Source organism: Streptomyces sp. SID14515, assembly GCF_010548505.1.
GTDB classification, from domain to species: Bacteria; Actinomycetota; Actinomycetes; order Streptomycetales; family Streptomycetaceae; genus Streptomyces; species Streptomyces caviscabies.
Map to the genome: position 1 here is coordinate 1 of NZ_JAAGMH010000108.1, position 110,179 is coordinate 110,179.

Consider the following 110,179-nt stretch of genomic DNA (forward strand, 5'->3'; position numbering starts at 1 on the left):
CGCGGCCGAGGTTGTCGGTGCCGAAGGGGTGCGCGGCGGAGGGGCCGGCGAGGCGGGCGGCGGTGTCGACGTGGAGCGGGTCGCGCAGGAGGCCCGCGACGGTGACGGCGATCAGCAGGCCGCCGAGGGCGAGGGCGGCGACGGTGAGCGCGCGGCGGCCGGGCAGCCGGGGTGCGACGAGGGCGGGCAGCGCGCGGTCGGTGAGCGCGGGGCCGAGGAGGGCGCGGACGGCGAGGCGGGAGAGCAGGCCCGCGGCGACCCCGAGGAGCAGCAGGACCAGGACGGCCGCCTGGAGGACGGGCAGGTCCTGGGCGAGGGCGGCGGCCAGCGCCGTACCGCCGAGGCCGGGGATCGCGTACAGCGTCTCGACGGCGACCGCCCCGCCGGTCAGCCCGACCGCGACCAGGCCGAGCTGGGGCAGCAGGCCCGGCAGCGTACGGCGCAGGGCGTGCCGGGCGACGATCCGGCCCGGCATTCCGCTCGCGGCGGCGGCCTTCGCCCAGGGTTCGGCGAACGCGCCGGGCAGGGCGTCGTCCAGCAGCCGGCCGAGCAGCGCCCCGGCCGGTACGCCCATGGCGAGTGCGGGCAGGACGAGCTGGTCGGGCGCGCCCCAGCCGAGCGCCGGGAACCACCCGAGGTGTACGGCGAACACGGTGGCCAGTACGGCGGCGAGCAGGAATTCCGGCAGCGCGGCGAGCACCGCCGCGCCCGCTCCGGCGCGCACCCGGACGATCCGGCGCGCGGCCCCGCGCCGGAGGGTGGCCGCGCTCAGCACGAGGGCGAGGAGCACGGCGACGGCGAGCGAGACGCCCATCAGCGTGAGGGAGTTGCCGAGCGCGGCGGTCACATCGGGTCCGACGGGCTGCCCGGAGACCCAGGACGTACCGAGGTCGCCCCGGAACAGCCCGCCGAGCCAGTCGCCGAGGACGGGCAGCGGGCCGCCGTCGAGCCCGGTCTCGGCGCGGATCGCGGCGAGGGTCTCGGGCGTCGGGGCCCGGTCGGCGTACCGGGCGTGCAGGATCGTGCGGGCCGGGTCGGTCCGGGTCAGCCAGGGCAGCAGCCCGATCACCGCGACGACGGCGAGGAGCGTGCCGAGCCGTCCGGCGAGGTACTTCACGCGGTCACCCGATGCGGGTGTCGGCGGTGATGAGGGTGCGTTCCATCGGGTCGAGGGCGACGCCCCGGACGCGGGTGTCGTCGTAGCCCTGCACGAAGCGTTCGTGGACGAGCGGGACGAGGGCGTCGGAGCCGAGGATCGCGGCCTCGGCGGTCATCTCGGCCCGGTGGCGGGCGTCGGTGTCGGCGAGGGCGGCGGCCTGGTCGACGGCGGTGTCGACGGGCTTCGAGCAGAGCTGGGTGATGTTGAAGCTGCCGTCGCAGGTGAAGTCGGAGGCGAGGTAGGAGACCGGGTCGGCGGTGTCCAGGAGGGTGTTGCGGGCCTGGATGAACGCGTCGTACTTCCCGGCCAGGGCGTCGGCCTCCATCTGCGCGTAGTCGCGGACGACCTGCTTGACGGTGAAGCCGCGCTTCTCCAGCTGCTGCTGGACGACGGTGGCGACCTCGGGCAGCTCGGGCCGGTTGGTGTACGTGGCCAGCACGATCTCGGACGTCTTCCGCACCTCGGCCGGGGCGGCGGCCTTCGCCCGGCCGGTGGGGGCGGTGCGCAGGTCGGCGGCCCACGGGACGCCGGGGCCGAGCAGCCCCTGGGCGGTGTCGGCGCGCCCTTCGTAGACGCCGTCGACCAGGGCCTTCGGGTCGATGGCCGCGCGGGCGGCGGCGCGCATCGCCGGGTCGGCGAAGACGCCGCGCTCGGTGTTGAGGGAGAGGCCGTTGGTGCGGGCGGAGGGGAACTCGTGGACGAGGCCGTCGCCGAGCAGCGAGGCCTGCGAGATGGGGACGTACTCGGCGATGTCGACGTCCTTGGTCCGCAGCGCGTTGGCGCGGGCGGTGCCGTCGGCGACGAACTTCACGTCGACGCCGGGCGCCTTCGCCTTGTCGCCCCAGTAGGTGTCGTTGCGCTCCAGGGTGGCGCTGACCGCGCCGTTGACGTCGGCGAGGGTGAAGGGGCCGGTGGCGTGCCCGGCAGGGTTCACCTTGGAGCCCTGGTCCGACGGGTACGCGGCGGCGGACAGGATGCTCAGCGACGGGTTGGCGAGCCGCTGGGGCAGCAGCGGGTCGGCTTCCTTCGTCGTGATCCGTACGGTGTCCGCGCCCTCGGCCGTGGGCGTGAGCGTGGTGTCGGACAGCACCCGGGGCTTCGGTGAGGCCTTCTGCGCGGCGGCCAGCGAGCGGACCACTGCGGCGGCGTCGAGCTTCGTGCCGTCCTGGAAGACGGTGTCCGGCCGTACCGTGAACTCCCACGCCCGGTCGCCGTCGCGCTTCCAGGCGGTGGCGAGCGCGGGCTTGGCCTCACCGTCGCGGTCGAGCCGGGTGAGCCCTTCGACGACGGCGAGCCGGCTCAGGATGACGGCGTCGTCGCCGTACGGGGACATGGCCTGGGCGGGCGGGAAGGCCAGGGCCGCCTTCAGCCGCTGGTCGCCGCCGGAGCTGCCGGTTCCTCCGGAGGAGGTGCAGGCGGTGACGGCGGTGGCGAGGAGCGCGGTCGCGGCGAGCGGCAGCGCGGCGCGGTGGAGGCGGCGGGGCGTGAGCATGGGAGCGACCTTATATGAAAACGATTGTCATCTAACGGGCGGGGGTCGACCGCTAGCCGACGGGGGCGTCGACCGCACCGACGCCCGGCAGCGGCACCGGCATCGGCAGCTCGAAGTGGACGATCCCCTGGCCGCCGCCGGGCAGCGTCCGCTCGTCGCACACCTCGCGGGCCAGCGACCGCCAGAAGGGCTCGGCGCCCGGCACGGCGGGGTCCGTGTGCAGGTACAGGGCCGTGTAGCCGCCCGCCCGCACCACGAACTCCCCCAGCTCGCGCACCAGTCGCCGGGCCAGCCCGTGCCTGCGGTGCTCGGGGCGCACATAGATCCGGCAGAGCTGCGCGGTGGACCCGGAGGGGAAGCGGTCGGCGACCCACTGAGGATTGGGCGGCGCCTGCGGCCCCCGGTCGCGTACGGCCCCGGTGGCGACGATCTCGCCGCGGTGCTCGACGACGAGCAGGGTGCAGCGCTCCGGGCGGAGGTAGGCCGCCTCGGGGTCGATGATGTCGGCGTGCCAGCGGGGTACGTAACCGGACCTCAGGTCGCGGTAGACCGTGTCGAGCATCACGGCCCGCGCCCCGCCGAGGTCGTCGGCGGTGGCGGCGCGCAGGACGTACCCGGCGTCCTCGTGACCGCTGTCGGCCACGGCCCGGCCGGTCGCCGCCCCCGTCATCACCGTGGTCGCGCTGGTCACCGGTACCACTCCCGCCTCATGGGGCACATCGCTTGCGTCTTCAGCGTACGTGCAAGCGATGTGCAGCAGGCGGCCCGTCCGGCTAGGAGGTGCGGTAGACCAGGGCGGTCGCGATGCCGGCGATGCCCTCGCCGCGGCCGGTGAAGCCCAGCCCGTCGGAGGTGGCGGCGGAGAGCGAGACCGGGGCGCCCACGGCGGCGGACAGCACCTTCTGGGCCTCCTCGCGGCGCTTGCCGATCTTCGGGCGGAGGCCGACGACCTGGACGGCGACGTTCCCGATCTCGAAGCCCTCGGCGCGGACGATCCGGGCGGCCTCGGTGAGCAGCGTGATGCCCGCGGCCCCGGACCACTCGGGGCGGCCGGTGCCGAAGTGCTGCCCGAGGTCACCGAGGCCGGCGGCGGAGAAGAGCGCGTTGCAGGCGGCGTGCGCGACGACGTCGGCGTCCGAGTGACCGGCCAGCCCGGGGCCCTCGCCTTCCCACTTCAGGCCCGCGCACCACAGCTCGCGGCCCTCCTCGAAGGCGTGGATGTCGGTGCCGATCCCGACGAGCGGGATGACGGGTGCGGGCCCCGTCGCAGAGGTGTCAGAAACCATCGTTGGCCCTCCTGCGGGCGAGTACCGCTTCGGCCAGCACCAGGTCGAGCGGCCGGGTCACCTTGAACGCCTCCTCGTGGCCGGGGACGACGACCACCGGCTGCCCGAGGCGCTCCACCATGCCCGCGTCGTCCGTGGCCCCGTCGCCGTCGACCGCGACCTCGGCGTGCGCCCGTACCAGCGTGTCCCGGTCGAAGCCCTGCGGCGTCTGCACCGCCCGCAGCCTGGCCCGTACGGGAGTGGCGAGCACCGGCTCGGGCTCGCCGGGCGCCTGGGCGGGCTCGACCTCCTTGACGGTGTCCGCGAGAGGCAGCGCGGGCACGACCGCGGGCGCTCCGTCCCGTACGGCGGCGGCGACCGCGTCGACCGTGTCGACCGGCACCAGCGGGCGGGCGGCGTCGTGGACCAGGACGACGGAGACGTCCTCGGGCAGCGCGTCGAGACCCAGGCTCACGGACTCCTGGCGGGTCTCACCGCCCGGCACCACCAGATAGTCGGTGCGCTCGGGCAGCGCGTGCTCGTCCAGGAGGTGCTTCACCTCGGGCGCGCCGTCCGGCGGGGCGACGACCACGACGAGGGAGACCGCGCGCGACGCGGCCATGGCGCGAATGGCGTGGATCAGCATGGGCGTCCCGCCGAGCACCCGGAGAGCCTTGGGCGCGCCCGGCCCGAGCCGCACGCCCCGCCCGGCGGCGGGAATCACCGCGGCGGTACGAGGAGGGCGCGGCGGGTCGGTCGGGGGTGTCGTCGATGACATCGGTTGCACTCCGAAGGTCCGAAGGATCGGCAGGTTTGTTTCCACGACCGACATGGGTAGGGGCCCAGCGAGCCGGGCGTGACGCCCTGACTCGCACCGGGCCCCTTCCGTGACACCCGGGCGAGGACAGGTCGCATCGAGCGCTCACGCACCACCGGGGGCCGCCACGCACCGACGGTCTCCGCATACGCGGATCGCACCGCGGGCACGGGGGATCACCGGCAGTCGGGCACCGGATACACCGGATGTGGGTCCGAACATGCCGCAGCGCCCGACGACACAGCGTGAAAACGACTGGTCAGCGGGCACCGCGGCACATTCATACGACCGGTGTGATCCGGTTTCAGGACGCGAGGACCTCGTCGAGCAGAGCCTCGGCCTTGTCCTCGTTCGTGTTCTCCGCGAGAGCGAGCTCGCTCACCAGGATCTGGCGGGCCTTGGCGAGCATGCGCTTCTCTCCGGCGGAGAGACCGCGCTCGCGCTCCCGACGCCACAGGTCACGCACTACTTCGGCGACCTTGATGACATCGCCGGAGGCGAGCTTTTCGAGATTTGCCTTGTAACGCCGGGACCAGTTCGTCGGCTCTTCGGCATACGGTGCGCGCAGCACCTCGAAGACCCGGTCCAGCCCGTCCTGCCCGACTACGTCGCGCACACCCACGAACTCCGCATTGTCCGCCGGCACACGAACCGTCAAGTCGCCCTGGGCGACCTTGAGCACCAAGTAGGTCTTGTCCACGCCTTTGATCTGGCGAGTTTCGATAGCCTCGATCAGCGCGGCCCCGTGATGGGGATAGACCACGGTGTCGCCAACCTTGAACGTCATGTGACAGGTACCCCTTCCGTGGCTATCCAGAGTAACACGAGAACTGCATCTCCTGAATGGCGTTTTCGCAGGTCAGGGCATATCTCGGGGCTTGACAACAGCAACACGAACGTGCTGCGGAAGGCATCCGGAAGACGGTATTCGCAGGTCGGAGCCACTGTGCGCCCGGGGCGAAACACCCACGTCACACACCCCGGAAGCCCCGCAGAAGAGGCCGAAAGTCCCGTTTTGTCGGTTTGGAGATGGCGATCATTCCGTACTCCGTTCGGTGACCGCTCACCTGTACGGACGTAACTGCCGAGCCGCAATGAAATTGATCAAGCCACACCTCGCGCGGCGCCCTTTCCGCCCCGAAGCGGGGAATGGAGAAGAAGCGACGACACGGCCGGAAGAATTGATCACGCGGATTATGTGAACGGCACATGACCTACCGGCCGGTAGAACCTCCCGCGAACCTCCTGCGAACACCTCCCGCGTACCCCGCGCGAACGCCTCGTACGAACACGCGCGGACGGCCCGGCGGGCTTGCGCGGAGGCCGCCCGGTCCACCCCTGATCGACGAGACCGCCCTCAGGGGCGGGTCGGGTGCAGGGCGGGCGGGGCGGCTCGGTAGCCTAAGGCCGCTGACACACCCTTAGGGCGGCTTTACACCACCGCTCGACGCCCGACGTCCGTAGCCCGCAGTCCGATCGTTCAAGGAGTTGCCGCCGCCGTGAGCCGCAGCCTTCGACACGGCGCCCTCGCCGCCACCGCCACCGTGTTCTCGATCGTCTCCCTGTCCGCCTGTGCGGCGGGCAACAACGCCGAGACGCTCAAGATCAGGCCGGACAACCCGGCCACCTCGGTCGGCAGCATCAAGGTCCAGAACGTGAACGTGATCACGCAGCCCGACGGTGGCGCCGACGGCCCCGCCGTCGTCGCGGCGACGCTGTTCAACGACGGCACCGAGCGCGAGGTGCTGGAGGCGATCACGCTGCCCGGCAGCAACGTCGAGGTAAAGCTCCAGGCCGCCAAGGGCAAGGGGCCCATCGTGGTCCCGGCCGGTGGCCAGGTCATCATCGGCGGCAAGGGCAACGCCGCCGCCGTGATCGAGAACAGCGGCGAGGCCGCGCGCAACGGCGACGTCCAGCAGGTCGTCTTCAAGCTCAGCCGGACCGGCGACGTCGGCCTCGGCGCCAGCGTCTTCCCGGCCGAGGGCTTCTTCAAGGACTTCGGCCCCAGCCCGAAGGCGGAGGCCCCCGCGCCGAAGCCGAGCCCGACCCCCTCGGGCGAGGCGACCGGCAACGGCGAGACCCCCGGCGCGACCGAGGGCGCGACGGGCGGCACTCCGGCGAACGGCGCGGCCACCGAGGGCGCGCAGGGCGACGCGGCCGCGCAGGGCACGGGCGACGTCCCCGCGGCCAACTGACACGGCGGCCGGGCCCCGTAACGCAGGCGCGCGGCGCACAGCCGCACGCGGGCACGCGGACACAGCCCGTACATGCCGAAGGGGCGCTTCCCGGCCGGGAAGCGCCCCTTCGGCATGTACGGGCTCGCGGTTTACGGCTCGAACTTGTACCCCAGGCCCCGCACGGTGACGAGGTAGCGCGGCGCACCCGGGTCGGGCTCGATCTTGGCGCGCAGACGCTTCACGTGGACATCGAGGGTCTTGGTGTCGCCGACGTAGTCCGCGCCCCAGACCCGGTCGATGAGCTGCATCCGGGTCAGCACCCGGCCCGCGTTGCGCAGGAGCATCTCCAGCAGGTCGAACTCCTTGAGCGGGAGGTCGACCTTGCCGCCGGAGACGGTGACCACGTGCCGGTCGACGTCCATCCGGACCGGGCCCGCCTCCAGGGCGGCCGGGGTGACCTCCTCCGGCTCGCCGCGGCGGCGCAGGACGGCCCGGATGCGGGCGACGAGCTCACGCGAGGAGAAGGGCTTGGTGACGTAGTCGTCGGCTCCTATTTCCAGCCCGACGACCTTGTCGATCTCGCTGTCCTTGGCGGTGACCATGATCACCGGCACGTTGGAGCGGCTGCGCAGCTGGCGGCACACCTCGGTGCCGGGCAGGCCGGGCAGCATCAGATCGAGCAGGACCAGGTCGGCGCCGTTGCGCTCGAACTCGTCAAGACCGTCGGGGCCGGTCGCCGCGATGGCGACCTCGAAACCTTCCTTGCGCAGCATGTAGGACAGGGCGTCGCTGAAGGATTCCTCATCCTCGACGACAAGCACTCGGGTCACGGAAGAGCCTCCGGGGCAGGGAAGGGGTCAAAGGTGTCGGTCTCGTACGGCCCCTCGTCGTCGCCGTTGACGATAAGCGGTCCGCCGGTGGTGCGCTCCCTCGTGACGCCCGATTCGGGCAGCCGGAGGGTGAAGGTGGAGCCCTGTCCCTCGGAGCTCCAGACGGTGACCTCCCCGCCGTGCGAGGCGGCCACGTGTTTGACGATGGCGAGGCCGAGACCGGTGCCACCGGTGGCCCGTGAGCGGGCGGGGTCGACGCGGTAGAACCGCTCGAAGACCCGTTCGCGGTCCTTCTCGGAGATGCCGATCCCCTGGTCGGTGACGGCTATCTCGATGAGGTCCCCGCCGGGCGACGCCATCCGGCGTGCGGCGATGCCGACGCGGGTGTGGGCGGGGCTGTAGTTGACGGCGTTCTCGACGAGATTGCCGAGCGCGCCGACGAGCTGGCCGCGGTTGCCCCAGACCGTGAGGCCCTCGGCTCCCGCGGAGGCCATGGTGATCTGCTTCGAGCCGGCCTGCTGGCGGCAGCGGTCGATCGCCTCGGCGACCAGCGTCTCCACCTTGACCGGCTCGGCGTCCTCCAGCGGGTCGTCGTTCTGCACCCGGGAGAGGTCGATGAGCTCCTGGACGAGGTTGGTCAGCCGGGTCGCCTCGATCTGCATCCGCCCGGCGAACCGCTCCACCGCCTCCGGGTCGTCGGAGGCGTCCATCACCGCCTCGGAGAGCAGCGAGAGCGCTCCGGTCGGCGTCTTGAGCTCATGGCTGACGTTGGCGACGAAGTCGCGCCGTACCGCTTCTATCCGGCGGGCCTCGGTGAGGTCCTCGACGAGCAGCAGCACCAGCCGCGAGCCCAGCGGGGCGACCCGGGCGGAGACGGCGAGGGTGTCGCCGCGGCCCGTACCGCGCCGGGGCAGATCCAGCTCGACCTGTCGTATCTCCCCGTCCCGGCGGGTGTCCCGCGCCATGTTGAGCATGGGCTCGACGGCCAGCCGGCCGCCTCTGACCAGGCCCAGAGCGTACGCAGCGGAGCTGGCCTTGACCACGCTGTCGCTCTCGTCGAGGACGACGGCGGAGGAGCTGAGAACGGAGAGGACGGTGTCCACTCCGGGGGGCAGGGCGGCGTTGCTGTCCGGCCGCAGCGACGTACGCGTGGGCCGTTTCAGGTCGCGCTCGCTCCAGCGGAACGCCAGCATGGCGATCACACCGGTGCACAGCCCGGCGATCGCTGCAGCTGCGGCGACCGCCGCGTTCACGTCCATGCTTCAAGGTTATGCGGGTGCGACGACTCCCTCCCAGCCGTCCGAGTGCCTTCTCGAACACTCGTCGCCCAGAGTTCACCGAGGGGTAGGAGCCGGTTCACTTAGGGGGGCGGATCCGGACGCGTTGTGCCCCCACCGTGTAACCGTGGGGGTCGGTCCGAGACCCCGGCCTCAGTTGGAACTGGAGAGGGACTTCCATGCGCGACGCTTACCACGAGGAACTCGATTCGATCGGAGAAGGCCTGGTCGAGATGGCCCGGCTGGTCGGCTCGGCGATCGGGCGGGCGACCACGTCCATGCTCGACGCCGACCTGACGCTGGCCGAGAACGTGATCGCCGGCGACCAGAAGGTCGACGACCTCCAGCACGACCTGGAGGCCCGCGCCATCGCGCTCCTGGCCCGCCAGCAGCCGGTGGCGACCGACCTGCGCATCGTGGTGACCTCGCTGCGGATGAGCGCCGACCTGGAGCGCTCGGGCGACCTCGCCCAGCACGTGGCGAAGCTGGCCCGGCTGCGTTTCCCGCAGGCGGCGGTCCCGCACGACCTGCACGCCACCATTCTGGAGATGGGCCAGCTCGCCCAGCGCCTGATGGCCAAGGCGGCCGAGGTCATCATCACCAAGGACGTCGATCTGGCGCTCCAGCTGGAGCAGGACGACGACGAGATGGACCTGCTGCACCGCACGCTGTTCCAGCACCTGATGGACGACCGCTGGAAGCACGGCATCGAGACGGCCGTCGACGTGACGCTGCTGGGCCGCTACTACGAGCGCTTCGCCGACCACGCGGTGTCGGTCGCCAAGCGCGTGGTCTACCTGGTGACGGGCGAGCACGCGGACGAGATCCAGGCGGCGGCGCCGGTCGAGGGGGCGTAACGGCCGCTCCGGCACGGCGGGGGCGCGTACGGCCGCTCCGGCACGGCAAGGCGGCGCGTCGTGGTACCGGCGCATCACCGGCGTACGCGAGTCGCACATATGTTCCTGCGCGCGTGCGCCGTTGATGCGCCTGCCGGGATGGGCATGCAATGGGGCGGGGGCGGTGCACCATGCCGACGGCCGCCCCAGCCGTACGCCCCCGAGGAGGGACCATGGCCGATTCCCCCATGACCGAACCCCAGCAGGAGACCCCGACCGAAGTGGTGCACCGAGGTGCGCTCGGCGCCTGCGGCTGCGGCTCGGGCTGCGGGTGCGGCTGCCAGTCCGGCGCCCCGTGCCAGTGCGGCGGCTGCTCCGGCTGAGCCGCGCCGCATACGAAACGGACGGCGCCCGCCCGGATCTTCCTTCCGGGCGGGCGCCGTCCGCGTACGGGTTCAGAGGCCCCGGGCAGGCGGGCAGCCGTACGCGTACCGCTCAGCAGGCCCGCTCCACCGTCGCCGCGGGCGCGGCCTGCGGCTCGGCCTGGTCCGGCCGGGCCTCGGCCGGTACGGGCGCGGGCTCCGGCAGCGCTTCCGCCGCGACCTGCTCCTCGCGCGGCAGGTTGCGCATCAGCAGCCAGTAGCCGAGGCCGGCGACGGTGCCGATCACGGCGCAGATGGCCCAGAGCCAGGAGGCGCCGTAGTGGTCGATCACGAAGCCGGACATCAGCGGCGCGACGAGCGCGGCCACCGACCAGGACATCGTGTACATGCCCTGATAGCGGCCCCGGCCCCGGGCGGGCGACAGCTGCACGACCAGGCCCGTCTGGGTGGGTGCGTTCACGATCTCGGCCAGCGTCCAGACGCACACCGTCAGGGCGTACGCGCCGACCGACCCGGCGAAGGCGGTGAGCCCGTAGCCGTACCCGGCGAGCAGCGAGGAGAGGATCAGCAGCCGGCGCGGGTCGCGGTGCTGGATGAAGCGGGTGACGGGGATCTGGAGGACCACGATCAGCACGCCGTTGACGGCGATGGCGGTGCCGAAGTCGGAGCTGGACAGCCCGTCCGTGCCCATCGCCACCGGCAGCGCCACGTAACCCTGTTGGAAGATCAGCGCCACCAGGAACGACAGCCCCACGACGCCCATGAAGCGCCCGTCGCGCAGGACGGTGGTCAGCCGCACCTCGTCCTTGGACCGCTTGCCGTCGACGGTCTTCGCGCGCGCTTCCTCGGGCTGTGACTCCGGCACCTTCAGGAAGACGAGAACGGCGCACACGAGCGTCATCAGGGCCTCGCCGAGGAAGCCGGCGAGGTAGCTGTACTCGGCGATGAACCCGGCCGCGGTCGCGGAGATCGCGAAGCCGAGGTTGATGGCCCAGTAGTTGAGCGAGAAGGCCCGGATCCGGTCCTTCGGGGGCACGATGTCCGCCATCATCGCCTGCACGGCGGGGCGTGAGGCGTTGCTCGCCATGCCGACGAAGAACGCGACGGCGGCGATGGCGAACGGGTGCTGCATGAACCCGAGCACCGCCACGGACACGGCGGTGGACGTCTGGGCGATCAGCATGGTGGGCCGCCGCCCGAGCCGGTCGGTCATCACGCCCGCGCCGAGCGAGGAGACGACCCCGCCGAGCCCGTGGAGGGCGGCGACGAGCCCGGCGTACGAGGCGGAGTAGCCCCGGTCCAGGGTCAGATACAGCGCCATGAAGGTGGCGACGAACGCGCCGAGTCGGTTGACCAGGGTGCTGGTCCACAGCCACCAGAACGCGCGGGGCATCCCCGAGACGGTCTCGCGGGCAGCTGATCGCAGACCGGCGACGGACATAAGGATTCCCCCCACGGGACGTACGGAACGAGGCCTCGGGTAATACCCCCGACAACGATGGAGACATTACGAAGCCCGGCTCCTCGGCCGCCACCGGATTGACGCCCCCCGTCAATCCACCGGCCGTCCGGCCCTCCCGGCCCGGCCCTGTCCGCGGTGCGGGCGGGCGCGCGGAGGCCGCACGGGTTCGATTACGCTCGGACTCATGGCCGACGCACCGTACAAGCTGATCCTCCTCCGCCACGGCGAGAGCGAATGGAACGCGAAGAACCTGTTCACCGGTTGGGTGGACGTCAACCTCACCGAAAAGGGCGAGAAGGAAGCAGTCCGCGGCGGTGAGCTGCTCAAGGACGCCGGTCTGCTCCCCGACGTCCTGCACACCTCCCTCCAGCGCCGCGCGATCCGGACCGCCCAGCTGGCCCTGGAGTCCGCCGACCGCCTCTGGATCCCGGTCCGCCGCTCCTGGCGCCTGAACGAGCGCCACTACGGCGCGCTCCAGGGCAAGGACAAGGCGCAGACGCTCGCCGAGTTCGGCGAGGAGCAGTTCATGCTGTGGCGCCGCTCGTACGACACCCCGCCGCCGCCGCTGGCCCGCGACGCCGAGTACTCCCAGTTCGACGACCCGCGCTACGCGACCCTCCCCCCGGAGCTGCGCCCGGACACGGAGTGCCTGAAGGACGTCGTCGTCCGCATGCTCCCGTACTGGTTCGACAGCATCGTCCCGGACCTCCTCACGGGCCGCACGGTCCTGGTCGCCGCCCACGGCAACAGCCTCCGCGGCCTGGTGAAGCACCTGGACGGCATCTCGGACGAGGAGATCTCGGGCCTCAACATCCCGACCGGCATCCCGCTCTCGTACGAGCTGGACGCCGACTTCAAGCCGCTGAAGCCGGGCGGCACGTACCTCGACCCGGACGCGGCGAAGGCGGCCATCGAGGCAGTGAAGAACCAGGGCAAGAAGAAGTAGAGAACAAGAAGTAGAGAACGCGATCGGGCCCCTCACCTGCATTGTTCGGGCAGGTGAGGGGCCGTCGCGTTTCTCGGGCCGTCGACGGGTCCGGGTGAGCGCGGGTCGTTGGGTGCAACGGGCTGATTACCTCGGAGGTAATTGATGCCCTCCGTGGGGGCCGCCTACCTTCGGCAGCGTTCGGCGGCCCCGCGCGGGAGCCGCTTCCGTACCCGGGCGACTCCCTGGTGCACGAGAGGAAGACGACCATGGCATCGACGCGGTACGACGGGGTTGCCTCCGAGGCGAGGGCGGCGGGATCCGACGGTTTCGCGAGGTCGGCGCTCAAGCTGGACGCGGTGGCCACCGGCCTCAACGGCATCGCTTACCTGGCACTCGCCACGGCCCTCGACTCCTTCTTCGGCGTCACGACGGCAGTCCAGTACCCGGTCGGGGCGTTCCTGCTGCTCTACTCGGTGGGCGTGCTGGTCGTCGGGACGCGGAAGGAGATCAACCGCACGGGACTGACGGCGGTCATCGTGGCGAACCTGCTGTGGGTTGTGCTCAGCCTGGTGGTGCTGGTCTCCGGTGTGCTGTCTCCGACCGGCGTCGGTGCGGTCTGGATCGTGCTGCAGAGCCTGACGGTCGGCGGCTTCGCAGCCCTCCAGTACGTCGGGCTCAAGCGGATGTGAGCTCGTCCGGGTCGGGGCGGGGGACCTCAGGCCGTCGGCTTGCGCCATACGGAGATGTGCTTGCCGGAGTCATCGGTGAACGGTGACCCGTCCCAGTCCGCGACGCGGCGTTCCAGGTCCAGTCCGGCGATACGGGCCATCAGGTCGAGCTCCGCCGGCCAGGCGTACCGGTGGCGGGAGTTGCCCCGGCGGTAGCGGCCGTCCTCGCCGTCGCGGGTGAAGTGGTGCGAGACCAGGATCTGCTCGACCAGGTCGAAGGTGTCGAAGCCGAGATGACGGTCGGACACGTCGAACGGCACCGCGGTCTGGCCGGGCGGCAGGAACCGCAGGGGCGGCACGACCAGTTCGATGACGAACCGGCCGCCGGGCGCGAGATGGCGGGCCGCGTTGCGGAAGCACTCGACCTGCTCGTCCTGGGTGAGCAGGTTCGAGATGGTGTTGTAGACGAGGTAGACCAGGGTGAATTCGCCGGGGACCACGGTGGTCGCCATGTCCCCGATGACCACCGGGAGGGTCGCCTCGTCCGCCTTGCGGCGGAGCACCTCCGCCATGGGCTCGGACAGTTCGATGCCCGTCACGGGCACCCCGCGTTCCCTCAGCGGCACGCCCACGCGTCCGGTACCGATGGCGAACTCCAGGGCCCGTCCGTCCCCGGCGAGTTCGGCGAGGAAGTCGAGGGTGGGTTCGAGGACGGCGGGCGAGGAGTTCTCGGCCTCCTCGGCGTCGTAGCGGTCGGCGGTCGCTCGGGTCCACAGTTCGCTGGTCGTCACGGGCGACCACTGTGCCGCGAGCCCGGAGGCCCTGTCGACGTGATTTCCTGCGGCCGGCTCCCCTGCGCAGGTGTACGGCTGCCGCCCCGGACTCCAACGGCTCCAGCTCTTCGGGGTGTTGTCAGTGCCCCCTGCCACGATGGTCACCATGACCGTCCACCTGCTCTCCGACATCGAACAGGCCCTCCGCGACAGTTGGAGCGCCGAGACCTGCACTCCGGAGTACCGGGACCGCTGGAGTCCGGACAATCCGGCGCGGGACCAGTGCGGGGTGACCGCCATGGTGGTCAACGATCTGCTCGGCGGGGAGCTAATTCGGGGCGAGGTGCGTGTCGACGGCGTGCGCGTCGACTTCCACTGGTGGAACCGGCTGGGGATGGGCGTCGAAGTCGATCTGACCCGGGAGCAGTTCGGGCCCGAGGAGGTCGTCGTGGGCGGTGACGTCATAGTCCGGCCGCCTGTCGGCGAGTGGGGGCGGCTTCAGGATGAGTACGCGATCCTGCGCGACCGGGTCGCGGCGAAGCTCGGGCGGAGCTGAGCGCGAAGTGCCGCGTCCCACCTGATCCGTGGCCGATCCGTGCCCCGCCGGGTCGGCCGAAATTCCCCTCGTACGCACTACGGTGGGCCCACACCGTCCGTCTGCTTCCAGGGCAAGGAGATCGAGGAGAGCGATCATGGGTGAGTCTCTGAAGACCTTCGTCGGCGGTACCGAGGTCGACGTGCCCAACAGCATCCCGGACATCCGGGCCGCGCTGCCCGAGGAGAGACGCGAGGAGTTCGATCTCGCGATCAACGAGGCCGGTGTGCACGAGATTCAGGCCGTGATGCGGCACTGGATGCTGGAGGCCGTTCCCGATCCCGAGGCCGAGAAGATCCTGGACCGGCTGGCGCAGGACGAGGCCGAGAGGCGGAGCGTCGCTTGAGCTTCCGCATCTCCTACGCACCGCCCGCCGACGACACCCTGGCCAAGATGCGCGGCGGCGAGTCCTTCCGGGACGAGATGGCCCGCACCCTCGGCGAGGAGCCGTACGGCCACGCCTCCTCCGCCGTCAAGAGCGAACGGGACCGGCGCGAGGCGACCGTCTCCGGGGCCATCGTCCTCTACTACGTCTCCCGGTCCGTCCTCACCGTCACCGTCGTCCGGCTCGTGCCCCTGCCCTGAGCGAGAAACGCAGGGTCGCTCAGGGCAGGGGCACCACATCCGTACGTCAGGCGAGCTTCTTGTCCTGAGCCGCCACGACCTCCGTCGGCACCTCGAACTTCACGCCGCCGCCCGCCGCCGCCAGGTTGAAGGCGAAGAACGTCGCCACGGAGCCTTCCTTGCGCAGCGCCACCAGCTTGAACGGGGCCTGGTCGCCGCCGTCGTCGGAAGTGACCGTCCAGGCCGCGGACTCGTCGCCGCCGGTGACCTTCTCCTCGGTGACCGAGGCGAACTTCGTCGTCGTACCGGCGACCGTGGCGGTGAAGCCGCCCGCGCAGTCCGCCGCGGCCTTCTTCAGCGCGGCGAACGCGTCCGGGCCCGCCGTGCCCTCGTACGAGTTCAGCGCGACGAACGTGGACGTCAGGTTGAAGGCGTCCTTGAACGCGTCCTCCGCCCCGCCCTCCGCCAGGTCCTCCAGCGACTTCTTGCCGTCGGTCTTCTTCGGCTCGTCGATCACCTTGCGCTTCGTGGTGGCCACCGAACCCTTCTGCGCCACGCCGTACATGGCGTGGGCGACCGGCAGGCACTCCTTCTTGTCGACGGTCACGCCGTCGGCCGGAACCTCGTCGTCCGGACCGGCCTTGGTGACCTTGCGGCCCTCCACATCGCCCTGGGCGAGCGTGGCCTTCTCCAGCTCGGCGGCGGTGAGCGCCTTGGCCGGGGCCTTCGGGGCCGAGCTGCTACCGCCCGCGGCGCCCTTGTCGTCCTTCCCGTCCTTGGCGTCGGCGTCCGACGAGCCGCCACAGGCAGTGACCATCAGGGCAAGAGCGGCCGCGGAGGCGGCGAGGGCGGTACGGCGTACGGCAGTGGCGCGCATGGTTCTTCTCTCCGGTTCGGGGAGCGACCGCCCCTCCCTCGCGCGGCACTTCGACGCCGTCTGGGACGGGCCGTCGCAGTGATCCACACTTTACGATCGAACCTGTGAGCGATGAGCGGTCCGGAGATCCCCTCCCGCGATCGTGATTCCGCTGTGATCATCCTGTGAACGCACTGTGTGGAAGCGCAGTACAACCCTCCGGTTCACCCTCGGCGAGACCCTCCGGCGCAAGCCCGCCGCCGCCTTCCGAAAGGGCGTCATCCGCGTGTCCGACCAGGCCTCCGTCACTCCTCTCGCCCGCGTTCTCGACGCCCTCGGGGTCCGCGAACGCGACATAGCCTCGCGCGCCACCCTCACCGGCGGCACATACAACACCGTCACCCGCGTCACCCTCGCCGATGGCCGTGACTGGGTGGTGAAGACGCCTCCGCCGCACACCGCCGGCCTGCGGTACGAACGCGATCTCCTCGTCAACGAGGTCGCCTTCTACACCGCCGCCGCGCAGGCAGGAGGTCCCGCGATCCCCCGTGTCATACGCAGCGAGGCGGATCCGGCCTCGCCGAGCGGGCCCTACCTGGTCATGACCGCCCGTCCGGGCCGCCCCTGGCACGAGGCCGGCATCACGGCGGAGTCCGGCGACGCGCCTCGGCTGCGCGCCGAACTCGGCGAGATCGTCGGACGGTTGCATGCGGTGACCGCCGCTGTCGAGCACGGTCCCGGATTCGGACCCGGCCCCGGATTCCGCCCCGGACCCGGTTTCGGCTATCCCGCCGAGCCGTTCGGGCCGCTCGCCCCCACGTGGCGTACCGCGTTCACGGCGATGACCGAGGCCGTGCTCGCCGACGCCGAGACCTACCGGGCCCGGCTGCCGTACCCCGTCCCCCGGATCCGTGCGGTGCTGGCGGGCGCGGCCCACGTCCTGGACGAGGTCGCCCGGCCCGCCCTCGTGCACTTCGACCTCTGGCCGGGAAACCTGCTGGTCACCGGGGAGCCCGGCGCCCGCGCCCTCGGCGGGATCATCGACGGCGAGCGGATGTTCTGGGGCGACCCGGTGGCCGACTTCGTATCGCTCGCGCTCTTCGGGGACATCGAGCGGGACCGGGACTTCCTCGACGGCTACGCGCGATCCGCCGGGGAGGAGGTGGAGTTCACGGACTCGTTGCGGACCCGGCTCGCCCTGTACCGCAGCTACCTCTACCTCATCATGCTCGTCGAGACCGTGCCCCGCGACGTCGGCACCGAAGCCGCGGACGAGACCTGGGAGTTGGTCGCGCCCCACCTCGTCGACGCCCTGGACGCGGCCAACCGGTAGAACCTCAGCGCACGCGCACGCCGCGCTGCGCCTCGTACAGGTTGACCGGCCGGACCGCCTCCGGACTCCCGTACGCCTCCAGGCGGGTGTGCAGGTCACCGGTGAAGTCGGGGACGTCGATCTGGCCGAACTCCCTCACCTCGTTGATGCCCACGGTCGCGCTGTACGGGGCGAGGCCGTCGATCCTCATCAGCCCGGCCCGTTCGTTGGTGACCCGGATGTTCCAGTGCGTGAAGCGCGCCCCGAAGAGCGGGCCCGCGCTCGCGTCGCCGCCGTGGACGCCGTCGTTGTTCACCGTGATATCGGTGCGCACATTGGCGAACGGCATCCCCCGGTGCGAGTCGAACGTGCCCGTCTCCATCCGGCCGCGCGACCAGACGTTGTGGCTGGACAGGCCCTCGACGTTGATGCCGTGGAGCTGGGTGCCGGAGGGCGCGGGGGTGGTGCGGGCCGCGACGGTGAAGTCCTCGATCAGGTTGTCGTGCGAACCCTCGCGGCAGTAGTACGGGTGGTGCGCGCCGCGCCCCTCCACCTTCGTACGGCGCAGGGTGCAGGCGGACGCGCCGATCAGACCGAAGCCGTTGTCGACGTGCCGGACGGTGACGTCGTCGGCCCAGCAGTCGTACGCGCATTGGAACGCGAGGCCGTTGTACCCCTGGTCCAGCAGATGCGGGGCCTGCGGCTTCTCGACCGCCTCCAGCGTGAGGCCCTCGACGCCGGACCCGGTGAGCGGAGTGACGAGGGTCGTCAGCCGGGGGTCCCACTCGGGGCGCACATCGAGCGGAAGCGGGCGTTCCAGGGTGATCCGGCGGCCCTGTACGGCGGTGACGCGGACCGGCCATTCGTAGGGGACGTACGAGGTCAGCTTGGTCTTGTCGGCCCAGACGTACGCCCGCGCCCCGTCGCCGTCGCCCGCCATGTGCTGGAGCAGCGTGTGTCCGGGGTCGTCGGCGAGGCGGAGGAGGACGAGTCGGCCGGGCCGCAGCCGGCGGGCGTCGGGGACGGTGATCGTCCGGTCGCCCCGGCGGGCGGGGGCCGGGGCGGCGAGGGTGCGCCAGGCGTCGCGGCGGTTGCCGGTCCAGCCCTCGAAGGGCCACTCCCGGGCGCGGATCGCGTCGGTCAGCGAGGCCCAACGGTCCTTCGGGCAGAGCCAGATCAGCCCGCCGGCCCAGGACCAGCTGGACTTGTCGCCGCCGTAACGGCTGCCGTACGCGCCGATCAGCTCGGTGAGGCTGCGGGTCGCGTACAGCGTCGTCGCTCCGCTGCCCGCGCCGCGCAGCACGACGTCGCTGTGGCCGATGCGGATGATGTCGTCGATGCGGTACGTCCCGGCCGGGATGGTCACCGTGCCGCCGCCGCGCTCTCCGGCGGCGGCGATGGCGCGGTTGATCGCGGGCGCGGCGTCGGCCGATCCGTCGGGGCGGGCTCCGTGGTCGCGTACGACGTCGATGACGAGGCCGCGGGGGCGCTCGCCGGCGGAGGGGCGGCGCGGGAGCGGGGATCCCGCGCGGTAGCCCGCGCGGCCGATGAAGGGGATCTGGGGGTGGGTGAAGGGGGCGGCGGCGAACTCCCGCCAGAGGGCGGCGTCCCGGATCGGGCGTGCCGGATGCCCTGCGGACGGCGGGGCCGCCCCTGCGGAGGCGGCCCCGGAGGCAGTTCCGGAGGCAGTTCCGGAGGCGGTTCCGGTCACGGCGGCCGCCGCGACGGCCACGGCGCTGCCGAGGACCGCGCGTCTGCCGACGACACCCCGGCCGCCCTCCCGCACCTGTCCCTCCCGCGTCTGGCCCTCCCGCGTCTGGCCCTCTCGCCCCTGGCCCCGCCCACTCCCCTGATGTGTCGCCATACCCAAGCCGCCTTTCATGTATGTGAATGACGTTCATATGCGCGTTGGCGGCGAGCATGACATGACTCGGCGGCGCGGGGAAAGACCCGTGCGCCGCCGACAGAATGCCGAGAGAGTGCCGAGAAAATCAGGTCGAGGAAGCCGTCAGTCGCCGGACTTGGCCGGGCGCTGGATCAGGTGGCTGAACGCGTCCAGGTTCCGGGTGGACTCACCGCGCGACACCCGCCACTCGTACTCCTTGCGGATCGAGCTCGCGAAACCGAGCTCCAGGAGGGTGTTGAACGCCCCGTCGGCCGCTTCGAGCACCACGCCGAGCAGCCGGTCCAGCTCCTCGGCGGTGACCACCGACAGCGGCAGCTTGCCGACCAGATAGACGTCGCCGAGCGAGTCGATCGCGTAACTCACCCCGAACAGGCGGAGGTTGCGCTCTAGCAGCCAGCGGTGCACCTCGGCGTCGTTCTCGTCCGGGTGCCGGACGACGAACGCGTTGAGGGAGAGCGAGTGCTTGCCGACGATCAGCGAACAGGTCGTCGACAGCTTGCGGGTGCCGGGCAGCGTCACGACGTAGTTGCCGCGCTCCGGGCTCTCCCATCCGAGCCCGGCGTCGTTCAGCGTCGCCTCGATGACCTGGGCCGCTGCTGTTTCGTCGGGTACGTCAGCCATGCAGCGAGCGTACGACAGCCCGGTACGGGCGGCAGGAGGGGCCTCAGCCGTGGTGCGCCGTGGCCCGGCGGCGGTGGTCGCCGAGCGCGGCCGTGTACACCTCGGCGGTCGCCGACGCGGCCGTGTCCCAGCCGAAGGACTGGGCGTGCGCCGCGGCGGCCGCCCCCATCCGCTCGACCAGCTCCGGCGCGTCCGCGAACCGCCCGAGTGCGCGGGCGTACGCCTCCGGCTCGTGCCCCTGCACCAGGAAGCCGCTGGCCCCGTCGCGCACCGCCACCGGCAGCCCGCCCACCGCCGCCGCGACCACCGGGGTGCCGGTCGCCTGGGCCTCTATGGCGACCAGACCGAAGGACTCGCTGTACGACGGCATGACCAGCACCGACGCGGCCCGGAACCAGTCGGCGAGCCGGTCCTGACCCACCGGCGGGTGGAACCGTACGACGTCGGCGATGCCCAGGCGGGCGGCCAGCTTCTGGAGCCCCTCGGGCTTGGCGAGCCCGCTGCCGCTGGGGCCGCCGACCACCGGTACGACGATGCGGGACCGCAGCGACGGGTCCCGGTCCAGGAGCACGGCCACCGCGCGCAGCAGCACGTCCGGGGCTTTCAGCGGCTGGATGCGGCCCGCGAAGAGCGGGATCAGCGCGTCCTGCGGCAGACCGAGCCGGGCCCGTGCGGCGGCCCGGCCGTCGGCCGGGCGGAAGCGGTCCAGGTTGACGCCGGGGTGCACGACGGCGACCGCGGCGGGGTCGGCGTCGTAGAAGCGGACGAGTTCGTCGGCCTCCTCGGCGGTGTTGGCGATCAGCCGGTCGGAGGCGTTCACGATCTGGGTCTCGCCGATGACGCGGGCGGCCGGCTCCGGGGTGTCGCCCTCGGCGAGCGCGGCGTTCTTCACCTTGGCCATGGTGTGCATGGCGTGCACGAGCGGCACGCCCCAGCGCTGGGCGGCGAGCCAGCCGACCTGGCCGGAGAGCCAGTAGTGGGAGTGCACGAGGTCGTAGTAGCCGGGGCGCTGACCGGCCCAGGCCTGCATCACGCCGTGCGTGAAGGCGCAGAGCTGGGCGGGCAGGTCCTCCTTGGCCAGGCCCTCGTACGGCCCGGCGTCGACGTGCCGGACCAGGACTCCGGGGGCCAGCTCGACCTCGGGGGGCAGGGAGCCGGTGGTCGCCCGGGTGAAGATCTCGACCTCGATGTTGATGGCGGCGAGGCGCTTGGCCAGCTCGACGATGTAGACGTTCATCCCGCCCGCGTCGCCCGTGCCGGGCTGGTGCAGCGGGGACGTGTGGACGGAGAGCATCGCGATGCGGCGCGGCTTGCGGGAGACCCCGGAGAAGCCTCCGGGGAACCTGCGGCGCGTGGCCGACCGGGTGGAACCGAGCCGGGAGACGTACTGGCTCACCTCGTCGGTCCTCCTCATTCGGGGCATGCTGGGGAGAGGGCACGCGGGCCCTCCGAAGGGCGAGAACAGCGGAATCCCACCTTTCATTTCCGGCTTTGCCAAATCATTACGTTGCCGGGCGGCGCGTCGTCCGGCGCGGGCGGGGCCGCCGGCTCGCGCCCGGCACGGGCGGCTCCTCCGGCCCGGGCAGCTTCTCCGGCCCGGGCAGCTTCTCCGGCCCGGGCGGCTTCTCCGGCCCGGACGCGTCGCCGGTCACGACCCCGGTCCGCCGGGCATCCGTCCCGTACCGCCCCGTCGCATACGCTCGACCCATGCGCCAGCGCCCCATCGGCACCGCCACCCGCGGGACCACCAACCCGAACCGGCTGCGCCGCATGGACCGCTGGATCGCCGACGCGCACGGCCCCGCCCTGCGCCGCGCCGGGACGCCCGTGGCCGTCGATCTCGGGTACGGGGCGACCCCCTGGACCGCCGTCGAGCTGCTGGACCGGCTGCGCACCGCCGAGCCGCGCACCGTGGTGGCGGGCATCGAGATCGACCCGGAGCGGGTCGCGGCGGCGAAGCCGTACGAGCGCGAGGGCCTCACCTTCGTGCACGGCGGCTTCGAGGTCCCGCTGGAGGTCCGGCCCCTGCTCATCCGGGCGGCGAACGTGCTGCGCCAGTACGACGAGGACCAGGTCGCCGAGGTCTGGGCACGGCTGTGTTCCCGACTCGCCCCGGACGGACTCCTGGTGGAGGGGACCTGCGACGAAATCGGACGCCGGCACGTCTGGGTGGCCCTGGGGCCCGAGGGTCCGCGCACGGTCACCTTCGCGACCCGGCTCGGCTCGCTGGAGCGCCCCTCCGACCTCGCGGAACGGCTGCCGAAGGCGCTGATCCACCGCAATGTGCCGGGCGAGCCGGTCCACGCGTTTCTCCGGGACTTCGACCGGGCCTGGGCGGCGGCCTCCCCGTACGCCTCGCTCGGCGCACGGCAGCGCTGGATCGCGGCGGTGCGGGCGGTGGCGGCCGACTGGCCGGTGGTGGACGGGGTACGGCGGTGGCGCCAGGGGGAGATCACCGTGGAGTGGGACGCCCTGCGGCCCGACAGCCACTGAACGCTTGCCCGGAGGGGCGCAGTTCGCCCGCTCCGGAAACACCGAGGAACACCGAGGAACACCGAGAAACATCCTGGACCGTCCGGGAACGCCACAGGGCCACCATTCGTCCCAGTGAGGGGGACCTCGCGGGACGTCGTGCGAGCCGGGGCTGTCGGCGAAGTGGCCCCGTGCGGGCGATATGTGACGCGTCAGGTGCCGTCGGGCTCTGTTGCTTTGGAGGGCGGCATGGCACGATCGCGACGTCGCCCAGAAGTTACTGACGGTAAGTCAGATACGCGCCCGGAGGGGGAGCTCGTGAACCGACGCCACTGTGCCACTGCCGCCATCACGCTGGTCTGTGCGCTGGCCCTGCTGACGTCCACGGGCCAGGCCATGGCCGCCCCCGTTCCGGACCCCTCGCCCTCCCCTTCCGCTTCCTCCTCCCCCGCCGGCTCGCCGCCCCGCTACTCCAACGCGGATCTCGAAAAGGTCCGCGAGCAGATCGAGACGCTGTACCGGAAGGCGGGCGCGGCGACGGACGCGTACAACCTCGCCGAGGAGCAGACGAAGAAGCAGTCCGGCGAGATCGTGAAGCTGGCCAAGGCGATCGTCGACGGCCAGGCGCGGATCGCCGCGCTGAAGGACCGGGCCGGCGCCCAGGCCCGCGAGCAGTACCGCAACGGCGGCCTGCCGCCCGGCGCGCAGCTGGCCCTGAGCAACGACCCGAAGCTCTTCCTGGACGGGATCAACAAGGTCCACCAGAGCCAGCAGGCCTCCAAGTCGCTCCTGACCGAGCTGAACCAGACGCAGCAGGACCTGGAGACGTACACCCAGGACGCCAGCGCCAACTGGGAGAAGCTGGAGACGAACCGGGTCAAGCAGGCCAAGGCCAAGAAGAAGATCAACTCCCAGATCAAGGCGGCGGAGAAGCTCGAATCGCAGCTGGAGAAGAAGGAGCGCGACCGGCTCCTGCAGCTGGAGCGGGACGCCGCCGACAAGGCGCAGACGGACTGGCTCTCCTCCGGCGCGGTCAAGGACGTCAGCGGCGAGGCGAGCGCGGCCGGAGCGGCGGCGGTGGCCTTCGCTACGGCCCAGATCGGCAAGCCGTACGTCTGGGGAGCGGAGGGCCCGGCTTCGTACGACTGCTCCGGCCTGACGTCCCAGGCCTGGCTGGCGGCGAAGCGGCCGATCCCGCGCACCTCGCAGGAGCAGTGGCGGCTGCTGCCGCGTATCGACATCCAGGACATGCGCCCCGGCGACCTGATCATCTACCACGCCGACGCCAGCCATGTCGGGATGTACGTCGGCGACGGCGCGATCGTCCACTCCCCGCGCCCCGGCCGCAACGTCACGCTCGCGGGCGCGGGCTCGATGAAGATCCTCGGCGTGGTCCGCCCGGACAAGTAGGACGGGGCAGCACGCGGAGGACCGGACCACGTGAGCGGGGCCACGTGAGCGGGGCCACGCCGCCGTTCACGGGCGCGTGATGTTTGTCATGGGCGCTTCCCCGCCCGTACGGCGGCCCATCGCGCCGGATCCGTGTCGGGACGCGGCTTATGACGGCGCATATGACGGGGGCCGGTTCCCGTGCGCCATTCCGTTCCCCCGCCGCGGACCGCTATCGTCCCCGACTGGCGGATCGTCGATCGTCGACCCGCCGCGCCCTCGGGGGGAGGGAAGGAAACCCGAACCGATGCCCGTACCCGTACCGCAGCAGCGATCCGTTCCCGCTGCGGAGACCTCGCACGGCGACCTCACCCTGCTGGTGATCGAGGACGACCCGGCGGGCACCACCATCACCGTCCCCGAGCTCTCGGCAGCGGCCGGGACCCGGGTCCGTATCCGTACCGCCCGCAATCTCACCGAGGCCGCCCGGCTGCTCACCGACGACGTCGACTGCATCCTGCTGGACCTGGCGCTGCCGGTCACCGGCTCCGGGGCCGAGCCGGCCGAGCCCGGCTCCGAGCGGGCCGAGCCGCTCTCCGAGCGCGCCGACGAGCTGGCGGCCCTCACCCACGTACTGCGCATCGCACCGCTGCACGCGGTCCTCGCGCTGACCGCGCAGGACGACACGGAGCTGGCGGCCGAGGCGGTACGCGTCGGGGCGCAGGACTACCTCTTCCGGGGCGAGCTGGACGCGCGCGTCCTGAGCCGCGCCATCCGCTACGCCGTGGAGCGCAAGCGCGCCGACATCGCCCAGCACCAGCTGACCGAGTCCCGGCTGCGCGCCCAGGAGAACGCCCGCCTGGAACGCGGCCTGCTGCCCACCCCGCTGCTGGACGGCTCCGGGCTGAGCTTCGCCGCCCGCTACCGACCGGGCCGCAGCCGCGCCCTCCTCGGCGGCGACTTCTACGACGTCGTCCGCACCCCGGACGGCACGGTGCACGCGATGATCGGCGATGTCTGCGGACACGGCCCGGACGAGGCGGCGCTCGGCGTCGAGCTGCGGATCGCCTGGCGGGCGCTGACCCTGGCCGGGCTGTGCGGGGACGAGCTGCTCTCCACGCTCCAGCAGGTGCTGGAGCACGAGCGGCAGAGCGAGGAGATCTTCGCGACGCTCTGCACGGTCGACATCGCGCCCGACGGGCGACGGGCCGGGCTCTGCCTGGCCGGCCACCCCGCACCGCTGCTCGCCCGCCACGGCCGGCCCGCCCGGCTGCTCCCGTACGAGGACGGCGGCCCGGCGCTGGGGCTGCTGCCGCGGGCCCGGTGGCCGCGCCGGCAGGTGGAGCTGGGCGGCGCGTGGAGCCTGATGATGTACACCGACGGGCTCATCGAGGGGCGCGTGGGGACCGGCGGCAGCGAGCGGCTCGGCCAGGACGGCATGGTCGCGATGGTCAACAGCCGGCTGGAGCAGGGCCTGGCGGGCGAGGAGCTGCTGGAGGCGGCCGTCGCCGAGGTGCGGGAGCTGAACGGCGGCGAGCTGACGGACGATGTGGCGGTCCTGCTGCTGGGCCGCGATCCGGAGCGGATACGACGATGGGGCGGCAGCGCACCGCGCTCCCGCCCCGTGTCCGTCGACCGGCCGCCGTCCCCGCCCGCGAGGGCGGCGCGGGCTCAGCGCCCGCCGTTGTAGGGACCGTACGGGCCGTCGCTGCTGGAGCCGCCCCTGCGGCCACCGCCGCCACCCGAGACCTCCTTGAGCGCCGGGCGCACGTCGACCATGAACACGATCGACGCGACCACGCCGGCGATCTGGAGGAAGAAGAGCGAGGTGGGAAGCAGGTTCACAGCGACGGCGATGCCGAGGATGATCAGCCAGAAGGACTTCTTCTTCTTGTCGGCGGCACGGTAGGCGTCCTCACGGGCGGTCGCCGCGAAGACGAACGCGACCACGGCCAGCACCAGCATCGCCAGATAGAGCAGCTGGAGAATCGTGCCGAATCCTGAGAGCAACATGCTGTGTACCGCCTAGTGAGTGGATGAGCGCCCTGCGGCCGAGAGGGCCAAGGTACCGGGACAACGAGCCGGCCACCCGTAAAGGTGCCCGCCCCGCGTCCCGGTCACGCGTACCGCGTCCCGGAACGACCCGTGGGGGTCACTTGCCGTCGGTCGGCGGGGTCTTCCTGGCCGCGGGCTTGCGCGGCGCGGGCGTCTTCTTGGCCGGCGCGGCCTTGGCCTCGGCGGACTTCACCGGGGCGGCGGGCTTGGCCTCGGCGGGCACGGCCTTCGTCGCGGCGGGCTTCACCGGGGCGACGGGCGAGGCCTTCGTGGCGGCGGGCTTGGCGGCGGGCGCGGCCTTGGGGCTCGCCTTCGGCTGGCTCTTCGGCTCGGCCTCGACGACGGCGGCGATCTCGACGATCTCCTCCGCGGTCTCCCCGCGCCAGGTCCGTACGGTCTGCTCGCCGTGCTCGGCGACCTTCTCGTACGTCTCCCGGGCCTTGATCGCGTACTCGGCGGCCACGCCCACACTGCGCAGCGCCAGGTCCTGAGCGCTCTCGCCCAGCTTCTTCAGGTCGGCGGCGTCGAACGAACCGAACACCTCGGTGACCTTCGCCTGCACGGTGGCCTGGGCCTCCTTGGCCTGCGTGGTCACCTTCTCCTGCACGGCCTTGGGGTCGGTGTTGCGCACGGCGTCGATCCGCTCGGGCGCCTCGGCCCGCAGCTGCTCGATCAGCGCCGGAACCTTGCGCGCCTGCTGCACGGCCAGGTCGGCCGTACCGGCGGCGAAGTAGAGGGGGGTGGGGTCGGTGAGGGTCTTGCGCAGGTCATCGGTGATGGCCATGACTGTGGTCCTCCCGGATCATCAGGTCCAGCTGCTAGCTGTGAGGGTCTTGGTCTTCGGTGTCGGTGACGTCCGTACCGGCGTCGTCGCCGTTACGGGGCCCGGCATCGCGGCCCGTGCGGGCGTCGGCATCGACATCCGCCTTCGGATCCGCAGTCCCGTCCGCCTTGACGTCCACCTCGACGTCCGCGTCGGGCCCGGGGGCGTAGCCGTTCTCGCGGCGGAAGGAGTCGTAGATCTGCAGCAGAACGTTCTTCTGCCGCTCGTTGATCGACGGATCGGCCAGAATGACCGCCCGCGTCTCCAGCTCCTCCCGCTCCCGCTCGTCGAGGATCCCCGCACGTACGTACAGGGTCTCGGCCGAGATCCGCAGCGCCTTGGCGACCTGCTGGAGCACGTCCGCGCTGGGCTTGCGCAGACCTCGCTCGATCTGGCTGAGATACGGGTTCGACACCCCGGTGGCATCGGCGAGCTGCCGCAGCGAGAGCTGCGCTGCACGGCGCTGCTCCCGCAGGTACTCACCGAGATTGCCGACGTTGAGTGATGCCATGACTCGATAGTGCAACACCCTTGCTAACTATTGCAAGCACATGCTTGCAATAGTGTCGCGCGCCACGCCCGTCTTCTCGTGTGACTCGCAGCGATAACTGTCACTTCGCAGGGATTTCTGTCACCAGTCGCCCGTAGTCGCCGAGCGGTAATCCCCCAAGCCCTGGCTGTGTGAGCCACTAGGTTCGTGTGCGTGGAGACACGGGGGCAGAGGTATCGGTATGTGGGTCCGCCTGAGCTGAAGGAGCTCGTCCGGACGGGTGGTGAAGGGCGGAGCATCCGCTCAGCGGCGGACTTTGGCGAGTGGGTCTCGGCGCTGACCCTGGACGAGTTGGCCGAGCCGTTCACGTTCGTCGTCGATGGCGGCGGAGTGCTGCGACTGGCTCCGCGCCGCAGTGAACACGTGGTGTGTGCCGGCGGCGGAGAGGTGCTGAGCGCCGGTGAGATGAGCTTCCGTGAGGAGTCCGGGCGGTGGGTGGTCGAGGAGGTCAGCAACCAATCGACCGGCTACTGCCCGGACATCAGCTCATGGCCCGCCGTGGCCGAGGCTCTGGATCGGATCGGGATCCATCGACCGCCCGGATTCACGCACGAGGTCGTCTTTCGCCGATGCCACTCCTGCCGGGAGCTCAACATCGTGCGGGAGGAGGACTTCGTATGCGTCTTCTGCGGCGAGGATCTGCCGCGGGAGTGGAACGTCGGGGAGCCCGGGTGACCGGTCAGACCGCGAAGATCGCATCGCCTTGCGAGTGCGGCAGCATGGCGATGCGGCAGGTGAACCAGTTCATCCTTCACGATGAGTTGTGGTGGGATTCGGAGTTCTCTTGCGGGTCCTGTGGCACCTACCTGTGCGAACACGCTGGTCCGGAACCAGCACCTGATGATGTTCGGGAGGCTCTCCTCACGGCGCACGGGTCCGTCAGGCTGCGGTTGGTTGGCTCGGTTCCCAGTCTCGTCCCAGCTTTGAAGGTCTTTCGGGAGGTCTCAGCGGCCTCGTTGTCGCGGGCTCGTGAACTGGTCGGGGAACTGACCCACGATGGTCTGGTGGGGACGTTGTCGGAGATGGAGTTCCTGAAGGCCCGGCTGCAGACGCGTGGAGTTCCCGTCGACGTCGATCGGTAACTGTCCCTGGCGGACTGAACCGGAGCGCTCCAGCGCTGGAATCGATCTTGAGCTTGGGCTGTGGCCCACAATGATCAGATGTCTGCCGTCGGGACCTGGTAGAACCGAGTCCCGGTGGCACTTGGGCCACGAAGCTCTGGGGGGGGGCGGTATGTCGGGACCGGCAATTGGACTGTGGCTCTTCGAACCACGCGGGTTCGCGGACATCCTGGCCGATGTGGTCCCGTGGTTGGAGACCTTCTGCGAGCCGGTGGAGGCCAAGGCCAGCGGTGACGTGGATTTCTGGGTGCGAGACGGTTCGGCCCTGGGCCTGCAGGCCTTCGACCCGGCCGGCGTCGGCGTGTTCTTCCTGTCGGAGGACGAGGAGATCCCTGCCGAGGACGAGGACTACTCGGGTTTCTCGCGGCCACCAGTGCAGGGGCTGATCCTCGGCGCCGGCTGCTCGGGCCCGGTGAACCACGTGCTGCTCGGCCACCTGACGCTCGCTCTCGGCCGCCGTCTCGATGCGCTGGTCGATTTCGACGGCCTCTTGGGTGGTCACCGCACCACGGGAGAGGACACGAGCAACGAGGCAGTCCTGGCCCGGGCGAGAGCACTGGCATCAGAGCTCCCGGGAAGGCTCGTGGAGGTCTCCTATGACACCGGCGGTGGGGACCGGTGGCTTCGACATGTCGGAGACGTGGAGTTCCTGGAAGCCTGGCTGCAACATCCCGACTTCCACTTGATCAAGTAGCGCTTTAGCGTCGATTGTCGCGTCCCGGCTCACGGTGCAGGTCGCCACTCGCGGTCGCGTGCTGTCGCGTACTGGTGGATTCCCTCGATGGTGGCGGGAGTCGTGTGGGTGAGGAGGAACCTCAGTGGCGGGGAGTTCCTCGGAGAGTTGCGCATCCTGTCGCCCTCAGCTTTCACAGGGCCCTGAACCTTCTGCAGATGTGCATGGATCGGAGCGAGTTTTTCCAAAGCTCGTAGGTCAGTGCCCTTCAAGATCTGGTGGGCAATGCTGGTCGCTGCCACGTAGGCCCGGGAGTCGGGGGCGGGGCCAGTCAGCACGTGAAGGTAGTGGAACTTGCCTCTGACCGCGTGCAGGCGGCCCCTAAGGTCTTCCCTCAGCTGAGCGTCGCGCTCAAGGATTCGGGCGTGTTCGTCACTGAGGGCAAGGTCTCGGGCTGCTGGCCAGGTCAGGGTGATGAGGCCGGCGACGGTGTGCAAGTCGATGAAGTACTGACTGGTGTCGATCATCCAGCCAACGTTTCCCACTTCTCGTGGGCCGTCGGGCCCCAGAGCGATAAGCAGTTCTCTCTGAAGCGCGAGGGCTGTTTCGAGGAAGGCTTCGCTGCAGGTGGGTGGGCGGCTTTGGTGATGGCGGGCGCCGCAGACCGGGGCATCGAGGCGACCCGGCCGGCCTTCGACGACGGTGCGGCACTGGTTGGGGTGGAGGTCTTCGTCCTTGATTCGGGGGATGAGGGAGACGCCCTGGGCCTCCAGGCCGGGATGTCCACATTCGAAGCAGTTATGGCGGAGCAGGCAGGCAGGCAGGCAGGCAGTCCCGGATACGGCCACTCCATCTCCGGTCCCCACTCCGGCCGCATCGGCAGCGGCAGCATCACGTCCCGCAGCATCATCGCCGCGTCCACTGCGGTGTCCGACACCAGAGTGAGCCGGAAAGCGCAGAGCGAGTGGGTGAACACATCCAGCGCGAGGGTCAGGTGGGCCCTGACCGGCTCGCCGAAGACACCTTCGCGGACCATCGCCGGCAGCACCGTGGTGTCCAGGGCGACCACCTGCCCGGGACGGTCGACCAGCACATGCCCGGACCGTACCGGCAGATCAGCCGCCCCCAGGTTGCGCGGCCGTGCCCCGCTGGGGCCAAACCACTCGTGCCAGACCTGCCGCAGCGTGTTGTAGGACGGGACGTGCAGGTCGGGCCCGTAGGTCTCTCGTACGTACTGATGGATCAGGCGGGTGCGGGTGGCCATCCCGACCCGGGATCGGCCCTGCAGTTCGGCGTGGACCGCGAAGATCGCTTCCCGGATCTCCGGGCCGATGCTCGGGCGGCGCCCGCCCGGCCGCAGCCACCGGTCATCGGCGCATCCGATCAGCCCGGACCGCTCACGGCCACGCTCCCAGCGGATCAGCGTGCGGTATCCGACCCGATCCAGTCCCAACAGCCGGGCCTCCTGCCGGTCCATCGCTGCCAGCTCGGCGACCTTGGCCCACCGTCGCTCGGTCAGCGTGGTGATGGCCGGGTCGTAGCACGGCCTCGGCTCTCCCGGCCTGGGATCCTCCGAATTCCCGCTACGGAACCCAGTGCCCACCTCCAGCAGGTGGGCCATTCGTAGCCGGACCAACTCCAGCTTCCCCGGCGGAAGATCAGCCACGGACGCGGGCTGCCGCCCGCGGTCCGGGCCGTCGGCCGCTGTGCGCGAGGACGGCCGACAAGTCGGATGGTTGACGAGGAACCGGAAGGTCAGCTGCTGACGGGCTCCCGCCGGATCGCGTACTACAACCCGTCCCAGATGGGGCTCATGCCGTTCGACAGTCCACTCCACCCCGTCCAGGACGAGCCCGGCCCCCGGAGCGAGATCAAGCGCCAGCCGAGGATTCACAGGGCCTCATCTGCGGGCTCGACCAGCGAGCGGTCACTCAGCGGGACAGAGAGATCGATACCGAGGGAACGGTGCCAGAGCTGGTGCAGCAACTCCGCCCGAGCAAGCACCGGAACCGTGGAGGCGGCCACGAGTTCCCCGAACGTCACCCGGGCCCGGGCCCGTTCCAGAAGGTCCGCCCGCAGCCCGAGCGGATCGGGCAGCGGGCGGCGCTGGCAGGACAAAGCGTCCAGCCCGGTGAAGACGTGCCGCCTCCAGCCTGCGGCCACTACGTATTCCCAGCCGCAAGCCAGAGCCATCTCAAAGGCGGCGGCGAACGACTCGACATCCTTCGCGCGCACCCGGTCGAGCGGGCGGACATCGATCAGACACACCCCGGCCCGGGACAGCACCAGGAAGTCCGGAACATGGACACGCGGCCCGCCGCCGGTCCGGAACTGCAGCTTCAAGGGCTGCGGGACCACCTCCCGCACCTGGCCGGCGAAGTCCAGCGCAAGCAGGACCTTCGCTTCCTCCAGATTCTCGAAGCCGTGATGCCGCCCTGTGCTCACCATGTACTGAAGCCCAGGCCGGTGACGCTGCCGCCGATGCCACGAGAACCAGCGAACCGGCCCGACCCAGGGAAGCTGAACCTGAGCAAGGTCCCGAACCGGCACGATCAGTTCGCCGCCTCCGAGGTTCAAGGTGGCCGCCCAGCGACGAGTCCAGCCATCCGAGAGATCCAGATCCTGACGTCCGGAAGCAACCGACACCCGTAGGAGCAAGTCGTCCCAGCGGCAGCGGTGCGGCCACACCGCCCCCGCCTCAGGGGCTGCCGCAGGCAGCAGTCCGTACTCATCGGCCATGCCTTCAAGCAAACGCACGCCCACGGCGCCCCCACCAGCGCGCTTCGAAATTGGTGACAACCCGACTGCGAACACGAACCTTGTGACAACTAGGCCGAGCATTTGGTGACAACCATCGCTGCGAACGTGACCGAGAAGGCCAGGTCAGGCCTCTCGCTCGGTGACAGTTATCGCTGCGAGTCACATCTCGTGAGCGCCCACGGGTCAGGGGCGGGCGCGACGGCCGCCCCCGACCGGCTCCGGCTACCGCTCCTGGCGCTTACTCACGTGCGACGCGGCGGTCATGCCGGCGCCGTAGGTGAATGCGAGGACAGCACCGCCGGACGCCATGGCGGTGAGGGGGGACTGGCCGAGAGCGACGCAGCCGATCCCCGCGATCAGCCCGGCGATGACCGATGCCAGCGCGATGACGACAACGTGATACACGCGGTGATCGCAGGTAGAAGTGGTGGCAGACAAGCAGGGCCCTCCCGTACTCCGTCGGAGCGCCGTCACCTGGATCAGGGCAGGACCGAGCCCGCGCCGGATGCACGTCACAGCGTCGCCGCCCGTCGGGCGTCGCAACAGGGGAGCGTCGGCCAGACGCGCCTATTGGTCCTCTGCCGGAGCGTTGCAACAGTTGGCCGTCATCACCGATGCACCTTGCCTCTCAAGGATCTCGTCAACTACCTCCACAGTAGCCAGCACCACTGACATTCCGACCGGTTGGAGCCGTCGGTCGGGTTCAGCGAGGCGCGAGGAGGCAGAACTCGTTGCCTTCCGGGTCGGCCAGGATCGTCCAGGAGATCGCGGAACGGTCGAAGTCGGGGTCGGTGGCGCCCAGTGCGCGCAGTCGGGCCGCTTCCGCGGCGAGGTCGTCACCGGGGTAGGGGCGGACGTCGAGATGGACGCGGTTCCACCCGCTCTTGGTGTCGGGAGTACGAAGGAACTCCAGGTAGGGCCCGACGCCTTTGGCGGAACGCATGGTCGCGCGGTCGTCGGTGACTTCGTGCAGCGTCCAGTCCATCGCCTCGCCCCAGAACCGGGCCATCTCCCGTGGGTCGGCGCAGTCCACCACCACCGCGGCGATCGGCCCGGTGTCCCGGTAGACCGGACGGGGCTCCAGGACGCAGAACTCGTTGCCTTCCGGATCGGCCATGACCGTCCAGGGAACGTCGCCCTGCCCCACATCGGCGAGCGTCGCGCCGAGTCCCTTCAGCCGCTCGACCAACTCCGCCTGATGGGCCGCCGATGTGGTGGCCAGATCGAGGTGCACGCGGTTCTTGGCCGTCTTGGGTTCCGGGCGGGCGATGAGGTCGATGCAGACGGCCGTCGGGTCGGGGTAGGTGAAGCCCACGGGCTCGAGGTTGGTCACGCCGGGGCCCTCGCTGTCGACACCCCAGCCCAGCACCTCCGCCCAGAACCTGCCGAGCGCGGAGTCGTCATGGGCCTTCATGTTGATCTGCACGAGTCGCGTTGCCATGCCGAAGATCCTAAAAGCTCCGCCGGAAGGCGGCTGCTCAGGTCGATGGGAGACAGGTGGTCGTGGTCGTGGTCGCGGTCGACCCTCCCTGACCCGAGAACCTCGTCTCCCGGGCCTTGCCTTCGAAGATCATTCCGTTGGAGCCTGGGAAGCATGCCTACTCTTCCGACCTTCGTCCTTGTCCACGGAGCCTTCGCGAACTCGTTCTCCTTCGCGCCGCTCCAAGCCGAACTCGGCCTGCTCGGGCATCGTTCGGTCGCCGTCGACCTTCCGGGGCACGGGTTCGGGGCCACGTACCCCGTCGCCTACCAGGCACCCCAGGATCTCGGTGCGCTGGCCGCGGAACCAGGGGCCATCAAGGGCGTCACCCTCGCGGACAACGTGGCCCACGTGATCGAGGTCCTCGAACGGGCCAAGCGGAACGGGCCCACCGTCCTCGTCGCCCACAGCCGGGGCGGCGTCACGGCCACCGCCGTCGCCAACGCCCGGCCGGACCTGATCGACCGGATCGTCTACGTCTCCGCCTGGTGCCCCGTCGATCTGGACGTGAACGACTACTATGCCCAGCCGGAGATGGCCGATGTCGACGCGGGAGCCCTAGCCCTCGCGCTCGTCGGGAACCCGGCCGAACTCGGGCTGCTGCGGGTCAACTTCCGTACGGCCGACCCGGCGGCGCTCGACGCGTTCAAGCACGCGTTCGCCGCCGACCTCACCGATGACGAGTTCCGGACCTTCCTCAATACCTTCCAGCCCGACGAGAACCTCGACGTCGGTACGTCGGCCGACCGGGCGCAGGCCGCGACCTGGGGCCGGGTGCCCCGGACCTATGTGCGCCTGGCCGCCGACACCAGCCTTCCGCCCGCCGTTCAGGACCGCATGATCCGCGAGGCCGACGCGCTCACGCCCGACAACCTCTTCGACGTCCGGACCCTCGAAGGCAGCCATCTGCGCTGGCTCGTCCACCCGAAGCCGGCCGCCGAGCTGCTCGCCGGACTCGCAGCGCTCTGACGCCCGTTCGGGGCGGTCGGCAGCCGTCAGAGGTGGAGGCCCGCCACCTCTGACGCCGACAGCGTGAGCCCCGCCGCCCCGGCGGAGTCACGGACGGAGGCCGGCCGGCGGGCGCCCGGGATCGGGATCACGACCGGTGACTGGGCCAACTGCCATGCCAGGCATACCTGTTGTGGACTGACGCCCCGCGTACGGGCCAGGGCGTGGAACGGCGTGTCCGGTGCCGGTCCGGCCGCGTCCGGGTCGTCCACCGCGCTGCGCGAGATGCCGCCGAGCGGGCTCCACGGCAGGAAGGCCAGACCGATTTCGGTGCACAGGTCGAGGGTGTCCCGGGTGGACAGGTGTGCCGGCGAGAAGCGGTTCTGCACCGAGACGAGGCGGGGGCCCAGGATCTCGTACGCCGTACGGATCTGCTCCCCGTCCACGTTGGAGAGGCCGGCCGCCCGGATCGTACCGGCGTCCGCCAGGTCCCGCAGTGCGCCGACCGACTCGGCGAACGGAACGGCCGGGTCGGGTTTGTGCAGTTGGTAGAGGCCGATGGCCTCCACGCCGAGCCGGACCGCCGAGACCTCGGCCGCGCGGCGCAGGTGGCGCGGGTCGCCGTCCACCGTCCACGATCCGTCGCCGGGCCGGCCCCGGCCGCCCTTGGTCGCCACCAGCGCCCCGTCCGCGCCACTGCCGTACGCGGCCAGCGCCCGGGCGATCAGCCGTTCGTTGTGGCCGAGTTCACCGGCGTACCACTGGTAGCAGTCGGCGGTGTCGATCAGCCGTACGCCGGCGTCGAGTGCGGCGTGGATCGTGGCGACCGCCTGCTCCTCGCTCGGGCGGCCCTCGACGGAGAGCGGCATCGCGCCGAGGCCGATGGATCCCACCGCGATACCGCCGATCATGCGGGCGGCCGAAGGCGGAGAAGGGGTTGATGAGGACTTCATCGCGCCGACGCCTCCTTGATCACGTACGGCAGCCAGTCGGCGACCGCCGAGAAGTCGAAGCCCAGGCGGGACGCCCGGCCGGTGTCCATCGCGTAGCAGCGGTCGAAGGAGAACGGTGAGAGGAGCTCGTCAGGACCGTCGGTCAGCCTCGGCTCCGTACCGGTCGCGCGGCCGATCGCCGCACACAACTCCCGTACGTCCAAGGCTCCGTGGGACGCAGCGTTGACGGGTCCGGTGAACTCCGCTGCTGCCGCCCACGCCAGGAAGCGGGCGATCTCCGGCTCGTGGACGAAGGACGCGGGCTGCGGCGCGGGGTGGACCACCACCGGCCGGCCCTGCTCGATCCGCTCGACGTAGTGCGCGAGCCGGCCGGTGAAGTCCGCGCCGCCGAGGACGTGTGCCGTGCGGACCGTGGCCACGTCGAAGGGGGCCTCCTGCGCGAGCAGCGCCTCCGCCTGGCGTTTGCCCTCGCCGTAGTGGTCCTCCAGGAACTGTTCGTCCGCCCACGGAAGTTCCAGGTCGAACGACCCGGCCGACGGATCGACCGCCTCCTCCGGTACGGGCGGTCCGCCCGGCCGACCGAACTCGGCGTAGACCTCGACCGTCGAGGTCAGCACATAGCGCCGGGTGCGGCCGGCGAAGACCCGGGCGGCGACGGCCGCCTGGACCGGCGAGTAGCAGACCTGGTCGATCACGACGTCGAAGCGCCGGTCGCCGAGCGCCGCGGTCAGCGCGGTCTCGTCGTCGCGGTCGGCGAGCAGATGGGTCACACCGGGCGGCGCGGGCGCCGACCCCCGGTTCACGACGGTCACCGCCGCCCCCGAGTCCCGCAGTTCCCCGATCAGCCGGCGCCCGAAGTGGCGGCTTCCTCCGATCACGCACACGTCCATGCCGCGAAACCTTTCCCGTACGTCGTCCTGCGTCGTCCTGCGTCGTCCTGCGTCGGCCCGTGTCGGCCTGCGTTGCCCTGCGTCGACCTGCGTCGTCGGCCTGCGCTGTCCTGCGTCGGGCCCGCGCCGTCCCGCGTCTTCCGCATTGAGTCTGCTCAGCTCCAGTCAACGGCGGTAGTGTCGATCGAGGCACCACGTCATTAGGAGAACTGTTGATCGACGTTCAGCGGCTGGCCGTCCTGCGCGAGGTCGCCCGTCACGGCAGCTTCAACCGCGCGGCCCTCGCACTGCACTGCACGCCCTCGGCCGTCTCGCAGCAGATCGCCGCTCTGGAGCGCGGCCTCGGCGCGCCCGCCGTCGAACGCTCCACCCGGGGCGTCACGTTGACGGACGCGGGCCGCCTGCTGGTGGAGGCGGCCGACTCGATCGCCGCCGAACTCTCCGACACCCAGCGGCGCATCGACCGGCTGGCCGCCGAGCGGATCGCACTCACCGTCGCCACGTTCGCCAGCGGCGGCCGCCGGCTGCTGCCCGCCGCGCTCTCCGGATTCGTCGCCGACCACCCGGAGGTGGAGCTGACGATCCTGGAGGCGGAACCGGAGGAGAGCCTGCCCGGTGTCCGCGAGGGGCGCGCCGATCTCGCCCTCGCCTACCACTTCGACGGCCCGCCGCCCGCCCGGCCCGGCGACCGGTCCGGCCTGGACTGGACGCCCCTCGGCGTGGATCCGCTGCGGGTCGTCCTGCCGCGCGACCACCCCGCCGCCGCGCGCTACCTGGACCGCCCGGATCCGCCGCATCTGGCCGAACTCGCCGACCAGCGCTGGATCCTGGGCTGCCGGAAGTCGGCCGTCCAGCTCGCCGGCCATGCCGAACTGGCCGGCGTGGAGCTGCGGATCTCGTGCACGGCGACCGATTACGGCTTCGCGCAGTCGCTCGTCCGCGCCGGCGTCGGCATCGCGCTGATTCCCGAGATCGGCCTGACCCGGGACCCGGAGCTGATCGACTTCCCGCTGGCCGGGCCGAGCCCGCGCCGCCACCTGGGTCTGGCCCTCGCCCGCCGCCGTCGCGGCCCCGGAGCCCGCCTGGCCGAGGAGCTGGCGTCCCGGATCCTCGACGGGCCGCCGGGAGCCCCATAACCATCCCTTTCCGGATGATCCATCACGGATCGAATGAGTACGCTGGATGTCATGACCGCCATGACACCCACCCGCACCGCCCCCGACCTCTCCTTCCTCCTCGACCACACCAGCCATGTCCTGCGGACCCGGATGTCGGCGGCCCTCGGCGAGATCGGCCTGACCGCCCGCATGCACTGCGTCCTCGTCCACGCCCTGGAGGAGGAGCGCACCCAGATCCAGCTCGCCGAGATCGGCGACATGGACAAGACCACGATGGTCGTCACGGTCGACGCGCTGGAGAGCGCCGGCCTCGCCGAGCGCCGGCCCTCCAGCAAGGACCGGCGCGCCCGGATCATCGCGGTCACCGAGAAGGGCGCCACCCTCGCGCAGCAGAGCCAGGCCATCGTCGACCGGGTCCACGACGAGGCCCTGGCGGCCCTGGACGCGGGCGACCGCACCGCCCTGCTCAAGGCCCTGAACGCGCTGGCCGCCGGACATCTGGCCACCCCCGTGGAGAGCCCCCGCTCGGTACGCCGAGCACGCCAGACCGCGAAGTAGGGACCAGGAAGCAGGAGCGAGGAAGGGCGAAGCGGCACGAAGCAGAAAGAAGCAGGAAGCCGAGCGGACCGTAAGAGATAGTCCGCAACAAAACCATCTGCTACGGTCACTTCTGTCGTCACCTCCATCGACAGGAGCGGACCCATGTCTGCCGACGCCCTGCCCACCTCCGCACACCGCCCACCACAGCCCCCGCAGCCGCCGCCATCACCGCCCACACCCCGGACCCGGGCGCTCGCTCTCGGCGTGATCGCCACGGGGATGCTGATGATCGTGCTCGACGGTTCGATCGTGACCGTCGCGATGCCGGCCATCCAGGACGATCTGGGGTTCACGCCCGCCGGGCTCAGCTGGGTGGTGAACGCCTACCTGATCGCCTTCGGCAGCCTGCTCCTGCTGGCCGGCCGGCTCGGCGACCTGATCGGCCGGCGGCCGATGTTCCTGGCCGGGACCGTGCTGTTCACCGCCGCCTCTCTGGTCGCCGGAGCCGCCGCCTCGCCCGCCGTGCTGATCGCCGCCCGCTTCGCGCAGGGCCTCGGGAGCGCGATGAGCGCGGCGGTGGCCCTCGGCATCCTGGTCACCCTGTTCACCGAACCCGCCGAACGCACCCGCGCCATCGCCGTGTTCTCCTTCACCGGCGCGGCCGGAGCCTCCATCGGTCAGGTACTCGGCGGTGTCCTCACAGACGCCTTGAACTGGCACTGGATCTTCTTCATCAATCTGCCGATCGGTCTCGCCGTCCTCCTCGTCGCCCGGCGCGTCCTGCCCGCCGACCGGGGCCTCGGCCTCGCCGCCGGGGCCGACGCGCTCGGGGCGCTGCTCGTCACCGCCGGTCTGATGCTCGGCATCTACACCGTGGTCGAGGTGGAGTCGTACGGATGGCTCTCGGCGCACACGCTGGGCCTCGGCGGCCTCGCCCTCGCCCTGCTCGCCGCCTTCGTCGTACGGCAGGCCACCGCACGCACCCCGCTGATGCCCCTGCGGATCCTGCGCTCGCGCAAGGTGTCCGGCGCCAACCTCGTCCAGATGCTGATGGTGGCCGCGCTCTTCGCGTTCCAGGTCGTCATGGCGCTCTACCTGCAGAAGGTCCTCGGTTACGGGGCCGCCGCCACCGGCCTCGCCATGCTGCCCGCCGCCGTGGTCATCGGAGCGGTCTCGCTGGGGCTTTCGGCCCGGCTCGCCGCCCGGTTCGGCGAGCGGACCGTCCTGCTGACCGGGATCGGGCTGCTGATCACCGCCCTCGGGCTGCTCGCCAGGCTGCCGGTACGGGCGGACTACGTCACCGATCTGCTGCCCGTGATGCTGCTCGCGGCCGGATTCGGACTCGCGCTCCCGGCGCTGACCTCGCTCGGCATGTCGGGCGCGGGCGACGACGACGCCGGGCTCACCTCGGGCCTCTTCAACACGACCCAGCAGATCGGTATGGCCCTCGGCGTGGCCGTCCTGTCCACCCTGGCCGCCGGCCGGACCGAGGCGCTCGGCGCCGCGGGACGCTCCTCGGCCGAGGCGCTGACCGGCGGCTACCGGCTGGCGTTCACCGTCGGTGCGGGGCTCCTCGCGGCGGCCTTCGTCGTCGCGACGCTGATGCTCCGGCCGGGGCGCACCGGCGGAGCGCCCGAGGGCCCAACACCGACCATCGGGAAGGATGTTGGGCCCCGCCGTGGGCCCGTGGGCCCCTGACAGGACGGCCGGCCGACCCTACCGTCTATGCGGGTAGACCCTCGTGTCCCGCTCGTCCGACGTACCCTGCCCGCCTTCCCGGCCGCCCGCCCCGCTCCGCCCGCTCCGAGGGAGACCTGATGTGCCGATCCTGCGCAACCACCGCCGCACCGGCCGATACGTCCGTGGACGCTGATGCTCCGGTCCACGGGGTGTCCCGTCGGGGACTGCTGGCAGGCCTGGGCCTGGGCGCGCTCGCCGTGAACCTGAGCCTGCCGACAGGGACAGCCGGAGCCGCCACGGCATCGGCATCGGCATCGGCATCGGCATCGGCATCGGCATCGGCGAAGAACGGGGCCTGGGCCAATCCCGCCCTGGGCCGGTTCCCGGCCGGCGGTCACTACGGCGCGCCCAGAGGCGGCGCGTCGCACGCCGGCCAGGACGTCAGCAACTCCACGGGCACCGCCGTCCACGCGGCGGCCGCGGGCACGGTCGTCCGACGGTCGTGGGGCGGGGGCCTGCCCGGCCGGACCGGTAACGCCCTGGTGATCGCGCACGGCGGCAACCAATACACGTACTACGGGCACCTCAGCGCCTACCGGGTCGCCCTCAACGCCACGGTCACCGCCGGGCAGCGGATAGCCGACATGGGGGCGACCGGCAATGTGACCGGGCCGCACCTCCACTTCGAGACGCACACCGGAAGCCTCGGCAGCACGGTGAACCCGGTCGGCTTCCTGGCCGCCCGGGGTGTGGACCTGGCCGGCGGCTGGTCGAGGATCGACCCGGGCGCGAGCGGGGCCACTGTCGTCGTGATCCAGCGTCTGATGACCCGGCGCGGCCACACGCTGGTCGCCGACGGGCAGTACGGCTCCGTGTCGGTCGCCGCCGTCAAGCGGTTCCAGAGCTCCAAGGAGCTGGTGGCCGACGGCCAGGTCGGCCCGGCCACCTGGCCCGCGCTCGTGTACACGCTGCGGCAGGGCAGCAGCGGGGACCACGTCCGGGCCCTGCAGACCGCGCTGAACAAGCGCGGTGCCCGACTGACGGTCGACGGCGGCTTCGGTTCCGTCACCACGAGCGCCGTCCGCGCCTACCAGAGCGCCAACCGCCTGGTGGCCGACGGCGAGGCGGGCCCGGTGACCTGGCGGGCGCTGACCGGCTGACCCGCCGCCGAGTGTGGGACACACGGTGACGCGTGCTGTCCCGCAGGCCGCCCGGAAGGGCGGCTGTGGTCGGCCATGAACGGTCCGGCGGCCGGTTATGGTCGACCACACAGACCACCGCACAACCGCACCATCACAGAGTCGCAGCGCCGGAGGGCCGAAGCGAAGGCCACGTAGGAGACCAGGCATGAGCACGCGATACGCCCCGCGCGACGACCGCACGCCGATCGTCTCCGCCGCCGCCCCCGCCTCCGTACGCGCCTCCGCACCGGCCCCCGTCGGCCGCGACTTCGACGCCGTGCTCTGCGACCTCGACAACGTGGTCCGCTTCTACGACACCGCCCCGCTCGCCGCCCTGGAGCGGGCCGCCGGGCTGCCGGAGGGCGCGACGACCGAGGTCGCCTACGCGCCCGAGGTCGATCTCCCGCTGCTCCTGGGCCGGATCACCCCGGCCGCCTGGGTGGAGGCGATCGCCGCGGGGCTCACGGAGCGGGTGGGCGCGGACCGGGCCCGTGAACTGGGCCGAGCCCTCGCGGACGCCCCCTTCCGGGCCGACGAGGAGGTGGTGGCGCTGCTGCGGCGGGCCAGGACCCACGTCCCGCTGGTGCTCGTCACCAACGCCACCCTCCAACTGGACGACGACCTGGCCCTGTTGGGCCTGACCGACCTGGCCGACGCGGTCGTGAGCAGCGCGGTGGAGCAGGTGGCCAAGCCCGACCCGGCCATCTACCGCATCGCGGCCGAGCGGGCGGGCGTACCGGCGGCGCGGTGCCTGTTCGTGGACGACCGGCAGGAGAACGTCGACGCGGCCGCCGCCCTCGGCATGACCGGCGTCCTCTACCGCGAACCGGCCGACCTGCGCGCCGCGTTGGGGCCCTGCGCGGAGCCGGCTCCGCAGCCCGGCCGCGACACCGGCCACGTGACCGCGTGACCCCCGTGGACCGGAAGCCGGAACGACCGCCCGGAAGCCGGAAGCCGGAAGTGCTGTCCGGCGGGCTGGCCAACGCCGGAGCCGTCCTCCGCCACGGCGACGCCGTCGAACGTCCCGCTCCACCGCACGTCGCCGCCCTGCACGCCCACCTCCGGGCGCTGCGCGGGCAGGGTTTCGACGGCGCGCCCACGCCCCTGGGCGTCTCCGCCTCCGGTCTCCGCGAGCGGCTCTCGTACGTGCCCGGCGAGGTCGCCGTCGCCCCGCATCCGGCCTGGACCTGGACGGACGAGGTCCTGCGCTCCGTGGGGGCGCTGCTCCGGCGGATGCACGACGCGGCGGCGGCCGTTCCGTTCGACCGCGCTGCGGGCTGGCCCGCCGACCTGGCCGACCCGCAGGGGGCGACGGCTCCCGGCGCGCTGATCTGCCACAACGATGTGTGCCTGGAGAACGTGGTGTTCCGCAGCGGTGGCGCGGCCGCCCTCATCGACTTCGACCTGGCTGCGCCGGGCCGCCCGGTGTGGGACGTGGCCATGGCGGCGCGTTACTGGGCGCCGATGCGGGGCCGCGCCGGTCTCGACCTGTCGCACCGTCTACAGGTCCTGGCCGACGGCTACGGACTGGGGCGCGCGGACCGGGCCGCCCTGCCCGGGGTGATCGAGCAGGCCACCGCCGTGTGCCGGACGTTCGTCGAGTCGCGGGTGGCGCGGGGGGACGCGGCGTACGTGGCGGCGTACGAGAAGAGCGGCCGTGCGGAGTGGGACCGGCATCAGAGCCTGCTGGCGGACTGTCGCCGCGAGCTGACGGCCGCCCTGCTCGCCGACTGACCAGCGCCTGGCGCGGCTACGCGACCTCAACCCCGCAGCCCTCAGCCGCGCGGTCTAGGCTCCAGGCCCGTCCGCAGCTGGACGAACGCGTCCTCGGCCGCCTGCACCGCGCCCGCGTAGACCCGGTCCGCACTCTCCCCCGCGTCGATACGCCGCCAGTTGTCCAGGGCCAGGATGCGCAGGACGGCGACGATCTGCCCGGCCGCGAGCCGTTCGGGCGCCCCGCCGCCGAGGGCGCGGGCGAGGGCCGCCTCGGAGCGGACCTGGTAGGCGTACATGCGGGCCACCAGCGACGGCGTCCCGTACAACAGGCGGAGGAACGCCAGCACTTCGGGCACGTCGCACAGGCCGGTCACCGGGTCGCGGCGGTCCAGGCCGTCGAGGAAGTGGCGGCGCAGGGCGTCCAGCGGGCTGTCGCCGGAGGGGCGTCCGGCGACCACCCGGGCGGGCTCGTCCTCGTGGTCGGCGAACCGGTGCAGCACCAGGTCCTCCTTGGCGGGGAAGTACCGGAACAGCGTCGGCTTGGAGATGTCCGCCGCTGCCGCCACCTCAGCCACGGACACCTTGTCGAAGCCGCGCTCCAGGAACATCGCGATGGCGGCGTCGGAGACCGCCTGGTAGGTCAGCTGCTTCTTGCGTTCCCGCAGACCGAGCGGCGCCGAGGGCCGCTGCCGCGCGTGACCGGCGGCGGCCTGCCCGCCGAAACCGTGGCCGACCCCGTTCCCGGGCTCGCGGACGGGCCCGTTCCCGGCCTCGCTTCCGGGCTCGTTGCCCAGTCCGCTTCCGCTCACGGACTCGTTCCCGGCGTTCTCTCCGCTCATGACCATGAAGCGTACGCCCTTGATCTCAAGCGGATTCGTCGTCGCCGCCCGGGGCGCCGGAGCCCTCGGCCGTCCTGCGGACCAGCGCTTCCACCCCGTCCAGCAGGCGTTCCATGCCGAAGGTGAACTCGTAGTCCACCTCGTCCGGCTCGCTCATCACCCCGGTCTCCAACTGCCGGGTGATCCCGGGGTGCCGCTCGGGGTCGACGAGTCGCTTGAGGGTGCGTTCGTAGGAGGCCATCAGCTCCTCGGGCGTGATCCCGCGTGTGGCGACGGCGGCCGCCAGGTCGCTCACCATCAGCGCCTCGCTGCGGACGAAGTTGGAGATCAGCAGGATCACCGAGGTCTTGTCGCCCTCGGCCAGACCGCTGTCCTCCAGCGCCTGGAGCCCCTGTTCCCACCACGCGATCGAGTTCGGCGTCGCGGGCGGGCCGCCGATGGGGATCCGGAGCGCCCAGAGGTTCGCGCGGTAGCGGTCGCGCTGCGCGGACGCCCATTCGGCGAGCGCGGCCCGCCAGCCCGCACCGGTCTCCAGGGCGGTCAGGGGCTCCGGCGGGCCGACGGCCGCCTCCTGCATCAGGACGTACAGCTCGTCCTTGGCGGAGACGTACCGGTACAGGGACATCGTGGACGCCCCGAGCTCCTGCGCGACCCGGCCCATCGACACGGCCCCGAGCCCGTCGGCCGCCGCGACGCCCACCGCCGCGGCCACGATCCGCTCCAGGCTCAGGCCGGGCTTCGGGCCCTTCGCCGGGCGGTCCCGCAACCCCCAGGCCGCCTCCAGGCTGGCCGGCAGGTCGCCGCCGTCCGAGCTGCTCTTCTCCGTCACCGCATCCCCTTCGCCCGGCGTCCCGTCCACGCCGCCGCCGCGCCCCGCGCCCCGTACGCCTTGACCCCATCCTAGGGATGCGTAATGCTTACGCAATAACGCGTATGCCATACGCAGAAGGGGGTCCCGACATGACCGACCCGAACGGCCCGAACGGCCCGAACGGCCCGAACGCACCGACCGGAATCAACGCCACCGCCGAGAGCACAGGCACCGACACCGACGACGCCCGCACCATCGAGGCGTATGGCCTCACCAAGTCCTACGGAAAGCCCGCCACCCGGGTCCTCGACGGCATCGACCTCCAGGTCGGGCGCGGCACCGTCTTCGCCCTGCTCGGGCCGAACGGGGCCGGCAAGACCACCACCGTGCGGATCCTCGCCACGCTCACCGAGGCCGACTCCGGCACCGCCCGCGTCGCGGGGTACGACGTCGTCGCCGACCGGAGCGCGGTGCGCCGCTCCATCAGCCTCACCGGCCAGTTCGCCGCCGTGGACGAGACCCAGACCGGCGAGGAGAACCTGCGGATGATGGCCCGGCTCACCGGGCTGTCCCGGGCCGCCGCCCGGCGCCGGGCGGCGGAGCTGCTGGAGCGCTTCGACCTCACCGCGGCCGCCCGCCGCCCCGTCGTTGCGTACTCCGGAGGCATGCGCCGCCGCCTCGACCTGGCCGCCGGGCTCGTGGGCTCACCGGAGCCCGGGGTGTTCTTCCTGGACGAGCCGACCACCGGCCTCGATCCGCGCAGCCGCCAGGAGCTCTGGGAGGTCGTCCGGGAGCTGGCCGCGCGCGGCGCGACCGTCCTGCTCACCACCCAGTACCTGGAGGAGGCCGACCGCCTCGCCGACCGGATCGCCCTGCTGAACCAGGGCCGGATCGCCGCCGAGGGCACCGCCGCCGACCTCAAGTCCCGCGTCGGCGGACACCGCCTCGACCTGGTCCTCACCAGCCGCGAGGCCTACCTCCACCTGGCCGCCCGGGCCGTCCACCACTCCCCCGAGACCCTGACGCTCGGCCTCCCCACCGACGGCTCGGCGGCCCAGGTGCGCGCCCTGCTCGACGAAATCGACCCGACCGGCAGCGAGATCGAACGCTTCGGCCTGCACAGCGCGACCCTCGACGACGTCTTCCTGGCCCTGACCTCGAACACGCCCACGGACCCGAACACATCCACGCCTGCGAACACGTCCACGCCTGCGAACACGTCCACGCCTGCGAACACGTCCACGCCCTCGAACGCGCCCACGACCCCGGAGGCATCCACCCATGTCTGACACCGCCACCGCCGTGCAGCGAAGAAGCCCCGCCCGGCGCCCCGAGGGAGCCGTACGGGACCCCGGCCACGGACCCGGCCCGCTCACCCACACCGCCGTCATGGCCGCCCGCGCCCTGCGCATCAGCAGCCGCAACACCGACGCGCTGATCACGTCCCTGGCCCTGCCGATCATGCTGATGCTGATCTTCGTCTACTTCTTCGGCGGCGCGATCGACACCGGCACGGACTACGACTCGTACGTCATGTACGTCGTCCCGGGCGTCCTGCTCCTGTCCGCCGGGTTCGGCGCCGCGACCACCGCGAGCGCCGTCAGCGAGGACATGAAGGGCGGCATCATCGACCGCTTCCGCTCCCTGGACGTGGGCGGTACGCCGGTGCTCGCCGGGCATGTGGCGGCCAGCACCGTCCGCAATCTCTGCGCCACCGCCCTGGTCTTCGGCGTCGCGCTGCTGATCGGCTTCCGCCCGGCCGCCACCTGGAGCGGCTGGCTCCTGGTGGCCGTCGTGCTGGTGGCCTACATCGTGGCCCTGTCCTGGATCTCGGCGGCGATCGGCCTGCTGGCCCGGACCCCGGAGGCGGCGAGCGGCTTCACGTTCTTCATGTCGTTCCTGCCCTACCCGAGCAGCGCGTTCGTCCCGACCGAGAACATGCCGGACTGGCTGCACGGCTTCGCCGACCACCAGCCGATCACCCCGGCCATCGAGTCCCTGCGCGGGCTGCTGCTCGGCCAGGACGTGGGCAACACCCCCTGGATCGCGCTCGCCTGGGCCGCCGGCATGCTCGCGGTGGCGATCAGCGCGTCCGGGACACTGTTCCGGCGGCGGACGCGCTGACCCGGACCCACCGGTCGGCCGGACTCAGAACACATCCGGGCACCACGGCCGCCGGCCCGCACGGAACACCGCGTCCGCCGTCGTCGCCGCACCCGCCCGCAGCTCCTCGGCCCGGCCCAGGTCCACCAGCCGCCGCACGGACTCGTCGCCCAGATACAGCGTGGACAACTCCCCCACCCCCAGGGCCAGATCGGCGCTCCGGGTGGTCGGGGCGCAGCGCGCGCCGGAGGGCGAGGCGTCCAGCAGGAAGCGGCCGTCGGCCAGCCCCGCCTCGTCCCGGACCTCCAGGACCAGCGACGCCTCGGTGCCGTAGGTCCGGGCCTCCAGGGCGCGCGGCACGTCCAGCATCCGCAGCCACAGCCAGTCCGTGTCGGTGACGATCCGGGCCGCGCGCGGGTCAGGGAGCAGCAGCGGGAGCAGGTCGTCGGGGGCGCGGTAGCCCGAGCGGACCGTGGCGATCCAGTCGATCGAGCAGAGGTAGTGCCACAGGGCCCGCTCGGCCGCCGGGTTCACCGCGATCAGGTCCCGTACGGAGGCGGTGTTCTGCGGCTGGTTGGCGTCGCCCCACTTGTCGTCCACGCCGTACACCAGCAGGCCGTCGACCGTGCCGTCGGCGGCGCGGTGCACCACGTAGAAGGGCTCGACCCACTTGTCGTGGTCCGGGCGGGGCCCGGCCCCCGTGCGCTGCCGCCACCAGCGCTCGCCACGGGTCACGACACCGGGCTGCCGGGCCGCCAGCGCTCCGTGCACCTCGGGGCCGATCTTGCGGACGTCGGCGCCGTCGACCATCTCGACGCGGCCGCCGCCCGCCGGCTGCCCGGAGCGGCGCGGGTCGAGGCGGGCCCGGTGCACGGAGACCTCCCACTCGGCGGCCCGGGCGGCGGGGCCGAAGCCGTACCGCCCGTAGATCGGGTACTCCGCGGCGATCAGCGAGGCGACCGGCTCGCCGCGCTCCTTGGCCGCCGCCAGGTCCGTCGCCATCATCCGGCTGAGCAGTCCGCGCCGGCGGTGCGTGGGCGTCACCGTGACCCCGCTGATCGCGTCGGCCGCCACCGTGGCCCCGCCCACCACGGTCAGCTCCTGGGCGAACGAGCGGAACGTCGCCACGCAGCGCCCGGCCTCGAAAGCGCCCTGGACACGGGAGAGATCGGTGTCGGCGAGCCGGTCCGCGGCATCGTCCTCGCCCGGCCGACCGGGCGTCAGGAAGCCGTTCTGCACCGCCCTCAGCCAGTCGGTGTAGTCGGACGCGGTGACGGTACGGACCTCAAGGCTCATTCCTCCACGCTAGGCACGCGCGCCTCAGAATGTCGCGCGAATTTCGCCGACCTCCGCCGCCCCGCCGAGCAGCGGCGAACGCCCGATCCGGGCGACCACCGGGGCGTGCACGTCCAGCAGTTCCAGGGCCCGGGCCAGCACCGGGCCGAGCGCCCGGGTGGCGCCGTCGTCGATCTTGAAGGCGAGGGCCCGGCCGTCGGCCAGGGCCACCGCCTGGACCGCCTCGGCGCCCATCTTGGAGAGCGTCCCCGGCACCTCGCTCATCAGCCAGGTGTCCGGCCGCCGGGTGCCCGCGACGTACTCCGGGTGGGCGCGCATCGCGTCCGCGACCCGGCGCTCGGCGCTGCCGGGCTCCGCCAGCACGAAGGACCGGAAGGCGCGGGCCAGACCGGTCAGCCCGATCGCCATCAGCGGGGCCCCGCAGCCGTCCGTGCCGACCGCCGCGACGGGCTCGCCCGCCGCCTCGGCGACGACCTGGCCCACAAGCCGCTGGAGCGGGTGGGCGGGGGCGAGGTAGCTCGCGGTGTCCCAGCCGTTGCGGACGCAGACGGCGAGCATGGCCGCGTGCTTGCCGGAGCAGTTCATCGTGATCCGCTCGCGTACGTTCCCGCTCGCGAGGTAGGCCTCCGCCTCCACCGGGTCCAGCGGCAGGTCCGGCGGGGTCTGCAGGTCGGCGGTGCTCAGTCCATGCTCGGCGAGCATCTTCCGTACGAGGTCGAGGTGGAAGGGCTCCCCGGAGTGGCTCGCGGCGGCCAGTGCCAGCCGTTCGCCCGCCAGGTCGAGGCCGGCCCGCAGGATCGCGGCGGCCTGCATCGGCTTGTTGGAGGACCGGGGGAAGACCGGCGCCGTCGGATCGCCGATCGCCCGCTCCACGCTGCCGTCGGCGGCCAGCAGGACCAGCGACCCCCGGTGGTGCCCCTCCGTGAACCCGGAGCGCACGACCTCGGCGAGGACGGGCGGGGCGGGGGCCGGAGCGGAGGATATGGCGGACGGGGCGTCGGTCGACGTCATGGTGGCCTTCCGGGGACGGGGGTGCGGGACCCGCGCCCGGAAGGGTCGCTTCAGGCGAGCAGGTCGTCTACTTGTGCTTCCCCGTCACGGTACCTGCGGGCGATCTCCGCGCTGCAATCGTCGGCGGTGCGCTGGAGCTCGTGACGGCGGCGCGAGACCTGCTGTTCGTAGCGGACGAGCCGCCCCATCGCCGTGTGCAGTTCCTCGTCCGTCCGGGCGTCCAGATCGGACAGCTCGACCTCGGCGAGGGTCTCGGCGGCCAGCCGCCGGAACTCGTCGCCGCGCGGCGTCGTCAGCGTGACGTGCCGGGCGGAGGAGCGGTGCCGGGACGGGGTGTCGGCCAGGATCTCCGAGAGCCGGCTCACCACCGCCGCGTCCTCCACCGGCGCCTCCGGGTCCCGGCGGCGGGCCAGTTCGGCGCGCAGGATGTCGATCCGTCCCTGCACGAGCCGGCGTACGTAACCGATGTCGGCCTCGTCGCGCTGGGCGTCCCGGCGCAGCGTCCGCAGCTCCGGCAGCCGCAGCCCGCCGAAGCCCGCGTCGCCGCCGGACTGCTCGGGCACGGTGGCGGGCCCGGAAGCGGGCCCGGACGCGGGGCCGGAAGCGGGGCCCTGGGCGGGCGGCGGCAAGGGCACGGGGCCCTGCCCTGGCAGACTGCGCTGTACGGGTGACCGCAGGGTGCTGGTGCGGTGACGTGCGCCCGGTACGGCACCGGGAGATTGTCCGGCTCCATATGTACTCATGCTGTTCCGTCCCCTCGACCGGTGCGTCGGCACACCGACATCGTGCATCGTGCCACTCCGCACCGGGCCGATGCAGGTGCTCTGTACCCGTTCAGCCCAAGATAGGTTGGTCTGTATGCGTGCAGTGGTACAGAGAGTGGACGGCGCGAGCGTCTCCGTCGCCGGTGCGGCGGACGACCCCTCGGCCCACGGAATCGTCGGGGAGATCCTCGGCGAGGGCCTGTGTGTGCTGGTCGGGGTCACCCATGACGACACCCCTCAGAAGGCGGCGCAGCTGGCCCGCAAGCTCTGGTCGGTGCGCATTCTGGAGGGCGAGAAGTCCTGTTCCGATGTGAATGCGCCCCTCCTGGTGATTTCTCAGTTCACTCTCTACGGGGACGCCCGCAAGGGCCGCCGGCCCACCTGGAACGCCGCCGCGCCGGGCGAGGTCGCCGAGCCGCTGGTGGACGAGGTGGTGGCGCAGCTGCGGGCGCTGGGGGCGCGGGTGGAGACGGGCCGGTTCGGAGCGGACATGCGCGTCTCGCTCACGAACCACGGCCCGTTCACGGTGATCATCGAGGTGTAGCCGTACGCCGCGCGGCGCGGAGCGGTTACGGCTCGACGACCGTCTCTTGGGCCGCCGCCGTGTCCCCGGCGATCAGCTCCGCGTCCACCGCCACGTTCCGCTTGACCAGGGCCAGGGCGATCGGGCCCAGCTCGTGGTGGCGGGCCGAGGTGGTGATGAAGCCGAGCTGGCGGCCCTCCTGGCCGTCCGCGGCCAGCCGCACCGGCGTCCCGTGTCCGGGCAGGTGCACCTCGCTGCCGTCCAGGTGCAGGAAGACGAGCCGGCGCGGCGGCTTCCCCAGGTTGTGGACGCGGGCCACGGTCTCCTGACCCCGGTAGCAGCCCTTCTGGAGGTGGACGGCGGTGCCGATCCAGCCCAGCTCGTGCGGAATGGTCCGGTGGTCGGTCTCGAAGCCGACGCGCGGCCGGTGCCCCTCGACGCGCAGCGCCTCGTACGCCAGGATCCCGGCGGCGGGCCCGTTGGCGGCGGCGTACGCCTCCAGCTCCGGGCGCGGCAGGAACAGGTCCCGGCCCTGCGGGGTCTCCCGTACGGCCACGGAGTCCGGGACCTCCGCGATGGAGCCGGCCGGGAGGTGGACGACCGCGAGGTCGGCGGTGCGGTCGGCGACCTCGACCCGGTAGAAGAACTTCATCGACTCCAGGTAGGCGATCAGGTCGGCCTGGGTGTCGGGTTCGACGTGCATCCACACCGTCGTCCCGTCGTCGACGAGATACATGGCGTGCTCGATGTGCCCGTTGGCGGTGAGGATGAGCGCCTCGGTGGCCTGGTGCGGGGCGAGGTCGCTGACGTGCTGGGTGAGCAGCAGGTGCAGCCAGGTCAGCCGGTCGTCGCCGGTGACGGTGACGACGCCCCGGTGGGAGAGGTCGACGAAGCCGTTGCCGTCGGCGAGGGCGCGTTGCTCGCGGAACAGGTCGCCGTAGTGCGCGGCGACACCTTCGTCGCGGCCTTCGGCGGGGACGGCGCCGGGCAGGGACAGCAGGGGGCTCTTCATGCGCCCAGCCTACGACTTGACGGAGGCTTCCTCCGCTGCCTTCTCGGCGGCCGTGCACGAGGCACAGCGGCCGAAGATCGCGAAGTGCTTCATATCGGTCTCGAAGCCGAAGTCGGCGCGGAGCCTCTCGGTGAACTCGGCGACGACGGAGAGGTCCGCCTCGATGACGTCCTCGCAGTCCCGGCAGACCAGGTGGATGTGGTGGTGGCGGTCGGCCAGGTGGTACGTCGGGGCGCCGTGCCCCAGATGCGCGTGGCTGACCAGACCGAGCTCCTCCAGGAGCTCCAGGGTCCGGTACACCGTGGAGATGTTCACGCCGGACGCGGTCCTGCGCACCTCGCACAGGATGTCGTCCGGCGTCGCGTGCTCCAGGGCGTCGACCGCCTCCAGGACGAGCTGACGCTGGGGCGTCAGCCGGTAGCCGCGCTGCCGAAGATCGGTCTTCCAGTCGGTGCTCACCACACGCCCAGTCTAGGCGTGCGGTCAAACACCTGCGGTGGCTCTGCTCGCTCTACTTGAAGAACGCGATGCCGTCGTCCGGCATGTCCTCAAGATTCCGGGCCATCTCGGCGACCTCTTCCGGGGTGACGACCTTCTTCAGGTGCGCCGACATGTACGGGCGCAGCTCGACCTCGGGCGTCGCCTTCTCGCCGACCCACATCAGGTCGCTCTTGACGTACCCGTAGAGGCGCTTGCCGCCGCTGTACGGGCCGGAGGCCGCCGTACGGGCCACCGCGTCGGTGACCAGGTCGATCTGCGGCTTCTGGTCGGCCAGCTCGCCGTACCAGATCTCGATGACGCCCTGGTCGCGGGCCATGACGACCTCGACCTTGCGGTCCTTGTCGATGCGCCAGTATCCGGTCTCCGTCTCCAGCGGCCGGACCTGCTTGCCCTCCTCGTCCAGGACCCAGGTGCGGGAGACGTACTCCAGGAAGTCACGGCCGTCGTGGCTGAAGGTGACTTCCTGGCCGAAGTTGCACTTCTCGGCGCCGGGGAAGTCGGACACACCCGCGCCCGCCCAGTTGCCGAGGAGGAAGGCCAGCGGGACGAGGTCCGGGTGGAGGTCGGACGGAATCTCGATCATGAGCGGCTCAGACGATCTGTGAGGGTGCGAGGGGTGGGCGGAAACCGTGGGTCGGCGAGGGTCAGCGCTGGCCCTGGTACAGCTTCTTCACGGTGATCGCGGCGAAGGCGGTGACGCCGACGCAGACCAGGATCAGCAGGGCGGTGAAGAATGCCTCAAGCACAGGGGGCTCCTCGTGACGAGCGGGTGGCGGCGGTGACAGGGCCGGGCCCCCAGCCTAATGGGTGGGGGCCCGGCCTTCTCGTTCAGGTGTCGGCCGCGGGCTCGCGGCACGGGTCTCAGGCGAGCAGCTGATTCTGGAGGATCAGCGTCTGCTGGAAGGGGATGCGGCCCGTCTCCCGCTTCCCGGCGCGCTCGTGCACCACGAGGGCGACCGTGTCGCCCGCCAGGGTGTACGCCTGCCGGACATGCTCGGCCCCGAAGGGCGCCTGCTCGGCGAAGACGTACGAGGAGAGGTTCTCGACGTTGTTGGCCGAGCTCCAGGTGCCGTCGATCTCGGTGGTGTCCGTACGCTCCAGCGGCGTACCGGCCGAAGCGCCCACGTGCAGGTCGTCGAGCAGCCGGCTCGCGAACGCCGTGGAGTTGAACCGCACCAGATAGATCCGGGACGTGGTGCCGTCCGGCATGGTCCAGCCGCGGGCCGCGATGTGGCGCGGCGCGGCGTCCTTCAGGAGCTGGGCCACCGACTTGCGGTCCTGCTGCCGGTAGGCGTCGAGGAACGTCTCCGTGGAGATCCAGCCGCCGGTCAGCTTCTTGTCCGGCACCGCTCCGGCGGGGGCCGGCAGCAGCAGGTCGCGCAGGTCGGCGTGGTGGATCTCGGCGGGGTTGCCGGGCCCGAACGGCCGGGGCTTGCCGGCCGGGAGCGCGGGCAGGGTCAGCTTCGGGTAGTCCCAGCGGCCGTCGCCCTCGGTGGCGAGCCCGGGGACGTCGGTCCGCTCCAGGGAGGCGATCCCGAAGGCCGTACCGGTGCCGAGCACCCCGAACGCCAGCGCGGCGGCCGTCCACCGCGCCACGGCCCGCAGGACCCGCCGGGGCGGCTTCGGCGGCGCGGTGGCGGCCGTACCGGGCGCCTCGGGTGCGGCCTCCGGCGGGAACACGGGCGGGGCCTCGGGCATCGCAGGAACCACTGCTGATACGGGCGCCTCCGCCGCCTCGGGGATGACCGTCGCCTCGGGCGACTCCGCCGCCTCAGGGGTCACCGTCTGCTCACTCATATGTACTCCCCCGGGGACGCGATGTGGTCGAGCTGGTCCTTCACCAGGTCCCTGACGGCGGACGGGCTGAACGGCTTGCTGCCGTTGGCCCCGACGCTCACCGAGACCTCGCCGTCGTAGGCGATGCAGCTGACGCCGTCGAGGGTCGTCTTGTCCCCCTTGGGCAGGCGGTAGCAGGTGACCTTCTTGTGGCCGTCGATCGACGGGCCCTTGCGGAACTCGTCGAAGGAGTCCAGCAGCTTCTTGCGGTCCAGGTACGTCTGGCGCACAGCCCGCTTGTCCCGCATCTTCACGATCTGGACGTTCACGACGAGGTCGTTCGCGTCCGAGGTGTACGAGCGCTGCGCGATGCCCTGGATACGGAGCCGCTCGACCAGCTTGTTCAGCTCACGGCGGTCCTTGCCGGCCAGTCCGCGGCCCATCTCCTTCATCGCGGCGGTGGCCTTCGCGCCGCTCGTCTCGCTGTCGTTGCCGATCTCGCCGATGTCCGGGCCGAGCCGGTAGCCCTTGGGGACCGGCAGCAGAAGCTTGGTCAGCTCGGTGTCGTGGCGGCCCCGGGACGGTTCGCCCACCGGGTCCTTGCCGGTGGGCGCGTGGTCCTCGTCCCAGACGCTCGTGGTGACCGTACGGTCGGCGGTGTCCACGGTGGCGTTGGTGTAGCCGGCCGCGCCGCCGATCGCCGCGAGCACCAGGCCGACCGGCAGCGCGGTCAGCAGCACCCGGCGCACCCGGCGCCCGGGTGCGGGAGCGACGGGGGCGGGGTCGGGCTCCATGGCAGGGGCAGGTTCAGGTGCGAGGTTCGTCTCGTCGTTCACAGCCGCTCCAGCTGTCGCTCGGCCAGCGTCCGGATGTCCTTCTTGCTGATCGGGACGGTGTCGAAGATGTTGATGTCGAGCGTGATGTCACCGCGCACGGCCAGCGCCCTGGCCCGGTAGGACGGGAGGTAGCCCGCCTCCCGCTCGACCGGGAAGAGGAAGTAGCGGCCCTCACGGCTGCCCTTGATCGCGTCGCCCGCGTTGCCCGCGCCGTCCTTGTCCCACGGCATGTACATCATCTGGTCGTCGAAGTGATCCGCCGCGCCGAGCGTGTCGCCGGACCGGAACTGGATCAGCTGAACCGTGGTCTCCCGGTACTTCCCCTGCATCCACGAGACCGAGGCGACCCGGCGCAGTCCCGCCTCGGCCAGCGTCTCGAACATGTACTGCGGGTCGTCGTAGTAGTCCTGCACGTACTGGTCGATCGGCTCCCAGCCGTCTTCGAGACCCAGCCCGTCGGTGAGGGTCTTCTTCGCGCCCTTGGGCCGGTCGACGAGCAGCTTGCGCAGGTCGCCGTCCGTCCTGACCCGCCGGTCCTGGGCCGCGGGCAGCGGGGCCGGGGCCCGGTCGGCGGACAGCGGCTTCGCCGGGTAGCCGACGCCGGGCTGCGACAGGGCGGCCAGCGGCGTCGGCTCCCGCTCCGCCTGGATGCCGTAGCCGGCGGCGACCCCGCCCGAGATCCCGAGCAGCGCCGCCGCCGCGATGATCAGCGTCGTACGGCCGCGCGGCCGGCGTCGTACAGGCGTATCGGCCGGGACGGCCGGGGCCGGCGGCTCGGCCGGCGCGGGCCCATCCGCCTGTACCGGCGGCTCCGTCGGCGGGGCCGGCACGGGTGCGGGCCCTTCCGGCACGGCAGGAATGGTGTCGTTCGGTTCCAAAAGGGTCCCCCCAAGAGACCTGAAGCGCGGGTTCCCTTACCTGCGCGCACAAGTGACCCCCAGGTCAGCAAGGAGGTTGCCTTCCGGACGATTACAGTTCGGCATATGCCGAAGAAGCTTGTGATCAAGGTGACCGCCGGGCCCGAGGCCGCCGAGCGCTGCTCGCAGGCCTTCACCGTGGCGGCCGTGGGCGTCGCCAGCGGTGTCGAGGTCTCGCTCTGGCTGACCGGGGAGTCCTCGTGGTTCGCGCTGCCGGGCCGGGCCGCCGAGTTCGAGCTGCCGCACGCCGCCCCGCTGCCCGACCTGCTGGACTCGATCCTGGCGGGCGGCCGGATCACCCTGTGCACCCAGTGCGCGGCCCGGCGCGACATCACGGAGAAGGACGTACTGGAGGGCGTACGCATCGCGGGGGCGCAGGTCTTCGTGCAGGAGGCCATGGCGGACGACACCCAGGCGCTCGTCTACTGATCCGGCGGGAGTCTCCCCGTGACTCAGTGACGCCTCTTGCCGTCCAGCTCGTCCCACCACTCGTCGGACTTCGGGTCCCCGGAGGGGTCGTCCCACCAACGGTCCTCCGGGCCCCGCCGGTTGGCGACCATCGCGGCGATCGGCGGGATCACCATGGCGACCACGCACATGCCGATGGCGACCGGCATGGACCACAGGCGCACCACCGCCCAGGCGGACACGAAGAGCGCGATGCATCCGCCCATCATGAGGAAGTAGTTCCGCCTGCGTCGGGCGTACATGCTTCCAGCGTAGGACTTCCTCGGGCCGGGGCGCGGGGACGCCGGGAACGGCACGAAGGGCCGCACCCCGCGTCAGGTGGCGTCCAACCCCCTGGGGTGCGGCCCTTCGGCCGTTCTGGGTGCCGTGGAAAACGGCGTGCCGCGGATCCCGGGAAGGATCAGACGGCGATGGCGACCTCGGAGAGACCGCCGGTCTGCGCGACGACCGTGCGGTCGGCGCTGCCGCCCGGAACCAGGGCGCGGAGCGTCCAGGTGCCCTCGGCCGCGTAGAACCGGAACTGTCCGGTCGCCGAGGTCGGGACCTCGGCGGTGAACTCACCGGTCGAGTCCAGCAGCCGGACGTAACCGGTGACGGGCTCGCCGTCGCGGGTCACGCTGCCCTGGATGGTGGTCTCACCGGGCTTGATCGTCGAAGCGTCGGGGCCACCGGCCTGTGCTCCACACATGGTTCTGTCCTTCTGGTCGGGTCGTGCGGGTCGGTCGGGTTACTTGGCGGGGCCCAGCTCGATCGGCACGCCGACGAGGGAGCCGTACTCGGTCCAGGAACCGTCGTAGTTCTTGACGTTCTCCTGGCCGAGCAGCTCGTGGAGCACGAACCAGGTGAGCGCGGAGCGCTCACCGATGCGGCAGTAGGCGATGGTGTCCTTCGCCAGGTCGACCTGCTCGTCCTCGTAGAGGGCCTTGAGCTCGTCGTCCGACTTGAAGGTGCCGTCGTCGTTGGCGTTCTTCGACCACGGGATGTTGCGGGCGCTCGGCACGTGGCCGGGGCGCTGCGACTGCTCCTGCGGGAGGTGCGCCGGGGCGAGCAGCTTGCCGCTGAACTCGTCGGGCGAGCGCACGTCGACCAGGTTCTGGCTGCCGATGGCCTTGACGACGTCGTCGCGGTAGGCGCGGATCGACTCGTCCTGCGGCTTGGCCGTGTACTGGGTGGCCGGGCGCGTGGGAACGACGTCGGTCAGGTCGCGGGAGTCGAGCTCCCACTTCTTGCGGCCGCCGTCGAGGAGCTTGACGTTCTCGTGGCCGTACAGCTTGAAGTACCAGTACGCGTAGGAGGCGAACCAGTTGTTGTTGCCGCCGTAGAGGACGACCAGCGTGTCGTTGCCGATGCCCTTCTCGCTGAGCAGCTTCTCGAAGCCGGCCTGGTCGACGAAGTCACGGCGGACCGGGTCCTGGAGGTCCTTGGTCCAGTCGATCCGGATCGCGTTCTTGATGTGGTTCTTCTCGTACGCCGAGGTGTCCTCGTCCACCTCGACGATGGCGACCTGCGGGTCGTCGATGTGGGCCTCGACCCAGTCGGCGTCTACCAGGACGTCGCTGCGGCTCATGTTGTTCTCCTCCGGGGCAGTCTGCGGCGGGGTGGTGCGAGATGCGGAGTGTGCGAGGTGCGGGTGTACGCGCGGAGGCACGGAACGCGGCGCGTACGGGGCACGGCGTCGGCCCTGACGACGGTCGAAGGGCCGGGGGGAGGCGGGACGGGTGCGAACGCCCCGCTCAGAAGGTGCGACAGAGCATGGCGGCGACGCGGCACAGGTCTACTGCCCGCCGCTTCGTGAGATCCGCCTGTCGCTTCATGGGTCCGATCGTAGGGAGGTACGGACGGAGATGTCACCGTCGTGTCGCATGATGAGACACGATCATCCGTGATGTGAGACGGAGAAGGGGTCGGCGAACCCTCCGCCCCGCGCGGGGCTCCTCCGAGCCTTCCCCGCATCTGCGGACCGGACGCCGGTGTCTCACTATCCGGATCGGCCGGTCGGCCGAGGGCTGCCGGAGGCGTCGAAGACGTCGAAGACGGTCGGCGCGTGCGGCCCGGGTGGCCGGTCAGCCGGTCAGCCGGTCAGCCGGTCAGGGCGACGTCCGAGCCGGTCACCGAGATCTCCAGGCCCTTCTCCGTCACCTTGACCTGCCGGAGCTCCAGGCCCTTCGGCAGCCCGTCGATGTCGCCCTCGAAGTCGGTCTTCTTACGGATCAGATCCTCGACGCCGGGCAGCCCTTCGCCCGGCACCTCGTCCGCGCGCACCTTGATCGTGTGACCGTCGACGCGGGTCACGGTGGACAGCACGCTGCGCGAGATCGGGCGGCCCAGGACCTCGACCGTGCCGGTGACCTTCGCCTTGCCGTTGCCGCCGTACTCCACGACGACGCCGTCGCTGGCCGCCGCCGTCAGGTCCTCGTAACTGACGCGCGCGGTGCCGGTGGCGCGGGCGGCCGTGGCGCTCCGGTAGCCGGAACCGAGCTTCACGTCGTGCAGTTCGGCCCGGACCTCGCTGACCCGCATGGCCCGGCCGGCGGCGCTGGTCTCCATGCCGGTGAGGCTGACGTCGACCCGGTCGAGCTGCGAACCGGCGAGCTGGGTGAGGAAGGGGAAGCCCTTGATCGAGATCTCCGTCGTGGCGGGGCCGCCCCCGCTGATCGTGACCCGGTCCTCGGCCTCGGACTCGGCGAACCAGACGGCCGCGCGGTCGACGGCGATGAAGAGGCCGCCGAGCACCACCACCAGGACCAGCAGTATTCGCAGTGCGCGCATGTGTCGTTTCCCCACCCTGTGCCGATCGGTCCCCCTGGCGCCCGTGAGCCTACTGCCGCAGGAGCGGGAGCGGACGCCCTGGATGATCGACGAGCGACGGCCCCCCATCGGTTCCCGAGGGGCCGTCAGGGGAGGGCGCGTCAGAGGACGGCGCGGCCGACCAGGTAGACGACCGGGGCCGCCACGGTCAGCGGCAGCGCCACCCCGGCGGTCATGTGCACGAACCGGGACGGGTAGTCGTAGCTCGCCACCCGCAGCCCGATGAGCGCGGCCCCGCCCGCCGCGAGACCGAGCAGCGCGCCCTTCGCGCCGAAGTCGGTCAGCGCGCCGACCGCGACGCCCGCGCCCGCACCCGCGAGCAGGGCCACCGCGACCGAGGCCGCGCCGGGCAGCGGGAGGGCCCGGGCGAGCGTGGCCGCCGCGACGGCCACCCCGCCGACCGCCACCGCGTCCGGGAGCGCCGCGAGATGTCCGCCGGCGAGCACCGCGAGGGACGCGGAGACGACGGTGGCCATCAGCCCGTACATCCGCTCGTCGGCCCCCGCGTGGCTGCGGAGCTGGAGGACCACGGTGAGCAGCACCCAGACGCCCAGGGTGCCCAGCAGCGCGGCGGGACCGTGCTCCCGGCCCGCCGCGAGCAGGACGGCATCGGCGACGAGCCCTCCGGCGAAGGCGAGCGCGATGCCCTGGCGGGCCGGCCACATGCCGTTGAGCCGGAACCATCCGGCGGCCGTCACCGCCTGGAGGAGCACCACCGGGACGAGCAGGGCGTACGGCCCGATCGCCGCGCCCCCCGCGAGCAGCAGACCCAGTACGGCGGTGAGCGCCGCGGGCTGCATCCCCGGCGCGATGATCGGCGAGCGCCCCTCGGCGCGGGCCCGCTGGGCGTCGGTGATCCGGGCGTTGCCCAGCGTCGTGGGCGCGCTGTAGCCCGTGTCACCGGGCCCCGGCTGCCCGGTCGCGGGCTCGGAGACGGAGGCCGAGGCCGAGGCGGGCACTGCTGCGGCCGGTGCGACGGGCGTGGCGGGCGTGGCCGGGACCTCGGGCGGCAGCGGGAAGGAGCCCGAGACGCCCTGGGGCGGCAGATAGGCGGTGTCGGCCGCCGAGGGCCGGTAAGGCTGCTGCTGGTGCTGACCGTGCTGCTGTGGTTCCTGATAGTGCCGCTGGGGCTGCTGGTGCTGCTGCGGTTCCTGATACTGCTGCTGCGGGTACGGAGCGTGCGGCTGCGGCGTTCCGTACGCTCCGGGCTGCTGCTGTCCGTACGGATCCGGCTGCGGCGTCCCGTACGCCTGCGGCTGCTGCGGCTGCCCGTAACCCTGGCCCGGCCCCTGCGCCTGCCCCTGCGCCCGGTGCGGGTCGTCCGGGCGGATCGTCGGCTGGTACTGCGTGTCCCAGGTCGGCGCCTGCCAGGTCTGCGTCGCGCCCTGGTCGAAGGCGGCCGGATCCTGCGGCGCGGCGGACTGCCCGGCCGTCCCGTCGGGCCAGTGCGGCGACGCGGGCCGCGGCTGCTGCCGCTCGGGGTCGTACGGATACGGGTACTGCTGATCGCTGCTGCTCATGGCCTGCGGTTCACCCTCCTGCGAACGGCGGGAGCACCTCGACCGTGCCGCCCTCGGCAAGGCGTACGGTCTCATGCTCGCGGCTCCCGACGGGGTTGCCGTCGATGAGGAACGAGCACCGCCGGAGCACCTGGCTCAGCTCGCCGGGGTGCCGTCTCCGTACCGCGTCGAGCGCCTCGGCGAGGGTCGCCGCCGCGTACGGCTCCTCCGCGGTGCCCGCGGCGGCCTTCGCCGCAGCCCAGTAGCGGATCGTCCCCGCTGCCATGGCGCCACTCCTTCGGTCGGTTCGTCGGACGCCTCGTGCGTCAGCTCTCCATGATGGGTCACGCGGGCGGTGCGGCCGTCGCCCAGTCGGCGATCCGGGCCAGAAGGGCGTCGTCCGCCGCGTTCTCCGCGTGGCCCATCCCCCGCTCCAGCCACAGCTCCGCGCGGCCGGGCCCGGCCGCATCCGCCAGCATCCTCGGGTGGTCCAGCGGGAAGTACGGGTCACGGTCGCCGTGCACGAGGAGCAGCGGGGCCGGGGCGATGAGCGGGACCGCGGCGACCGGGGAGAGCGGGACGGGGTTCCACTCCTCGGTGGCGATGCGGGTACGGAATCCGTAGCGGCCGACGAGGCGGCCCGAGGGGCGGGTGACCACCCAGTGCAGCCGGCGCATCGGGGCCGTCCCCCGGTAGTACCAACGGGCGGGAGCACTGACGGAGACCACCGCATCCGAGTGCGCCCCCGTGCGCCGTGTGCGCCCCTCGCGCTCCGGCACGCGAACGGGCGTATCCGCGTCCAAAGAATCGTCCAAGGAATCGCCTGCGGAGTCCGCCGTATACAAAGCGCCGTGCCGGAGCACCACGGAGCCGCCCATCGAGAACCCGACCGTAACGATCCGGGTGTGTCCGAGCTCCCGCGCCCAGGCCACCGCGGCGGCCAGGTCCAGCACCTCGCGGTCGCCCACGGTGGAGCGTCCGCCGGACCGTCCGTGGCCCCGGAACGAGAACGTGATCACGGCCGCACGCTGGGCGAACACCCGCGCGGCACGCCGTACGGCGGGGCGGTCGGCCGAGCCGGTGAAGCCGTGCGCGACGACGATCGCGGGGGTCGTCGCGGCGGCCTCGGCCGCCCCGTCCTCCGCCGCCGCGGAACCCGCCGTACACGGTTCGTACACCGCCTCGACCCGTACGCCGTCATCGGTCAGCAAGGTGGCGCATCGGGGAGGAGGCGTGAGCAAGGGAACAGAAGAACTCAGGAATCGACCCTCGGACACGGAACTCATGTGGGCTATTCTGCTGCGAAGAGGATCCGGGCAATGCAGCCCCCGGGTCCTTTTGTGCTTTACCGGCGTTGTTACGACGACGTTTCCACAAGCTCAGCGGTCCCAGGGCGCGGGACCGCACCGTAAAACCCGCATGACGCGGGACGCATGACGTACGAAGCAGTGCCGCATACTCCCCCGGGTCCGACCCGGGAGTGCCCCTCTCGCAGGGAACGAGGAGGACCGACGTAATGGGCGAGCGAACCGTGCAACACGATCGACCGAACCAGGCAGGTGGGCGGCGATGAGTTCACTGCTGCTTCTCACGAACGCACTCCAGCCGTCGACGGAGGTGCTCCCCGCCCTCGGGCTTCTGCTCCACAGCGTGCGGGTGGCCCCCGCCGAGGGCCCGGCCCTCGTGGACACCCCGGGCGCCGACGTGATCCTCGTCGACGGGCGCCGCGACCTCCCGCAGGTCCGCTCGCTCTGTCAGCTGCTGCGGTCCACGGGACCCGGCTGTCCGCTGATCCTCGTCGTCACCGAGGGCGGTCTCGCGGCCGTCACCGCCGACTGGGGCGTGGACGACGTCCTGCTGGACACGGCGGGACCGGCGGAGGTCGAGGCCCGGCTGCGGCTGGCCATGGGCCGCCAGCAGATCACCTCCGACGACTCCCCGATGGAGATCCGCAACGGCGATCTCTCCGTCGACGAGGCGACGTACAGCGCGAAACTCAAGGGCCGGGTCCTGGACCTGACCTTCAAGGAATTCGAACTGCTGAAATACCTCGCCCAGCACCCGGGCCGGGTGTTCACCCGCGCCCAGCTCCTCCAGGAGGTCTGGGGCTACGACTACTTCGGCGGTACGCGGACGGTCGACGTCCACGTACGGCGACTGCGGGCCAAGCTCGGCCCCGAGCACGAGTCGCTGATCGGCACCGTGCGCAACGTCGGCTACCGCTTCGTCACGCCGGAGAAGGTGGAGCGCGCCGCCGAGGAGGCGAAGGAGCGGCAGGCCGCCCAGCAGAAGGCCGCCGAGCCCGTCACCCGGTCGGAGCAGTCCTCTTCGGCCACGGCGGCGGAAGAAGCCCCGGTGGAGGCTGCCAAGAGGTAGGTCCATCCGCGTAGACTGCCGCGCGTGGCCAAGGTGACGCGGGACGATGTGGCGAGACTGGCGGGGACGTCGACCGCGGTCGTCAGCTATGTCATCAACAACGGACCCCGGCCGGTCGCCCCGGCCACGCGCGAGCGGGTGCTCGCCGCGATCAAGGAGCTGGGCTACCGCCCCGACCGGGTCGCCCAGGCCATGGCCTCGCGCCGCACGGACCTCATAGGAATGATCGTCCCGGACGCCCGGCAGCCGTTCTTCGCGGAGATGGCGCACGCGGTCGAACAGGCCGCGGCCGAGCGCGGGAAGATGGTGCTCGTCGGCAATTCCGACTACCGCGACGAGCGCGAGGTCCACTATCTGCGGGCCTTCCTCGGTATGCGCGTCTCCGGGCTGATCCTGGTCAGCCAGGGCCCCAGCGAGCGCGCCGCCGCCGAGATCGAGGCCTGGGACGCCCGGGTCGTCCTGCTGCACGAGCGCCCCGAGGCGATCGACGACGTCGCCGTCGTCACCGACGACGTGGGCGGCGCCCAGCTCGCCACCCGGCACCTGCTGGAGCACGGCAACGCGTACGTGGCCTGCCTCGGCGGCACGGAGGAGACCCCGGTGGTCGGCGACCCGGTCGCCGACCACGTCGAGGGCTGGCGCCGGGCGATGCACGAGTCGGGCCGCTCCACGGAGGGCCGGCTCTTCCAGGCCCCGTACAACCGTTACGACGCCTATCGGGTGGCCCTCGGGCTGCTGGCGGGCCCGGACCGGCCCCCGGCGATCTTCTGCGCCACGGACGACCAGGCCTTCGGCGTGCTGCGGGCCGCCCGTGAGCTGCGCATCGACGTGCCGGGCGAGCTGGCGGTGGCCGGCTTCGACGACGTCAAGGAGGCGGGTCTCACCGATCCGCCGCTGACCACGGTCTACTCCGACCGGCCCGCGATGGCGCGGGCGGCGGTGGACCTGGTGCTGGACGACTCGCTCCGGGTCTCCGGATCGCGGCGCGAGCGGCTGAAGCAGTTCCCCTCGGCGCTGGTGGTCCGCCGCTCGTGCGGCTGCGGCGAGCCCTCCGCGTCCGCCTGACCTGTCTCCTGACCTGTCTGAACCGTCGGGCCTTTACAGCGGGCATACGCGGTTCTTCCGGGCTTCTCAGGACGTACTCAGGCCCCTCTCATGTTCGCTGGCCAGCCTGGTGCACATGACGGAGAACCTTCGCCCGAGCGGCGCGCACTCGACGGACCAGGACCCGACCGCGTACCCGTACGCCTCCTCCTACGGCGCTGCGGGCGGCTACCCGCCGCCGCCCCCGTACGCCCCCACCAACCGGCGCCGGGCGAAGCGGCCGGTCGCGCTGCTGGCGGCGGTGGCCATCGCGGCGGGCGTGATCGGCGGCGGCACCGCGACGCTGATCGGGCAGCTGAACGGCCAGAACTCCGCCGCCACCGGCTCGGGCGGCGCGGTCAACGGCACCACCGTCTCGCAGAGCAGCAAGGGCACCGTCGCGGGCGTCGCGGAGGCGGTCTCGCCCGCGATCGTGGAGATCGGCGCGAACTCGTCGGCGGGCAAGTCCACCGGTTCGGGCGTGGTGATCACCGAGGACGGCGAGATCGTCACCAACAACCACGTCATCTCGGGCGCGCAGCAGATCCAGGTCACCCTCTCGACCGGCAAGACGTACACCGCCGACGTCGTGGGCACCGACCCCGACAAGGACCTCGCGCTCATCAAGCTCCAGGGCGCGAGCGGGCTGAAGACGGCCACACTCGGCGACTCCTCGCAGGTCAAGGTCGGCGACCAGGTCGTGGCGATCGGTTCGCCCGAGGGCCTCACCGGCACCGTCACCAGTGGCATCGTCTCCGCGCTGGACCGGGACGTGACGGTGAGGGACGACTCCGGCAGCTCGGGGGAGAACCAGGGGGGCGGCGGGCAGCAGTGGCCGTTCGAGTTCGGCGGCCAGCAGTTCAACGGCGACACGGGCGAGAAGACGACCACGTACAAGGCGCTCCAGACCGACGCCTCGCTCAACCCCGGCAACTCCGGCGGCGCGCTGATCAACATGGACGGTGAGATCATCGGCATCAACTCCGCTATTTACGCGCCGAGTTCCGCGGCGGCGGGCAGCGGTTCGTCGGCGGGCAGCGTGGGCCTCGGCTTCGCGATCCCGGTGAACACGCTCAAGGCCGACCTGGACGCCCTGCGCGCGGGGAACAACTCCTGACCGTGCGAGGCTGAGACCGCCCCCATCGGCCGGAACGAGAAGAGGACGACACAGCGATGAGCCCCGCCGAAGACGATCCCCAGCGCATCCTGATCGTCGACGACGAACCGGCCGTGCGCGAGGCGCTGCAACGCAGCCTCGCCTTCGAGGGGTACGGCACGCAGGTCGCGGTCGACGGGTACGACGCCCTGGCGATGACCGAGGCCTACGCCCCCGACCTCATCGTCCTGGACATCCAGATGCCCCGGATGGACGGCCTCACCGCCGCCCGCCGCATCCGGGCCACCGGTTCGACCACGCCCATCCTCATGCTCACCGCCCGCGACACCGTCGGCGACCGGGTCACCGGCCTCGACGCGGGTGCGGACGACTACCTGGTCAAGCCGTTCGAGCTGGACGAGCTGTTCGCCCGCATCCGGGCCCTGCTGCGCCGCAGCTCGTACGCGGCGTCGGCGGCGGGCGCGGACGCCCCGGACGACGACGTCCTCTCCTTCGCCGATCTGCGCATGGACCTGGCCACCCGCGAGGTCACCCGGGGCGAGCGCCGGGTGGAGCTGACCCGTACCGAGTTCACGCTCCTGGAGATGTTCCTGTCCCACCCGCGCCAGGTGCTGACCCGGGAGCAGATCCTCAAGGCCGTCTGGGGCTTCGACTTCGAGCCGAGCTCCAACTCCCTGGACGTGTACGTGATGTACCTGCGCCGCAAGACGGAGGCGGGCGGCGAGCCGCGCCTCGTCCACACCGTGCGCGGGGTGGGCTACGCGCTGCGTACGGGCGGGAGCGGGGAGGCGTGAGCGGTCCGGCGCCCCAGGCGGACGTGCGGGAGCGGCGGGGCAGGGGCCCGGTGCGCCGCTTCCGGGCGCTGCCGCTGCGCTCCCGGCTGGCGATGCTGGTGGCCACGGCGGTCGCGGTCGCGGTGGCGGCGGTGGCCGCCGCCTGCTGGCTGACCACCCGGGACCGGCTCACCGAGCAGCTCGACACGACGCTGTCGCAGGTGAAGCCGAACGAGAACGCGATCCGCCTGCTGGCGGCTTCCTGCACGAGCGGACTGCCCGGCGACCTCCAGATCGTGACCGGCCCGTACACGATCCAACTGGTGCCGGCCGTGGGGCAGAAGCCGTGCACGGTGCCCGGCAGATCCGCCATCCCGATCGAGGCCGCCGACCGGGCGGTCGCCGGCGGGCTGCGCGAGGACGCGACGCACACCACGACGGCCGAGGACGGCACGGAGATGCGGGTCCACACCTCGCCCGCCGGTCCGGACCGCCCCGGCCTCGCGGTCTCCGTGGCCGTGCCGATGAAGCAGGTCACCGATCCGCTGAACCAGCTGGCCTGGGTGCTGCTCATCGTCTCCGGCATCGGAGTCGTCGGCGCGGGCGCGGCCGGGCTGTGGATCGCGCGGGCCGGGCTGCGGCCGGTCGACGAGCTGACCGAGGCCGTCGAGCACGTGGCCCGTACCGAGGATCTGACCGTACGCATCCCGGTGGACGGCGAGGACGAGATCGCCCGGCTGTCGAACTCCTTCAACTCGATGACGGCCCAGCTCGCCTCCTCCCGCGACCGTCAGGCCCAGCTGATCGCGGACGCGGGCCACGAGCTGCGCACCCCGCTGACCTCGCTCCGGACGAACGTGGAGCTGCTGGCTCGCAGCGAGGAGACGGGCCGGGTGATCCCGCCGGAGGACCGCAAGGCGCTGATGGCCTCGGTGAAGGCCCAGATGACGGAGCTGGCCGCGCTGATCGGCGACCTCCAGGAGCTGGCCCGCCCCGACGCGGCCGAGCCGGGCCCGCTCCAGGTGGTGGCCCTGCACGAGATCGCCCGCACCGCCCTGCGCCGCGCCCGGCTGCGCGGCCCGGAGCTGACGATCACCGAGGACCTGGCCCCCTGGTACGTACGCGCGGAGCCGGCCGCCCTGGAGCGGGCGATCGTCAACGTCCTGGACAACGCGGTGAAGTTCAGCCCGCCCGGCGCCACGATCGACGTCACGCTGCACCGGGGCGAGCTGACCGTCCGGGACCGGGGCCCCGGCATCCCCGCCGAGGAACTCCCGCACGTCTTCGAACGCTTCTGGCGCTCCCCGTCCGCCCGCCAGCTCCCCGGCTCCGGCCTTGGCCTGTCCATCGTGGCCCGTACGGTGCACCAGACGGGCGGCGAGATCGCGCTGCGCCCGGCCCCGGACGGCGGCCCCGGGACCGTGGCGGCGCTCACGCTGCCGGGGGCGCCGACGCCGCCGCCGGAGCTGTGAGGACGACCGGGCTCAGCCCGTCGGGTTGTGCCGGATCAGCGACTCCACCAGCCCGGACCGTTGGTTCGGGTAGTCCAGCGGCACGATGCCGAGCCCCGTCCACCCGGCGGTCTCGGAGCGCTCCAGGAAGGAGTGCACCTGCGGGTTGAGCCGGTCGGCGTTCCAGCGGGGCGGCATCAGGGCGGCGGTGGAGACGTAGTTCATGAAGAACTTGCCGGGCTGCTGGGCCGCCTTGCGGAACTGGGCCTCGATCTTCGGGTACTTGGCGAACGGCTCCGCCATGTAGTCGTCCTGGATGTCGAAGAGGGCCGGGTCCCCGTACCGCACCCCGGGCAGCCCGCCGTTGTCCGCGAGCAGCACCACCTTGCCCCGGGCCCCGCCGAGGTCGGGAAGGGCGGAGTCGAGGCGGAACAGGGACCGCCAGCCCCGCACGTCCAGGTAGTCGTCGAAGATCCGGCGGAACGCGGCGTCGCTCTCCTCGGAATACTCCTGCTTGACCCGCATCAGCACGGTCTCGGTCGGCCGCGCGGCCAGGAAGTCCCGGCAGAAGACAAGGACATCGCCGAACATCATGTTCTGGAACGACGCCCCGTGATGGATCGCGAACGAGCCGTCGGTGATCCGGCACCGTACGTCGAGGAAGCGTATGCCGCTCTCCAGCTGCTGTCCGATCGTCGTGTTCTGGCACTCCGACCAGGGACCGCCGAACCGGGCCCCCGAGTCGTGCGTGCCCGGGATCGTGAGCCGCTGGAGCGCGGTGGAGTCGGGCAGGGCGGCCATCCAGTCCTGCGTGCCCCGGACCGCCCGGCCGCCCTCCCGGGTGGCGGCGACGGCGGGCGCGGCGCCGACGACGGCGGTGGCGGAGACGGCGAGGGCCCCGGCCAGAAACCCTCTGCGGGTGGGCAGAGGGCCTCTACGGGCGGGCCCGGACGGGGACTTGGGCGTGCGCGCGGGGGTGGACATGCGGGGTGCCTCCAAGGGCCGTGGGGGGCTGGGCCCTTGGATTCTGTCGGGCACACGTCACCTCCGGAAGAGGGCGCACACCTGACATGCCTCAGGCCGCGTGCTGGAAGGCCGCGTAGGTCAGGTAGCCCGTGTCGCCTCCCTGGAAGTACGTGGCCTCGTCCGCCGGAGCGATCGGCGCACCGGTGCGCAGCCGCTCGACCAGGTCCGGGTTGGACAGGAAGGCCCGGCCGAAGCTGATCAGCTCCGCCCCCAGACCCAGCCAGCGGTCGGCGTCGGCGCGCTCCACCTGCTTCGGGCTCATCGGCAGCGACGGGTTCATGATCAGCGTGCCGGGCCAGGCGCGGCGCAGGGCGACCAGCACCTCCTCGTCGGCGGTGCCCTCCAGGTGCACGTACGCCGGTTCCAGCCGCGCCAGCTCGGCCAGCAGCAGGGCGTACAGCTCCGGAACGTCCCGCTCCTCGACGCCCCAGAACGTGCCGCCCGGGGAGAGCCGGATGCCGGTCCTGGCCGCGCCCACCGCGTCCACGGTCGCCGCCACCGCCTCCACGGCGAACCGCACCCGGCCGGCGAGCGACCCGCCGTACCGGTCCGTGCGGAGGTTGGCGTTGGAGGAGAGGAACTGGGAGATCAGATAGCCGTTCGCGCCGTGGATCTCGACGCCGTCGAACCCGGCGTCGACGGCCCGGCGGGCGGCCGACGCGTACGACTCGACGTGCTCGGGCACCTCGGCCGTCTCCAGGGCGCGCGGCAGCGGCGCGGGCTGCGGGCCCGTCGGGGTGAACACGTCGCCGACCGCCGCGACGGCGGAGGGCCCGACCGGCCGCAGCCCGGTGGTGTCCGGGTGCGAGACCCGGCCGCCGTGCATGATCTGGGCGAAGATCCGGCCGCCGTTCGCGTGCACGGCGGCGGTGACCGGACGCCAGGAGGCGACCTGCTCATCGGTGTACAGGCCGGGCGTGCCGGGGTTGGACTGCCCGACCAGGCTGGGCTGCACCCCCTCGCTCACGATCAGCCCGGCGGTGGCCCGCTGCGCGTAGTACGTGGCCATCGAGGGCGTCGCCAGCCCGCCGGAGGCCGCCCGGACCCGGGTCATCGGGGCCATCACGACCCGGTTGGGCAGCACCAGGTCACCGAGGCGGTGGCTGTCGAAAAGGCTCTGGTTCATGGCACGAAGCTCCTGACTGAACGGCTTTGCAGCTCTCGTGACGCCCGTTTTCCGGGCACAGCGCTACGCTAAAACCTGACATCAATGTGAGGGGCAAGGCGTGAGGGGCACAGCATGCGCATCGGAGAGCTCGCGGCCGCCACGGGGGTCAGCGTCCGGTCCCTGCGGTACTACGAGGAGCAGCGGCTCCTGACCAGCACCCGCAGCCCGAGCGGTCAGCGGCACTACACGGACGCCGAGGTCGACCGGGTCCACTTCATCCAGCGCCTCTACGCCGCCGGCCTCTCCAGCCGCACCGTCAAGGAGCTGCTGCCCTGCGTCGACGCCCCCAGCGAGGTGTCCTCCGACGCGGCGATGGAGCGGATGGAGCAGGAGCGCGAGCGGCTCTCCGCCCACATCGACGACCTGCTCTCCACCCGGGACGCCCTCGACGCCCTGATGGCCACCAACCGCGCCCACCGCCGCACCCTGGGCCGCCCCGCCGAAAATGGCCGGGACGAAAACGAAGCGAGTCTTCTTTCTTAACGGAAAACTGCGGAAGAATATATTCATCGCGACCGTTGCCGGAATTCAAGAAGTGCCGGAAAAGCTTTTGCCGGAGATCGTGAACTGCCCTTACTCTGGGGCCAATTCATGGGCGGCAAACGCCCAGCGCATTCATTCCGGACCTGGAGTCCGGACTCTGGAATCCGCCGCAACGAAACGCGAGGAATACCTGTGCGACGCATGACCTCCACCCTCCTCTCCCTGGCCGCCGTGCTGACCGCCTCCGCCCTGGCCGCACCGGCGGCCGGCGCCGCCCCGCGGAACGACCGGCCGGCCCCGGCGTCCGGTACGCCCGCAGGCTGGGAGAGAGTGGGCGCGGACGACCTGGCGCACTTCAACGGCGCCACCGGCAGAGGCGCCACGGCCCAGGCCGACGAGACCTCGAACCTGGCCCTCAAGTCGGTGCGCAACGGGAAGTTCACCGCCGCCGAGATCAATTACGCCGAACCGAACACCGGTGTGCTGCGGGCCCGTTCGCCCTACGCCAGCGGCGCGTGGGAGGGCTTCGCGTTCGAGTGGGACGAGGCCACCCAGACGTTCGCCCTGAAATCCCTCGCGAACAACCGCTACGTGGCGGTCGAGAAGAACTTCACCGGCAACGCGAAGAACGCACTGCGGGCCCGCTCGACGACGGCGGGCGGCTGGGAGCGGTTCGAGCTCTACCAGAACGAGGACCTGAACCTGTACGCGCTCCGGTCCACCCTGAACAATCTCTTCGTCGCGATGGAGAACAGCTACACGGGCCCGCTCCAGTACACGCTGCGCGCCCGCTCCGCCGAAGTCACCGGCTCCTGGGAGCAGTTCGACCTGTACAGCATCGACGGCTGACCGCACCCCGGCCTCCTCCGGCACCGGACGGAGGCCGGACTCGCCGTCTGCACCGGGCGGCCGTCGCCGAGGACGGCCACGGCCACGCCTCAGCCGTTCGCCGCGAACACGGAGACCCCCGGCCCGCCCAGCTCCCCGACCGCCACCCGCCGCCCGGACACCGCGAGCAGCAGGGACAGCACGGGTCCGGTGACCTCCGGGCCCTCCCCGATCGACAGGTCGGCGTCCGTGGCCGACAGCCGTACGCGAGCGGCCAGTTCCTTCGCTCCGCCGAAGGACGCCGGGGTGCGCGCCTGCAACCGCAGCGCCCGGGCCACGGCCTCCCGCGGATAGGAATGGACGAGGCCCACGGCGCGGCGGATGTCCTCACCGTGCACGACCTCCTCGACCAGCCGGGTGTCGAGCGGGGCGGGCGGCCCGGTCCTCCGCGTCGCCACCCGGCGCAGCCGCTCCAGCGTCTCCTGCGGCGTGGCCCCGCGCTCGCGCTCCACACCGCGCGCGTTCTGACGGTCGAAGTCGAACCGCGCCCGTACGAGGCCGGCGACGAAGCCGATGCGTGTCGTCCGGGCGGTGTCCACCAGATGGGCGGCCACATCGCGCACCGTCCACCCCGCGCAGAGCGACGGCGTGTCCCACTGCCCGGGATCCAGCCGCGCGAGGTCATCGGCCAGCGCGGCCCGCTCGGTGTGCACCATCCGCCAGATCTCGCGCTTCACATCGCCCTTCGCCCCGCTCCTCGTGCCGCTCGCATCGCCCTTCGCATCGCTCCTCGCACCGTTCGCATCGCTCTTCACGGCTGCCTCCACTCGAACCGGTGACCACGTCCACCGGATGAGACCCCGGACGCCACCGAAACTCATCGCGCGCTCGGCCACCGGATATGGATCAAGAAAGGTGATCTTGTCCAACTGTGTCATGACTTCGTAACAGGGTTGCCGGAGCACAACTCCACCGCGTCACGGCCTGTCCGACAGGGTGTGACTCACGCCACGTGGACGGGTGAGGATCCGGGCGCCCGACCAGGCGTCGCGCAGTGACCGATCAAGAAACCGGGGAACGATATGACCGACATCCGACGTGCATCAGCCATCGGCGCCGCTGTCACCGCCACCGCCTGCGCCGCGGTCGCCCTCGCACCGGCCGCCGTCGCGGCGGAGCCGACGGCCCACCGGCCGGCCGCGGCGACGAAGGCCGCCGCGGCCGCGCAGTACAACGGCGCCTGTGGCGGCGGCTACTCCGTGGTGAACTCCGCGCAGATCGGCGCCAAGGGCACGGTTTTCCTCACCTACAACTCCGCCACCGGCAAGAACTGCGTGGTGACCGTCCGCACCAAGCCCGGAAAGGCCGTGCACATGACGGCCTCGCTCGGCTTCGCCTCGCCCACCACGACGGTCACGGACACGGGGTACTACACCACGTACGCGGGGCCGGTCTACCTCGACGCACGCGGCCTGTGCGTGACGTGGCGCGGTGAGATCTCCGGCGAGGTGGCTGGCAAGAACGGCACCAACTGCGGTTCCCTGGCGGCGAACCGGCGATAGCCCGCACTGATCCGGAAGCGGCCCGCCGCGTGGTGTGCGCACACCACGCGGCGGGCCGCGGCTGTGGCCGGGACCGCGACCGTGGCCCGCGCGACGTGTTCACGGGGCTTCGCGGGCGTCGCCGTCCTCCTCGCGGTGCTCGCCACCGGGGTCACCCGGGCGACGGCCCCCGGTACGGGCAGGGCGCCCCCGGCCGTCGGAGGCGGCGGTCGGCGGCGGAATCGCCGGGGCGCACGCTCCGGGCAGGTCCGGCGTTGTGCAGCGGGCCGGAAGATCGGGAGTGAGCAGGGAACGTGCGGTCATGGGTCTCACCTGCCGTGCGCGGAGCCGGTCGGTCTCTCAGCAGTGATTCGTAGCCGCGCGGCAAGCGGATTGGACGCGGTCGGCGCCCGCGCCTCCCGCCGGGCGCACCCGCCTCCGACGGGCCTCGGACCGCCCGCCCGGTCCCCTGTTCCGGGCGGGCGGCCGAAACGCGTCGACCACGGATCAGGCTCAGGCGGTCATCAGCGAGATGCCGAGCATCCGCGCCCCCGTCTCCGTACGCGGCCGGTGTTCGCTGCCCGGCGCGAACACGACGTACGACCCCGGCCCATGGCGTTCGCCGCCGTCGATGACCTCGCCGCTCAGGACGAAGTACCGCTCCTCGGTGCGGTGTTCGTCGACCTCGGGCCACTCCGTGCCCGCCGCGAAGTCGATCAGCCAGCCCCGGGCGTACTCGGTGCCCGGCAGCCTCCGGCGCAAGATCCCGGGGGCCACCTCGTGCGCCTCGACGTCGTCGACCTGGACGACGGTCTTCAAGGCGTCCGCCGTGTTGGTTCGCGTGTCCTCGCTCATGACTCCACCGTGCCGCCGTTCGATCATCCGGGGCGAGTGTCGGGGATGACATCCTCGGGTACTTTTCTGCCATGCCCGCATCCGGAGCCCGGCATCACGTGGTGGCGCTGCTCAACGAGCCGCAGACACCCTTCGAACTCGCCTGTGCCGCCGAGGTCTTCGGGGCCGACCGCCCCGATCTGCCCACGCACTACACCTTCGAGGTCTGCGCCCGGCGGCCCGGCCCGCTGCTCACCACCGTCGGGCACGCGCTGCTCGTCGAGAGCGGGCTCGACGCCCTGCGGAGGGCGGACACCGTGATCGTCCCGGGCTGGCAGCCGCCCGGCGGGCCCGTGCCGGACGATGTCCTGGACGCCCTGCGGGCGGCACACCGGCGCGGGGCGCGCATCGTGTCGATCTGCACGGGTGCTTTCGTCCTCGCCCGGGCCGGGCTGCTGGCGGGGCGCCGCGCGACCACGCACTGGCGGCGGAGCGATCTGCTGGCCGAGGCCTTCCCCCAGGTGACCGTGGTCAAAGACGTGCTCTACGTCGACCACGGCGATGTGGCGACCAGCGCGGGCAGCGGCGCGGGCATCGACCTCTGCCTCCACCTCGTACGGTCCGACCTGGGCGCCTTCTACGCCACGCAGGTGGCCCGGAGCATGGTGCTGCCGCCGCACCGGGACGGCAGCCAACTCCAGTACGCGGCCCCGCCCGCCCCCGCGGGCACGGACGATTCCCTGGCCCCGGTACTGGAGTGGGCACTGACCCGGCTGGAGACGGACCTCTCCGTGGATCGGCTGGCCTCCTACGCCGGGCTCTCCCCGCGCACCTTCGCCCGCCGGTTCGTCCGCCAGGTCGGCGTCAGCCCCGGGCAGTGGCTGCTCCAGCAGCGCGTCGACGCGGCCCGGTCGCTGCTGGAGCGGACCGATCTGCCCGTCGAGACGGTCGCCGTCCGGGTCGGACTGTCCTCGGCGGTCAACCTGCGGCGGCGGTTCCGGGCCGCCCTCGGGACGACGCCGGGCGCGTACCGACGCCTCTTCGGCGAAGCAGCAACAGCAAAGGACGGGGGTGACCGCTGAATGAACGAGGGCGATCGGAACGGACCCCACCGCCCCTGCCGTTACGCCACTGTCCGCACCTGGTAGGGAAGTTCGCCCGCACGCCACACCGGAGCGAGTCGCCTCCGGTCACCCGTACAGCGGACACAGAGCCGTCGCACATGCAACCAACACCACCGCGGACGACGTCGTCAGACCTGCCCGTGCCGATCACCGGCACGCGGAACACCTGCTCTCCCGCCGCTCACTCCCGGAGGATCCCATGCGCAGACTCACCGCCGGCCTGATGACGCTCGTCTCCACCGCCGCCGTCATCGGCACCACCCTCGTCGCCCCGTCCGCCGCCGTCGCCGCCAATACCTGGCAGTCCCACGACAAGAACTGCACGACCATCACCATCGAGGACCAGTCGATCGGCTCCGTGTGCGCGGAGGTGCAGAAGCGCGTCACCAGCGCGGGCGCGGTCAACGGATACCGGGCGCGCACGACCGTGAGCCCCACCGCGGGCAACTGGTTCAAGCCGGACGTCTACGTCTGGACCACCGACGGCAGCCTCGGCGAGCTGTGCCCCGGGGGCTGCGCACAGCAGACCTCCGACTGGACGTCCCCCTGGTCCTCGGTGAAGACCGTCCCCGGCAGCTACCGGGTGCGGGGCGAGCACAACCGCGGCAGCTACGACGTCTCCGCGTCCTGGAGCAACTGGTCCCAGCTCGCGGAGAAGTGCGCCACCTACGCCGGCGCCGGTGAGGTCTGCGTACGACGGCACGAGCGCAGCCACCGCGGCGTCCTGCAGGAGCGCGGCCAGATCGCCGTGCACCCCGCCACGGGCAAGTGGATCGAGCCGCGCACGGTACGGGTCGGCACCGTCAACGACGGCACGACCACGGCCACCGGCCGCGACCTGTGCGACCCGTCGTGCACCCGGCGCAGCGCCAACTGGTCGGCCACCGTCTCCGGGAACCTGGTCGGCCCCAGCAGCACCTTCGAGGGCTTCGCCGCGGCGTCCTTCGCCCTGCCGTCCGGCACGGTGAAGACCCTCAAGGCCTCGTACTCCTGACGGAACGATGCGCTCCGCCCGGAGACGCAGCGGAGGCGACCGTAGGGCGACCCGGGTCCTGGCGGACGGAGCGCATCAGCGCGTGGAGCACGGCCACATGGCCTTCGTCACACCGAAAAGGCAGACACTGAGGGCAACTGCACGCTTTGGCGAGTTTTATCCACTCCCCATGACGCCGCCCCGGCCCGGAACCCCGGAATATCCGGCCGGGCCCTCACAGAATCCTCATACGATCGGCACAGGCCGCCCGCGTGATCCATTCCGCTGCGGCAGCCGCGCCTCAGCATTCACCTGCCGTTCCGGACCCGACCCAAGGGATCATGTGAAGATTCGCCGCGTTCTCGCCACGGCTGTCGCCCTCGCCGTGACCACCCCCGCCGTGCTGCTCTCCGTCACGCCCGCGGTCGCCGACACCAAGCCGGCCGCCCAGTCGCAGACGCAGAACAAGCAGAGCAAGCCGAGCATCGAGGAGCTGGAGAAGGCCGCCGCCGCGGCGCAGAAGGCGTACGAAGAGGCCGTCAAGGCCCGTGACGAGGCCCAGGTCACGGTGCGGAAGGCCCTCAAGGAACTGTCCGAGGACAGCCACCCCCTCGTGGCCGCCGCCAAGGCCGCCACGCAGGCCGCGAAGGACGCCGCAGCCGCGAAGGCCACCGCCGACCAGGCCGTGACCGACGCGAAGACCGCCCTCGACGCCCTGCCCGCCGACGCCACCGAGGAGCAGAAGACCGCCGCGGCGACCGCTCTCTCCGAGGCCGAGGCGACCGCGGCGACGGCAGCCGCCACCAAGACCGCCGCCGACACCAAGGCCGCCGAGGCCCGCAAGGCGGTCGAGGACGCACGGGTCGCGGCCGCCCGCGCAGCCGGCGCGGCCGACAAGGCTCTGGACGAGGCGCTCGCCGCGAAGATCGCGGCCGACGCGGCGCTGGCCCAGGCCAAGAAGGAGGCGGAGGAGGAGGGCGAGGACTGCGAGCCCGAGCTCGACCTCACCGCCGATGTCACCGGCCTGCCGTCCACGCTCGTCGCCGGGACGACCACCGCCTTCTCCATCCGTGTGACCAACGGCAGCGACCGGCACATGGACGAGATCATCGCGTACACCGGTGTCCACGCGACCGACAGGACCGGTCTCAAGGACACGGGCAAGTTCTTCCAGCTCCAGTGGTCCACGAAGTCCTCGCCGAAGTGGCAGAACGTCAAGCACGACTACATCGACGCCATCGGCGCGCTGAAGCCCGGTGCGAGCGCCGACGTCAAGCTGCGCCTCACGCTCGACAAGGCCACCCCGGCCGGTAACGGTGTCGCGTTCATCGCAGCCGCCTTCTACAACGAGGACGGCTCCTGCGGCGGTGCGCCCGGCGCGGACATGTACGAGTTCGACGTCAAGGCCGCCGGCAGCAAGCCCGGCAAGACCGAGGACGCCAAGCCCAAGCCCGCCAAGACCACGAAGCCCGGCGACAACGGGGCCGGTCACAAGCCGCAGGGCACGGCGTCGAGCACCCCGGTGAAGACCGGCACGAACGGCAGCCTCGCCGCCACGGGTTCGTCCTCCGCCACCACCTCGATCGCCCTCGCGGGCGGCGCGGCCGTGGTGCTCGGCGCGGCGGCGATGTTCGTCGTACGTCGCCGGAAGGCCGGTTCCGACGCCTGACGGTGAAGGCGTCGGCCGTGAAGCCGTAAAGGCATGAAGGAGTGAGGGGGCGGGGCCCGTACGGGCCCCGCCCCCTCATCTGTCTCTCGCCCACCGGATCCACGCCACCGGACCGAACGACGAACTCCGGGGGCCTGACGGTACGGGCGGATTTCGCCGCGGATGCGTGAATCGGCGGACGTACACCGGCTCTGACGTGCCCTTGTCCTACACGTTCCCTGGCTGAATACTGCACGGCCACGGGGTCATTGGTGCTGATGAGGCTGAAGTTTCTGATGCGACGGATGAGTCGTCACGCCTTCAGATGGCCGAAAGCGCACGACCCCGTACGCACCGCCCGCACCGCACGCACCACCCGCACCGCAGGCATCCGTCCCATCGGACTATCCAAAGGATTCACGTGCCGAGCCAAGCAAGAAGACGACGTGCCGCGGCCATAGCCGTGGTCGCGGCCCTGGCGACGACCGGAGCCGCCGTACCGGCGACCGCCGGCCCACAGACCGCTCAAAAGGCGGCAGAGTCGGCGAATGCCGCTACCCCGCACCGCGTCCAGCTGATCACCGGCGACGTGGTGGAGGTGACCTCCGGCCACGTCACCGGATTCGACCCCGCCCCGGGCCGCGAGAACATCCCCGTCCATCTGCGCGAGGACGGCGACCGCAGCCTCGTCGTGCCGCTCGACGCCCAGCGGCTGATCAGCACAGGCACGGTAGACGAACGTCTCTTTGAGGTAACGGGTCTGGACACAGAGGCGGCACGCGCCTCCTACCGGAACGGCCTGAAGGTCATCGTCGGCTACACGGACGCGGCCGCCGCCACCACGGCCCGCGCCGCGGTCGCCGCGGCGGGCGGCACGAAGGTGCGCCGGACCATCGAGGCGTTGAACGCACAGGCCGTCACCACGCCCGGCCGCGACCTTCCACAGCTGTGGAAGGCGCTGACGCGGGCCGGCGGTGGCGGCGACGGCACGGCGCGGCGGACCGCCGCCGGCATCGACCGGGTGTGGCTCGACGGCACGGTCACCGCCCAACTCGACGTCAGCGTCCCGCAGATCGGGGCCGACAAGGTGTGGGCCGCCGGGTACGACGGCACGGGCGTGAAGGTCGCCGTGCTCGACACCGGGGTCGACGAGACCCACCCGGACCTCACCGGACAGCAGATCGCGGAGAAGAACTTCTCCGCGTCGGCCGACGCCAAGGACCGCCAGGGCCACGGCACGCATGTCGCGTCCACCATCGCCGGCACCGGGGCCAAGGCCGGCGGCGCGTACAAGGGCGTCGCGCCCGGCGCGCGCCTCATCGACGGCAAGGTGCTCGACGACTCCGGCAGCGGCAACGAGTCGGACATCATCACCGCCGTCGAATGGGCGGTCGGCGAGGGCGCCGACATCATCAACATGAGCCTCGGCGGGCCCGACTCACCCGGTGTGGAACCGCTTGAAGAAACGGTTGACCACTACAGCGAGAGCGCGGGCGTGCTGTTCGCGATCGCCGCGGGCAACGAAGGCCCCGGCGCGAGCACCATCGGCACGCCGGGCGCGGCCGACCGGGCGCTGACGGTCGGCGCGGTCGACGACGGCGACGCGATGGCGTCCTTCTCCAGCCGCGGCCCACGGGTCGGCGACGGCGCGATCAAGCCGGACGTGACGGCTCCCGGCGTCGACATCACCGCCGCCTCCGCACCGGGCAGCGCCATCGCCACCGAGTACGGCGAGAACCCGGAGGGCTACGTCACCATCTCGGGCACCTCGATGGCCACGCCCCATGTCGCGGGCGCGGCCGCCCTGTTGAAGCAGCGCAACCCCGACTGGCGGGCGGCCGAGCTCAAGGGGGCGCTGACCGGCTCCGCCAAGGACACCGGCTTCACCGCCTTCGAGCAGGGCGCCGGCCGCATCCAGGCCGACCGGGCCGTGGAGCAGACGGTGCACGCCGAGCCGGTCTCGCTGAACTTCGGCAGCGTCGAGTGGCCGCACGACGACGACCGGCCCGTCGTGCGCACGCTCACCTACCGCAACTCCGCCGACGCCGACGTCACCCTCGACCTCACCGCGTCGGGCGCCGGACCGGGCGGCGAGGCGGCCCCGGAGGGGATGTTCACCGTCAGTCCCGGCTCGGTCACCGTCCCGGCGGGCGGCGCGGCGGAGGTCACCGTGACCGCCGACACCGCGATCGACGCCCCCGACGGGCAGTACAGCGCGGCCGTGGTCGCCACCGGAGGCAGGCAGTCCGTCCGCAGCGCCGCCGCTGTCGACCGCGAGACGCCCTCGTACCCCGTGCGGCTCCGGCACCTGGGCCGCGACGGCAGGGCCGCGGCCGCTTTCCAGACGTACGTCACCGGGCTCAGCGGCGAGGCGGCGGGCCAGGAGTTCGCGCTCGACGAGACGGGCGACTCCACCGAACTGCGGCTTCCGGTGGGCGAGTACAGCGTCCAGGGAATCGTGCTCGCCGACCGGGCCGACTCCACGAAGGGCGCCGACTGGATCGCGCAGCCGAAGCTGACGGTCGACGGCCCGCAGGACGTCACGCTCGACGCGAGGACGGCGAAGCCGGTCGACATCACCGTCCCGGACCGCCGCGCGACGGCGCGGCAGGCACACGCCGGCTACACGCTGAAGGTCGACGGCCTGGACCGGAAGTTCGGCTGGCGGCTGCCGTCCTTCGAGAACTTCCGCTCGGCCGGTCTGGGGCCCGACGTCACCGACGGCTCGCTCCAGCAGGTCTGGGACGCGCACTTCGCCTCCGGCGAGAACACCCAGTACTCGCAGATCTACGGCGGCCCGGTGACCCGCCCGGCGACCGGCTACCGCAAGCATGCGCGCGGCGAGGACTTCGCACGGCTGGTGGCCGGACTCGGCGAACCGGTGGCGGGCAAGGACGCCTTCCTCACCCCGCTGGGCCTGTTGCCGACCGCCGGCTTCGGCCTCGCATCGGGCCGCACACTGCCGAGCCCGAGCACCCAGACGCTGTATCTGGCGGGCGCGACCGGGACGAAGTGGTACGTGGGCTTCGAGCAGCTCGGCGACACCCTGCCGAACGGCTGGCAACTCACCGACAGCCGTTACGGGTTCAACGGCGAGACCTTCCGCGCGGGCCGCACCTACCGCACCGACTTCAACACCGGGGTCTACGGCCCCGTGCTCAGTGACGCGCAGGGCATCCGCCGGTCCGGCGACACGCTCTACGCGTTCCTGAACATGTTCTCCGACGGCCAGGGGCACGACGGCTCCACCACCGTGGAAAGCGCCCGCACCACGCTGCACCGGAACGGCGAGAAGATCGCCGAGAACGACGACGACCTCAGCGTCGGCTCGTTCCCGGTCCCGGCCGAGGACGCCGAGTACACCCTCGGCACCTCGATCACGCGCAGCCCGAAGATCGCCCGGGTGGGCACCCGGATCGACGCCGCCTGGACGTTCCGCTCACGCTCGGGCGACGAGGGCGACCTGCCGGTCTCCGTGGTGCGCTTCCGGCCCGAGGTCGACCTGCGCTCGCAGGTCCGGGCGGGCCGCCCGGTCTCCGTACCGGTGGAGATCCAGGGTGCGGCGGCCGGGGGAAATCTCCGGTCCCTCAAGGTCGAGGCGTCGTACGACAACGCTGTCAGCTGGCAGAAGGTCCCGGTCGTCCTCGGCCGGGCGCTCCTACGGGCACCCGCCGAGGACCGGGCCATCGCGCTGCGCGCCGTGATCGTCGACCGGCGGGGCAACACGTCCACGCTGACGTTCCACGACGCGTTCGTGGGCCGCTGAGGGAGGCAGGGGCCTGAAGAGCAGGTGGCGGGCAGCGGGGGCCGGGGGGTCCCCGCTGCCCGCCACCGATCAGCCGGCCGGATGGGACCGGAACCGCCGCCGGTACTCCGTCGGCGTCGTGTTCAACCGCCGCCGGAACGCCCGTACCAAGGTGTCCGTCGTGCCGAACCCGCAGACGGACGCGATGCGTTCGAGGGTCGCGTCGGAGGACTCCAGCTCGTTACGGGCCTTCTCGACCCGTACGGACTCGATGTAGGCGTGCGGGGTCATGCCCAGCTCGGTCTTGAAGATCCGGGTGAGATGGCGGTCGCTGACATGCGCGTACGCCGCCAGGTCCACGACGGTGAGCTGGAGCCCGATGTTGCGCAGGATGTGGTGGCGAAGGTCCTCGATGCGCCTCGTCGTGGAGATCTGCTCCAGCGGAACGCTGAACTGGCTCTGCCCGCTCTGCCGCTTGAGGTACATCACGAGCTGCCGGGCGACGCGCAGGGCGATCGCCTCGCCGAGGTCGTCGGCGATCAGGGCCAGCGACAGGTCGAGGCAGGCGCTGATCCCGGCCCCGGTCCAGACGTCGCCCTCGCGGATGAAGATCGGGTCGGCGTCCACCTCGATCTCCGGGTGATCGGCGGCGAGTTGCTGTGCGGTCGACCAATGGGTGGTGGCGCGCTTGCCGTCGAGCAGACCGGCGGCGGCCAGCAGATGCGCCCCGACGCACACGGAGGTGACCCGCCGGGTCCGTGCGGCGAGTTCCTTCACCCGTTCCACCAGCTCGGGGTCGACGAGCGCGTGCACCCGCCGCTCGCTGTCGACCTCCACCGAGCCGGGCACGATGAGGGTGTCGATGCTCCGCCCGGCGGCCTGCTCGAAGGTGAGGTCGGGGAGGATGCGGACCCCGGCGCCGGTGGTGACGGGCTCCAAGGACGCGGCCGCCAGGACGACTTCGTACCCGGCCGCGTCGTCGGTCTCGCGCCGGGCGAGCGAGAACACCTCCGGTGGCCCGGTGACGTCGAGCAGGTCGACGCCCTCGAAGAGGACGATGACGACGAGTCGCCCGAAGGCATCCGTTCGTCCGACGGTGCCCGTTCGTTCGGTGGTGTCCGTTCGTTCGGTGGTGTCCATGGATGGGCCTCCTGACGTCGACAGCCCGCGCGCATGTCGGTATCTGCATGTTAGACGTCATTGTGGACATCATCGCCGGACCCTAGCGTGGAGAACAGCTCGCCACCCGAGCCGAGCCCACCCTCATCCTCACCCCGACGCACGACCCCCCGAGGCGGTACACCCATGTCCCGAACCACCCTGCGCGAACTCAACGGCTTCGACGCGGCCCCGGCCACGCTGACCGGCTCGACGCTGATCCTGATCGACCTCCAGAACACCTACACCCGTGGCGTGATGGAACTCGACGGCTGGCAGGCATCGTTGGACGCCGCCGCGCAGCTGCTGGAACGGGCCCGCGAGGCGGGGACGAAGGTCGTCCATGTCATCAACGACGGCGGCGAGGGCACTCCGTACGACATCCGGGCCGAGATCGGCCGGATCCACCCGGCCGTCGCCCCGGTCGACGGAGAGGCCGTCGTCGTCAAGCAGGTCCCGAACGCCTTCCACGGCACCGACCTCGGCGAGCACGTTCCCGAGGGCCAGGACGTGATCATCGCCGGCTGGATGACGCACATGTGCGTGGCGTTCACCGCGCAGGGCGCGTTCCTGCGCGGCAACCGGCCCACCGTCGTCGCCGACGCCTGCGCGACCCGGTCCCTGCCGGTCGCCGGAACCGACCTCGACGCCTGCCAGGTGCACTACGGCGCCCTGGCCACCATCGGCGACCTGTACGGGGTCGTCGTCGCATCCCAGAAGGAGATCGCCCGATGAAGCTGCTCCGCACCGCCACCGCGATCGGCGTCGCCGCCGTCCTCGCCACCACCGCCACCGCGTGCGGCGGGAGTTCCGAGGCGGCGACCGGCAAGGACGACGTCCCGAACGCGTCGGCCTCGTCGAGCGCACCCGCGAAGAACGTCGCCGAGGACACGACGACCCTGCGGGAACTCAACAAGCTCGACGAGACCCCCGCCACGCTCGCCGACGCGACGCTGATCCTCGTCGACTACCAGAACACCTACACCGAGGGTGTGATGGAACTCGACGGCTGGAAGCCCGCCGTCGAGAACACCGCGGCCCTGCTGAAGCGCGCCCGCGCGGCGAAGACCCCGGTCATCCACATCGTCGACAAGGGCTACGACCTCTCGTCGGAGGCCGGGCAGATCATCCCGGCACTGAAGCCGGCCAAGGGCGAACCGGTCGTCGAGAAGAGCGTCCCGAACGGCTTCCACGACACGAACCTCGCCGACGAGGTCAAGAAGGCCGGGCGCAAGAACGTCATCATCGCCGGGTTCATGACCAACATGTGCACGCTGTTCACCACGCAGGGCGCGTTCATCAACGGCAACAACCCGACCGTCGTCGCCGACGCCTCCGCGACCCGTCCGCTGCCGCTGAACGGCAACCCGAACGGCATCCCGTCCGAGCAGCTGCACGCCTCGGCGCTCGCCACGATCCAGGACCTCTACGGGGTCGTGGTCCCGACCCAGAAGTCTCTGAAGCAGCAGTAGTCCGGCTACTCACACCGCACCTTCCGGTGGTGGCCGCAGGCCGCGCTCATCAGCAGCGCCCTGCGCCACCGCCCCCGTGCCTCACCCGGCCCATCAAGCCCCACCGGGTCCCCAAGCCCGTCTCCCCCACGCACACCCCCACAGCCCCCACTCCCCCCCCCAACGGAAGTGAACCCCATGAGCACTTTCCCCCCAACCCTCCAACTCCCCCCACTCCGCCAGAGATCGCACCACTATCCCCAACGGAGAAAACGAAGATGGCTACCCGCAGAGGTTTCATAACCGGCGCTTCCGGCATCGGCACCGCGGCCCTCCTGGGCTACGCGGCGGCCCCGCAGGCAGCGGCGGCGACCGCCGACGGCGCGGCGGGCGCGGCGAAGGTCTCGCCGCAGCAGGCGAAGGACTCGCTCCTCGCCGTCAACGCCGGCATGCGCACCAACTACGCCGTACTCAAAGCAGAACTGATCAAGCACCTCTCGCCGGTGATCGTCGTGCAGAACGACGCCAAGGGCGGCCGCTTCACGCTGGTGACGGAGAACGGCCAGGAGAGCGCCAACCCCGTGTCGGAGACGTTCGAGCTGGCGAAGTCCATCGCTCACGTACCGCTCGGGATCTTCTCGGTGATCGCCTCGTACCTGGCGGACCACATCCCCAACCTCCCGAACGCCGACCGCATCGACCCGCACGACCTGCTGATGGTGGCGTTCGACGACGACACCTCCACCGCGTGGATCCCGCCCCTCCAGGCGTACGCTGCCACGCTCACGACCGCCCGCCGGAACCTTCCCGACGCCGGGCTTCCGGCCGCGCTGACGACGTCGTGCGGCAACATCCTGGACGCCGCGCTCCGGTTCATCGATACCTCGGTGACGACGCAGTCGTTCGACATGAAGTCCTTCGAGGACTTCTCCGGCAGCGTCTACCCCGACATCCGCACCAACATGGAGCACGCGGCACAGGCCCAGATCAAGGGCGTCCAGGACCAGATGACGGCATGGCGCACGAAGGTCGGCGAAGCCGGCTGGGCCGATCTGTACTGCGTGGTGATCTCGCAGTGGACGACGAGCGTCCTGAACCAGAACACGATCATCATCAAGGACTGCATGAACCCGGCGAAGGTCGCCACGCACCTGATCGACCTGCCCGGCCTGGAGAACCCGGTCGACCCGGTGTTCACCGCCCTCGACAACCTCGCCCGGATCGTGCAGGACAACGTGGCGGCGGAGATGGTGTTCCCCAAGGATACCAAGGTCGCGGACGCCCTGAAGGGCAAGGAGGACCTGCTCTCCGACGAGATCCTCATCCAGCTCGGCACCGGCCGCGGGGTGACGAAGTCCGCACCGACGTACAACATGGCGGCGGGCGCGGTGTGCCCGGTCAAGAAGTGACCGCGGCCGGCTAGACCGCGCACCTTCCTCCCGGAGCGGGTTGGCCGCCCGCTCCGGGAGGAGGAGCCGCTCAGTAGGGTTTCCGGGTGACCCAGGACAACAGCAGCAGCGACACCGAAACCGCACCCGACGCCCATCTGCCCGCGCTGACCGCCGGCCGGGCCGACCACCTGCGCCGCCTGGTGGCCGACGACCTGAGCGCACGGGACGGAGCCCGCCCCCGGGTGGACGGAGCGACGGCCGTACGCGAACGCTCCACGCACGACCTCACCGTGCTGGCGCAGCGCTGCGGGGCGGCGGCCCCGGAGGACTGGCCCGCTCTGATAGCCCAGCACTTCACCACCCTCGACACGGTGGCGCGGGGCGGCGAGAGCGCGGAGGAACTGCTGCGCGGAGCCGTCCTGCGCCTGCTGCCGGCCGAGGCGCTCACAGCGGACGAGGCATCCGGCTACGGCTACGCCTGGCAGCCGGCGGACGGCCTGGTGACCGCCCTCGCCCTGGACGCCCCCGACTCCGTACGGATGCTGACCGACGCGGACGTCGAGCGCGCCGGCCTCGACGCGCTGAAGGCGGCGGGCCGGGCGAACCTGCTGGCCGAGCCGGTGGAGCACGAGGAGATCCGTACGCCGTCGGGCGCGCTCCTGCACTCGGTGTACGGCGACTCCCACTTCGTGGCGAGCAAGGCGCTCGTCCTGGGCGACCTGGCCCGCTCCCTCACCGGCCACGAACTGCCGGAGGCCGGGGCGCTCGTCGTCGTACCGACCCGGCATCTGCTGGCGTTCCACCCGATCGTCGACGCCACGGTGGTGGACGCGGTCAACGACCTGGGGATGTACGCCATGGGCGCGTACGAGGACGGGCCCGGCCCGGTCAACCCGCTGCTGTACTGGTGGCGTCGGGACGGCCTGGTCTGCCTCACCGCCTTCGACGAGCAGACCCGCGCGATGCGGGTCGTGCCGCCGCCGGAGCTGATGGACCTGATGCGCACCCTGCACGCGAAGGGCAGGCAGGAACCGGAGCCGCCCACCCCGGACACGGCCCCGGAAACGACCCCCGACACCGCCCAACTGGCAGCCTCTGCGCAGGCGTTCACCTCCCGCCTCCCCCAGGACCCGGCCGCACTCCCCGAGGCCTTCCGCGCGGCGACGGCGCACGCGCTCGCCCGCTGCGCCGAGGACCCGAACAGCGGGAAGCTGGAGACCTGGGAGGCCTGGGTCACGGCGATGCAGCTGGGCGACGCCCTGTTCGCCACCGCCCTGTCCCACGAAGGCTCGGCGGAGTACCGCGTCGGCGACCGCACGATCACCCTGCCCGCCACCGGCCCGTCCCCGCAGGCGAACGGCCGCGCCTGGCTGGACGCCTTCTGGTTCGCCCTCGTCTGCCGTGAGGGGGACCGCCTGTCGCGGCTCGCGCAGGTCCCGCTGGAGGACCTGCGCCGCGCCGATCCGTCGCAGGACGCCTACCTGTTCCACTGGATCGACACGCTCCAGACCTACTGGCGCGGCGCGTCCCTGGACGACATCGCCCAGAAGCTCATCGCCACGATGGAGACGTCCGACCCCAAGGTCGCGACCGGCACCGACCCGGCGCTGCTGAACCAGATCGACTACCAGCCGGCCGCGCTCTTCCACCGCCTCATCACCCGGAACCACGAGGCGTTCGCGGAGACCCTCGCCGAAGCCGTGGCCCACCACGACCGCTACTGGTCCGGTTCGCCGGACCCCCGCAGCCACGTGGTCCTCGGCCCGCTCGCCCTCGCCTGCCTCGCCCACGACGGCGACTTCCCGGTGGACACGGCACTGCCGCGGCTGCCGAAGCACCTGATCAGCCGGGAGTGGTGCGGGGAGTTCCCGACCTGACAGGCGGACGAGGCAGTGGGAGGCCGGGGAGGGGCAAGGACGGGGGTGGCGGGGGCGGTCGCGCCCGATATTCACGCGCCCCCCGCCCGGACCACGTGATACACGTTCCTGCCATGGCAGACCTGGTGACCGAGCGGCTCGTACTGCATCCGATGTCCGTGGACGAGGCCGGGCGGATGGTGACGGGCGAGCCGGACGCCGACGCGCGCTGGGAGCCCGGCTTCCCGACCGAGGGCGACGTGTCCGTGGCCAAGCGCTTCCTGGAGCACGTGATGACGGCGGCCGGCATGCGGCCGGTCGGCGAGGACGAACGCGTCAGGTACTTCGCCGTCTCCTGGACCGGCGACGCGACGTGAACCGAGGCCGGGCCGGGCCATGTCGTGCCGGCGATCCTCCGTCCGCCTTCCCGCCGCCGCATCAGCCCTGTGCACCACCGTGGTTCCGCAGGACGCCCACGGCCCGGTCGAAGGCCGAGTCCTTCTTCTTCTCGAACTCCTCCTCGGTGAAGACCGGTTCGGTGAGGTGCGGCGGAATTCCGGTACCGTCGAAGGTCCGGCCCGAGCGGGTCAGGAACTCCTCATTCGGCAGGAAGGCCGACATGCCGTTGGGGAGTTCGCGCACCAGGACGTCCGAGAAGACGCCCTGGGTGGGCTGCCCGATCCGGACCGTCCTGCCGGGCCGGTCCATGAGCGCCTGGGTGAAGGTCTCGCCCGCGCTGAACGTCGAGCCGCCGGTCAGCACGGCGAGCGGGCCGGTGTAGCGGGGGCCCTGGGCGGGTGTGATGTACGCGGGTTGGGGGCGCGTGTGCTTCGTGGGGTCGGCGGGGGCGTTGCGGGCCCGCTTGGCGTAGGCGACGTACGGGGTGTCGGTGAGGCGCTCGGCGATGTGGATGCCCAGGGCGTCGGAGCCGCCGCCGTTGATCCGCAGGTCGATGATCAGGCCGCTCGGACGCCGGGGGCGGTCCTTGCCGAGGGCCGTGTCCAGCGCCTTGTCGAGCTCGGCCAGTTGGGCGGCGTACGACGTGTCCTCGCCCGCGTACCCACCGAAGCCGGAGATCCGCAGATAGCCCTGACCGCCGGGGAGGTCGGCGTAGGTGATCCGCCCGTTGGCGAAGTCCTGGACATTCCGGGCACTTTTGAGGTCGCGCTCCACGATGAACTTCTTCGCTCTGGCGTCCAGTTCCCCGGTGGGCACGGTGGTGCCGGGGCGGGTCCGGGCGAAGACGCGGTCGCCGTCCTGAACCGCGACGTGGCCGTCGTGGAGCGGCGCGATCATCTCGCTGAAGACGGCGAACAGTTCGTCCTGGGGCGTCCCGGCGTGGACCTCGGGCCGGTACCGGTCGCGCACGGCGTGCCAGTCGATGCCCTTGGCGGAGAAGAAGGGGTAATTCTCCTCGAAGGACTGCCAGAAGACGTCGAAGGAGGCGAGCGGGCCCTCGGGGCCCGGACGCGTACAGGAATCGGGCAGCTTCGCGATCCGGCTCAGCTTCCGGTCGCCGACCGAGCCGTCCGCCCGCATGGCCGCGCGGTCGCGTCCTCCCTCGGAGCGCACGGTGATGACCGTGCCGTCGGGCAGGGTGTACGCGCCGGGGCCGGTACGCCGTGCGGAGTCGCCTTCGACGCAGCTGACGGCGGTGGTCTGGTACTCCTGGAGACTGCCCTTGCGGATGGAGACCACGGTGCCGTAGCCGTCCATCCGCCAGATTCCGTCGACGGCCGACTGGTGGGGATTTGTGGTGGCGGTGGCGGTGGCGGTGGCCGGCACGACTCCGCCGGCGAGGGCGGCCAGGGCGACGGCGGTAGCCGTGACAATGCGCACGATCTTGCCTTCTCTGTAAGCGACTTGTTCGGATCACCTCACGGTCCCCGACGCGACGCCCTCCGCCCATCCGGCTGCCCGGATGATCAAGGGTGGGGCCAGCACCAACACATCTCCTTGCCTCACCTCACGAGCCGGTCCCGAACCCGTACGCCGCGAGCAGACTCCGTACGTCCGCCAGTGAGTCCACGCACAGCCGCGCCCGCGCCTGGCCAAGCGCCTCTTCCGTGTGCGTCGTCGTCAGGCCGACAGCGACGCAGCCGGCGGCCACCGCAGCCTGGACGCCCGCGGGCGCGTCCTCCACGACCAGGCACTCCGACGGGGCGACACCGAGCCGAGACGCGGCCAAGGCGAAGCAGTCCGGTGCGGGCTTCGCGTGCTGTACGTCGCTGCCGTAGACCTGTACGGCGGGGAGAGCCAGGCCCGTCGCCGCGAACCTGGCCGCCACGAAGTCCCGGGCTCCGGAGGTCACGATGGCCCACGGGCTTCCGGACAGCGACTCCAGAAGGTCGGGCGCTCCTTCGACCGGCCGGATGCTGCCCATCTCCTGCTCCAACAGCCGGTCGAGCAGCTGCCGTTCGGCTGCCGGATCCAAATGGGCGGCCACGTCCCTGACCGTGTCCTCGGGACGCCGCCCGAACGTCAGCTCCCACACCTTCTCGGGGTCCAGACCCCGCGCCGCCGACCATGTGTCCCAGACCTTGCGATGCGCGCCCGCCGAGTCCAGCAGGACCCCGTCGACGTCGAAGAGCACGGCGGAGATCTTCATGCTGCCCGCCCACCGGCGCGGGCGGCGGCGCGCGGGCTGAGGTCGGTCCCGGTGACCCGGTGTCCGTACAGCGCCAGGCCGATGGCCTGCGTGCCGATGCCGATGGCCTGCGTGCCGATTTCGCAGGAACAGTCGAGCACCGCCGCACGGTCCTGGCCGTTCAAGGCGTCCGGAGCACTGCCCTGCCGGCGCGTGCTCGCGTCCCGGTCCGCGTAGATCAGGTGGCAGTCGTCGGCCGGTTCGTCGTAGAAGTGCACCACCGAGGTCTCTGACATGGCCCGAGACTAACGAGCGACGCCGAGCCCGCCCGACGCCGGTACGCCTACGAAGGCGTGGTCCCCGCCCAGCTCCGCTGCTCCCGCACCCGCCGCCTCATGCGTGCACCGGGGATCGCGAGGGCCAGCAGGACCGGGACCCCGGCGGCGATGCCGACCCAGAGGACGAGCGCGAGGTAGCCGTAGGCCGCGTTGCGCGTGTCCTGGTCCGCCCGGATGAGGAAGACGATGCTCACCACGAGCGCCACCGCCATGAGCGCCCCCTGGACGATCGCGGCCCAGGTGAGGATGGTCGCCCGGCGCCGGTAGCCGGGGGTGATCTCCCGGTCCCGTGGCTGCGCGAACCCCCAGGGCGCACCGGGCGTATGGGGCCGGTGCGGGGGTGGTGGTGGCTGCTGGTCGGACATGGGCCCAGTTCTACTGTGCGCCGCCCCGAAACACCACCCTCACCGCGAACGAGGAGGCGGCGACGAGGCGGCGACGAGGCGGCGATGACGCGGCGCACCGTCACTTCTTCAGGGCGTCCCAGTGGTGCGAGCCGAAGCTGCGCACCAGCGAGACCAGCGCAGCCCCGAGCCGCCAGTCCAGGTCCGGTGCGTGCAGATGCAGTTTGTCGCCGCCGGACCGGAACTCCAGCGGCATCCGGCCGCCCGCCCGCCACCTGATGCGCCGGGGAGCGCGCGCGGCGCCGCCCTCGCCGGGGGTGCTGTCGAAGATGGAGACGATGAGGAGCAGCACCATCACGGGCAGGCACAGCCACCACACGAACCACCACAGGATCCGGCCCTTGTACCCCACCGCGTCGGCCCCGCCGGCCGGGGTCACCGTCCATCGGGTGCGCAGACCCCTCCCACGGAACGCCTTCTCGCGCACGATCGTCCCGATGAGTTCCCCGTGCACGCCGAGCACCTGAAACGTCGAGACACCGCCGGTCGCCGACAGGGTCACCACCGTCGCCACCCGGTCCCGGCGGTGCGCGTCGGTCCACAGCGCGAAAGTGCGGGCGCCGCTCTTACGTGCCGCGAGGTAGGCGGGAATGCCGCCGGGCGGCAGTTCGCGCTCCACGTACCCGATGACCTCCGGCAGTCCCGATCCGTCGATGAGATAGACCAGGTTCTGGACCGAATCCGGCGTGTGTTCCGGGAGCTTTCGCCGGATGCCGCCCATGGTGATGACCTTGCTCATCCGGCATGCTCCTTGGGACTGGGAAGCGGTACGTCCGACGGTCGGCCGCCGACCGGCTGCCTACTTTAAGCGTCAACAGGGTTGACGCGAGCCGACAAGAAGGGGCGGTGGGCCCGCAGGCCCACCGCCCCGACTTCACCTCATATGACGCCTACTGGATGACCGTGATCCGGTCCGTCGCCGGCGGGGCCAGCGGGGCGGAAGCCGTGGAGTGGGCCGCCAGGTAGGCGTTGAACAGGTCCAGGTCGGACGCGCCGACCAGCTTGTTCGTGCCCTCGCCGAGGGCCGCGAAGCCGTCGCCGCCGCCCGCGAGGAACTCGTTCATCGCGACCCGGTAGGTGCGCGCCGGGTCGATCGCCTCGCCGTTCAGCTTGATGGTGTCGGCGACCACGCGGTCCGCGCCGCTCTTCGTCAGGTCGAGCGTGTAGGTGAGGCCCTTGGAGACCTGGAGGATCTTCGGGCTGGCCTCGTTGCCGCCGCTGACCTGCTGCTGGAGGGCGGTGACCAGCTGGGCGCCGGTCAGGTCGACGACGTTCATCATGTTGGTGAACGGCTGCACGGTGAACGCCTCGCCGTACGTGACGACCCCGTCGCCCTCACTGCCGGACGCCTTGTGCACCAGGTCCGCGCGGATGCCGCCCGGGTTCATGAACGCGACTTCCGCGCCGCCCTTGTCGGCCGGGGCGAGCCCTTCGAGCTGGGCGTCGGCGATGACGTTGCCGAGCGGCTTCTCCGGGGCCGTGGACCCGCGGCCGTTGATGTCGGCGGTGATCCAGCCCTGCGGCTTGTTCGCGATCGGCGCCGCGAGCTTGTTCCAGCGGTCGATCAGGCGCGTCATGTCGGCGGCCTTGGGCTGGTCCCGGGTCACGACGTGGTTCGCGGACTTCACCGACGTACGGACGATGTCGTCGGTGCGGCGGTCGTAGGTGAGCGTGGTGTCCGTGTAGAGCTTGCCGAACGACGAGGCCGAGGTGACCATGCGCGGCTTGCCGGACGGGTCCGGGACCGTGCACACGTACGCCTGGTGGGTGTGGCCCGTGACCAGGGCGTCCACCTTCGGCGTGATGCCCTTGGCGATGTCGACGATCGGGCCGGAGATGCCGTCGCCCGCGCCGGGGCTGTCGCAGTCGTAGTTGTACGAGGTGGAGGCCGGGGCCCCGCCCTCGTGGATCAGGGCCACGATGGACTTGACGCCCTTGCGGTCCAGCTCCTTGGCGTACTTGTTGATCGTCTCGACCTCGTCGTGGAACTTGAGGCCCTTGACGCCGTTCGCGGTGACGATGTCCGGCGTGCCCTCCAGGGTCACCCCGATGAAGCCGATCTTGACGCCGTTCTTCTTCCAGACCGTGTAGGGCTTCAGCAGCGGCTTGCCGGTCTTCTCCTTGGTCACGTTGGCCGCGAGGTAGGGGAAGTCCGCTCCCTTGAACTTCTTGCCCTTCTCGTAGCAGCCCTCGACCGGGTGACAGCCGCCGTTCTGGAGGCGGGCCAGCTCGGTCGCGCCCTCGTCGAACTCGTGGTTGCCGACCGCCGTGACGTCCAGGTCGAGCTTGTTCAGCGCCTCGATCGTCGGCTCGTCGTGGAAGAGACCCGACAGCAGCGGGCTCGCGCCGACCATGTCGCCGCCGGCCGCGGTGACGGAGTACGGGTTGCCCTTGCGCGCGGTGCGCAGCGAGGTCGCCAGGTACTCGACGCCACCGGCCGGGATCGCCTCGACCGTGCCGTCCGCGTGCGTCTTGCTGACCGTACCGGCGGAACCGGCCGGCGGCTCCAGGTTGCCGTGCAGGTCGTTGAACGACAGCAACTGCACGTCGACGGTACGGGGCTTGTGGCCGTGGCCATGGCCGTTCCCGTGGCCCCGGTCATGGGCGCCGGCCGGCATCGCGGCGACGAGCGCGCCCACGGTGGCCAGACCGGCCGCGGCGGCGAGCACCCGCCGTGTCGCACGGTTCTTCTGCGGAGTCGCTGACATCGGTCCCCTTGTGAGTCAGAGCTGTCAGTGCTGTCGGTGGTGTCAGTTGTTCTGCTGGTGGAGCTGGTGTTGCTGATGTCGCTGGTACTGCTGGCGTCGCTGGTTCTGCTGGTGTCGCCGGTCTCAAGGTCTGGAATCCCGCGTGCCGCAGCCTAGAGTCAACGCGCGTAGCGCAACAGGTGTTCGGGGTTACGGACTGGTTGCCATCCGGCCAAATGGCCCGTCGAAGACACCCGCGCCGCCTGCCGAGGACGCGTGCTCCCGCCCCTCCACCCGCTCGCCGTACGCTCGGAGACATGACGACTGACGCACCCCTCCCCGCCCCCGGACGCGAGGTTCAGACCCTCGACGCACTCGACTCCGCGCAGGCCGACACCGTCCTCGACCTGCTCGCCGACGCCGCCCGGTCCGACGGCCGGCAGGCGGTCTCCGAGCAGGGCAGGCTCCGGATCCGGGGCGGACACCGCGACGGCGTACGGCACTTCCTCCTCACCGTCGACGGAACGCTCGCCGGCTACGCCCAGTTGGAGGACACCGACCCGGTCGAGGCCCCGGCCGCCGAGCTGGTCGTCCACCCCGACCGGCGCGGCAGCGGGCACGGCCGGGCGCTCGGCGCGGCCCTCCTCAGCGCGACCGGCAAGCGGCTGCGGGTCTGGGCGCACGGCGGCAGTTCCGCGGCCCGCCACCTGGCCCAGGTCCTCGGCCTCTCCCTCTTCCGCGAACTGCGCCAGCTGAGGCGGAGCCTGATCCCGTTCGACCTCGCGGAGCCGGTGCTGCCCGAGGGCGTCACCGTACGGACTTTCGAGCCGGGCCGGGACGACGCCGCCTGGCTCGCCGTGAACCGCGCCGCTTTCGCTCACCACCCCGAGCAGGGGTCGCTGACCCAGCAGGACCTGGACGACCGCAAGGCGGAGCCCTGGTTCGACCCGAAGGGCTTCTTCCTGGCCGAGCAGGACGGGCAGATCGTCGGCTTCCACTGGACGAAGGTGCACGCCGAGGAGCAGCTCGGCGAGGTGTACGTGGTCGGTGTCCTGCCCGAGTCCCAGGGCGGCGGCCTCGGCAAGGCGCTGACCTCGATCGGCCTGCACCATCTGGCGGCCCAGGCGCTGCCCACCGCGATGCTCTACGTGGACGCGGACAACAAGGCGGCCGTGACGGTGTACGAGCGGATGGGCTTCACCACGCACGAGGTGGACCTGATGTACCGCACCGAGTCCTGAGCCCGTCTGCCCTCGGTCGCCGGTCCTCGGTCGTCGGTCCTCGGTCGACCAGCCGTCCGGTGGTCGCTACAGCTTCCGGAGTTTCACCGCCACAGAAGTACCGCATCCGACTCCGAAGAAAATCTATCGTGGCGAGAGTAGACATCCGGGGCTCGATGGGGTTAGCGTTTTCCTCGTAGCCGGAAGACAAGAGGGCGCGGCAGACACGAACTGCCGTGCATGCAGGTCAGAGCAGTAGAAGCAGTACAGAGCAGTAGCGGAACGGCAGTGGAGCGAGGGAGCCGGAAACGGTGGGTTCCCCCACTGGCTGCCGGGCCGGGCGGCCCCAGGGGTCGCATGCACCACCGCAGCACCGCAGTAGCAGTACCCGCAGTACCGAAACACTGAACCGAACGAGGTAAGGAGCAGACGCCATCAGGATCGCCTGAGCGAGGAAGTCTCCGCTCGGGTACCGCAGGCCCCGGAACGGAAGGTGGTCCCCGGTCAAGAATCCGCGATCCCCGCTTGCCCGCCCTACTGGGCGGACCGGCGGAACAGATGAGCCGGCGCAGTCGGTCGGCAGATGGTGTTGAAAGCTCGGGGCCCGAGCGCCGCAAGGCGCTCGGGCCCCCCGACGTGTCCCCGAAAGAAGAGGTGCTATGCCCCCTAGCAGTACCCGCCCCACCAACAAGCTCGACGATGACGACTATCCCGCCTACACCATGGGCCGGGCGGCCGAGATGCTCGGCACCTCCCCCGCCTTCCTCCGCGCGCTCGGCGAGAACCGCCTGATCACCCCGCTGCGCTCCGACGGAGGCCACCGCCGTTACTCCCGCTACCAGCTGCGCATCGCCGCCCGCGCCCGAGAACTGGTCGACCAGGGCACGAAGATCGAGGACGCCTGCCGCATCGTCATCCTCGAGGACCAGCTGGAAGAGGCACAGCGCATCAACGAGGAGCTGCGCGCCGACCGCGCGCCGAACCCGCCGAACACCTGATCGCACCACCCGAACTCCCCTGTGGGGCGGCGTCGCTTGACGCCGCCCCACTTTTGCACCACCCTTTCACTACTCAATTAGTGAAAGGGTGGTGAAGCGCATGACAGCCGAGTCCGCAGCCGTCGAGTTCCGCATCGACCGGCGCAGCGGCGTCGCCACCTACCTCCAGATCGTCCAGCAGACGAAGCAGGCGCTGCGCCTGGGCGTACTCGAACCGGGCGACCGGCTGCCGACCGCCCGCGAGGTCGTGGAGGCCACCGCGATCAACCCGAACACGGTCCTCAAGGCGTACCGGGAGCTGGAGCGCGAAGGCCTCGTCGAGGCCCGCCGCGGGCTCGGCACCTTCGTCCGCAGGACGCTGGGCGGCGCGGCCGAGGCATCCGCCTCCGACGCGCCGCTGCGCACCGAACTCGCCGACTGGGCCCGCCGGGCCCGGGCGGCCGGGCTGGAGAAGGACGACGTCAGCGCGCTCTTCACGGCCGTACTGGACAGCACGTACAAGGGGGACGAGGAACGATGACCGGCGTCGCGATCGAGGCACACGGCCTCGGAAGGACCTACGGACGCAGGAGCGGTGGCCGTCGCGCCCTGCACGACTGCTCGTTCCGGCTGCCCGCCGGACGCGTCTGCGCCCTCGTCGGGCCCAACGGCGCCGGCAAGTCGACCCTGTTGAACCTGGCGGCCGGGCTTGACCGGCCCAGCGCCGGGTCGCTCACCGTCCTCGGCTCCACCGCCCCCGGCGACGTACGCGACCGCATCGCCTTCGTCTCCCAGGACAAGCCGCTGTATCCGCAGCTCACCGTCGCCGACACGCTGTGGGCCGGGGCCGAGCTGAACCCCGGGCGCTGGGACCGCGCCACCGCCGACCGGATCGCCGGACCGCTGGAGCGCGGGGCCCGTGTCCGTACCCTCTCCGGCGGGCAGCGCACCCGGCTCGCGCTGGCGCTCGCTCTCGGCAAGCGGCCCGAACTGATGCTGCTGGACGAGCCGATGGCCGACCTCGACCCGCTGGCCCGGCACGAACTGATGGGCGTCCTGATGGCGGAGACCGCCGAGCACGGCACCACCATCGTGATGTCCTCGCACATCCTCACCGAGCTGGAGGGCGCCTGCGACTACCTCCTGCTCGTCGACGGCGGGCGCATCCGGCTCGGCGGCGAGGCCGAGGACATCGTCTCCGCCCACGCCCTGCTCACCGGCCGGGCTCAGGACCTTTCCCCGCACACCGTCGTCGAATCCCGTACGACAGGACGTCAGCTCACCGCACTCGTACGGAAGGAGGGCCCCGTGGACACCGCCGCCTGGTCCGTCACGGAACCGTCCCTGGAGGAGCTGCTCCTCGCCCACCTCCGCTCCCCGGACGCCCCGCCGCTGCTCACCCCGAGCGCGAGCGTCGTCGCGGGCGCCGTCGTGGGCGCGGCCCGCGAGGAGGTGGCGTCCGCATGAGCACGCTCACGACGAACGTCCGTACGTTGCGGGGGCCTTCCCGCGTGTTGCTGCGGGTGCACCGGCGGACCTTGTGGGCCGCCGGTGCGGTCGCCGCCGCCGTGATCGTCGGCATGATCGCCGTGGCGCTCGTGGCGGACCAGGTCGCCGCGGACTTCGCCGCCACCGGGTGCACCCTGCTCAGCACCGCGGACGCCTGCATGCAGCCGGCTCGCGACCATGCCGACCGGATGTTCGACCTCGACCGGATGCTCACCTACGTGGGACTGGCCCTCATCGCGCTGCCCGCCGTCATCGGGGCCTTCGTCGCGGGCCCGATGGTCGCCCGGGAGTGGGAGAGCAACAACGTCAAGCTGTCCTGGACCCAGTCGTCCCCGCCCGCCGCGTGGCTGACCGCGCGGCTCGCCGTGCCCGCCGTACTGGTGGTCTGCGGGATCACGCTGCTGTCCGTCGTTCTCGCCTGGTCCCGAGCCCGGCTCGGGCGCCCGTACCCGACCGTCTGGCACGACGTGTCGGTCTTCGGGGCCTCGGGGACGGTCCCGGCCGCCGGTGCTCTGATGAGCCTCGCGCTCGGCACCCTCGCCGGCCTGACGCTGCGGCGCACGGTTCCCGCCATGGCGGTGAGCCTGTCCGTCTCCGGACTGGTGACGGTCGCCCTGGGCACGCTGCGCGACAGCTTGTGGCCGGCCGTGAGGGACACCTTCGAGCAGGGCGACGCCTACCTCTGGCCCGACCGGGCCGCCATAGTCGAGTGGGGCTGGGTGACGAACGGAGGCGACCTGCTGCCCGCCGAAGTCTGCACCTCCTCCCCCCTCGATCTCGAAACCTGTCTGTCGGAGTACGGCGTGGCCCACGGCTACCTCGAGTACCACCCCGCCTCCCACTACTGGCCCCTCCAACTCGTCGAGACCGGCATCCTCCTCGCCCTCGCCGCCCTCGCCGTGTTCGCCGCCTTCCGGGTCCTGCGCCGCCTGCACGGCTGAGCGGCCGACTCCGGCACAAGCCGTCGTCCGGGCCCCACGAGGGGTGGGCCCGGACGACGAACACGTACGCGCACCCCCAAGGGCGACCCGGGCGCGACGACCACGCACAGTGACCGCGAGGCCCACCCGCAGCCACACCGCTTCCTGTACGTCATGTCGCCGTTACCGGCCATTCAGACGTACTTGCGACCCTCACGGAATGCAGCCAGCTGTGCCCGCCCCCCGCCGTAACGGGAGAGCCCGCGGAAACGCCTCCCCGGGTTCCCCGGGTTCCCCGGGTTCCCCCGCCGGCTCCCCCCGTCGTGACCCGGGGTTTCCCGGGCCTTCCGCGATCTTTCCCGGCTCCGACGCGCCCGCGGAGCCCTCCACGCGGAACAATGGGCCCATGAGCCAGCAGCCCAGCTCCGAGGTCCCGGTCCAGCCCGCCGCCCAGCCGTCCGTCGGCTCGCTCGCCGCGCACCGGCCGCACGCCACCCCCGCCTCCCGCGGGGTCGGCTTCTCCACCGCGGCCGACCTGGATCCCGACCTCGACGCCGACGCGGACGCCTACGAGCCCGACCGGGACGGCGACGAGCTGCCCCAGGGCCGCTTCCTGGACCGCGAACGCAGCTGGCTCGCGTTCAACGAACGCGTCCTGGAGCTGGCCGAGGACCCGGCCACGCCCATCCTCGAACGGGCTAACTTCCTCGCCATCTTCGCCTCGAACCTCGACGAGTTCTTCATGGTCCGGGTGGCCGGTCTCAAGCGCCGCATCGCCACCGGCGTCGCCACCCGCTCCGCCTCCGGCCTCCAGCCCCGCGAGGTCCTGGACCTCATCTGGACCCGCTCGCGCGAGCTCATGGCCCGGCACGCCGCCTGCTTCCAGCAGGACATCGCCCCGGACCTGTCCGACGAGGGCATCCAGCTGATCCGCTGGCCTGACCTGACCGAGAAGGAGCAGGCCCGCCTGTTCACCTTCTTCCGGCAGCGCGTCTTCCCGGTCCTGACCCCGCTGGCCGTCGACCCCGCGCACCCCTTCCCGTACATCTCCGGGCTCTCGCTCAACCTCGCCGTCGTCGTACGCAACCCGGTCAGCGGCCACCGCCACTTCGCCAGGGTCAAGGTCCCGCCGCTGCTGACCCGCTTCCTGGAGGCCTCGCCCCAGCGGTACGTGCCCATCGAGGACGTCATCGCGGCCCACCTGGAGGAGCTGTTCCCGGGCATGGAGGTGCTGGCGCACCACATGTTCCGGGTCACCAGGAACGAGGACCTGGAGGTCGAGGAGGACGACGCGGAGAACCTGCTCCAGGCGCTGGAGAAGGAGCTCATGCGGCGCCGCTTCGGTCCGCCGGTCCGGCTGGAGGTCGAGGAGTCCATCGACCCGTACGTCCTGGATCTGCTGGTCCGCGAGCTGAAGGTGTCCGACGCGGAGGTCTACCCGCTGCCCGGGCCGCTCGACCTGACCGGTCTCTTCGCCATCGCCTCGCTGGACCGGCCGGAGCTGAAGTTCCCGAAGTTCATCGCGGGCACCCACCGGGACCTGGCCGAGGTGGAGTCCGCGTCCGCGCCCGACATCTTCGCCGCCCTGCGCGAACGCGACGTCCTGCTCCACCACCCGTACGACTCGTTCTCCACCTCCGTCCAGGCGTTCCTGGAGCAGGCGGCGGGCGACCCGGACGTGCTGGCCATCAAGCAGACGCTGTACCGCACCTCCGGCGACTCCCCGATAGTGGACGCCCTGATCGACGCGGCCGAGTCCGGCAAGCAGGTCCTCGTCCTCGTCGAGATCAAGGCCCGCTTCGACGAGCAGGCCAACATCAAGTGGGCCCGCAAGCTGGAGGAGGCGGGCTGCCATGTGGTGTACGGACTCGTCGGGCTGAAGACCCACTGTAAGCTCTCGCTCGTCGTCCGCCAGGAGGGCGACACGCTGCGCCGCTACTCCCACGTCGGCACCGGCAACTACCACCCCAAGACGGCCCGGCTGTACGAGGACCTCGGCCTGCTCACGGCCGACCCGCAGGTCGGGGCGGACCTCTCCGACCTGTTCAACCGGCTCTCCGGCTACTCCCGCCGCGAGACCTACCGCCGGCTCCTGGTCGCCCCGAAGTCCCTGCGCGACGGGCTGATCGCCCGGATCAACAAGGAGATCGCCCACCACCGCGCGGGCCGCCCCGCCTACGTCCGGTTCAAGGTCAACTCGATGGTCGACGAAGCGATCATCGACGCCTGCTACCGGGCCGCCCAGGCAGGCGTGCCCGTCGACATCTGGGTGCGCGGGATCTGCGCGATCCGCCCCGGCGTCGCCGGGCTCTCCGAGAACATCCGGGTCCGCTCCATACTCGGCCGCTTCCTCGAACACTCCCGGGTCTTCTCCTTCGGCAACGGCGGCGAGCCCGAGGTGTGGTTCGGCAGCGCCGACATGATGCACCGCAACCTCGACCGCCGGATCGAAGCCCTGGTCCGGGTCACCGACCCCGCCCACCGCGCCGCACTCAGCCGACTCCTGGAGACCGGTATGGCCGACACCACCTCCTCCTGGCACCTGGGCCCCGACGGGAACTGGACCCGGCACGCCACGGACGCGGACGGCCAGCCGCTGCGGCACGTCCAGGAAATGCTCATCGACGCCCGGAGGCGCAGGCGTGCGACGCCCTGACCAGCAGACGACGACCCGGCCGACCACGGGTCCCGCCCCGGCCCCGGGCACCCCCGCGGACCCGCCGCCCGGCGAGGCCACGGGGACGGGGGCGGGAAGCCTCTCCGACGGAACCACGGGGACGGGGGCAGGGAGCCTCTCCGACGGAACCACGGGGACGGGGGCAGGGAGCCTCTCCGACGGAACCACGGGGACGGGGCGCCTGCCCGAGGCCACCGGAACGGGGCGCCCCGCCGGGGACCTGACCACGGAGGCGGTCCTCGCGCCCTACCTCCGCGGGCAGGCCGCGGACTTCCTGCGCAGCCTGCGCCTGCACCACGAGCACAGCGCCCCCGCGGACTCCGGCGGCCACGACGCCGCGGCCGCCACCCGCGCACTGCGCCGCGCGGCCCGCCGGATCAGCGGCTCTCTGCACACCTTCCGGGCCGCGCTCGACCCGCACTGGGCCGACCAGCTCCGCACCGAGCTGACCTGGCTCTCCGGCGTCCTCGCCCGCGAACACGCCTACGCCAACCGCCTCACCCGGCTCGTCGAGGCCCTCCACCAGCTCTCCGGCCCGACCCTCCCGGCCGCCCGGGGCGTCCGGGCCGCCGGGGAGGGCACGGCCTCCGACGCCCAGGGCCGCGCCGCCCTCGGGGTCGGGGCCGCGCGGGCCGGGGCGCTGCTGGAACGCCGCCTCACCCTCGCCCGGACCCGGTCGCACTCCGCGGCCCTCCAGGCGCTCGGCTCCTCCCGGTTCCACGCGGTCGCCGACGCCGTCGCGCTCCTGGCCTCCGACGTGCCGCTGGCCCCTGGCCCGGCGGGCCGGACCGCCGAGGCCCTCCTGGAGCCCGCCGAACGTGCTGAGCAACGCCTCCTCGCCGCGGTGGCCGCCCTCCCGCCCGAGGACACGGAGCCGTACAACGAGGCGCAGGACGCGGCGTGGCACCAGGCCCGGCTGCTGCTGCGGCTGCACCGGTACGCCCACGAGGTCGTCCTCGGCGCCGCCGACCCGGTCCTGACCGCGCCGGTCCACGCCCTCGACCTGCACCGGGACGCCGTGGAGGCGGCCGGGGCGGCGGCAGCGGCCGCCCGCACCCCCCGGATCGCCCCGGCCACGGCGTACGCGCTGGGCGTGCTCCACGCGGACCAGCGCCACGAGGTGGAGGCGGCGCGGGCGGTGTTCCGGGAGAGCTGGCCGTACGCCACGGTCCTGAGCGCCCCATGAGCGGGAAGCCCCCGGGCGGCGGGCCCACGAAGCACCGCACCGGGACCGGGACCGTCCTGGCGGCGGGCTGTGTGCTGTGGCGCCGCGCCCCGGGCGAGGACGGGAAAGCGGGCGGGGTGGAGGTCTGCCTGGTCCACCGGCCCCGCTACGACGACTGGTCCTTCCCGAAGGGCAAGCTGAAGCGCGGCGAGGACCCGCTGGCCGCCGCCGTACGGGAGGTGCTGGAGGAGACCGGCCACCACTGCGCCCCCGGGGAGCGGCTGCCGACGTCCCGCTACCCGGTGGACGGCCGGCCCAAGGAGGTCGCCTACTGGGCGGCCGAGGCGACGGGCGGCTCGTTCACCGCCAACGACGAGGTGGACCGCATCCTGTGGCTCACCCCCGACGCCGCCCGCGTACGCCTCACCCAGCCCCGCGACGTCCGGCAGCTGACCGCGTTCCTGGACGTCCTGTCCACGTCCTGACCGGAGCCTCCGGCCGGGTGCGCACCCGCCTGCCCGACACGGTTCACCTGCCGTTCACTCTCCCCCGTAGGCGGCTTCACCTGTTCTGCCTAATTTCGGACGTACAAGGTGCGCGGCGACAAGCCACAGCACCCCTCCTCATCGCACGCCGTCGTAGAACGAACTGACCACGGCGGCTCCTGGAAGGAACACCCGAAAGTGAAGCTTCAGCGCAAGAACCGGCTTCGTGCCACCGCGCTCGGTGCCCTCGCCGTCTCCGGCGCCCTGGTCCTCACGGCGTGCGGTTCGGATGACAACACGGGCGGCGGCACCGCCGGCGCCGGCGAGAAGACGACCGCCGCGTCGGACGTCGACTGCGGCAAGGCCAAGGGCCAGCTGCGCGCCTCCGGCTCCAGCGCTCAGAAGAACGCCATGGACCTCTGGGTCAAGAACTACATGGCCGCCTGTTCCGGTGTGGAGATCAACTACAACTCCTCCTCCTCCGGCGAGGGCATCGTCGCCTTCAACCAGGGCACCGTCGGCTTCGCCGGCTCCGACTCGGCGCTGAAGCCCGAAGAGGTCGCCGACTCCAAGAAGATGTGCAAGACCGGCCAGGGCATCAACCTCCCGATGGTCGGCGGCCCGGTCGCGATCGGCTTCAAGCTGGAGGGCGTCGACAGCCTCACGCTGGACGCCCCGACCCTCGCCAAGATCTTCGACACGAAGATCAAGAAGTGGAACGACCCGGCGATCGCCAAGCTGAACGACGGCGTCGACCTCCCGGACAAGGCGATCCAGCCCTTCCACCGCTCCGAGGACTCCGGCACCACGCAGAACCTCGGCAAGTACCTCGCCGCCGCGGCTCCGGACGACTGGAAGTACGAGGCCGAGAAGAAGTGGCCGGCCCCCGGTGGCCAGGCCGCCTCCGGCTCCTCCGGCGTCGCCTCCCAGGTCAAGGCCGTCGACGGCTCGATCGGCTACTTCGAGCTCTCCTACGCCAAGTCCCAGGAGATCCCCACGGTCGACATCAACACCGGTGGCGCCGCCCCGGTGAAGGCCACCTCGGAGAACGCCTCCAAGGCCATCGCCGCCGCCAAGATCAAGGGCACCGGCAAGGACCTGGCGCTCGACCTCGACTACACCACCAAGGCCGAGGGCGCCTACCCGCTGGTCCTGGTCACGTACGAGGTCGTCTGCGACAGCGGCAACAAGCCCGAGACCCTCGACACGGTCAAGTCCTTCCTCTCCTACGCCGCCTCCGACGACGGCCAGAAGATCCTGACCGACGCCGGCTACGCCCCGATCCCGGCCGAGATCAACTCCAAGGTCCGCGAGACCATCGGCTCCCTCTCGTAACACCCCGGGGCGGCCGGGTCCACCCGGACCCGGCCGCCCCGCTCCGCATCCGGTGCACCGCCGCCAGGGGAGCACGCCGCTCCCCCACACAGACCGGAAAGACCATGGCTTCCACCACACCGATAGACACGCCACCGGCGCCGCCGGTCCCGCGGCCCGGCTCCCGGCCCACCGGGCGCCTGGGCGACAAGATCTTCCTGAGCCTCTCCCGCGGCTCGGGCATCCTGCTGCTCGTGATCATGGCGTCGATCGCCGTGTTCCTCAGCTACCGCTCCGTCATCGCCATCTCGAAGGACGAGGGCAACTTCCTCACCACCTTCGACTGGAACCCGGCCGGTGACCCGCCGGTCTTCGGCATCGCGGTCCTGCTCTTCGGCACCGTCGTCAGCTCGATCATCGCGATGATCATCGCGGTTCCGATCGCTGTCGGCATCGCCCTGTTCATCTCGCACTACGCGCCGCGCAAACTGGCCGCCCCCATCGCGTACGTGGTGGACCTGCTGGCCGCCGTACCGAGCATCGTCTACGGCATCTGGGGCGCCCTCGTCCTGGTGCCGTACCTGGAGGGCCTGAACCTCTGGCTCGACCAGTTCTTCGGCTGGACGTACATCTTCGAGAAGACCGAGGTCGGCGTCGCCCGCTCGCTCTTCACCGTCGGCATCCTGCTCGCGATCATGATCCTGCCGATCGTGACCAGCGTCAGCCGCGAGGTCTTCCTCCAGGTCCCGAAGATGAACGAGGAAGCGGCGCTCGCCCTGGGCGCCACCCGCTGGGAGGTCATCCGCCTCTCGGTGCTGCCCTTCGGCCGCTCCGGCATCATCTCCGCCTCGATGCTCGGCCTCGGCCGCGCGCTCGGCGAGACGATGGCCGTCGCCACGGTCCTCTCCCCGAACTTCCTCATCTCGCTGCACCTGCTCAACCCGGGCGGCGGGACGTTCGCCCAGAACATCGCGGCCAAGTTCGGCGAGGCCGACGCGTTCGGGCGGGACGCCCTGATCGCCTCCGGCCTCGTCCTCTTCGTCCTCACCCTGCTGGTCAACGGCGCGGCCCGGCTCATCATCGCCCGCCGCAAGGAGTACTCGGGGGCCAACGCATGAGCCACGCACCCACCGGCGTCATCGAGCGCCCGACGCCCTCGTCGCCCACCCCGAAGAGCAGCCTCGGCAGCCGCTCCCTGCCCCGCCTCGCGCCGCTCGGCTTCGCCGCCGTCTCGATCGCGCTCGGCGTCGGCATCCCGCTGGCCGCCGGCTGGCACAGCCGCATCCAGTGGGGCCTGCTCTCCGCCCTGTTCTTCCTGATCATCTCGTACGTCGCCACGACGGTCGTCGAGAACCAGCGGCAGGCCAAGGACCGCCTCGCCACCAGCGTGATGTGGGTCTGCTTCCTGATCGCCGTCGTCCCGCTGGCCTCGCTGCTGTGGACGACGATCGTCCGCGGCTCCGAGCGCCTGGACGGCTACTTCCTCACCCACTCGATGGCCGGCGTCCTCGGCTCCGAGCACACCGGCGGCGTCTACCACGCGCTGATCGGCACCCTGGAGCAGGTCGGCATCGCCACGGTGATCTCCGCCCCGCTCGGCCTGCTGACCGCCGTGTACCTCGTGGAGTACGGCAAGGGCTCGCTGGCCAAGGCCGTCACGTTCTTCGTCGACGTCATGACCGGCATCCCGTCCATCGTGGCCGGTCTCTTCATCCTGTCGATCATGCTGATCGCGGAGCTGGAGCCGTCCGGTCTGATGGGCGCGCTGGCCCTGACCATCCTGATGGTCCCCGTGGTGGTCCGCTCCACCGAGGAGATGCTCAAGCTCGTCCCCAACGAGCTCCGCGAGGCCTCCCTCGCCCTCGGCATCCCGAAGTGGCGCACGATCCTCAAGGTGGTCCTGCCCACCGCGATCGGCGGCATCACCACCGGCGTCATGCTCGCCATCGCCCGTATCGCCGGTGAGACCGCGCCGATCATCCTGCTGGTCTTCGGCAGCCAGCTGATCAACACGAACCCCTTCGAAGGCGCCCAGTCCTCGCTGCCGTTCTACATCTACGAGCAGTACAAGATCGGCGAGGCCGCCTCGTACGACCGCGCCTGGGCGGCAGCCCTGGTACTGATCGCCTTCGTCATGATCCTCAACCTCGTGGCCCGCGGCATCGCCCGCTGGAAGGCCCCGAAGACCGGTCGCTGACGCGGCCATCAGCGACCTCCCGAAAGAAGCAGTGATTTCCATGGCCAAGCGCATCGACATCAGCGGCCTCACCGCCTACTACGGCAGCCACAAGGCCATCGAGGACATCTCGATGACCGTGGAGCCCCGCTCCGTGACCGCCTTCATCGGCCCGTCCGGCTGCGGCAAGTCCACCTTCCTGCGCACCCTGAACCGGATGCACGAGGTCACCCCCGGCGGCCGCGTCGAGGGCAAGGTGCTGCTGGACGACGAGAACCTCTACGCCTCCAACGTCGACCCGGTCACCGTGCGCCGCACGGTCGGCATGGTCTTCCAGCGCCCGAACCCCTTCCCCACCATGTCGATCTTCGACAACGTGGCGGCGGGCCTGCGGCTCAACGGCAGCTACCGCAAGAGCGAGCTGAACGACGTCGTGGAGAAGTCCCTGCGCGGCGCGAACCTCTGGAACGAGGTCAAGGACCGGCTCAACAAGCCCGGCTCCGGCCTCTCCGGCGGACAGCAGCAGCGCCTGTGCATCGCCCGCGCCATCGCGGTCGAGCCGGACGTCCTGCTGATGGACGAGCCGTGCTCGGCGCTGGACCCGATCTCGACCCTCGCCATCGAGGACCTGATCGGCGAGCTGAAGGAGCGCTTCACGATCGTCATCGTGACGCACAACATGCAGCAGGCGGCCCGCGTCTCGGACCGCACCGCGTTCTTCAACCTCGCGGCGGTCGGCAAGCCCGGCCGGCTCATCGAGATAGACGAGACGGAGCGGATCTTCTCCAACCCGTCGGTCCAGGCCACGGAGGACTACATCTCCGGCCGCTTCGGCTGAGCCGCCCCGGCTCCACGCCCCCGATACAGCCTTGCGGTGCTGCATGGCGGTGCCACCACAAGGCGAAAGGGTCCGCCCCCGTTCTCGGTACGAGAACGGGGGCGGACCCACACGTGTAACCGACCGACCGGGCTTCCGCCCGGCCCGGCGAGGCTCAGCCGAAGAGCAGCAGAACCGCTCCGTAGCTCAGCGCGGCGACCAGCGCTGCGGCCGGCATGGTGATGAACCAGCCCAGGATGATGTTCTTCGCGACGCCCCAGCGCACCGCGTTCACCCGCTTGGTGGCGCCGACGCCCATGATCGCGGAGGTGATGACATGCGTCGTGGAGATCGGGGCGTGGAACAGGAACGCCGACCCGAACATGATCGAGGCGCCGGTCGTCTCCGCCGCGAAGCCCTGCGGCGGGTCCAGCTCGATGATCTTGCGGCCGAGGGTCCGCATGATGCGCCAGCCACCCGCGTACGTACCCAGCGAGAGCATCAGCGCACAGGCGATCTTGACCCAGACGGGGATCTCGTCGTTGGGGCCCTCGATGTCCGCGATGACCAGGGCCATCACGACGATGCCCATCGTCTTCTGCGCGTCCTGGAGGCCGTGGCCGAGCGCCATGCCCGCCGCCGAGACCGTCTGCGCGATCCGGAAGCCGCGCTTGGCCTTGTGCGGGTTGGCGTTCCGGAACATCCACATGATGCCGACCATCACCAGATAGCCGACGATCAGGCCGACGAACGGGGAGATGAACATCGGGATGACGATCTTCTCCAGCACGCCGGACCAGATGACGTCCGTGCCGCCGGCCAGCGCCGCACCGACCATGCCGCCGAACAGGGCGTGCGAGGACGAGGAGGGGAGGCCGTAGTACCAGGTGATGAGGTTCCAGATGATCGCGCCGACCAGCGCCGCGAACAGGATGCCCATCCCCTTCTGCCCCACGGGCGTGGCGATGAGGCCTTCACTGACGGTCTTGGCGACCCCCTGGCCCAGGAAGGCGCCGGCGAGGTTCATCACCGCCGCCATCGCCAGAGCCGCACGCGGGGTCAGCGCCCGGGTGGAGACCGAGGTGGCGATGGCGTTCGCCGAGTCGTGGAAGCCGTTCGTATACGTGAAGCCGAGCGCGACGCCGATGGTCACGATCAGCGCAAAGGTGTCCACGAGGTTCAGGACTCCTTGACCGCGATGGTCTCCACGGTGTTCGCGACGTGCTCGAACGCGTCAGCGGCCTCTTCCAGCACGTCCACGATCTGCTTGAGCTTGAGCACCTCCATGGCGTCGTACTTGCCGTTGAAGAGCTGGGCCAGCAGCTTGCGGTGGATCTGGTCGGCCTGGTTCTCCAGGCGGTTGACCTCGATCCAGTACTCGGTGAGGTTGTCCATGGTCCGCAGCCCCGGCATGGCCTCGGCGGTCAGTTCCGCCGCCCGGGCCAGCACCTCGATCTGCTGCTCGACGCCCTTGGGGAGCTCCTGGACCTGGTAGAGGACGACCAGGTCGACGGCCTCCTCCATGAAGTCCATGATGTCGTCGAGCGAGGACGCCAGCTTGTAGATGTCCTCGCGGTCGAACGGCGTGATGAAGGAGGAGTTCAGCTGGTGGAAGATCGCGTGGGTGGCATCGTCCCCCGCGTGCTCCGCTGCCCGCATACGCTCCGCGATCTCGACTCGGGAGGCAGAATCCGCCCCGAGCAGTTCCATCAGGAGTTTCGAGCCCGTGACAATGTTGTCCGCGGACGCGGAGAACATGTCGTAGAAGCTCGTCTCCCTGGGGGTCAGACGAAAGCGCACGTGGGGTCCTCGGGGTGCTTTGGATTCGGTCAGGCTGATGCTAGGCGCATCATCCGGCCACGGCTAACCGGCGTTCTTCAGTGTCGCCCATCGGACAAGGCGATCAGCACGGACCCCCGGTCACGTTTCGGCAGGATTCGTTACGATATACCCGGCAGGGGTATAAGAACGGCACAGTGCGGCGTTGCACAGGACACACGCACGGGACACATGAGGACAACGGGAGGACGCAGATGACCACGACCGGGACCACTGGGACGGACGCGGCGGGCGTGGCGGCCCCGGACGCGGGAGCGACCGCTCCTGTGGACATCGTCACCGACCACGACCGCGGCATCCACGGCTATCACCACCAGAAGGACGAGCACCTCAAACGGCTGCGCCGGATCGAGGGCCAGATCCGCGGTCTCCAGCGCATGGTCGACGAGGACGTCTACTGCATCGACATACTCACCCAGGTATCGGCGTCCACCAAGGCGCTCCAGTCCTTCGCCCTCCAGCTGCTGGAGGAGCACCTGCGCCACTGCGTCGCCGACGCGGCCGTCAAGGGCGGCGAGGAGATCGACGCGAAGGTCGAGGAGGCCACCAAGGCCATCGCGCGCCTGCTCCGCACCTGAGGCGCGGCCCGTGGGCGGCGGCGGTACGGACGAGCGCGGGCGTCACCCCCGGCGAGCGGCCTGCCGGGGGACCGTCGCCCAGGAATCCGCGCCCCGGACGTCGAGCACTTCGTCGATACGGTCGGGACTGAGGCGTTCCTCGCCCGCCGCCGAAGCGGCGATCATCAGCTCGCCGCAGAGCTCGATCTCGGCGAGGGCCACAGAGTCCTGAGCGTTCGGAGCGCTGAGCGTCACCACCTGCGTCACCTCTCTCTGCCGTCTCGCGGCCGTCACCGGCCCCAGGGCACGTCGTCGAACTGCCGCCGTCCCGGCACACCGGCTTCCAGCCTAGGGAGCGCGACAGGCGCCGCGCATGGCACGGACGGACCATTTGAGCCCCCTCCCAACCGGCCCCACCGCCCGGCCCGTCCCGGCGGCCGCCCCTTACCGGGTGCCCATCACCGGGTTTGCCCGAGTGCCCCTCACCGGCAGTCGCGACCGGCCGCTGCCCCAGCACCCTCAGCCCTGCCGGATCTCCCCGGTGTAGATGGCGTCCTCGTCCGGCAGCGTCACCGTGACCGGCAGCCCGAACCCGTACAGCAGCAGCGTCGAGACCACCGACACCTCCGGGCCCCGGGAGTCGGAGGAGAAGGTGAAGCGGTGCCGGACCTTCCGCAGCCGGCCCTCCTCGTCGAGGTAGGCGTCGAACGGCACGGCGTCCTTGCTGAACCCTTTCGCCGCCGCGCTCAGCGCTCCGCGCGACTGCGGTGACGCGGCCCGGGCCGCCCGGCCGAGGTCCGCGACCCCCCGGTAGTGATGCACCGTCACCCCGGCCAGCTCGGACTTCCCCGCATACGTCACATCGTCGGCCCCGCGCAGCAGTTCGGCGGCGGCCATCGGGTCGGTGACCCCGCCGGTGAGGAGGTTGCCGTCTTTCAGCGTGGTCGTGTCGATCCTGACCCACTTGTCGTCGGGCACCCCGGCGCCCCGGTTCTTCATGTACAGCGCCCCGGGGGCCAGCAGCTCGGTGATCGGCCGGTGGTCGTCCGCACCCGCCGCGTTCTTGCCCGCCGCGTCCTGGGGCAGCACCACCTTGAGCCGCCCCGTCTGCGTACGGAAGTCGTACGCGCCCTGCCCCCGGATCGTCACCCGCGTCCCGCCGGCCGCCGTCTCCATCGACGTACGGGTCTCCGCGCCGCCCGCCTCCACGAGGACGTCCGCCGCCTGCCCGAGCACGTCGATCGGACGGTCGGCGGCCACGGAGCGCTGCCCGGAACCGTCGCCCGCGCCGCCGACCGCGTCCCCGCCCCAGCACCCGGCGGTGACCGCGATCACCCCGGCCGCGGCGAGGGCGCGGGCAGCACGGGCCCCGCCTCCGTCCCTGTACTGCTGCACCACCATCGCCTGCCAACCCCCAACGACTACCGCCCGGCCGAGCCCTCACCCGCCTCGCATAACGACCGCCGCCGCCCCCCGTCACGCCACCGGGGCGCCGTGGCCAGTACCGTGGTCGGGTGCATGAGGATCCCCCCGCCGCGGCCCGCACCACCGCCGCCGCGCGCACCCCCGTCCGGACCTCCCCCGCCCTCTCGGAATCGATGCCGGAGGCTCCTCCTCCTGGCCCGCCCGCCGGGCACAGCGCCACGACGATCGAACGCGGCTCGTTCTGCCTGGCCCGCTGCACCTGCGGCTGGTGGGGACCGGCGCGCAGATCCCGGGACCGGGCCCGTACCGACGCCGCCGAACACCTCGCCACGCCCTGATCCACCGCCCGGCGCACACCGCGGCCGCCCCTGTGCACAACGAACCCCCAGGCGCCGGGAGCACCTGGGGGAACGGTTCGGTCGGGTATATCGGACGTACGGACGTACGGATGTAAGGGCCAGGAGGCCGGGCGGCCGGGACCGTCAGACGACCGGGATCGTCAGGCGGCCGGGATCGTCAGGCGGCCAGACGGCCAGGACCGTCAGACGGCCGGGATCGTCAGGCGGCCAGACGGCCAGGACCGTCAGACGGCCGGGACCGTCAGGCGGCGAGGTCCTTCTCGCCCGGGTCGCCCCGTCCGGTGCCGGGCCGCGGCTCGGGAATGCCCCGCGCCCCACCCTGCTCGTCCGCGCCCTCGACGTCCGCGTTCTTCGAGCGGACGAACCAGCCGACGCGCGGTGAGCGGGCGATCGCCGCCATCAGCGGGGTCAGCAGCGCCATGGCGAGCGGGGCCAGCAGCAGGGCGACGGCCGTGCCGAGGGCGAACCCGCCGATCACGTCGGTCGGATAGTGGACGCCCATGTAGACCCGGCTGAAACCGGCGAAGAGCGCGAGGCCGATCGCGACGAAGCCGAACTTCCGGTTCGCCACGAAGATGCCGACCGCGATGCCCATCGCCAGGGTGGAGTGGTCGCTGACGAACGAGAAGTCCGTCTTGCCGTGGATCAGGACCTCAAGGCCGTCGTGGTCGAAGAACGGACGCGGCCGTTCGACGAAGCCGCGGATCGGGACGTTGATGAGGATCGCGATGGCGGCGGCGAGCGGCGCCCAGACGATGGCGGCGGCAGCCGTCACCGAATCCTCGGCCGTCCCGCGCTTGCGCATGCTCCACCAGCACCACAGCCCCACCAGGACCAGGCCGAACATGATCCCGTACTCGCCGACGAACTCCATGACCCGGTCGAACCAGGTCGGAGCGGCCTTCGCGAGCCCGTTGATGTCGTAGAGCAGACTGACGTCCGGGTTCGACCCGTCGAGTTCGAGTCCAGCCATCTGCTGCGGCCCCTTGCCTTGTCTGCTTCATCTGCCGCGACGCGCGTCCTTGCCCGCCGCCCTGGTCGAACCCCCGTGTATCGGTGCGATCCGTTTCCGTACTGCACCGCATCGCATCGCATCGCCGTGCTGCGCACCGCATCACTGCGGTACTGCCTCACTGCGGTACCGCCTTCTGCGACGCGTGGTCAGTGCGCATGCCGTTCCCGTACCCCGTCCAGGGAACGGCCCGGCCGTCGTGTGCGTTCCGCTCTCCACCGAATGATCACCATGACGTTATCGAAGAGTGA

114 protein-coding genes and 1 pseudogene are annotated in these 110,179 nt (G+C 71.5%); 56 read left to right on the top strand and 59 right to left on the bottom strand.

All coding sequences use genetic code 11. The annotated features are described in order from the left end of the window. The 6 genes from G3I54_RS24805 to G3I54_RS24830 form a co-directional block, all read right to left on the bottom strand. Positions 1-1,117: ABC transporter permease subunit (locus tag G3I54_RS24805; protein WP_164617209.1), on the bottom strand; the 1,117-nt coding region annotated here is incomplete at its 3' end. Between the two features lie 4 nt (positions 1,118-1,121). Beyond that, entirely contained in the window at positions 1,122-2,651 is a 1,530-nt protein-coding gene (locus tag G3I54_RS24810; RefSeq protein ID WP_164617212.1) for an ABC transporter substrate-binding protein, read from the bottom strand. Positions 2,652-2,703: 52 nt separating this feature from the next. Continuing rightward, the gene (locus tag G3I54_RS24815; RefSeq protein ID WP_164617404.1) at positions 2,704-3,321 is read right to left on the bottom strand and encodes a GNAT family N-acetyltransferase; all 618 of its coding nucleotides are present in this window, start codon (positions 3,319-3,321) and stop codon (positions 2,704-2,706) included. A 103-nt stretch (positions 3,322-3,424) separates the two neighbouring features. Further along, positions 3,425-3,937: a 2-C-methyl-D-erythritol 2,4-cyclodiphosphate synthase gene (ispF, locus tag G3I54_RS24820; RefSeq protein ID WP_164617214.1), complete on the bottom strand. Its 513-nt coding sequence runs from the start codon at positions 3,935-3,937 to the stop codon at positions 3,425-3,427. Continuing rightward, a complete protein-coding gene (gene ispD, locus G3I54_RS24825) occupies positions 3,927-4,694 on the bottom strand; it encodes a 2-C-methyl-D-erythritol 4-phosphate cytidylyltransferase (RefSeq protein WP_164617216.1) in 768 nt (255 codons plus the stop codon). Before ispD ends, ispF begins: the two co-directional genes overlap by 11 nt. A gap of 343 nt (positions 4,695-5,037) precedes the next feature. Then, positions 5,038-5,520, bottom strand: coding sequence for a CarD family transcriptional regulator (locus G3I54_RS24830; RefSeq protein ID WP_003953493.1), 483 nt, complete (start codon positions 5,518-5,520; stop codon positions 5,038-5,040). Between the two features lie 712 nt (positions 5,521-6,232). Here G3I54_RS24830 and G3I54_RS24840 point away from each other — a divergent pair. Next, positions 6,233-6,928 carry a DUF461 domain-containing protein gene (locus tag G3I54_RS24840; protein WP_164617218.1) on the top strand — a complete coding sequence of 232 codons (696 nt, stop codon included), beginning with the start codon at positions 6,233-6,235 and terminating at the stop codon, positions 6,926-6,928. Positions 6,929-7,059: 131 nt separating this feature from the next. Here the strand turns inward: G3I54_RS24840 and G3I54_RS24845 are convergent, their stop codons facing one another. Then, positions 7,060-7,740 (bottom strand): response regulator transcription factor, encoded by a 681-nt coding sequence (locus tag G3I54_RS24845; RefSeq protein ID WP_003968183.1) that lies wholly within the window; start codon positions 7,738-7,740, stop codon positions 7,060-7,062. Continuing rightward, positions 7,737-8,999 carry an ATP-binding protein gene (locus tag G3I54_RS24850; protein WP_164617220.1) on the bottom strand — a complete coding sequence of 421 codons (1,263 nt, stop codon included), beginning with the start codon at positions 8,997-8,999 and terminating at the stop codon, positions 7,737-7,739. Before G3I54_RS24850 ends, G3I54_RS24845 begins: the two co-directional genes overlap by 4 nt. Before the next feature lie 197 nt (positions 9,000-9,196). Between G3I54_RS24850 and phoU the strand changes: the two genes are divergently transcribed. Continuing rightward, positions 9,197-9,874, top strand: a complete 678-nt coding sequence (gene phoU, locus G3I54_RS24855; protein ID WP_030590483.1) for a phosphate signaling complex protein PhoU — start codon at positions 9,197-9,199, stop codon at positions 9,872-9,874. A gap of 212 nt (positions 9,875-10,086) precedes the next feature. Then, entirely contained in the window at positions 10,087-10,236 is a 150-nt protein-coding gene (locus G3I54_RS39080) for a hypothetical protein (protein WP_203687132.1), read from the top strand. A gap of 112 nt (positions 10,237-10,348) precedes the next feature. On the opposite strand, the gene G3I54_RS24860 is transcribed toward G3I54_RS39080, so the two are convergent. Next, on the bottom strand, positions 10,349-11,677 hold the full coding sequence (locus G3I54_RS24860) for an MFS transporter (protein ID WP_164617408.1): 1,329 nt from the start codon (positions 11,675-11,677) through the stop codon (positions 10,349-10,351). A gap of 205 nt (positions 11,678-11,882) precedes the next feature. Here G3I54_RS24860 and G3I54_RS24865 point away from each other — a divergent pair, with 205 nt between their 5' ends. Next, positions 11,883-12,644, top strand: coding sequence for a phosphoglyceromutase (locus G3I54_RS24865; RefSeq protein ID WP_050356805.1), 762 nt, complete (start codon positions 11,883-11,885; stop codon positions 12,642-12,644). 248 nt (positions 12,645-12,892) lie between these two features. Continuing rightward, positions 12,893-13,315 (top strand): hypothetical protein, encoded by a 423-nt coding sequence (locus G3I54_RS24870; RefSeq protein WP_164617222.1) that lies wholly within the window; start codon positions 12,893-12,895, stop codon positions 13,313-13,315. A gap of 26 nt (positions 13,316-13,341) precedes the next feature. On the opposite strand, the gene G3I54_RS24875 is transcribed toward G3I54_RS24870, so the two are convergent. Beyond that, positions 13,342-14,085 carry a class I SAM-dependent methyltransferase gene (locus G3I54_RS24875; protein ID WP_164617225.1) on the bottom strand — a complete coding sequence of 248 codons (744 nt, stop codon included), beginning with the start codon at positions 14,083-14,085 and terminating at the stop codon, positions 13,342-13,344. A gap of 148 nt (positions 14,086-14,233) precedes the next feature. On the opposite strand from G3I54_RS24875, the gene G3I54_RS24880 reads away from it, so the two are divergent. The 3 genes from G3I54_RS24880 to G3I54_RS24890 all read left to right on the top strand — a co-directional run bounded on the left by G3I54_RS24880 (position 14,234) and on the right by G3I54_RS24890 (position 15,247). Next, positions 14,234-14,623 carry a hypothetical protein gene (locus G3I54_RS24880; RefSeq protein WP_164617227.1) on the top strand — a complete coding sequence of 130 codons (390 nt, stop codon included), beginning with the start codon at positions 14,234-14,236 and terminating at the stop codon, positions 14,621-14,623. A gap of 136 nt (positions 14,624-14,759) precedes the next feature. Next, on the top strand, positions 14,760-15,008 hold the full coding sequence (locus G3I54_RS24885) for a hypothetical protein (protein ID WP_103510932.1): 249 nt from the start codon (positions 14,760-14,762) through the stop codon (positions 15,006-15,008). Continuing rightward, on the top strand, positions 15,005-15,247 hold the full coding sequence (locus tag G3I54_RS24890) for a hypothetical protein (protein WP_069757357.1): 243 nt from the start codon (positions 15,005-15,007) through the stop codon (positions 15,245-15,247). Before G3I54_RS24885 ends, G3I54_RS24890 begins: the two co-directional genes overlap by 4 nt. Before the next feature lie 46 nt (positions 15,248-15,293). On the opposite strand, the gene G3I54_RS24895 is transcribed toward G3I54_RS24890, so the two are convergent. After that, complete coding sequence (locus tag G3I54_RS24895) at positions 15,294-16,103, bottom strand: hypothetical protein (RefSeq protein ID WP_164617229.1); 810 nt, start codon at positions 16,101-16,103, stop codon at positions 15,294-15,296. Between the two features lie 265 nt (positions 16,104-16,368). Here G3I54_RS24895 and G3I54_RS24900 point away from each other — a divergent pair, with 265 nt between their 5' ends. Continuing rightward, complete coding sequence (locus G3I54_RS24900; RefSeq protein WP_164617231.1) at positions 16,369-17,415, top strand: aminoglycoside phosphotransferase family protein; 1,047 nt, start codon at positions 16,369-16,371, stop codon at positions 17,413-17,415. Between the two features lie 4 nt (positions 17,416-17,419). Here G3I54_RS24900 and G3I54_RS24905 read toward each other — a convergent pair whose 3' ends face one another. The 3 genes from G3I54_RS24905 to mshA form a co-directional block, all read right to left on the bottom strand. Beyond that, the gene (locus G3I54_RS24905) at positions 17,420-19,258 is read right to left on the bottom strand and encodes a glycoside hydrolase family 55 protein (RefSeq protein WP_239144559.1); all 1,839 of its coding nucleotides are present in this window, start codon (positions 19,256-19,258) and stop codon (positions 17,420-17,422) included. A gap of 144 nt (positions 19,259-19,402) precedes the next feature. Next, on the bottom strand, positions 19,403-19,921 hold the full coding sequence (locus G3I54_RS24910; RefSeq protein ID WP_164617233.1) for a YbjN domain-containing protein: 519 nt from the start codon (positions 19,919-19,921) through the stop codon (positions 19,403-19,405). Between the two features lie 43 nt (positions 19,922-19,964). After that, positions 19,965-21,317 carry a D-inositol-3-phosphate glycosyltransferase gene (mshA, locus tag G3I54_RS24915; protein WP_164617412.1) on the bottom strand — a complete coding sequence of 451 codons (1,353 nt, stop codon included), beginning with the start codon at positions 21,315-21,317 and terminating at the stop codon, positions 19,965-19,967. Between the two features lie 311 nt (positions 21,318-21,628). On the opposite strand from mshA, the gene G3I54_RS24920 reads away from it, so the two are divergent. From G3I54_RS24920 to G3I54_RS24930, 3 genes are all read left to right on the top strand, one after another. Beyond that, positions 21,629-22,414, top strand: coding sequence for a class I SAM-dependent methyltransferase (locus tag G3I54_RS24920; protein ID WP_164617235.1), 786 nt, complete (start codon positions 21,629-21,631; stop codon positions 22,412-22,414). 297 nt (positions 22,415-22,711) lie between these two features. Then, positions 22,712-23,803: a C40 family peptidase gene (locus G3I54_RS24925; RefSeq protein ID WP_164617237.1), complete on the top strand. Its 1,092-nt coding sequence runs from the start codon at positions 22,712-22,714 to the stop codon at positions 23,801-23,803. A 286-nt stretch (positions 23,804-24,089) separates the two neighbouring features. Continuing rightward, positions 24,090-25,472, top strand: coding sequence for a response regulator (locus G3I54_RS24930; protein ID WP_164617239.1), 1,383 nt, complete (start codon positions 24,090-24,092; stop codon positions 25,470-25,472). On the opposite strand, the gene G3I54_RS24935 is transcribed toward G3I54_RS24930, so the two are convergent. From G3I54_RS24935 to G3I54_RS24945, 3 genes are all read right to left on the bottom strand, one after another. Next, positions 25,454-25,795 carry a DUF2516 family protein gene (locus tag G3I54_RS24935; protein ID WP_164617242.1) on the bottom strand — a complete coding sequence of 114 codons (342 nt, stop codon included), beginning with the start codon at positions 25,793-25,795 and terminating at the stop codon, positions 25,454-25,456. The genes G3I54_RS24930 and G3I54_RS24935 overlap by 19 nt on opposite strands. A gap of 139 nt (positions 25,796-25,934) precedes the next feature. Continuing rightward, a complete protein-coding gene (locus G3I54_RS24940) occupies positions 25,935-26,621 on the bottom strand; it encodes a hypothetical protein (RefSeq protein WP_164617244.1) in 687 nt (228 codons plus the stop codon). A gap of 34 nt (positions 26,622-26,655) precedes the next feature. Continuing rightward, the gene (locus tag G3I54_RS24945; RefSeq protein WP_164617246.1) at positions 26,656-27,171 is read right to left on the bottom strand and encodes a helix-turn-helix transcriptional regulator; all 516 of its coding nucleotides are present in this window, start codon (positions 27,169-27,171) and stop codon (positions 26,656-26,658) included. A 192-nt stretch (positions 27,172-27,363) separates the two neighbouring features. Here G3I54_RS24945 and G3I54_RS24950 point away from each other — a divergent pair, with 192 nt between their 5' ends. After that, entirely contained in the window at positions 27,364-27,885 is a 522-nt protein-coding gene (locus G3I54_RS24950) for a hypothetical protein (protein WP_164617248.1), read from the top strand. A gap of 558 nt (positions 27,886-28,443) precedes the next feature. Continuing rightward, positions 28,444-29,025, top strand: coding sequence for a DUF6368 family protein (locus tag G3I54_RS24955; protein ID WP_164617250.1), 582 nt, complete (start codon positions 28,444-28,446; stop codon positions 29,023-29,025). A 29-nt stretch (positions 29,026-29,054) separates the two neighbouring features. On the opposite strand, the gene G3I54_RS24960 is transcribed toward G3I54_RS24955, so the two are convergent. The 5 genes from G3I54_RS24960 to G3I54_RS24980 all read right to left on the bottom strand — a co-directional run bounded on the left by G3I54_RS24960 (position 29,055) and on the right by G3I54_RS24980 (position 33,205). Next, complete coding sequence (locus G3I54_RS24960; protein WP_164617252.1) at positions 29,055-29,531, bottom strand: hypothetical protein; 477 nt, start codon at positions 29,529-29,531, stop codon at positions 29,055-29,057. Continuing rightward, complete coding sequence (locus tag G3I54_RS24965; protein WP_164617254.1) at positions 29,528-30,625, bottom strand: hypothetical protein; 1,098 nt, start codon at positions 30,623-30,625, stop codon at positions 29,528-29,530. Before G3I54_RS24965 ends, G3I54_RS24960 begins: the two co-directional genes overlap by 4 nt. 269 nt (positions 30,626-30,894) lie before the next feature. After that, on the bottom strand, positions 30,895-31,743 hold the full coding sequence (locus G3I54_RS24970; protein ID WP_164617256.1) for a TnsA-like heteromeric transposase endonuclease subunit: 849 nt from the start codon (positions 31,741-31,743) through the stop codon (positions 30,895-30,897). A 243-nt stretch (positions 31,744-31,986) separates the two neighbouring features. Beyond that, a complete protein-coding gene (locus G3I54_RS24975; protein ID WP_343240409.1) occupies positions 31,987-32,169 on the bottom strand; it encodes a hypothetical protein in 183 nt (60 codons plus the stop codon). A gap of 298 nt (positions 32,170-32,467) precedes the next feature. Then, a complete protein-coding gene (locus G3I54_RS24980) occupies positions 32,468-33,205 on the bottom strand; it encodes a VOC family protein (protein WP_164617260.1) in 738 nt (245 codons plus the stop codon). A gap of 153 nt (positions 33,206-33,358) precedes the next feature. Between G3I54_RS24980 and G3I54_RS24985 the strand changes: the two genes are divergently transcribed. After that, positions 33,359-34,213, top strand: a complete 855-nt coding sequence (locus G3I54_RS24985) for an alpha/beta fold hydrolase (RefSeq protein ID WP_164617262.1) — start codon at positions 33,359-33,361, stop codon at positions 34,211-34,213. Between the two features lie 26 nt (positions 34,214-34,239). Here G3I54_RS24985 and G3I54_RS24990 read toward each other — a convergent pair whose 3' ends face one another. Together G3I54_RS24990 and G3I54_RS24995 are read right to left on the bottom strand one after the other, a co-directional pair. After that, entirely contained in the window at positions 34,240-35,145 is a 906-nt protein-coding gene (locus tag G3I54_RS24990; protein WP_239144561.1) for an aldo/keto reductase, read from the bottom strand. Next, on the bottom strand, positions 35,142-36,035 hold the full coding sequence (locus G3I54_RS24995) for an NAD-dependent epimerase/dehydratase family protein (RefSeq protein ID WP_164617264.1): 894 nt from the start codon (positions 36,033-36,035) through the stop codon (positions 35,142-35,144). The genes G3I54_RS24990 and G3I54_RS24995 overlap by 4 nt, the downstream gene beginning before the upstream one ends. Before the next feature lie 212 nt (positions 36,036-36,247). Between G3I54_RS24995 and G3I54_RS25000 the strand changes: the two genes are divergently transcribed. The 6 genes from G3I54_RS25000 (at position 36,248) to G3I54_RS25025 (ending at position 42,288) form a co-directional block, all read left to right on the top strand. Next, entirely contained in the window at positions 36,248-37,171 is a 924-nt protein-coding gene (locus G3I54_RS25000) for a LysR family transcriptional regulator (RefSeq protein ID WP_164617266.1), read from the top strand. Positions 37,172-37,222: 51 nt separating this feature from the next. Beyond that, positions 37,223-37,711 carry a MarR family transcriptional regulator gene (locus tag G3I54_RS25005; protein WP_164617267.1) on the top strand — a complete coding sequence of 163 codons (489 nt, stop codon included), beginning with the start codon at positions 37,223-37,225 and terminating at the stop codon, positions 37,709-37,711. A 144-nt stretch (positions 37,712-37,855) separates the two neighbouring features. Continuing rightward, positions 37,856-39,391, top strand: a complete 1,536-nt coding sequence (locus G3I54_RS25010; protein ID WP_275408016.1) for an MFS transporter — start codon at positions 37,856-37,858, stop codon at positions 39,389-39,391. Positions 39,392-39,510: 119 nt separating this feature from the next. Next, the gene (locus G3I54_RS25015) at positions 39,511-40,533 is read left to right on the top strand and encodes a peptidoglycan-binding protein (protein WP_164617269.1); all 1,023 of its coding nucleotides are present in this window, start codon (positions 39,511-39,513) and stop codon (positions 40,531-40,533) included. 187 nt (positions 40,534-40,720) lie between these two features. Beyond that, entirely contained in the window at positions 40,721-41,464 is a 744-nt protein-coding gene (locus G3I54_RS25020) for an HAD-IA family hydrolase (protein WP_164617271.1), read from the top strand. Positions 41,465-41,469: 5 nt separating this feature from the next. Continuing rightward, complete coding sequence (locus tag G3I54_RS25025; RefSeq protein ID WP_164617273.1) at positions 41,470-42,288, top strand: phosphotransferase; 819 nt, start codon at positions 41,470-41,472, stop codon at positions 42,286-42,288. A 41-nt stretch (positions 42,289-42,329) separates the two neighbouring features. Here the strand turns inward: G3I54_RS25025 and G3I54_RS25030 are convergent, their stop codons facing one another. Continuing rightward, complete coding sequence (locus G3I54_RS25030; protein ID WP_203687135.1) at positions 42,330-43,115, bottom strand: TetR family transcriptional regulator; 786 nt, start codon at positions 43,113-43,115, stop codon at positions 42,330-42,332. Positions 43,116-43,134: 19 nt separating this feature from the next. Continuing rightward, a complete protein-coding gene (locus tag G3I54_RS25035) occupies positions 43,135-43,938 on the bottom strand; it encodes a TetR/AcrR family transcriptional regulator C-terminal domain-containing protein (RefSeq protein ID WP_164617275.1) in 804 nt (267 codons plus the stop codon). A gap of 131 nt (positions 43,939-44,069) precedes the next feature. Between G3I54_RS25035 and G3I54_RS25040 the strand changes: the two genes are divergently transcribed. Together G3I54_RS25040 and G3I54_RS25045 are read left to right on the top strand one after the other, a co-directional pair. Continuing rightward, positions 44,070-45,209, top strand: a complete 1,140-nt coding sequence (locus tag G3I54_RS25040; RefSeq protein WP_239144562.1) for an ATP-binding cassette domain-containing protein — start codon at positions 44,070-44,072, stop codon at positions 45,207-45,209. Continuing rightward, positions 45,202-46,044 carry an ABC transporter permease gene (locus G3I54_RS25045; protein WP_164617277.1) on the top strand — a complete coding sequence of 281 codons (843 nt, stop codon included), beginning with the start codon at positions 45,202-45,204 and terminating at the stop codon, positions 46,042-46,044. The genes G3I54_RS25040 and G3I54_RS25045 overlap by 8 nt, the downstream gene beginning before the upstream one ends. A 24-nt stretch (positions 46,045-46,068) precedes the next feature. On the opposite strand, the gene G3I54_RS25050 is transcribed toward G3I54_RS25045, so the two are convergent. Genes G3I54_RS25050 through G3I54_RS25060 form a run of 3 tightly spaced genes read right to left on the bottom strand, consistent with a single transcriptional unit; the run spans position 46,069 to position 49,073 of the window. Beyond that, positions 46,069-47,319, bottom strand: coding sequence for a GNAT family N-acetyltransferase (locus G3I54_RS25050; protein ID WP_164617279.1), 1,251 nt, complete (start codon positions 47,317-47,319; stop codon positions 46,069-46,071). A 24-nt stretch (positions 47,320-47,343) separates the two neighbouring features. Then, the gene (locus G3I54_RS25055) at positions 47,344-48,330 is read right to left on the bottom strand and encodes an asparaginase (protein ID WP_164617281.1); all 987 of its coding nucleotides are present in this window, start codon (positions 48,328-48,330) and stop codon (positions 47,344-47,346) included. 50 nt (positions 48,331-48,380) lie between these two features. Continuing rightward, on the bottom strand, positions 48,381-49,073 hold the full coding sequence (locus G3I54_RS25060; protein ID WP_203687137.1) for an ABC transporter substrate-binding protein: 693 nt from the start codon (positions 49,071-49,073) through the stop codon (positions 48,381-48,383). Between the two features lie 115 nt (positions 49,074-49,188). On the opposite strand from G3I54_RS25060, the gene dtd reads away from it, so the two are divergent. Continuing rightward, positions 49,189-49,638, top strand: coding sequence for a D-aminoacyl-tRNA deacylase (gene dtd / locus G3I54_RS25065; RefSeq protein ID WP_164617283.1), 450 nt, complete (start codon positions 49,189-49,191; stop codon positions 49,636-49,638). A gap of 25 nt (positions 49,639-49,663) precedes the next feature. On the opposite strand, the gene G3I54_RS25070 is transcribed toward dtd, so the two are convergent. The 6 genes from G3I54_RS25070 to G3I54_RS25095 form a co-directional block, all read right to left on the bottom strand. Continuing rightward, on the bottom strand, positions 49,664-50,629 hold the full coding sequence (locus tag G3I54_RS25070; protein ID WP_164617285.1) for a folate-binding protein YgfZ: 966 nt from the start codon (positions 50,627-50,629) through the stop codon (positions 49,664-49,666). 9 nt (positions 50,630-50,638) lie between these two features. Then, positions 50,639-51,091, bottom strand: coding sequence for a transcriptional repressor (locus G3I54_RS25075; protein WP_164617287.1), 453 nt, complete (start codon positions 51,089-51,091; stop codon positions 50,639-50,641). 49 nt (positions 51,092-51,140) lie between these two features. After that, complete coding sequence (locus G3I54_RS25080) at positions 51,141-51,713, bottom strand: FABP family protein (RefSeq protein WP_137234855.1); 573 nt, start codon at positions 51,711-51,713, stop codon at positions 51,141-51,143. Between the two features lie 278 nt (positions 51,714-51,991). Continuing rightward, complete coding sequence (locus G3I54_RS25085) at positions 51,992-52,927, bottom strand: hypothetical protein (protein WP_164617289.1); 936 nt, start codon at positions 52,925-52,927, stop codon at positions 51,992-51,994. Next, positions 52,924-53,700 carry a hypothetical protein gene (locus G3I54_RS25090; RefSeq protein WP_164617420.1) on the bottom strand — a complete coding sequence of 259 codons (777 nt, stop codon included), beginning with the start codon at positions 53,698-53,700 and terminating at the stop codon, positions 52,924-52,926. The genes G3I54_RS25085 and G3I54_RS25090 overlap by 4 nt, the downstream gene beginning before the upstream one ends. A gap of 38 nt (positions 53,701-53,738) precedes the next feature. Then, on the bottom strand, positions 53,739-54,452 hold the full coding sequence (locus G3I54_RS25095) for a hypothetical protein (protein ID WP_164617422.1): 714 nt from the start codon (positions 54,450-54,452) through the stop codon (positions 53,739-53,741). 273 nt (positions 54,453-54,725) lie between these two features. On the opposite strand from G3I54_RS25095, the gene G3I54_RS25100 reads away from it, so the two are divergent. Continuing rightward, on the top strand, positions 54,726-55,088 hold the full coding sequence (locus tag G3I54_RS25100) for a DsrE family protein (RefSeq protein ID WP_093807666.1): 363 nt from the start codon (positions 54,726-54,728) through the stop codon (positions 55,086-55,088). A 23-nt stretch (positions 55,089-55,111) separates the two neighbouring features. Here the strand turns inward: G3I54_RS25100 and G3I54_RS25105 are convergent, their stop codons facing one another. The 7 genes from G3I54_RS25105 to G3I54_RS25135 all read right to left on the bottom strand — a co-directional run bounded on the left by G3I54_RS25105 (position 55,112) and on the right by G3I54_RS25135 (position 60,645). Next, positions 55,112-55,369, bottom strand: a complete 258-nt coding sequence (locus G3I54_RS25105) for a DUF3099 domain-containing protein (protein ID WP_164617291.1) — start codon at positions 55,367-55,369, stop codon at positions 55,112-55,114. 158 nt (positions 55,370-55,527) lie between these two features. After that, the gene (locus tag G3I54_RS25110; RefSeq protein WP_003968135.1) at positions 55,528-55,815 is read right to left on the bottom strand and encodes a DUF1416 domain-containing protein; all 288 of its coding nucleotides are present in this window, start codon (positions 55,813-55,815) and stop codon (positions 55,528-55,530) included. A gap of 39 nt (positions 55,816-55,854) precedes the next feature. Beyond that, on the bottom strand, positions 55,855-56,694 hold the full coding sequence (locus G3I54_RS25115; RefSeq protein WP_103510954.1) for a sulfurtransferase: 840 nt from the start codon (positions 56,692-56,694) through the stop codon (positions 55,855-55,857). A gap of 512 nt (positions 56,695-57,206) precedes the next feature. Next, a complete protein-coding gene (locus G3I54_RS25120) occupies positions 57,207-57,896 on the bottom strand; it encodes a DUF2993 domain-containing protein (protein ID WP_164617292.1) in 690 nt (229 codons plus the stop codon). 140 nt (positions 57,897-58,036) lie between these two features. Then, on the bottom strand, positions 58,037-59,455 hold the full coding sequence (locus G3I54_RS25125) for a hypothetical protein (RefSeq protein WP_164617294.1): 1,419 nt from the start codon (positions 59,453-59,455) through the stop codon (positions 58,037-58,039). 10 nt (positions 59,456-59,465) lie between these two features. Continuing rightward, positions 59,466-59,720: a MoaD/ThiS family protein gene (locus G3I54_RS25130; RefSeq protein WP_164617297.1), complete on the bottom strand. Its 255-nt coding sequence runs from the start codon at positions 59,718-59,720 to the stop codon at positions 59,466-59,468. A gap of 58 nt (positions 59,721-59,778) precedes the next feature. Then, positions 59,779-60,645: an alpha/beta fold hydrolase gene (locus G3I54_RS25135; protein ID WP_239144563.1), complete on the bottom strand. Its 867-nt coding sequence runs from the start codon at positions 60,643-60,645 to the stop codon at positions 59,779-59,781. Between the two features lie 358 nt (positions 60,646-61,003). Here G3I54_RS25135 and G3I54_RS25140 point away from each other — a divergent pair, with 358 nt between their 5' ends. The 5 genes from G3I54_RS25140 (at position 61,004) to G3I54_RS25160 (ending at position 66,255) form a co-directional block, all read left to right on the top strand. Then, a complete protein-coding gene (locus G3I54_RS25140; protein ID WP_164617301.1) occupies positions 61,004-61,810 on the top strand; it encodes a response regulator transcription factor in 807 nt (268 codons plus the stop codon). A gap of 24 nt (positions 61,811-61,834) precedes the next feature. Next, on the top strand, positions 61,835-62,875 hold the full coding sequence (locus G3I54_RS25145) for a LacI family DNA-binding transcriptional regulator (RefSeq protein ID WP_164617303.1): 1,041 nt from the start codon (positions 61,835-61,837) through the stop codon (positions 62,873-62,875). Positions 62,876-62,990: 115 nt separating this feature from the next. Continuing rightward, complete coding sequence (locus G3I54_RS25150) at positions 62,991-64,010, top strand: trypsin-like peptidase domain-containing protein (RefSeq protein ID WP_164617305.1); 1,020 nt, start codon at positions 62,991-62,993, stop codon at positions 64,008-64,010. Between the two features lie 56 nt (positions 64,011-64,066). Beyond that, complete coding sequence (locus G3I54_RS25155) at positions 64,067-64,804, top strand: response regulator transcription factor (protein WP_164617307.1); 738 nt, start codon at positions 64,067-64,069, stop codon at positions 64,802-64,804. Positions 64,805-64,896: 92 nt separating this feature from the next. Further along, complete coding sequence (locus G3I54_RS25160) at positions 64,897-66,255, top strand: HAMP domain-containing sensor histidine kinase (protein WP_203687151.1); 1,359 nt, start codon at positions 64,897-64,899, stop codon at positions 66,253-66,255. A 12-nt stretch (positions 66,256-66,267) separates the two neighbouring features. Here G3I54_RS25160 and G3I54_RS25165 read toward each other — a convergent pair whose 3' ends face one another. Beyond that, positions 66,268-67,218, bottom strand: coding sequence for a phosphatidylinositol-specific phospholipase C (locus G3I54_RS25165; protein WP_164617311.1), 951 nt, complete (start codon positions 67,216-67,218; stop codon positions 66,268-66,270). A 91-nt stretch (positions 67,219-67,309) separates the two neighbouring features. Then, positions 67,310-68,386 (bottom strand): alkene reductase, encoded by a 1,077-nt coding sequence (locus tag G3I54_RS25170; protein WP_164617313.1) that lies wholly within the window; start codon positions 68,384-68,386, stop codon positions 67,310-67,312. Between the two features lie 114 nt (positions 68,387-68,500). Here G3I54_RS25170 and G3I54_RS25175 point away from each other — a divergent pair, with 114 nt between their 5' ends. Further along, positions 68,501-68,911 (top strand): MerR family transcriptional regulator, encoded by a 411-nt coding sequence (locus G3I54_RS25175; protein WP_164617315.1) that lies wholly within the window; start codon positions 68,501-68,503, stop codon positions 68,909-68,911. A gap of 201 nt (positions 68,912-69,112) precedes the next feature. Beyond that, positions 69,113-69,760, top strand: a complete 648-nt coding sequence (locus tag G3I54_RS25180; protein WP_164617317.1) for a hypothetical protein — start codon at positions 69,113-69,115, stop codon at positions 69,758-69,760. Positions 69,761-69,849: 89 nt separating this feature from the next. Here G3I54_RS25180 and G3I54_RS25185 read toward each other — a convergent pair whose 3' ends face one another. Continuing rightward, positions 69,850-70,455 (bottom strand): maleylpyruvate isomerase family mycothiol-dependent enzyme, encoded by a 606-nt coding sequence (locus G3I54_RS25185; protein WP_164617424.1) that lies wholly within the window; start codon positions 70,453-70,455, stop codon positions 69,850-69,852. Positions 70,456-70,821: 366 nt separating this feature from the next. On the opposite strand from G3I54_RS25185, the gene G3I54_RS25190 reads away from it, so the two are divergent. Beyond that, complete coding sequence (locus G3I54_RS25190) at positions 70,822-71,301, top strand: spore-associated protein A (RefSeq protein ID WP_164617320.1); 480 nt, start codon at positions 70,822-70,824, stop codon at positions 71,299-71,301. A gap of 99 nt (positions 71,302-71,400) precedes the next feature. On the opposite strand, the gene G3I54_RS25195 is transcribed toward G3I54_RS25190, so the two are convergent. Together G3I54_RS25195 and G3I54_RS25200 are read right to left on the bottom strand one after the other, a co-directional pair. Continuing rightward, complete coding sequence (locus G3I54_RS25195) at positions 71,401-71,604, bottom strand: hypothetical protein (RefSeq protein WP_164617322.1); 204 nt, start codon at positions 71,602-71,604, stop codon at positions 71,401-71,403. A gap of 189 nt (positions 71,605-71,793) precedes the next feature. After that, positions 71,794-72,135, bottom strand: a complete 342-nt coding sequence (locus G3I54_RS25200; RefSeq protein ID WP_164617324.1) for a cupin domain-containing protein — start codon at positions 72,133-72,135, stop codon at positions 71,794-71,796. Between the two features lie 71 nt (positions 72,136-72,206). Between G3I54_RS25200 and G3I54_RS25205 the strand changes: the two genes are divergently transcribed. The 4 genes from G3I54_RS25205 to G3I54_RS25220 all read left to right on the top strand — a co-directional run bounded on the left by G3I54_RS25205 (position 72,207) and on the right by G3I54_RS25220 (position 79,625). Further along, positions 72,207-73,196, top strand: a complete 990-nt coding sequence (locus tag G3I54_RS25205; RefSeq protein ID WP_203687138.1) for a helix-turn-helix domain-containing protein — start codon at positions 72,207-72,209, stop codon at positions 73,194-73,196. 241 nt (positions 73,197-73,437) lie between these two features. Beyond that, positions 73,438-74,232, top strand: a complete 795-nt coding sequence (locus tag G3I54_RS25210; RefSeq protein WP_164617326.1) for a hypothetical protein — start codon at positions 73,438-73,440, stop codon at positions 74,230-74,232. A gap of 322 nt (positions 74,233-74,554) precedes the next feature. Then, positions 74,555-75,880, top strand: coding sequence for an LPXTG cell wall anchor domain-containing protein (locus tag G3I54_RS25215; RefSeq protein WP_164617327.1), 1,326 nt, complete (start codon positions 74,555-74,557; stop codon positions 75,878-75,880). A gap of 400 nt (positions 75,881-76,280) precedes the next feature. Beyond that, the gene (locus G3I54_RS25220; protein WP_343240410.1) at positions 76,281-79,625 is read left to right on the top strand and encodes a S8 family serine peptidase; all 3,345 of its coding nucleotides are present in this window, start codon (positions 76,281-76,283) and stop codon (positions 79,623-79,625) included. 69 nt (positions 79,626-79,694) lie between these two features. Here the strand turns inward: G3I54_RS25220 and G3I54_RS25225 are convergent, their stop codons facing one another. Further along, positions 79,695-80,744 (bottom strand): helix-turn-helix domain-containing protein, encoded by a 1,050-nt coding sequence (locus G3I54_RS25225; RefSeq protein WP_203687140.1) that lies wholly within the window; start codon positions 80,742-80,744, stop codon positions 79,695-79,697. Positions 80,745-80,909: 165 nt separating this feature from the next. Between G3I54_RS25225 and G3I54_RS25230 the strand changes: the two genes are divergently transcribed. The 5 genes from G3I54_RS25230 (at position 80,910) to G3I54_RS25250 (ending at position 85,837) form a co-directional block, all read left to right on the top strand. Further along, a complete protein-coding gene (locus tag G3I54_RS25230; protein WP_164617331.1) occupies positions 80,910-81,497 on the top strand; it encodes a cysteine hydrolase family protein in 588 nt (195 codons plus the stop codon). Next, positions 81,494-82,234: an isochorismatase family protein gene (locus G3I54_RS25235; protein ID WP_164617333.1), complete on the top strand. Its 741-nt coding sequence runs from the start codon at positions 81,494-81,496 to the stop codon at positions 82,232-82,234. Before G3I54_RS25230 ends, G3I54_RS25235 begins: the two co-directional genes overlap by 4 nt. A 257-nt stretch (positions 82,235-82,491) precedes the next feature. After that, the gene (locus tag G3I54_RS25240) at positions 82,492-83,622 is read left to right on the top strand and encodes a hypothetical protein (RefSeq protein ID WP_164617335.1); all 1,131 of its coding nucleotides are present in this window, start codon (positions 82,492-82,494) and stop codon (positions 83,620-83,622) included. A gap of 86 nt (positions 83,623-83,708) precedes the next feature. Beyond that, complete coding sequence (locus G3I54_RS25245; protein WP_343240411.1) at positions 83,709-85,481, top strand: immunity 49 family protein; 1,773 nt, start codon at positions 83,709-83,711, stop codon at positions 85,479-85,481. A 113-nt stretch (positions 85,482-85,594) separates the two neighbouring features. Beyond that, positions 85,595-85,837: a hypothetical protein gene (locus G3I54_RS25250; protein WP_164617337.1), complete on the top strand. Its 243-nt coding sequence runs from the start codon at positions 85,595-85,597 to the stop codon at positions 85,835-85,837. 61 nt (positions 85,838-85,898) lie between these two features. Here the strand turns inward: G3I54_RS25250 and G3I54_RS25255 are convergent, their stop codons facing one another. From G3I54_RS25255 to G3I54_RS25280, 6 genes and pseudogenes are all read right to left on the bottom strand, one after another. After that, the gene (locus tag G3I54_RS25255) at positions 85,899-87,299 is read right to left on the bottom strand and encodes a S41 family peptidase (protein WP_164617339.1); all 1,401 of its coding nucleotides are present in this window, start codon (positions 87,297-87,299) and stop codon (positions 85,899-85,901) included. A gap of 127 nt (positions 87,300-87,426) precedes the next feature. Then, positions 87,427-88,068 carry an HAD-IA family hydrolase gene (locus G3I54_RS25260; protein WP_164617341.1) on the bottom strand — a complete coding sequence of 214 codons (642 nt, stop codon included), beginning with the start codon at positions 88,066-88,068 and terminating at the stop codon, positions 87,427-87,429. A gap of 14 nt (positions 88,069-88,082) precedes the next feature. Further along, positions 88,083-88,343: pseudogene (locus tag G3I54_RS25265) on the bottom strand (class I SAM-dependent methyltransferase); the annotation flags it as partial. 47 nt (positions 88,344-88,390) lie between these two features. Next, positions 88,391-88,750: a hypothetical protein gene (locus G3I54_RS25270; protein WP_164617343.1), complete on the bottom strand. Its 360-nt coding sequence runs from the start codon at positions 88,748-88,750 to the stop codon at positions 88,391-88,393. Positions 88,751-88,850: 100 nt separating this feature from the next. Then, positions 88,851-89,528: a hypothetical protein gene (locus tag G3I54_RS25275; RefSeq protein ID WP_203687141.1), complete on the bottom strand. Its 678-nt coding sequence runs from the start codon at positions 89,526-89,528 to the stop codon at positions 88,851-88,853. Between the two features lie 151 nt (positions 89,529-89,679). Further along, positions 89,680-91,497 (bottom strand): bifunctional metallophosphatase/5'-nucleotidase, encoded by a 1,818-nt coding sequence (locus G3I54_RS25280; protein ID WP_164617345.1) that lies wholly within the window; start codon positions 91,495-91,497, stop codon positions 89,680-89,682. 296 nt (positions 91,498-91,793) lie between these two features. Here G3I54_RS25280 and mshD point away from each other — a divergent pair, with 296 nt between their 5' ends. From mshD to pstB, 12 genes are all read left to right on the top strand, one after another. Then, positions 91,794-92,717 (top strand): mycothiol synthase, encoded by a 924-nt coding sequence (gene mshD, locus G3I54_RS25285; RefSeq protein ID WP_164617347.1) that lies wholly within the window; start codon positions 91,794-91,796, stop codon positions 92,715-92,717. 638 nt (positions 92,718-93,355) lie between these two features. Beyond that, positions 93,356-93,694: a MerR family transcriptional regulator gene (locus G3I54_RS25290; RefSeq protein WP_164617349.1), complete on the top strand. Its 339-nt coding sequence runs from the start codon at positions 93,356-93,358 to the stop codon at positions 93,692-93,694. Between the two features lie 100 nt (positions 93,695-93,794). Next, on the top strand, positions 93,795-94,214 hold the full coding sequence (locus G3I54_RS25295; RefSeq protein WP_164617351.1) for a GntR family transcriptional regulator: 420 nt from the start codon (positions 93,795-93,797) through the stop codon (positions 94,212-94,214). After that, positions 94,211-95,140: an ABC transporter ATP-binding protein gene (locus G3I54_RS25300; protein ID WP_164617353.1), complete on the top strand. Its 930-nt coding sequence runs from the start codon at positions 94,211-94,213 to the stop codon at positions 95,138-95,140. The genes G3I54_RS25295 and G3I54_RS25300 overlap by 4 nt, the downstream gene beginning before the upstream one ends. After that, positions 95,137-96,123 (top strand): hypothetical protein, encoded by a 987-nt coding sequence (locus G3I54_RS25305; RefSeq protein ID WP_164617355.1) that lies wholly within the window; start codon positions 95,137-95,139, stop codon positions 96,121-96,123. Before G3I54_RS25300 ends, G3I54_RS25305 begins: the two co-directional genes overlap by 4 nt. A 385-nt stretch (positions 96,124-96,508) precedes the next feature. Continuing rightward, positions 96,509-98,758, top strand: coding sequence for an RNA degradosome polyphosphate kinase (locus G3I54_RS25310; RefSeq protein ID WP_164617356.1), 2,250 nt, complete (start codon positions 96,509-96,511; stop codon positions 98,756-98,758). Next, positions 98,745-99,965: a CHAD domain-containing protein gene (locus tag G3I54_RS25315; protein ID WP_343240412.1), complete on the top strand. Its 1,221-nt coding sequence runs from the start codon at positions 98,745-98,747 to the stop codon at positions 99,963-99,965. The genes G3I54_RS25310 and G3I54_RS25315 overlap by 14 nt, the downstream gene beginning before the upstream one ends. After that, on the top strand, positions 99,962-100,429 hold the full coding sequence (locus tag G3I54_RS25320) for an NUDIX hydrolase (protein ID WP_164617358.1): 468 nt from the start codon (positions 99,962-99,964) through the stop codon (positions 100,427-100,429). Before G3I54_RS25315 ends, G3I54_RS25320 begins: the two co-directional genes overlap by 4 nt. Before the next feature lie 198 nt (positions 100,430-100,627). After that, entirely contained in the window at positions 100,628-101,764 is a 1,137-nt protein-coding gene (gene pstS, locus G3I54_RS25325) for a phosphate ABC transporter substrate-binding protein PstS (protein WP_164617360.1), read from the top strand. Positions 101,765-101,868: 104 nt separating this feature from the next. Continuing rightward, on the top strand, positions 101,869-102,861 hold the full coding sequence (pstC, locus tag G3I54_RS25330) for a phosphate ABC transporter permease subunit PstC (RefSeq protein WP_164617362.1): 993 nt from the start codon (positions 101,869-101,871) through the stop codon (positions 102,859-102,861). Next, a complete protein-coding gene (pstA, locus tag G3I54_RS25335) occupies positions 102,858-103,940 on the top strand; it encodes a phosphate ABC transporter permease PstA (protein WP_164617364.1) in 1,083 nt (360 codons plus the stop codon). Before pstC ends, pstA begins: the two co-directional genes overlap by 4 nt. A gap of 40 nt (positions 103,941-103,980) precedes the next feature. Continuing rightward, positions 103,981-104,757 carry a phosphate ABC transporter ATP-binding protein PstB gene (pstB, locus tag G3I54_RS25340; protein WP_137235552.1) on the top strand — a complete coding sequence of 259 codons (777 nt, stop codon included), beginning with the start codon at positions 103,981-103,983 and terminating at the stop codon, positions 104,755-104,757. Positions 104,758-104,911: 154 nt separating this feature from the next. Here pstB and G3I54_RS25345 read toward each other — a convergent pair whose 3' ends face one another. Together G3I54_RS25345 and G3I54_RS25350 are read right to left on the bottom strand one after the other, a co-directional pair. Further along, positions 104,912-105,910 carry an inorganic phosphate transporter gene (locus G3I54_RS25345; protein WP_164617366.1) on the bottom strand — a complete coding sequence of 333 codons (999 nt, stop codon included), beginning with the start codon at positions 105,908-105,910 and terminating at the stop codon, positions 104,912-104,914. Between the two features lie 5 nt (positions 105,911-105,915). Further along, positions 105,916-106,536 carry a DUF47 family protein gene (locus tag G3I54_RS25350; protein ID WP_007449359.1) on the bottom strand — a complete coding sequence of 207 codons (621 nt, stop codon included), beginning with the start codon at positions 106,534-106,536 and terminating at the stop codon, positions 105,916-105,918. 233 nt (positions 106,537-106,769) lie between these two features. Here G3I54_RS25350 and G3I54_RS25355 point away from each other — a divergent pair, with 233 nt between their 5' ends. Further along, positions 106,770-107,153, top strand: coding sequence for a metal-sensitive transcriptional regulator (locus G3I54_RS25355; RefSeq protein ID WP_164617368.1), 384 nt, complete (start codon positions 106,770-106,772; stop codon positions 107,151-107,153). A 42-nt stretch (positions 107,154-107,195) separates the two neighbouring features. On the opposite strand, the gene G3I54_RS25360 is transcribed toward G3I54_RS25355, so the two are convergent. Together G3I54_RS25360 and G3I54_RS25365 are read right to left on the bottom strand one after the other, a co-directional pair. Next, positions 107,196-107,399 carry a hypothetical protein gene (locus tag G3I54_RS25360; RefSeq protein ID WP_164617436.1) on the bottom strand — a complete coding sequence of 68 codons (204 nt, stop codon included), beginning with the start codon at positions 107,397-107,399 and terminating at the stop codon, positions 107,196-107,198. A 252-nt stretch (positions 107,400-107,651) separates the two neighbouring features. Further along, positions 107,652-108,533 (bottom strand): hypothetical protein, encoded by an 882-nt coding sequence (locus G3I54_RS25365; RefSeq protein ID WP_164617370.1) that lies wholly within the window; start codon positions 108,531-108,533, stop codon positions 107,652-107,654. A 113-nt stretch (positions 108,534-108,646) separates the two neighbouring features. Between G3I54_RS25365 and G3I54_RS25370 the strand changes: the two genes are divergently transcribed. Further along, positions 108,647-108,895: a hypothetical protein gene (locus tag G3I54_RS25370; RefSeq protein WP_164617208.1), complete on the top strand. Its 249-nt coding sequence runs from the start codon at positions 108,647-108,649 to the stop codon at positions 108,893-108,895. A gap of 262 nt (positions 108,896-109,157) precedes the next feature. Here the strand turns inward: G3I54_RS25370 and G3I54_RS25375 are convergent, their stop codons facing one another. Then, a complete protein-coding gene (locus G3I54_RS25375; RefSeq protein ID WP_164617372.1) occupies positions 109,158-109,889 on the bottom strand; it encodes a phosphatase PAP2 family protein in 732 nt (243 codons plus the stop codon). Positions 109,890-110,179: the final 290 nt, after the last annotated feature.

What these genes read in the sequence shown, in the direction of transcription:
- G3I54_RS24810 (WP_164617212.1), bottom strand. Translation starts at nt 2,651, where the DNA reads ATGCTCACGCCCCGCCGCCTCCACCGCGCCGCGCTGCCGCTCGCCGCG.
- G3I54_RS24995 (WP_164617264.1), bottom strand. Translation starts at nt 36,035, where the DNA reads ATGGACGTGTGCGTGATCGGAGGAAGCCGCCACTTCGGGCGCCGGCTG.
- G3I54_RS25155 (WP_164617307.1), top strand. Translation starts at nt 64,067, where the DNA reads ATGAGCCCCGCCGAAGACGATCCCCAGCGCATCCTGATCGTCGACGAC.
- G3I54_RS25375 (WP_164617372.1), bottom strand. Translation starts at nt 109,889, where the DNA reads ATGGCTGGACTCGAACTCGACGGGTCGAACCCGGACGTCAGTCTGCTC.
- G3I54_RS25055 (WP_164617281.1), bottom strand. Translation starts at nt 48,330, where the DNA reads ATGACGTCGACCGACGCCCCGTCCGCCATATCCTCCGCTCCGGCCCCC.
- G3I54_RS25290 (WP_164617349.1), top strand. Translation starts at nt 93,356, where the DNA reads ATGCCCCCTAGCAGTACCCGCCCCACCAACAAGCTCGACGATGACGAC.
- G3I54_RS24970 (WP_164617256.1), bottom strand. Translation starts at nt 31,743, where the DNA reads ATGGCCGATGAGTACGGACTGCTGCCTGCGGCAGCCCCTGAGGCGGGG.
- G3I54_RS24905 (WP_239144559.1), bottom strand. Translation starts at nt 19,258, where the DNA reads ATGGCGACACATCAGGGGAGTGGGCGGGGCCAGGGGCGAGAGGGCCAG.
- G3I54_RS25165 (WP_164617311.1), bottom strand. Translation starts at nt 67,218, where the DNA reads ATGTCCACCCCCGCGCGCACGCCCAAGTCCCCGTCCGGGCCCGCCCGT.
- G3I54_RS24910 (WP_164617233.1), bottom strand. Translation starts at nt 19,921, where the DNA reads ATGGCTGACGTACCCGACGAAACAGCAGCGGCCCAGGTCATCGAGGCG.
- G3I54_RS25295 (WP_164617351.1), top strand. Translation starts at nt 93,795, where the DNA reads ATGACAGCCGAGTCCGCAGCCGTCGAGTTCCGCATCGACCGGCGCAGC.
- G3I54_RS24870 (WP_164617222.1), top strand. Translation starts at nt 12,893, where the DNA reads ATGGCATCGACGCGGTACGACGGGGTTGCCTCCGAGGCGAGGGCGGCG.
- G3I54_RS25250 (WP_164617337.1), top strand. Translation starts at nt 85,595, where the DNA reads ATGGCAGACCTGGTGACCGAGCGGCTCGTACTGCATCCGATGTCCGTG.
- G3I54_RS25310 (WP_164617356.1), top strand. Translation starts at nt 96,509, where the DNA reads ATGAGCCAGCAGCCCAGCTCCGAGGTCCCGGTCCAGCCCGCCGCCCAG.
- ispF (WP_164617214.1), bottom strand. Translation starts at nt 3,937, where the DNA reads ATGGTTTCTGACACCTCTGCGACGGGGCCCGCACCCGTCATCCCGCTC.
- G3I54_RS25070 (WP_164617285.1), bottom strand. Translation starts at nt 50,629, where the DNA reads ATGAAGAGCCCCCTGCTGTCCCTGCCCGGCGCCGTCCCCGCCGAAGGC.
- G3I54_RS25180 (WP_164617317.1), top strand. Translation starts at nt 69,113, where the DNA reads ATGACCTCCACCCTCCTCTCCCTGGCCGCCGTGCTGACCGCCTCCGCC.
- G3I54_RS25125 (WP_164617294.1), bottom strand. Translation starts at nt 59,455, where the DNA reads ATGAGCAGCAGCGATCAGCAGTACCCGTATCCGTACGACCCCGAGCGG.
- G3I54_RS39080 (WP_203687132.1), top strand. Translation starts at nt 10,087, where the DNA reads ATGGCCGATTCCCCCATGACCGAACCCCAGCAGGAGACCCCGACCGAA.
- G3I54_RS24850 (WP_164617220.1), bottom strand. Translation starts at nt 8,999, where the DNA reads ATGGACGTGAACGCGGCGGTCGCCGCAGCTGCAGCGATCGCCGGGCTG.
- dtd (WP_164617283.1), top strand. Translation starts at nt 49,189, where the DNA reads ATGCGTGCAGTGGTACAGAGAGTGGACGGCGCGAGCGTCTCCGTCGCC.
- G3I54_RS25115 (WP_103510954.1), bottom strand. Translation starts at nt 56,694, where the DNA reads ATGAGCCGCAGCGACGTCCTGGTAGACGCCGACTGGGTCGAGGCCCAC.
- G3I54_RS24935 (WP_164617242.1), bottom strand. Translation starts at nt 25,795, where the DNA reads ATGTTGCTCTCAGGATTCGGCACGATTCTCCAGCTGCTCTATCTGGCG.
- G3I54_RS25195 (WP_164617322.1), bottom strand. Translation starts at nt 71,604, where the DNA reads ATGACCGCACGTTCCCTGCTCACTCCCGATCTTCCGGCCCGCTGCACA.
- G3I54_RS24920 (WP_164617235.1), top strand. Translation starts at nt 21,629, where the DNA reads ATGCGCCAGCGCCCCATCGGCACCGCCACCCGCGGGACCACCAACCCG.
- G3I54_RS25170 (WP_164617313.1), bottom strand. Translation starts at nt 68,386, where the DNA reads ATGAACCAGAGCCTTTTCGACAGCCACCGCCTCGGTGACCTGGTGCTG.
- G3I54_RS24830 (WP_003953493.1), bottom strand. Translation starts at nt 5,520, where the DNA reads ATGACGTTCAAGGTTGGCGACACCGTGGTCTATCCCCATCACGGGGCC.
- G3I54_RS25300 (WP_164617353.1), top strand. Translation starts at nt 94,211, where the DNA reads ATGACCGGCGTCGCGATCGAGGCACACGGCCTCGGAAGGACCTACGGA.
- G3I54_RS24955 (WP_164617250.1), top strand. Translation starts at nt 28,444, where the DNA reads ATGTCGGGACCGGCAATTGGACTGTGGCTCTTCGAACCACGCGGGTTC.
- G3I54_RS25235 (WP_164617333.1), top strand. Translation starts at nt 81,494, where the DNA reads ATGAAGCTGCTCCGCACCGCCACCGCGATCGGCGTCGCCGCCGTCCTC.
- G3I54_RS24860 (WP_164617408.1), bottom strand. Translation starts at nt 11,677, where the DNA reads ATGTCCGTCGCCGGTCTGCGATCAGCTGCCCGCGAGACCGTCTCGGGG.
- G3I54_RS25045 (WP_164617277.1), top strand. Translation starts at nt 45,202, where the DNA reads ATGTCTGACACCGCCACCGCCGTGCAGCGAAGAAGCCCCGCCCGGCGC.
- G3I54_RS25040 (WP_239144562.1), top strand. Translation starts at nt 44,070, where the DNA reads ATGACCGACCCGAACGGCCCGAACGGCCCGAACGGCCCGAACGCACCG.
- G3I54_RS25160 (WP_203687151.1), top strand. Translation starts at nt 64,897, where the DNA reads ATGCTGGTGGCCACGGCGGTCGCGGTCGCGGTGGCGGCGGTGGCCGCC.
- G3I54_RS25355 (WP_164617368.1), top strand. Translation starts at nt 106,770, where the DNA reads ATGACCACGACCGGGACCACTGGGACGGACGCGGCGGGCGTGGCGGCC.
- G3I54_RS25085 (WP_164617289.1), bottom strand. Translation starts at nt 52,927, where the DNA reads ATGAGTGAGCAGACGGTGACCCCTGAGGCGGCGGAGTCGCCCGAGGCG.
- G3I54_RS25210 (WP_164617326.1), top strand. Translation starts at nt 73,438, where the DNA reads ATGCGCAGACTCACCGCCGGCCTGATGACGCTCGTCTCCACCGCCGCC.
- G3I54_RS25080 (WP_137234855.1), bottom strand. Translation starts at nt 51,713, where the DNA reads ATGATCGAGATTCCGTCCGACCTCCACCCGGACCTCGTCCCGCTGGCC.
- mshD (WP_164617347.1), top strand. Translation starts at nt 91,794, where the DNA reads ATGACGACTGACGCACCCCTCCCCGCCCCCGGACGCGAGGTTCAGACC.
- G3I54_RS25140 (WP_164617301.1), top strand. Translation starts at nt 61,004, where the DNA reads ATGAGTTCACTGCTGCTTCTCACGAACGCACTCCAGCCGTCGACGGAG.
- G3I54_RS25205 (WP_203687138.1), top strand. Translation starts at nt 72,207, where the DNA reads ATGCCCGCATCCGGAGCCCGGCATCACGTGGTGGCGCTGCTCAACGAG.
- G3I54_RS25185 (WP_164617424.1), bottom strand. Translation starts at nt 70,455, where the DNA reads ATGGTGCACACCGAGCGGGCCGCGCTGGCCGATGACCTCGCGCGGCTG.
- G3I54_RS24965 (WP_164617254.1), bottom strand. Translation starts at nt 30,625, where the DNA reads ATGGCCCACCTGCTGGAGGTGGGCACTGGGTTCCGTAGCGGGAATTCG.
- G3I54_RS25150 (WP_164617305.1), top strand. Translation starts at nt 62,991, where the DNA reads ATGACGGAGAACCTTCGCCCGAGCGGCGCGCACTCGACGGACCAGGAC.
- G3I54_RS25090 (WP_164617420.1), bottom strand. Translation starts at nt 53,700, where the DNA reads ATGGAGCCCGACCCCGCCCCCGTCGCTCCCGCACCCGGGCGCCGGGTG.
- G3I54_RS25365 (WP_164617370.1), bottom strand. Translation starts at nt 108,533, where the DNA reads ATGGTGGTGCAGCAGTACAGGGACGGAGGCGGGGCCCGTGCTGCCCGC.
- G3I54_RS25240 (WP_164617335.1), top strand. Translation starts at nt 82,492, where the DNA reads ATGGCTACCCGCAGAGGTTTCATAACCGGCGCTTCCGGCATCGGCACC.
- G3I54_RS25005 (WP_164617267.1), top strand. Translation starts at nt 37,223, where the DNA reads ATGACCGCCATGACACCCACCCGCACCGCCCCCGACCTCTCCTTCCTC.
- G3I54_RS24940 (WP_164617244.1), bottom strand. Translation starts at nt 26,621, where the DNA reads ATGGCCATCACCGATGACCTGCGCAAGACCCTCACCGACCCCACCCCC.
- G3I54_RS25050 (WP_164617279.1), bottom strand. Translation starts at nt 47,319, where the DNA reads ATGAGCCTTGAGGTCCGTACCGTCACCGCGTCCGACTACACCGACTGG.
- G3I54_RS25270 (WP_164617343.1), bottom strand. Translation starts at nt 88,750, where the DNA reads ATGTCCGACCAGCAGCCACCACCACCCCCGCACCGGCCCCATACGCCC.
- G3I54_RS25015 (WP_164617269.1), top strand. Translation starts at nt 39,511, where the DNA reads ATGTGCCGATCCTGCGCAACCACCGCCGCACCGGCCGATACGTCCGTG.
- G3I54_RS24960 (WP_164617252.1), bottom strand. Translation starts at nt 29,531, where the DNA reads ATGATCGACACCAGTCAGTACTTCATCGACTTGCACACCGTCGCCGGC.
- G3I54_RS25100 (WP_093807666.1), top strand. Translation starts at nt 54,726, where the DNA reads ATGCCGAAGAAGCTTGTGATCAAGGTGACCGCCGGGCCCGAGGCCGCC.
- G3I54_RS24895 (WP_164617229.1), bottom strand. Translation starts at nt 16,103, where the DNA reads ATGCGCGCCACTGCCGTACGCCGTACCGCCCTCGCCGCCTCCGCGGCC.
- G3I54_RS25275 (WP_203687141.1), bottom strand. Translation starts at nt 89,528, where the DNA reads ATGAGCAAGGTCATCACCATGGGCGGCATCCGGCGAAAGCTCCCGGAA.
- G3I54_RS25010 (WP_275408016.1), top strand. Translation starts at nt 37,856, where the DNA reads ATGTCTGCCGACGCCCTGCCCACCTCCGCACACCGCCCACCACAGCCC.
- G3I54_RS25110 (WP_003968135.1), bottom strand. Translation starts at nt 55,815, where the DNA reads ATGTGTGGAGCACAGGCCGGTGGCCCCGACGCTTCGACGATCAAGCCC.
- G3I54_RS24980 (WP_164617260.1), bottom strand. Translation starts at nt 33,205, where the DNA reads ATGGCAACGCGACTCGTGCAGATCAACATGAAGGCCCATGACGACTCC.
- G3I54_RS25130 (WP_164617297.1), bottom strand. Translation starts at nt 59,720, where the DNA reads ATGGCAGCGGGGACGATCCGCTACTGGGCTGCGGCGAAGGCCGCCGCG.
- G3I54_RS24880 (WP_164617227.1), top strand. Translation starts at nt 14,234, where the DNA reads ATGACCGTCCACCTGCTCTCCGACATCGAACAGGCCCTCCGCGACAGT.
- ispD (WP_164617216.1), bottom strand. Translation starts at nt 4,694, where the DNA reads ATGTCATCGACGACACCCCCGACCGACCCGCCGCGCCCTCCTCGTACC.
- phoU (WP_030590483.1), top strand. Translation starts at nt 9,197, where the DNA reads ATGCGCGACGCTTACCACGAGGAACTCGATTCGATCGGAGAAGGCCTG.
- pstA (WP_164617364.1), top strand. Translation starts at nt 102,858, where the DNA reads ATGAGCCACGCACCCACCGGCGTCATCGAGCGCCCGACGCCCTCGTCG.
- G3I54_RS24865 (WP_050356805.1), top strand. Translation starts at nt 11,883, where the DNA reads ATGGCCGACGCACCGTACAAGCTGATCCTCCTCCGCCACGGCGAGAGC.
- G3I54_RS25020 (WP_164617271.1), top strand. Translation starts at nt 40,721, where the DNA reads ATGAGCACGCGATACGCCCCGCGCGACGACCGCACGCCGATCGTCTCC.
- G3I54_RS25260 (WP_164617341.1), bottom strand. Translation starts at nt 88,068, where the DNA reads ATGAAGATCTCCGCCGTGCTCTTCGACGTCGACGGGGTCCTGCTGGAC.
- G3I54_RS25105 (WP_164617291.1), bottom strand. Translation starts at nt 55,369, where the DNA reads ATGTACGCCCGACGCAGGCGGAACTACTTCCTCATGATGGGCGGATGC.
- G3I54_RS25320 (WP_164617358.1), top strand. Translation starts at nt 99,962, where the DNA reads ATGAGCGGGAAGCCCCCGGGCGGCGGGCCCACGAAGCACCGCACCGGG.
- G3I54_RS25305 (WP_164617355.1), top strand. Translation starts at nt 95,137, where the DNA reads ATGAGCACGCTCACGACGAACGTCCGTACGTTGCGGGGGCCTTCCCGC.
- G3I54_RS24930 (WP_164617239.1), top strand. Translation starts at nt 24,090, where the DNA reads ATGCCCGTACCCGTACCGCAGCAGCGATCCGTTCCCGCTGCGGAGACC.
- G3I54_RS25175 (WP_164617315.1), top strand. Translation starts at nt 68,501, where the DNA reads ATGCGCATCGGAGAGCTCGCGGCCGCCACGGGGGTCAGCGTCCGGTCC.
- G3I54_RS25200 (WP_164617324.1), bottom strand. Translation starts at nt 72,135, where the DNA reads ATGAGCGAGGACACGCGAACCAACACGGCGGACGCCTTGAAGACCGTC.
- pstC (WP_164617362.1), top strand. Translation starts at nt 101,869, where the DNA reads ATGGCTTCCACCACACCGATAGACACGCCACCGGCGCCGCCGGTCCCG.
- G3I54_RS24945 (WP_164617246.1), bottom strand. Translation starts at nt 27,171, where the DNA reads ATGGCATCACTCAACGTCGGCAATCTCGGTGAGTACCTGCGGGAGCAG.
- G3I54_RS25225 (WP_203687140.1), bottom strand. Translation starts at nt 80,744, where the DNA reads ATGGACACCACCGAACGAACGGACACCACCGAACGAACGGGCACCGTC.
- G3I54_RS24990 (WP_239144561.1), bottom strand. Translation starts at nt 35,145, where the DNA reads ATGAAGTCCTCATCAACCCCTTCTCCGCCTTCGGCCGCCCGCATGATC.
- G3I54_RS25060 (WP_203687137.1), bottom strand. Translation starts at nt 49,073, where the DNA reads ATGAGTACATATGGAGCCGGACAATCTCCCGGTGCCGTACCGGGCGCA.
- G3I54_RS24985 (WP_164617262.1), top strand. Translation starts at nt 33,359, where the DNA reads ATGCCTACTCTTCCGACCTTCGTCCTTGTCCACGGAGCCTTCGCGAAC.
- G3I54_RS25230 (WP_164617331.1), top strand. Translation starts at nt 80,910, where the DNA reads ATGTCCCGAACCACCCTGCGCGAACTCAACGGCTTCGACGCGGCCCCG.
- G3I54_RS25280 (WP_164617345.1), bottom strand. Translation starts at nt 91,497, where the DNA reads ATGTCAGCGACTCCGCAGAAGAACCGTGCGACACGGCGGGTGCTCGCC.
- G3I54_RS24815 (WP_164617404.1), bottom strand. Translation starts at nt 3,321, where the DNA reads ATGACGGGGGCGGCGACCGGCCGGGCCGTGGCCGACAGCGGTCACGAG.
- G3I54_RS25030 (WP_203687135.1), bottom strand. Translation starts at nt 43,115, where the DNA reads ATGGTCATGAGCGGAGAGAACGCCGGGAACGAGTCCGTGAGCGGAAGC.
- pstB (WP_137235552.1), top strand. Translation starts at nt 103,981, where the DNA reads ATGGCCAAGCGCATCGACATCAGCGGCCTCACCGCCTACTACGGCAGC.
- G3I54_RS24885 (WP_103510932.1), top strand. Translation starts at nt 14,760, where the DNA reads ATGGGTGAGTCTCTGAAGACCTTCGTCGGCGGTACCGAGGTCGACGTG.
- G3I54_RS25190 (WP_164617320.1), top strand. Translation starts at nt 70,822, where the DNA reads ATGACCGACATCCGACGTGCATCAGCCATCGGCGCCGCTGTCACCGCC.
- G3I54_RS25120 (WP_164617292.1), bottom strand. Translation starts at nt 57,896, where the DNA reads ATGCGCGCACTGCGAATACTGCTGGTCCTGGTGGTGGTGCTCGGCGGC.